This is a genomic window from Burkholderia sp. PU8-34, assembly GCF_053427725.1.
Map to the genome: position 1 here is coordinate 1 of NZ_JBSAXC010000013.1, position 114,103 is coordinate 114,103.

Here is a 114,103-nt window from a genome sequence, read left to right on the forward strand (position 1 = left end):
CCCTCTCCGCCCCGGCGTTGCCGTCAGCGCGAAAGAGGCGTGATTCTAGGCAGCTCCCGCGCCGAGCGCAAGGGGTTTCTCGAAAAAAATTCACGGCCACGCACGCGGCAGCGTGCGGGGCCGTGAATAGAGGCTGCCGAGCCGTCAGGCAGCGCGCACCTGGCGCGAGATGATCTCTATATAGTGATCGAGATCCGGCGTCGGCTTTCCTTCCACCTTCGCGGTATCGTCCCAGCGGCGCAGCCGCAGCGCATCCTCCGCGAACGGGCGCTGCAGGAACGCCGCAGCCTCCTCATCGCTGAAAATCCCGCCCTGCAGCGCCAGGCTGCGCACCGAGTCCGGCGACAGGCTCTCGAAGTACCCGGCGTCCGTGCGGCACAGGCAACGCTTCGCGTCGACGTGCAGGCGGATCGGCTCCAGCACCGCATCGGAGAACAGCGGCCGCAGGAACGGCAGCGCGTAATACTGGTGCAGATCGTCGATGCCGCGTGCGCTCGGCGTCTCGCCCTGGGGATTCAGCAGATGCCCGAGGTCGTGCAGGAACGCCGCCGCGACCAGCGCTTCGCCGGCCCCCGCCTCCTCCGCCAGCAACCCGCTCTGCAGCGCGTGCTCGAGCTGCGTGACGGGCTCGCCGCTGTAGGCCACGTGGCCATGCTCACGATACAGCCCGCGAATCTCTTCCACCGTCAGTGCCATTCCGTCACTCCCATGGCAGCGAGAAGGTCTTCAGGTTCGTGAAGCTCTTCATCGCCTCCTGAACGCCTTCCTTGTAACCGAGCCCCGAATCCTTGATCCCGCCGAACGGCGTCAGCTCGATCCGGTATCCGGGCACTTCCCACACGTTCACGGTGCCGACGTTCAGTTCGTTGACGAACCGCACGACCGCAGCGGTGCTGTCCGTACAGACGCCCGACGACAGCCCGAACGCCGTCCCGTTGCTGATCCGGATCGCATCGTCGATCGTGTCGAATGCGATCACGGGCGATACGGGGCCGAACGTCTCTTCGCGCACGACCGTCATCGACGGATCGACGTTGTCGAGCACGGTCGGCGCATACAGCGCGCCACGCCGCACGTTGCCGGTCAGCAGGCGCGCGCCCTGCGCGACCGCTTCCCCGACCCGCGCCTCGAACAGCCGCGCCGCCGCTTCGTCGATCACCGTGCCCATTTCGTTCGCGGGATCGAACGGGTCGCCGTACTTCCATGCGCGCGTCTTTTCGACGAGCAACTCGGTGAACGCGGGCGCGATCGAGCGCTGGACCAGGATCCGCTTGACGGCCGTGCAGCGCTGCCCCGAGTTCCGGTACGAGCCGAGCGCCGCCAGCGAAGCCGCACGTTCGAGATCGGCATCGTCGAGCACGATCAGCGGATCGTTGCCGCCCAGTTCCAGCACGATGCGCCGGTAGCCGGCTTTCGCGGCAATCGCCTTGCCGATCGCGACGCCGCCCGTAAACGTGATCAGCGACGCATGCGGGTGCGTGACGAGTTCGTCCGCGATCTCGCGCGGATCGCCGGTCAGCACCTGCAGCATCGGCTCCGGCAGCCCGGCTTCGTACAGCAGGTCCGCCAGATAGAACGCGGACAGCGGCACCTTCTCCGACGGCTTCACGATCACGCGGTTGTTGGTCGCGATCGCCGGTGCGACCTTGTGCGCGACCTGGTTCATCGGATGATTGAACGGCGTGATCGCGACGATCACCCCGTCGAGCGGCTGGCGCTGCGAGAACACGCGCCGCGCCTTGCCGTGAGGCGTCAGGTCGCACGAGAAGCTCTGCGCGTCGTCGCGCAACGCCTCGATCGACGCGAACTTCAGCACGTCCGCCACGCGGCCGATCTCGTAGCGCGAATCCTGTTTCGACAGCCCCGACTCGAGCGTGATCAGGTCGGAGGCCTCCTCGGTGCGCTCACGCAGCAGCGCGGCCGCACGTTCGAGGATCTGCGAGCGCTCGTAGCGCGTGAGCGTCGGCCGGTAGGCCATCGCGTAGTCGAACGCGGCGCGCACGTCGTCGACGCTCGCGAGCGGCGCCGTGCCGACGCGCGCGCCCGTATAAGGATCGTCGATGTCGAAGCTGCGCTCGCGCGTCGCGCGGGTACCGCACCAGCGCAGCGCCTCGGCGCGAAACGATGGGTGGTCCAGTCGGGGATGAGCCATCATGTCGCGATCCGGTTCAGCACGAAATCGAAAACGTCGTAGTTGCGCGGGCGACGCGCGGGGTCGGCCGGCTCGATACGACGGTTGAACAGCAGCGGCACTTCCTGCTCCGACACGCCGCCGTGCGAACGCAGCGGCACGGTCAGGCCCGACAGGTCGTGCTCGCGCTCGCGCGTGCCGAGCGTCATGTCGCGGCGGCCGATCACGACGAGATCGCCGATCCGGTCGGCCGGCAGTTCGAAGCGCGCGGCGGCTTCCGCGTTGTCGAGCACGAGTTCGACGCCGTCGAGGCCGCCGATACGCCACATCGCGTCCGTCCGGTCGACACCCGGCGCCAGGTAGACGGTTGCGAACGAGCCGAGCGCTCCGTGGTGCACGACGTACGGATCGGTAATCGGCAGGATCACGCGGGCCGCCTGCGCGCCGAACCAGCCGTCGATCGCATCCTGCAGATAGATGACGTTCGGCCGCCCCGTCGCCGGATCGTGTTTCGCGTTCATCCCGTGATCGGCAGTCAGCCCGATCACCCAGCCGAGCGCATCGAGCTGCGCGAGATAGCGGTCCATCATCGCGTAGAACGCATTCGCGCCGTCGCTGCCGGGCGCGCACTTGTGCTGCACATAGTCGGTCGTCGACAGATACATCAGGTCGACCTGGCGCGTCTGCGCGAGCCGCACGCCCGCCGCGAACACGAATTCCGACAGCGCCGCGCTGTAGACGTCCGGCGACGGCATGCCGACCCAGTCGAGCACGTCGACGATCCCGTTTTCCGCGAGATTCGCCTGCGCGGCCTTCTCCGCCGAGAAGCAGATCCCGCGCATCCGCCAGCCGAGCAGGCGGCGCAGCTTGTCCTTCGCCGTCACGACCGCCACGCGCGCGCCCGCGTCGGACGCCGCCGCGAGCAGCGTGTCGGCGCGCAGGTACGCGGGATCGTTCATCATCACTTCGGCGCCGCGGCCGCCGTTCGCGTCCGGATCCCAGAAGTAGTTGCCGCAGATCCCGTGCACCGACGGCGGTGCACCGCAGACGATCGACAGGTTGTTCGGGTTGGTGAACGTCGGCACGACGCAATCGGCGCGCCACGCGGTGCCTTCGGCAATCATCCGTCCGATGAACGGCGCGACGCCGGCTTCCACGGCCCGTTCGAGATAGTCGTATTCGCAGCCGTCGACGCATACGACGACGGTCGGTTCGGTCGGCAGCCGGTAGCGGCGGCCGTTGACGTCGACGAACTTGCCCGCCAGGTCCGGCGCCGCGCCGGCCGGCGCCGGCTCGCCGGGCGGCCGCATTGCAAACGCGGCGTTCATGGCGTCACCCGCTTGCCGCGCGGCACGCGCGCGGCGATCAGCAGCAGCGCCGCGAGCGACGCGCCGAGCATCAGCAGCGACAGCGCCGACGCCGGCAGGTAATAGCCGCGCTCCACCTGGCCGATCACGACGATCGGCACGGTCGCGAAGCCGGGCGGATACACCGTCAGCGTCGCGCCGAGTTCGCCGAGCGACAGCGCGAAGCCGAGCGCGAGGCTCGCGCGCAGCGCCGGCACGAGCTGCGGCACCAGCACGCGGCGCAGCACCATCGCCGGCGGTGCACCGAGGCTGGCCGCGGCTTCGCGTAGCACCGTCAGTTCCGGGCGCAATGCCGCCGCTGCGCAGCGATAGCAGAACGGCAGGATCAGCGCGAGCTGCACGAGCACGACGATCGCCGCCGAGCTCGACAGATCGACAGGCTTCTGGTGATACGCGATCAGCACCGCAAGCCCGAGCACGACGCTCGGCACGCCATTGGGCACCATCACGAGCGCGTCGACGACCGCGCCGATCCCGCGCCGGTCGCGCCCTTCGAGCGCCAGTGCGAGCCACAGGCCGAGGATCGTGCCGATCACGGCGACGCCGAAGCCGATCTCGAGGCTCGTCACGAGCGCGCCGTATTCCTGCGAACCGAGCTGTCCGAACCAGCGCAGGCTGTAGCCGGCCGGCAGTACGGTGCCCGACCAGCGGGTCGACACACTCGACAGCGCGACGACGACCACCGGCAGCACGAACAGCCAGAAGCATGCGAATGCGGCGAGCGCCAGCGCGACACGCGACGCGTGCTTGAGCAGCGTATCGGTCCAGCCGATCTCATGACGGGGCACCGCGGGCCCGATCCGGTATTCAACGGACATCGTTCGTCCCTCCCATCGCACGCCGGTTCACCCGGCGATAGACCGCATACAGCGCCAGCGACAGCGCGAGCATCGCGACCGCGCCGGCCGATGCGGTCGGCAGGTCGAGATCGACGGTCGCGCTGCTGTAGATCGCGACCGGCAGCGTGACGAGCTTCGCGCTGCCGAGCACCAGCAGGATCCCGAATTCGTTCAGCGTCAGCAGGAAGCACAGCACGGTGCCGGCTGCGATTCCCGGCCACGCGATCGGCAGCACGACGCGCCGCGCGAGCATTCCGCCGGACGCGCCGAGGCTGCGCGCCGCTTCGATCAGCCGCAGGTCGAGCGTCGCGAACGACGCAAGCGTCGGCCGCACGACGAACGGCGTATAGAACACGGTCTGCGCGAGGATCACGCCGCCGAAGCCGAACAGGAAGTCGAGCGGCGGCTGATCGAGATGGAACACCTGCTGCAGCGCGATGCTGACCGAGCCTTGCGAGCCGTACAGGAAGATCAGCGTGAACGCTACCAGAAACGACGGGAACGCGACGTACAGCTCCAGGAAGCGCGTGACGAGCGACGCGCCCGGGAACGGCTTGAAGAACAGCAGCGCCGCCAGCAGCACGCCGAGCACCGATGCGGTGCCGGCGCTCGCGAACAGTACGCCGAGCGTCGTCAGCAGCACGCTGCGCGTGTCGGGGTTGCCGAAGAAGTTCCGGTACGCGGCGAAGCTCAGCCCGTGATCGCCGGTCAGGCTCAGCAGCACGAGCTGCACGAGCGGATAGACGACGAGCGGGCCGAGCACGACGACCGCGAGCAGGATCAGGTGCAAGTCGCCCGCGCGCTTGCGGCGCCGTGCGGCGGCGGCATGCGCGGCGGCCGATGCGAGCGCGCGCGGCGACAGCGCGGCGTCAGGGCTCGATAAGGACGACATCATCTGCCTCGCAATGCAGGGAAACGCGCGCGCCGCGCTCGGGCGCCGTGCCACGGCCGCGTTGCATCGTCACGCGCACCGGCTCGTCGGGCGCCGCGTCGATCACGACCGCGATCGACAGCTCCGCGCCTTGCCATTCGACCGACGAAACCGTGCCGTGCAGCCCGCCCGCGGCGAGCGGCCTGACGGTCAGCTGCTCGGGCCGCACGCACGCGACCTTGTCGCGCACTTCATAGCGCGGATCGCCGAGCGGGAAGATCACGCGCGGCGGCAGCAGGTTCGCCGGGCCCAGGTAGCGCGCGACATAGCCGTTGCTCGGCGTGTCGTAAAGCTGCTGCGGCGTGCCGAGCTGCGCGACGTGGCCGTCGCGCATCAGCAGCGCGCGATCGGACAGCACCAGCGCGTCGTCGCGATCGTGCGTCACGCAGACGACGGTCAGGTTCGGCAGCCGCTCGTGCAGCGCCTTCAGTTCGCTGCGCACCGACGCACGCAGGTTCGCGTCGAGCGCGGACAGCGGCTCGTCGAGCAGCAGCACGTCGGGCTCGATCACGAGCGCGCGCGCGAGCGCGACGCGCTGCTGCATCCCGCCCGACAGTTGTGCCGGCAGGTGGTGGCCGGCGTCGCCGAGCTGGACGAGCTTCAGCGCGTCGGCGACGCGGCGCGTCACCTCGGCCGAGGCCATCCGCCGCGCGCGCAGGCCGAATGCGACGTTCTCGAACACCGACAGGTGCGGGAACAGCGCGTAGTTCTGGAACAGGAGACCGAGATTGCGCTTGTGCGGCGGCGCATAGGTCAGGTCACGCCCGGCAACGGTCAGCGTGCCGGTCAGGCCGTCGGCCTTCACGAACCCGGCGATGAAGCGCAGCAGCGTGGTCTTGCCGCAGCCGCTCTTGCCGAGCACGGTCAAAAATTCGCCGGCGCCGATCGACAGCGTCAGATCGTCCAGCACCGTACGTGCGCCGTAGCGCACGCTCAGGTGCTCGATCTGCACGCCGCCCGGCGCGCCGGACCGCTGCGTCGCATGCGGTCCGGCGGCGCCGAATGCGCCGGGATGGGTCATGGCGGTATCCACCGGTTTCATCCTTTCAATTGCAAGCGGCGTGCGCCGATCACTTCGGCTTGACGACGTCGAGCTGCTTGCCCGAGCTGCCGATCACGTCCTTCTTCCAGCGCTCGATCCACACCGGCTTCTTCGCCATCACCTGGGTCCAGTCGACCGGGATCAGCTTGACACCCGCGATCGCCTTCTTGACCGCTTCGCCGTTCTTGCCCGTCAGCGGCACGTCGGTGCGGCCCGGAATGCCGAACATGTCCGGCACCTTCGACTGCACGTCCGTCGACATCAGGTAGTCGATCAGCTTCTTGCCCACTTCCTGGTTCGGGCCGCTCTTGATCAGGCCGATGCCGTACGGGAGCTGGAACGTCGTCGGCTGGTCGCCGTCCTTCGCCGCGAGGAAGATCGGCTTGACGGACAGCGCGCCGTGTTCGGCGTCGTCGAGATCCATCTGCAGGTCGCCGTTCGCGACGCTGATCTCGTTACGCGACAGCAGCACGTTCAGGTAGCCCGTGCCCTTCGTGTGGAACTTCACGCTCTGCGACAGCTTCGCGAGGTAGTCGAACGCCTTGTCCTCGCCCATCAGCGAGGTCGTCAGGATCAGCACGGCCATCCCGTCGCCGGCCGTGGCCGGGTTCGAGTACGCGACCTTGCCCGCATAGTTCGGCGACAGCAGGTCGGCGAACGTCTTCGGCTGCTGCTTGACGACTTCCGGGTTGATCGCGAACGAGAAATAGTTGTTCACGAACGTCGCCCACGTGCCGTCTTCCGCCTTCGCAATCGCCGGCACGTTCTTGTAGTTGACGCTCTGGTACGGCTGCAGCAGGCCCATCTGGCCGGCTTGCTGGATGAACGGCGGCAGCGTGACGATCACGTCGGCCTTCGGCGAATTCTTCTCGACGTTCGCGCGGTTGACCACTTCGCCGCTGCCCGCCGTGACGATGTTGACCTTGACGCCTTCCTTCTTCTCGAACGCCGGCAGCACGTCGCGGTAGAGGTTCTCGAGACCGTCCGCCGTATACAGCACGACCGCGTTCGCCGCGTGCGCAGGCAGCGCGGCGCCTTGCAGCAGACCGGCGGCACAGGCGGCCAGCGCGAGCTTGCGGAACGCGCCGGCACCGGCGCGCGAGGAATTCTGCAGTGTCATCTCACTTCTCCGTAGACGGAACACCAAACGGCCGGGGCACGCCGGCTCCTGTTATGCGGGCGAACCGCCAGCCGGCCCGCCTCGTTGCCGCCCGACCGATCCGGTTCCGCGCGGCAACCGAAGGATCACAGCGTTCGATGACAACCCCGTGACGAATGCCACAATTTCCACAAAATGACACATTCTGCCAATATCATACACATCAATCCGGAGACGTCGACCTGCGTCCCGCCCTATTCCTGTTGGAGAAAACCCGATGTCCGCCCCCGATCCGATCCTGCTCACCCCCGGCCCGCTGACCACCTCCGCGGCGACTCGCCATGCCATGCAACACGACTGGGGATCGTGGGATGCCGCGTTCAATCGTCTGACCGAAAGCGTCTGCGCCGATCTCGTCGGGATCGCGCGCGGCGGCAATGAATACGTCTGCGTGCCGATGCAGGGTAGCGGCACATTCGCGGTCGAAGCCGCGCTCGGCACGCTGGTGCCGCGCGACGGTGTCGTGCTCGTGCCGGACAACGGCGCATATTGCACGCGCATCCTGAAGATCCTCGGCCGGCTCGGCATTGACGCGGTCGCGCTGCCGTTCGGCGAAGACGCAGCCGTCGATCCCGCCGCGATCGAGGCGGCCTTCGCGCGCGACGCGCGCATCACACACGTCGCGCTCGTGCATCTCGAGACGAGCGCCGGGATCCTGAATCCGCTCGACGAGATCGCCGCACTGTGCAGCCGGCACGGCAAGCGGCTGATCGTCGACGCGATGAGCTCGTTCGGCGCGTTGCCGATCACGCTCGACGGCAGCGGCATCGACGCGCTGATTTCCGCGAGCGGCAAATGCCTCGAAGGCGTGCCGGGAATGGGGTTCGTGATCGCGCGACGCGATGCGCTCGAAGCCAGCGAAGGCCGCTCGCCGTCGCTCGCGCTCGACCTGTACGACCAGTACGCGTACCTGCGCAAGACCGGTCAGTGGCGCTTCACGCCGCCGACGCACGTGGTTGCCGCGCTGCGCGCCGCACTCGACCAGTTCCTCGCCGAAGGCGGCCAGCCCGCGCGCGGCGCGCGATACGTGGCGAACTGCCGGACGCTGATCGACTCGATGCGCGCGCTCGGCTTCGCGCCGTTCCTCGATGAGCGCGTGCAGGCACCCGTGATCGTGACCTTCCACGCGCCGGCCGACCCTGCGTACGATTTCCGGCGCTTCTACGACGCGGTGCGCGACGCCGGCTTCATCCTGTACCCCGGCAAGCTCACGCAGCTCGAGACGTTCCGGGTCGGATGCATCGGCGCAATCGATGCCGACGACGTCCGCCGTGCGGTCACCGCGATCGCGCACGCGGTCGAGTCGCTCGGCATTTCGCTGCGCCGCGCGTAAACGAGAAAAACCCGGCGAAACGGACCGGCGAAAAAAAGCCCGGCGGTTCGATCCGCCGGGCCCAACTCACTGCACCTGCAGGGAATGCGTTACAGCTCGATCCGCTTGATGTCGCCGACGACGAAGATGTAAGACGCCGCGCCGATCAGCGCGATCACGCCGATGAACACCAGCGCGCCGACGAACGAACCTGTCGTCGCGACAATGAAGCCGACGACGAGCGGCGTGATGATCCCGGCAAGGTTTGCCGCGAAGTTGAAGATGCCGCCCGTCACGCCGAGCAGGCCGTCCGGCGCAATGTCCGACACGAGCGTCCAGCCGAGCGCGGCCATCCCCTGCGCGAAGAATGCCACCGACATGATCGCGATCACCGCCTCGTTGCTCTTCACGTAGTTCGCGAGAATGATCGTCGACGCGAGCAGCAGGCCGGCGATGATCGGCAGCTTGCGCGCGAGGTTCGCGGACTTGCCGCGGCGCAGCAGCCAGTCGGAGAAGATCCCGCCGAACATCACGCCGACCGACGCGGCGATGAACGGCATCACCGCGAAGAAGCCGATCTTCAGCCAGCCCATGTGGCGCTCGGTGGCGAGATAGGTCGGGAACCAGGTCAGGAAGAACACGAGCGTCGAGTTGCCGGCGAACTGGCCGAGGCAGATGCCCGCGAGCTGGCGCTTCTTCAGCAGCCGGCCGGCCATGCTCCAGCTGAATTTCGCCTGCTCGGGCCGGTCGTTCTTCTTCGCGCCGTGCGCGAGGCCGCCGCCCGCTTCGATGTACTCGATCTCTTCCTTGTTCGCACCCGGATGATTGTGCGGCTCGTGGTAGAGCTTCCACCAGACGAGACCGAACACGATGCCGACGACGCCGACGACCCAGAACAGCGAACGCCAGCCGAACGCGCCCATCAGCGCGAACAGCACGGGGCTGAAGAACGCGAGGCCGACGTACTCGCCGACCGTGTAGGTGCCGGTCGCCATCGCGCGCTCGTTTTGCGGGAACCACGTCGCGACCACGCGGCTGTTGGTCGGGAAGCACGGCGCTTCCGCGATGCCGAGGCCGAGGCGGCACGCGAGCAGCGATGCGACGCCGGGCACGAAGCCCTGCAGCAGCGTGCACAGCGACCACAGCGTCATCGACCAGTAATAGGTGATCTTGCTGCCGAGGCGGTCGAGGAACAGGCCGCCGGGCACCTGCATCGCGACGTACGTCCACGAGAACGCGGAGAACATGATGCCCATCACCGCCGCGTTGATGCCGAGCTCCTTCGTGAGCTGAGGCGCAGCCACCCCCAGCACCGTGCGGTCGAGATAGTTGATCATCGTGCCGATTGCGAGCAGCGCGAGGATCTTGTAGCGCGCCGACGTGCGCCGGACCGCGCCGGCCGCCTGCGCCGGCCGGGCCGGCACGGTGTTCGTGTGGGTGGTGTGCTGCATGTCGTCTCCTGGTCTCGTCTTTCTCTGACGCTGAATCTGTCGAGGGTCAGCGCGCAACGAGCGATTGAAAGTGGTCGAACATCCGCTCGGCGTCGGGCGTGCGTCCGGTGAAGATCTCGAACGCGTCGACGGCCTGGTAGACAGCCATCCCGCCGCCCGGCAGCGTCGCGCAGCCTGCCGCGCGCGCCGCCCGGATCAGCTCGGTTTCGAGCGGGAAGTACACGATGTCGGCGACCCACATCCCCGGATGCAGCAGCGCCGCCGGCAGCGGCAGGCCCGGGTGCTTGACCATGCCGGTCGGCGTCGCGTGGATCAGGCCCGTCGCCGCACGCACCGTCGCCGCGAGGTCATCGCCCTGCGTGACCTTTGCGGCCGGGAAGCGCTGCTGCAGCTCGTCGGCGAGCGCGCGGGCGCGCGTTGCGTCGACGTCGAAAATCGCCAGTTCAGCCGCACCCATCTGCAGCGCCGCATGCGCGACGGCAGCGCCCGCGCCACCCGCGCCGAGCTGGACGACGCGTTCGAGCGACACGCCCGGCAGCCCGCGCCGGAACGACTTCGCGAACCCCGACCAGTCGGTGTTGTGGCCGATCCGCTTGCCGTCCTTGAACAGCACGGTGTTGACCGCGCCGAGCGCGCGCGCGTCGTCGGACAGCGCGTCGAGGTGCTCGATCACGCGCTGCTTGCACGGATGCGTGATGTTCAGGCCGTTGAAGCCCATCTGCTGGGCGGCTGCGAGCAGCTGCGGCAGCGCGTCGGCGGTCAGGCCCAGCACGTCGAGGTCGATGCGCCGGTACACGTAGCCGAATCCCTGCCGGAATCCCTCTTCTTCATGCATCGCGGGCGACAGCGAACCGCCGATGCCCTGGCCGATCAGACCGATCAGGAAGGTCGGGCGGCTCATCGCTTGGCGCCTTGCGAAAGAATCGTGGCCATGCGCTGCAGCGCGAACACGTAGCCTTCGGTGCCGCATCCGCAGATCACCGCCTCGGCGACCGCCGAAACGTATGAGTGGTGGCGGAACGGCTCGCGGCGATGTACGTTGGAGATATGGACTTCGATCACCGGCTTCGCGATTGCGGACAGCGCGTCGGCCAGCGCGACCGACGTGTGCGTGTACGCGGCCGGGTTGATCACGATGCCGTCCGTATCGTGGCGCGCCGCGTGCAGCCAGTCGATCAGCTCGTGCTCGGCGTTCGACTGGCGAAAGTCGACCTCCAGTCCAAGCCCGTCCGCCGCCACGCGGCAGCGCTCCGCCACGTCGGCGAGCGTCTCCGCACCGTAGATCTGGGGCTCGCGCGTCCCCAGCAGATTCAGGTTCGGGCCGTTCAGTACCAGTACCTTGCGCTTGCTCATGTCAGTTGCTCCGATAACGGGGGCGAATCGCGAGCGAATTCGCCCCTTCACGTCAAGATTCGGCGCTAGTGTGCGCTTGCGCAAACGCAATGTCTTTTCGGGTTTTCGCTAATTTGTACCATCTAGTTAGTTTGTATAATTCGCCACATCAACCTAGTAAACTTGGGGTATGGCGCATTCCCAGGACTCCATGAATGGTTCATTCAGGGTCAAGTCCAGCCGGCGCCGTCCCGCTTCTTGGCAGGATTAGCCCATGCAGCGCTCGATCGCCACCGTGTCCCTGTCCGGCACACTCGCCGAGAAGCTCGCCGCCATCCAGGCCGCGGGCTTCGACGGCGTCGAAATCTTCGAGAACGACCTCGTTTATTTCGACGGGTCGCCCGCCGACGTGCGGAACATGGCCGCCGACCTCGGTCTCGACATCGTGCTGTTCCAGCCGTTTCGCGACTTCGAGGGCGTGAGCCCCGCGCAGCTCGCACGCAACCTCGACCGCATCCGGCGCAAGTTCGACGTGATGCATGCGCTCGGCACCGACCGCATCCTCGTCTGCAGCAACGTGTCGCCCGACACGATTGCGGACGACGCGCTGCTCGTCGACCAGCTCGGCGCGCTCGCCGAGGCGGCGCAGCAGGCGGGTGTCGTCGTCGCGTACGAAGCGCTCGCATGGGGCCGCGTCGTGAAGACGTACGGCCACGCGTGGCGGCTCGTGAATGCGGTGAACAATCCGCACCTCGGGCTCGCGCTCGACAGCTTCCACACGCTGTCGCTCGACGATTCGCCGGATGCGATCGCCGACATCCCTGGCGACCGGATCGCGTTCGTGCAGATCGCCGATGCGCCGAAGCTCGCGATGGACGTCCTCGAATGGAGCCGCCACTACCGCTCGTTCCCCGGCCAGGGCGACTTCGATCTCGCGCGCTTCACCGCACGCGTAATCGAAGCCGGCTATACGGGGCCGCTGTCGCTCGAGATCTTCAACGACGGGTTCCGCGCGGCGCCCACCGCGCTCACCGCCGCCGACGGGCACCGCTCGCTGCTCTATCTGGAAGAGCAGACGCGCGCGCAGCTCGCACGGGAGAACCGCACGCCCGGCGCCGACCAGCCGCTGTTCGCGCCGCCCGCGCCGCCCGCGCACGTCGGCTTCCAGTTCATCGAATTCGCGGTCGACGCGCAGGCGGCAGCCAATGTCGGCGAGTGGCTCGGCAAGATGCGGTTCCGCCTCGCGGGCCGCCATCGGTCGAAGGACGTGACGCTGTTCCAGCACGGCGCCGCGTCGATCGTGCTGAACGCCGAGCGCGACTCGTTCGCGGACGCGTTCTTCCAGCAGCACGGGCTGTCGCTGTGCGCGTCGGCGTTCCGCGTCGACGACGCGAACGTCGCGTTCGAACGCGCGGCGGGCTTCGGCTACGCGCCGTTTTCCGGGCGCGTCGGCCCGAACGAGCGCGTGCTGCCGAGCGTGAAGGCGCCGGACGGCAGCCTCGAATATTTCGTCGACGAGACGCCGAACGCGCCAACGCTGTATGAATCGGACTTCGTGCTGACCGACATCGACGGCCCGAGCGAGATTGGCCCGCTGACCGGCATCGACCACGTGTGCCTCGCGCTGCCGGGCGATGCGCTGGACACGTGGATCCTGTTCTTCAAGACGGCGTTCGGTTTCGAGGCCGAGCGCAGCTGGCTCGTCCCCGATCCGTACGGGCTGATGCGCAGCCGCGCGGTGCGGAGCGTGGACGGCTCGGTGCGGATCGCGCTGAACGCATCGGTCGACCGCCACACCGCGGTGGCCGAATCGCTGGACCGCTACCACGGCACCGGGCTGAACCACGTCGCGTTCCGCACTGACGACATCGTGCAGACCGTCGCCGAATTCGCGGCCGACGGCGTGCCGTTCCTGCGCATCCCGCGCAACTACTACGACGACCTCGCCGCGCGCTATGCGCTGCCGGACGACCTGATCGAGACGCTCAGCGCCCATCACCTGCTGTACGACCGCGACGAGCACGGCGGCGAGTTCCTGCATGCGTATACGGAACTGGTCGACAACCGCTTCTCGCTGGAAATCGTCGAGCGGCGCGGCGGGTATGACGGCTACGGCGCGGCGAACGCGGCGGTGCGGCTCGCCGCGCAGGCGCAGAGAAAGAAATAAGGAAAAACGAGGTGCACGGCGTGCGGCGGCGCGTCGTCAGGCGATACGGCTGCGGCTGCGGCTGCGGCCGCACCGTCATGGTGAATCGGGCGCCCGACACCCGCCCGGCACGGATTCCCGCGATCGGGCCGCGACGGCCTCCGGCATGACGTTACATCCGGTAACCATGAGTTTGTCACGGCAGGATGTCGCTCCGCCCGGTTTTAAGAATCGTTTAAGTCTTCGACGGCACTATCCGCAACCGTACCCGAAGAATCTCTCTAATAGGAGGAATGCGATGAGCGCCGTAGAAGGACCCGCGGGCCGCCCGGCCGCGCCCCCTGCCAAAAAAACGATGCTGCGCCGCCTGCTCAGCCATCACGAAATCGCGACGCTGCTCGTGCTGCTGCACGCGCCGATCAGCGCGAACGCAAAACCCGAACTGCCGGGGCTGCAGGAAGCAGGCCTCGTCGAAATGGTCCGCGCGGACGCGGACACCCCGCCGAGCTTCCGCCTGACCGAAGACGGCACGGCCGTCCTGAAGGGACTCGGCTACCGCTGATCGGGCCGGCTGCCGCCCGCCGGTCGCGCCCGCCACTCGTGCCGCGCTGCATTTGTTGCGGAGCCGCCGACGTGGAAGCGTCTTCGCTCAACGCCGCGCCCGGATCGCCACTTAAATCGCGCCCCAATCAGGCGCCCCCCCGCACCCCGGCACGTAGCGCCCCGATTCGACGAGCGCCCCGAACGTACCGCCCCGAATCGACGCACTCCCCGATCGTACCGCCCCGATTCGACGCGCTGCCCGATCGTGCCGCACCGTTATCGGCAAGCCTTCGCGAGCGAACGATGCCGCGTCGCACCGTATCGCACTAGCCGTCGCGTTTCCGAAACGCAGCCTCTCCCGCATCCGACACTTCGACCCACTTCGGATCGGGCGCGGCGTCGGGGACGTAACTGTCGTGCCAGTTCCACCATTTGTACGGCCGGCTCTGCGGATAGCCCTCCGGCGAATCCTCCCACGCCTCCTGCCGCCCGAGCGCCGTCATGTCGAGGTAGCTCCATGTCGTGCCCATCGCCTCGTCGCCACGGCTGTTGATGAAGTAGGTGCGGAAGATGCGGTCGCCGTCGCGAATGAACGCATTGTGGCCGTGCCACTCGTCCACGCCGAAGTCGGCATCGAAACTGTCGGTGATCGTGTACCAGGGGATCCTCTCCCAGCCCATGCGGGCCTTCAGGCGCGCGATGTCGGCCTGCGGCGCGCGCGACGCGAATACGAGGGTCGTGTCGCGGGCGTTCAGATGCGCGAGATGAGCGACATGGTCGGCCACCATCGAACAGCCGATGCACGCATGCTCCGGCCAGCCGTGCACGCCGGGTTCGAAAAACGCGCGGTAGACGATCAGCTGGCGGCGGCCGACGAACAGGTCGAGCAGGCTTGCCTTGCCGCCAGGCCCGTCGAACAGGTACGCCTTTTCCACGGCAACCCAGGGCATCCGCCGTCGCTCGGCGGCCAATGCGTCACGGGCACGAGTCAGCGCCTTCTCCTTGGCGAGCAGTTGAACGCGCGCCGCCTCCCACTCCTGCGGCGACACGATCGGCGGCGTTTTCATCGCCGGCTGCCCATCCTTCCGTCCGTTGTCCGTTGATGTGTCTGCGGTCATCACAACCTCCGAATCGGAGCGACCTCCCGCGCCTTCGGGCCGGAACGCGATACCGTCTCCTGCCGATCGCTCGGTGTTGGTCGCTCGGTGTTGGTCATGAGACAGTTTTAGTCGCCGGGCATCGAATGGTGGGAGTGACAAATGTGGCGGGATTCATGGTCCGGCCGCCCCCGGTCACGTCGGGGTGGCGCCGAGCGCCCGCACCGGCCTTTCGGCGGGCACGTGCTGCCACGCGTTCTTCGACGATGACCGCTCAACCCGCCCGTTCCTGCAGCATCATCCGGTATTCCGTCGGCGTCACGCCGACCGTCGCCTTGAACTGGCGCGTAAATGCGCTGTGATCGGTGTACCCGCACAGCGCCGCCACGTCGGTCACCTTGTCGTGCGTGACGAGCAGCGCGGTCGCGGCATCCAGCCGCGTCTTCAGCAGCACCTGGCGTGGCGTCAGATGGAACACCTTGTGGAAGTAGCGCTCGAGCTGCGCGACCGACATCCCCGCCATCTGCGCGAGCTGCTTCAGGTTCAGCGGCTGCACGTAATGATCCTGGATGTACTGGACGACGTCAGCGAGCTTGCTGTAGGCCGGATGCGAGCCCTCGTGCGCCTTCAGGTCGCGCGAAATGCCCGCGAGGCCGATCACCTTGCCTGCCGCGTCGCGCAGCGGCTCCTTGCAGGTCAGGCACCAGCCCGGCTGGCGTCCCGGATACAGGTGTAGTTCGAGCTGGTCCATCAGCTGGTGGCCCGCGTTGATGGTCGCCATGTCCTGCTCGAAGTAGCCGCGGCCGAACCGGCGCGGGAACACTTCGTCCGTTGTCTTGCCGAGCAGGTCGCGCTTGTCCTTGTAGCCGCAGCGCATCGCCAGCGTGCGGTTGACGAGCGCATAGCGGCCGTCCGCGTCCTTCACGAAAAACGCGACGTCGGGCAGCGCATCGAGCACGGGCTCGAGCAGGCGAAAGTGCGCGAGCATCGCGCCGAAGTCGGCATTGCCGGCCTGGTAGCGCAACGTATCGGACAGGCTCATCGGCGGTACGGCTACAAATGTCGTCATCCCGGCATCCGCGAAGCGAGTGGCTGATGACGTCGATTATAGGAGCGCACCCCGGCGCGCGTCGGCCGGCATGGGCACGGGAACACGCGGGACTTGCGCAGCATGCGCGCCACCGAAACCTGCCATCGTAAAAATGCCGCCCCGCCGCGTCTTGGCGCCATTACGCACACCGAATGACGATTTCAGCATATATCAGGGTTATCGACGATATGCCGAAATCGTCGCCAGCCACGCTCCGAACGCGCAAGACGCATGCATTTTCGCTATCTAGACTTCACTTCACGGTCACGAGACGACACACGGCGACGCCTGCATGCGACCCGCATCGCATGCCGCAATCGCCGCGTGGCATGCCGATTTTGGCATAACCATGCTGCCGCGGATGCGCGAACCGATGCGCGACGCGCGGCATGACCGTGACGCACGCGGCGACGCCCGCCGGCCTCGCAGCCGACACGTCTCGCACGGCTCTCCGCCGCCGGCCACGGTCCGGCGCGGGCCCAACCACGCCATCAAGGGGAAGTGAAAGTGAAGCTGAAGGTATCGCACGTCGCGCTGGCCGCCGCCTGCGCACTGTCGGGCGCCCACGCCAGCGCCGCCGACGTCGTCAAGATCGGTTTCGCCGCGCCGCTTACCGGCCCGCAATCGAACTACGGCACGGACATGCAGAAAGGCGTGCAACTGGCAATCGCCGATTTCAACGCAACGCATCCGACGATCGGCGGCAAGCCGGTCACGTTCCAGCTCGACTCGCAGGACGACCAGGCCGATCCGCGTACCGGCACGACCGTCGCGCAGCGGCTGATCGACGACAACGTCAGCGGCGTGATCGGCCACTTCAACTCGGGCACCAGCATCCCGGCGTCCGACCTGTACGATCGCGCGGGGCTGCCGCAGATCTCGATGGCGACGTCGCCGCAGTACACCGCGCGCGGCTACAAGACCACCTACCGGCTGCTGACGAGCGACGCACAGGCGGGCCGCATTGTCGGCACGTACGCGGTGAAGAACATGCACTTCAAGCGCATCGCGATCATCGACGACCGCACCGCGTACGGCCAGGGTATCGCCGACGAATTCGCGAAGGCCGTGCAGGCGGCCGGCGGCACGATCATCAAGCGCGATTTCACGAACGACAAGGCGCTCGATTTCTCCGCGATCCTGACCAACCTGAAGGGCATGAATCCCGATGCGATCTTCTACGGCGGCGGCGACGCGCAGTCGTCGCCGATGATCCGCAAGATGCGTCAGCTCGGGATGAAGTCGGCGTTCGTGACGGGCGAGATGTCGCGCTCGCCGACGTTCCTGAAGGTCGGCGGCGACGCGGCCGAAGGTGCGATCGTCTACATGGGCGGGCTGCCGAAGGAAAAGATGCCGGGCTTCGCCGGCTACGCGGCGCGCTACAAGGCGCGCTTCAACGAGGACGTGATTACCTATTCGCCCTACTCGTACGACGGTACGATCGCGCTGCTCACCGCGATGAAGAACGCGAACTCGACCGACCCGAAGGTCTACACGCCGTATCTCGGCAAGGTGACTGTCAAGGGCGTGTCGGCGGACCGCATCGCGTACGACGGGAAGGGCGACCTGAAGGATGCGCCGGTGACGATCTACAAGGTCGAGCACGGCGAGTTCAAGCCGGTCGATACGATCGCCGGCAACTGACGCGGCACTGCCGCCCACGCGGCGCACGGACGGATCGCCCGACGTGCGCCGCGTCGTTCCCGCGGCCCGAAGGTTTCCTCGACGCGCGCTGTCGCTGCGCGGGCCTCGCGCGGACGTTCTCGTGCCACAGTCCTTGCGCCGCAGTTCTCATGCCGACGTTCTCGTGCCACCGTTCTCGTGCCACCGTTCTCGCGCCGCAGTTCTCATGCCGCAGTTCTCATGCCGCCGTTCTCGCGCCACCGTCCTCGCGCCGCCTTCCTCGCGCATTTCGCGCTCCTGTAGAATCCCCCCACCCGCTTTGACGCTTCGTCCCCGCCGCGCCCCATCCCGGTGCGGCGACGCGTGTTCCGTGCTCTATCCGGCGCTCAGCACACCTTCCGACGACGCAGGCTGCGCCGCAGCGCCTGTCCACGCCAATAGCGGGCCCTGGAGACGCAGCATCGACAACAACATTCGAAAACCGATCGTCCTGACCATGCAAGCTTCCGAATTGAGCGGCGTCCCGCGCGCCGCCGAGCGCGCGCTGACGCGCAGCGACTACAAAACCCTCGGCCTCGCCGCACTCGGCGGCGCACTCGAGTTCTACGACTTCATCATCTTCGTGTTCTTCGCGCCCGCGATCGGGCAGCTGTTCTTCCCGCACGACATTCCCGACTGGCTGCGCGTGCTGCAGACCTACGGCATCTTCGCGGCCGGCTACCTCGCGCGTCCGCTCGGCGGCGTGATCATGGCGCACTTCGGCGACCTCGTCGGCCGCAAGCGGATGTTCACGCTGAGCGTGCTGATGATGTCGGTCCCGACGCTGTTGATGGGCCTCCTGCCGACCTATGACTCGGTCGGCATCCTCGCGCCCGTGTTGCTGCTGTTGTTCCGCATCCTGCAGGGCGCGGCCGTCGGCGGCGAGGTGCCCGGCGCGTGGGTGTTCGTGTCCGAGCACGTGCCGTCGCGTCACATCGGCTACGCGTGCGGCACGCTGACCGCGGGCCTCACGGCCGGCATCCTGCTCGGCTCGCTCGTCGCGGCCGCCGTCAACAGCCGCTACTCGGCGGCCGAAGTCATCGCGTTCGGCTGGCGCGTCCCGTTCCTGCTCGGCGGCGTGTTCGGCCTGTTCTCCGTGTACCTGCGCCGCTGGCTGCACGAGACGCCCGTGTTCGCCGAGATGAAGGCGAAGAAGGCGCTGGCTGCCGAGATTCCGCTGAAGGCCGTGCTGCGCGACCACGGCCGCGCGGTGATCGTGTCGATGCTGCTGACGTGGATGCTGTCCGCGGCGATCGTCGTCGTGATCCTGATGACGCCCGCGCTGCTGCAAAAGCAGTTTCACCTGACGCCCGCGACGACGCTGTTCGCGAACAGCATCGCGACGCTGTGCCTGACGGCCGGCTGCATCTGCGCGGGCTCGCTCGCCGGCGCGATCGGCGCGAAGCGCGTGCTCGGCATCGGGGGCCTCGTGCTGGCCGCGTGCTACTACCTGCTGTTCGCGCAGGTCGCGGCCGACGCGTCGACGCTGCCGCTGTACTACGGGATCGCCGGCTTCGCGGTCGGCACGATCGGCGCGGTGCCGTTCGTGATGGTGAAGAGCTTCCCGGCAGTCGTGCGGTTCTCGGGCATCTCGTTCTCGTACAACGTCGCGTATGCGATCTTCGGCGGCCTCACGCCGGTGATCGTATCGCTGATGATGAAATCGAACCCGCTTGCGCCGGTCGTGTATGTCGCGGCGATCTGCGTGCTTGGCGCGATCGCGGTGCAGTTCGCGAAGGACGCGCGCTGAGCGCGACGATGCGTGATCGGTTCGCCGTAGCCGGCAGGCGCGGTGATCACGCGCGTTGCCGGCTCGACGACTGAAAAGTTGAACGCCGGGCGTTGACGCGCCGAACGACAAAGGGCCGAATCCCGCAGTGCGCAGGATTCGGCCCTTTCCGTTGATGCATGCGTCGTTCGGGTTCGCGGATCCGCGCACAGTCCGCACCCTTCGGCGGGTGCGGCGCTGTGCATCGCATTTATTGCAACGCGCTGCAGAACATGCGACCGGATACGTCCCCGGAAATGACAAGGGCGGCTTGCGCCGCCCTGCTTTCAACTCGTGACGCCGGACACCCGGCTGCGCTGCACGAACGCGTTCAGCGCAGCGAGCCGTACGACGAACTCGGCCGGCGCATGCCGTCGATGCTCGCGCCGCCCGCGCCGGTCACGTACAGCAGCAGGAAACCGCCGGCAATCGCGACGTTCTTCCAGAAATGGATCACCATCTCGTGCTGGACGGCGGAACTCGTCGCGTCCCAGAAATTGTGCCCGATCACTGCGGTGGCGAGCGTGTAGAACGCCATCAGCAACGCGAGCGGCTTCACCTTGTAGCCGACGATCAGCAGCAGCGCGCCGAGCCCTTCGATCGCGACGACGGCCGGCGCAACGTATTGCGGGAGCGGCACGTTCAGGCCGCGCAGATAGCCGACGAAATCGCCGTAGCCGAGCAGCTTCATCACGCCGCCCCACAGGAACAGCGCCGCCAGCGCCAGACGCGCAAAAAATATGACGCCGGAATCGACGGGACGCGACATGCCTTTCTCCTCGTTGCAGTTCGGCCGGCCGCGCAGGTCATGCCCGTGCGGCTCGCCGGGCCTGCCCGGCCCGGCAAATGGGTCAGCATAGAGGCTCTTTTCGCCGCGTCCAAGCAAAAGCTTGTAGCAAATCTTTACACAGGGGCCGGTGGCTGCGATTCCGGAGAACGAAGCGAATGCGGGGTCAAAGCGGTCTGCGCACGTACTGAGCACGTACTGAGCACGCGCACTGAGTACGCGTACTCGACGCGTGTGCGACGCGTATGTTTAGTCCGCGTCGCTCAACAGCACGCCTTTCTTGAACAGGAAGCAGCCGTAGCCACGCAGCTCGCCGGTGACGATCACCGCATACGCCCGCTGCGCACGTGCATAGAACGCGAAGCGGTCGACACCCGCGAGCGGCACCGCGCGCCCTTCGGCGCGATCGACCTCGGCCTGCACTTCGTGCTGCACGGGCGGTAGCGCGGCCGGATCGCCGACGACTTCCATCCGCCACGCGGGCGTGTCAACGAACGTGTCGAGCGGCAGCACGGACAGCACCGCGCGCACGACCCGCGCCGAATCGGCGCCGTCGATCCGCAGCGCGCGGCCGACCGCCGTGTGCTGCGCGACGGATTCCGCCGGGAAATTCGCGTCGCAGATCGCCACTTCATCTCCGTGGCCCATCGCGCGCAGCGCATGCAGGATGTCGGCGTTGAGCAGCGGGTCGAGGTTCTTCAGCATGTCGGCAGGCTCCGGGATCGTGAACGAACCGCATACGTTACAGGATCCCGGCGGCCGCTGCGGCCGACCCGCGCGGCTCACGACGCGGCGGCCGGCATCTCGTCGATGAAGCCCGTCACCGACTTCAGGCGGCCCGACGCGTCGACCGTCCCGAAGTCCGAGCCCTTCACGAGCGCCGCGCCGTCCGGCGACACGAGCGTCCACGAAAAGCGCAGATGCGGCCCGAACCCGTCGACGTCCGTGGTCCGGCGAAAGCGATGCGACGGAAAGCGTTCCTGCACCGCGGCAATCATCGTGTCGATGCCCGTAGGGCCGTCGCCGTTCATCAGCGGATCGCGATACGCGGCGTCGCTCGCATACGTCGCGTCGATCAGCGCGCGCCGCCGCGCGGCATCGGGCTCGTTCCACGCGTCGAAGTAGCGGTCGATCAGGTCGGCATGGACGGATTGTGCGGGGTTCATGCGGGGTTCATGCGGGGTTCATGCGGGGTTCATGCGGGGTTCATGCGGGGTTCATGCGGGGTTCATGCGGGGTTCATGCGCGGTTCATGCGCGGTTCATGCGGGTTTCATGCGAGGCTCCTGGTGTGGATGATGGGACGACGGCGCCGCGAACGTGTCGTGTCCGCATGTCTGTATCGTCGCCCGCCTCGCCGCGCCAGTCGATTACGTTCGAGGTAAGGATTTCGGCGGCGCCGCCGCGATTGCGCAGCACATCGCGCGCGCGTCCAGACAAAAACGGGCGCCCCGAAGGCGCCCGCCTGCCGCTCGTCCGAACGCGCGCGTCAGGTCACCGGCGCCGGATTGAACAGCGTCAGCGCGTTCGCGAGCTTCCATTGCTCGGCCCACGTGCGGCGCTTGCCGCTCGCGACGTCGAGCATCAGCCGGAACAGTTCCCAGCCGACGTCCTCGATCGTCGCCGCGCCGGTCGCGATCTGTCCCGCGTCGAGATCCATCAGGTCGTGCCAGCGGCGCGCGAGATCGCTGCGCGTCGCGACCTTGATCACCGGCACCTGCGCGAGGCCGTACGGCGTGCCGCGCCCGGTCGTGAACACGTGCAGGTTCATCCCCGCGGCGAGCTGCAGCGTGCCGCAGATGAAGTCGCTCGCGGGCGTCGCCGCGTACAGCAGCCCCTTCTGCCGCGCGCGCTCGCCCGGCGGCACGACGCCGGCAATCGGCGCGCTGCCCGACTTCACGATCGAGCCCATCGCCTTCTCGACGATGTTCGACAGGCCGCCTTTCTTGTTGCCGGGCGTCGTGTTCGCGCTGCGGTCGACGCGGCCGCGCTGCAGGTAGCGGTCGTACCAGTCCATCTCGCGGATGATCGCGCGCGCGACGTCCTCGTTCGCCGCACGCGACGTGAGCTGCGCGACGCCGTCGCGCACTTCCGTCACCTCGGAGAACATGATCGTCGCGCCCGCGCGCACCAGCAGGTCCGCCGCGAAGCCGACCGCAGGGTTCGCGGTCAGCCCCGAGAACGCGTCGCTGCCGCCGCACTGCACGCCGACCACGAGGTCCGACGCCGGGCAGGTCTCGCGGCGGCGGCGGTTCAGCCGCTCCAGATGCGATTCGGCCATCCGCATGATCGAGTCGATCATCGAGTTGAAGCCGACGTGCGCGGCGTCCTGCAGGCACACGACGCCGCCGTTGTCATCGTTATCGCCGTCATCGCCCGGATCGCCGCCGGCCGCGACCGGAATCGCGCCCGGCGGCAGCAGGCGGTCCGGCTGCAGCTTTTCGCAACCGAGGCTCACCATCATCACCTCGCCGCCGAAGTTCGGGTTCAGGCTGATGTTGCGCAGCGTGCGGATCGGGATGTCGGCGTCCGGCGCGTCGATCGCGACGCCGCAGCCATACGTGTGCTCGAGCCCGACCACGTCGTCGACGTTCGGATAGCGCGGCAGCAGCTCGGCCTTGATGCGCTTCACCGCGTGCTCGACGACGCCCGACACGCACTGCACGGTCGTCGTGATCGCGAGGATGTTGCGCGTGCCGACCGAGCCATCGGGATTGCGGAAGCCCTCGAACGTATAGCCTTCGAGCGGCGGCAGCGGCGGCGCGCTGCGGGTCGCGAGCGGCAGGTCGTCGAGCCTCGGCGGCTCGGGCATGCGCATCGTGCGCTCGTTGACCCAGCTGCCGCGCCGCAGGTCGGTCAGCGCGTAGCCGATCACGACGTTGTAGCGGACGATCGGGTCGCCGGCCGCGAGATCGGCCAGCGCGACCTTGTGGCCCTGCGGCACGCCTTCGCGCAGCGTCAGGCCGTCGGCAAACGTCGCGCCTTCGGGCAGGCCCCCGTCGTTGACGACAATCGCGACGTTGTCGTCCGGATGCACGCGGATGTAAAGAGGGGAAGCAATCATCGGAATTCCTGGAGGCTACCGTCTGAATCGTTAGTCATCATATGACATTGAGCACGACCGGGATATTGTGCGTAAACCCTTATCGGTAAAGACCCTACTCCGGCGATACCGGCAAACAGCTTGCGTCCTACCCGGTCACGTTGTACGATGACATACAACGACATCGCCACTCATGGCACGCATGCCGTTCCCGACGAACCCAGCACTCGCGCTAGACGGACGACCAACCATGACTTCTCCGCAAGAACTCAAACAGATCATTTCCCACGGCCTGCTGTCGTTTCCGCTGACGGACTTCGACGCCGCGGGCAATTTCCGCCCGACCACCTATGCCGAGCGTCTCGAGTGGCTCGCGCCGTACGGCGCGACCGCGCTGTTCGCCGCCGGCGGCACGGGCGAATTCTTCTCGCTCACGCAGCGTGAATATTCGGACGTGATCCGCGTCGCGACCGAGACCTGCAAGGGCAAGGTGCCGATCCTGGCCGGCGCCGGCGGCGCGACGCGCGTCGCGATCGAATATGCGCAGGAAGCCGAGCGCCTCGGCGCGAGCGGCATCCTGCTGATGCCGCACTACCTGACCGAAGCGAGCCAGGAAGGCATCGCCGAGCACGTCGAGCAGGTCTGCCGCGCGCTGAAGATCGGCGTCGTGGTCTACAACCGCGCGAATTCGAAGCTGAACGCGGACATGCTCGAACGCCTCGCCGACCGCTGCCCGAACCTGATCGGCTTCAAGGACGGCGTGGGCGACATCGAGAGCATGGTGACGATCCGCCGCCGCCTCGGCGACCGCTTCTCGTACCTCGGCGGCCTGCCGACCGCCGAAGTCTATGCGGCGGCCTACAAGGCGCTCGGCGTGCCCGTGTATTCGTCGGCGGTATTCAACTTCATCCCGAAGACCGCGATGGCCTTCTACGAAGCGATCGCGAAGGACGACCACGCGACGGTCGGCCGGCTGATCGACGAGTTCTTCCTGCCGTACCTGCAGATCCGCAACCGCCGCGCGGGCTACGCGGTCAGCATCGTCAAGGCGGGCGCGAAGCTCGTCGGCCACGACGCGGGCCCGGTGCGCGCACCGCTCGTCGACCTGAACGACGAGGAAATCGCGCAGCTCGACGTGCTGATCAAGAAGATGGGCCCGCAGTAAGCGGTTCGGATGGTCAAGCGACGAAGCGGCCGTGTGCTGCTTCGTCGCGATGCATGACATGACAGCCCGGCACCCGCCGGGAGAAAAGCCGGCGACGGAACCACCGGCAATGAAGCAAGCAAAAAAGGCAGAAGCGGCCAGTCGACCGCTTCCGCCTGCACGCTCCCGCCGACAGGCCCGGCGCATGTGCCGCCGGGCCGCCCCGCTCACTCCGTGTTGCCGTCCCGCAGCCGCGGAATCCCCAGCGGATTCGATTCCTGCAGCCCTTCCGGCAGCAGATCGTCCGGGAAGTCCTGATAGCACACCGGCCGCAGGAAGCGCTCGATCGCGGTCGCGCCGACCGACGTCACCGCCGGGTTCGACGTCGCCGGGAACGGCCCGCCGTGCACCATCGCGTCGCACACCTCGACGCCGGTCGGGAAACCGTTGACCAGCAGGCGCCCCGCCTTGCGCTCCAGGATCGGCAGCAACCGGCGCGCGAGCGGCTTGTCGGCGGCGTCCATCTGCAGCGTCGCCGTCAACTGGCCTTCGAGCGCACCGAGCACACGCGCCATCTCGTCGAGATCGCGGCAGCGCACGATCAGCGACGACGGACCGAACACTTCATGGCCGAACGCCGGCTCGGCCAGGAACGCCTGCGCGCCGACTTCGAACAGCGCGCCGCTCACGTCGCACGCGCCTTGCGCCGCGCCGCCCGCGCCGATCGGACGCACGCCCGGCAGTTCGGCAAGCTGGCCGCGGCCGTTGCGGTACGCGTCGGCGATGCCGCGCGTCAGCATCACGCCGGCCGGCTTCGCGGCGAGCGCCTGCGCAGCGACGGCTTCGAAGCGATCGAGATCCGCGCCGTCGACCGCAAGCACGAGCCCCGGGTTCGTGCAGAACTGGCCGACGCCTAGCGTCAGCGAATCGACGAAGCCCGTCGCGAGCGACTCGGCGCGCGCGGCGAGCGCGGCCGGGAACAGCAGCACCGGGTTGATGCTGCTCATTTCCGCGTAGACGGGAATCGGCTGCGGACGCGCGTTCGCGAGCTGCGTCAGCGCGACCCCGCCCTGCCGCGAACCGGTGAAGCCGACCGCCTGGATCGCTGGATGGCTGACGAGCGCCGCGCCGACCACGCGGCCCGGCCCGATCAGCAGCGAAAACACGCCGGCCGGCATCGCGCACTTCACAACGGCGGCGCGGATCGCGCGGCCGACCAGCTCGGACGTGCCGAGGTGCGCCTCGTGCGCCTTCACGATCACCGGGCAGCCGGCCGCGAGCGCCGACGCAGTGTCGCCGCCGGCGACCGAGAACGCGAGCGGGAAGTTGCTCGCGCCGAACACGGCCACCGGCCCGAGCGGAATCTTCTGCAGCCGCAGGTCGGCGCGCGGCAGCGGCGTGCGTGCCGGCTGCGCGGGATCGATCGATGCAGCCAGGAAACGGCCGTCGCGCACGACGCGAGCGAACAGACGAAGCTGGCCAACCGTGCGGCCGCGCTCGCCCTGCAGGCGCGCAACCGGCAGGCCCGTCTCGGCGTGCGCGCGCTCGATCAGCGCGTCGCCGAGCGCGACGATCTCGTCGGCGATCGCTTCGAGAAACGCCGCGCGCGCGGCCAGCGGCTGCGCACGGTACGTGTCGAACGCGTCGCGCGCGCGTTCGCAAGCACGCTCGACGTCGGCCAGCTCGCCGACGCCGAACGCCGGCGTATCGATCGGCGCGCCCTGCGCCGGATCGAATGCGCGCAAAGTACCGGCCGAGCCGTAGACCGCATCGGCGCCGATCAGCATCTCACCTGTCAGTTGCATGGGGTGTGCTCCGTGGTTCGGGAATAGGTCGCCCATTGTAGCCCAACAGATACGATGTCTGCCGACTTGATTTTGGCGAGCCGTGTGCGCGCCGCGAACGCCCCATCACCACATAGCCTTATACATAGTGGGATTCGGCGGCATTTTGATCTGCTTCGGCATTGGCGAGAGGGAAAACCCGGGTTACGTCGGCCGGCCTGTCGTCACTAAACTTCACGCGATGTCATATGACGACGTACATTAAAGTGCCTAATCAGACTCCCTCCCGCGATCTCCCGATCGACCTCGCCCGGGTCGCACGCCGCAGCGCCGTGCGCTACTGGATCCTCGCGATGCTGTTCGTCGTCACGACACTCAACTACGCGGACCGCGCGACGCTGTCGATCACCGGCACGCCGATTCGCAAGGCGTTCGGCATCGATCCGGTGACGATGGGCTACATCTTCTCGGCATTCAGCTGGGCGTACGTGCTCGCGCAGCTGCCGAGCGGCTGGCTGCTCGACCGCTTCGGCGCGCGGCGCGTCTATGCGGCCAGCATCTTCCTGTGGTCGGCGTTCACGCTGCTGCAGAGCACGATCGGGCTCGGCGGCAGCGCCGCGTTCGCGGTCGCCGCGCTGTTCGCGATGCGCTTCGCGGTCGGCATCGCCGAAGCGCCCGCGTTCCCGGCGAACGCGAAGGTCGTCGCGAGCTGGTTCCCGACTGCCGAGCGCGGCACCGCATCGGCAATCTTCAACTCCGCGCAGTATTTCGCGGCGGTCGTGTTCTCGCCGCTGATGGCATGGCTCACGCATGCGTACGGCTGGCACCACGTGTACCTGTTGCTCGGCGTCGCGGGCATCGCGCTCGCACTGCTGTGGCTGCGCGTCGTGAAGGATCCGGCCGACCATCCGGCGGTGAACCGCGCGGAACTCGAACACATCGAGCTGGGCGGCGGCCTCGTGCGCACGACGGGCAGGCCGACCTGCACGCGCGGCAAGGACGCGCGGGGTGCGCCGTCCGAGGGCAGCAAGGTCGCGGGCTGGTACTACGTGCGCCAGCTGCTGTCGAACCGGATGCTGATCGGCGTCTACCTCGGCCAGTACTGCGTGAACGTGCTCACGTACTTCTTCCTCACGTGGTTCCCGATCTACCTCGTGCAGGCGCGCGGGATGTCGCTGCTGAAGGCCGGCTTCATGACGTCGCTGCCCGCGATCTGCGGGTTCCTCGGCGGCGTGCTGGGCGGGATGCTGTCGGACGGGCTGATCCGCCGCGGCGTATCGCTGACGCTCGCGCGCAAGATTCCGATCGTCGGCGGGATGCTGCTGTCGATGGCCATCATCGGCTGCAACTACGTCGACAGCGAAGCACCCGTGATTGCGCTGATGGCGCTGTCGTTCTTCGGCAAGGGCATCGGCTCACTCGGCTGGGCGGTCGTCGCGGATACGGCGCCGAAGGAGGCGATCGGGCTGTCGGGCAGCCTGTTCAACATGTTCGGCAACACGGCGGGCATCGTCGCGCCGATCGCGATCGGCTACCTCGTCGGCGCGAGCGGCTCGTTCAACGGCGCGCTCGTGTTCGTCGGGCTCAACGCGCTCGTCACGGTGCTGAGCTACCTCGTGATCGTGAAAGACATCAAGCGGGTCGAGCTGCGGCATCGCGACGCTTGAGGCATCGGCGGGGCCGGAAGGACCGACGGCCGCACGGAGCGACCGCCGCCTGCATCGGCCCGCTGCCGCGCAGCAAGCAGCACGGCAGGCAAGCACCCGCCGCGACCTTGCGCTTACGTATAGAGCGACGCCTGCGGCAACTCGCCCGTCAACGCAAACCGCCCGACATCCCGCAACCGATAATCAAGCGGATCGTGCAGCGTATGCGTGCGCGCATTGCGCCAGAACCGGTCGAGCCCGAGCGACGCGGCCGTCGCCCGCGCGCCGCAGGCATCGAACAGCGCTTCGCCGTTCTCGAGCGCCGCGCGTTGCGCGACGACCTTCGCTTCCGACACGGCCAGCGCGACTTCGGAACGCCCGTCTGCCGTCAGCGCATCGTGCTGCACCCAAGCACGCTGCAACGCGCCGGCCGCACGATCGGCGAGCGCCGCGGCGGCCACCGCCTGCACGCGCATGTCACCGAAGCGCTGCAGCGTGTACGGATCGTCGGTCGCGCGTTCGACACCCGCATGAATCCACGGCCGCCCATGCTGCAGCACATAGCCGCGCGCGGCAGCGAGCGCGCCTTCGGCGAGCCCGACGAACAGGTTCGTCAGCACGAGCTGCGACACGAGCGTGCGCAGTGTCGCGCGCGGCGTCGGCGGCGCTTCCGAGCGATGCAGCACTTCATCGGGCGCCAGCGTCACGCGGTCGAAAGTCACGCTGCCGCTGTCGGTCTGCCGCTGGCCGACCGGATCCCAGTCGTCGTTCACGGTGATGCCCGCGCGGTCGGTCGGCACGACGCCGAACACCGTGCGGCCGATGGCCGGATCGTGCGCGGACACCGTCATCCGCTGCGAGCCGCGCGTGCCCGAGCAGAAGCCCTTCACGCCGTCGAGCCGGTAGCCGCCGTCGGCCGTCGCGGTCGCGACGAGCCGCGTGTCGAGCGGATTGACTGCATTGCCCCACCACCAGCGATGCCCGACCGTGCCGCGCAGATAGCGTTCGCGCTGCGCCGGGTTGCCCCACACGTCGACGCTCACGACCTGCAGGCACTGAAACCCGACGAGATGCGCGAGCGCGCTGTCGACGCGCGCGATCTGCCGGATCGCGTCGTAGATCGCGGGCCACGCGGCTTCCTGGCCTCCGAACGCGCGCGGCACCGCAAGCGTCAGCAGCCCCGCGTCGGCAAGCCACTGCTTTTCCTGCGCTGCATGGCCGCCCGCGCGATCGCGCGCGGCGGCGGTTTCGCGCAGCGCGTCGATCACGCGCGCAAGTGCGTCCGGATCGATTGCTGACACATCCGTTGCCGCGGCGAGGGTCGCCGGGCCGCGTGGATCATTCATGCGAGGGCTTCCTGTTCCTGTGCCGGGACGGCTCCCGACAACGGCACAAGTTTCCCGAGTTCGCGCCTGCCGGTCAACTGCGCGAGGATCTCGCGCCGCCAGTCGTCATAGATCGCGCGATAGTCCGCGATGTCCGCGCCGAACACGTGCGCGGTGTGCGCGTATTCGTCGTGCAGGTAGGCGTCGAGCCGCACCTGCATTTCGTCGTCGGCCGCGATCACGCGATCGATCAGCGCTTCGCGCTCCGCGGCCGGCAGTGCCGCGAGCGTGTCGAACCACCATTGCACGATCTGCACGCGATGCCATTCCTCGTCGGGACGGATGCGGTTCTCGCCGTGCTCGCGCATCGCGCCGTCGGCGACGCGGCCGGTCTTGCGCTGGATCCACAGCTTCGCGAGGATGTGCAGCTCGTAATGCCATTCGAACGCGAGAAAGCCCGCGATGTCGCGCACGGCCAGATCGCCGATGCGCGCCCAGTGCGCGGCGACGAGCCGGCCGACCTCCGGCAGCGGATCCTGCCCGGTCAGCTCGGTCACGCGTTCGCGGCCGATCACCGCGTGCGCGCCGTCGTCGCCGAGCTGGCGCGACAGGATCAGCTGGAAATGCGGATCGTCGCGGAACAGCGTGTCGATCGCCTTCGCGACAACCTGCACGATGAACAGGTCGTGCGATGCCATCTTCGTGTAGTAGTCCGCGACCGCGGCGAACTCGTCCGCGGTGCGCGGCTCGCGCGGCGGCGTCGCGAGCTTCGCGCGGAAATCGGGACGATGGCGTCGCGCTATATCGAGAAACAGCGCTTCCTCGAATTGTCCGTTCCACTCGCGCGGCGTGCCGATGGGCAGTGTCATGATGTTTCGGTCTCTCAGGATCATTGGTTGGGAAAGCGGGCGCTCGTGGCGCCCGCTCATGCACGCCGGGTCAGTTGTCGGACCAGGCGATCGCCCGTGACTTGCACGGCCGAGACGAGCGCGATCAGGATCACGATCACGGTCGCCATCACAGTGGTATCGAAGCGCTGGTAGCCGTAGCGGATCGCGAGATCGCCGAGCCCGCCCGCGCCGACCGCGCCCGCCATCGCGGTCGAGCCGATCAGCGCGACCACGGTGATCGTGAAGCCGCCGACCATGCCGGGCAGCGCCTCCGGCAGCAGCACGTGCCAGACGATGTGGCGGCGTTTCGCGCCCATCGCGAGCGCGGCTTCGATCAGCCCGCGATCCACTTCGCGCAGGCTCACCTCGGCGACACGCGCGAAGAACGGGATCGCCGCGATCGACAGCGGCACGACGGCTGCCCAGATGCCGATCGTCGTGCCGATCAGCAGGCGCGTGAACGGCAGCAGCGCGACGAGCAGGATGATGAACGGCGTCGAGCGGAACACATTGACGATCGCGCCGAGCGCAGCGTTCAGCGCGCGCCGCTCGTAGATGCCGCCGGGCGCGGTCGTCACGAGGATCACCGCAAGCGGGATGCCGACGAGCGCCGCAACGGCCGCCGATGCCGCGACCATCGACAGCGTGTCGCGAATCGCGTCGAGCAGTTCGGGCCACCAGAGCTCAAACATAGCCGAGCACCTCCGCGTGGTTCGCGTGGCGGCGCCCGCGTTCGAGCAGCGCGGCGGCCACATCGGCAGCATCGGCCACATCAACCGCAACGACCGCATCGGCCACGCGCGCATCGGTTGCGCCGGGCGCCGCCGCGATCACGAGGCGGCCGTGCGCGCGCCCCTGGATGCGCTCGATGCCGCCGTGCAGGAACCGCACCGATCCGCCGAGTGCCGCCGCGAGCGCGCCGACGTCCGGCTCGCCGCCGCTCTCGCCCGTATAGCGGACGTCGAGCACGACCTGCGCGCCGTCCGGCAGTGCCGCGCGGTGCGGCAGCGGCTGCACGCGCGCGGCAAGTTCGGCCGGCAGGTCGTGCACGAGCGTGCTGAGCAGCGCGCGCGTCGCGCCATGTTGCGGATTGCCGAACACGCGCCACACCGGCCCCGTCTCGACGAGTTCACCCTGTTCGATCACCGCGACCGTGTCGCATACCGCGCGGATCACGTCCATCTCGTGCGTGATCAGCACGATCGTCAGGCCGAGCCGGCGGTTGATGTCGGCGAGCAGCGCGAGGATCGACTGCGACGTCAGCGGATCGAGCGCCGACGTCGCCTCGTCGCACAGCAGCACTTCCGGATCGTGCACGAGCGCGCGTGCGATGCCGACGCGCTGCTTCTGTCCGCCGGACAGGCTCGCCGGATACGCATCGCGCTTCGCGGTCAGGCCGACGAGTTCGAGCAGCGCGGCGACCTTGCGCGCACGCTCGGCCTTCGGCACGCCGGCGATCTTCAGCGGCAGCGCGACGTTCTCGGCAACCGTCTTCGCGGACAGCAGGTTGAAATGCTGGAACACCATGCCGGTGCGGCGGCGCAGCGCGACGAGCCCGTTCTCGTCGAGCGCGCCGACATCGACGCCCTGCACGCGCACGCGGCCCGACGTCGGCCGTTCGAGCCCGTTGACGAGACGCAGCAGCGTCGACTTGCCCGCGCCGCTGCGGCCGATGATCCCGAACACCTCGCCGCGCCGCACGTTCAGCGTCACGTCGCGCAGCGCGGCGGCCTGCCCGCGTGGCGAGGCGAACACCTTGCCGACGTGTTCGAGCGCGACGGCGATGCCGTCCGTAGCGACATCGTCGGCCGCGCGCGTGTGCGCGTCAGGCTCCGCGCGTGCCGCCGAAGCCTCGATGAAACCCAGCCTGTCGAAAAATTGCGTCATCGCGTGGCTCCTTCAGGCCGAAACGTGCGCCGGCTCGCGTGCGGCGGCCGGCCGGTGCTGCGCGCCCGCATGCCACGCGGGCAGGCGCGCGCCCGCGCCGAACAGCTTCTCGCGCAGCGTCGGCGCGGGATCGTAGTCTTCCTTGTACAGCCCGCGGTTCTGCAGTTCCGGCACGACCCAGTCGACGAAATCCTCGAACGATTCGGGCATCACCGTGCGCGTCAGGTTGAAGCCGTCGATGCCGGTTTCGTCGATCCACGACTTCAGTTCGTCCGCGACCTGCGACGGCGAGCCGACGATCGGGTGATAGCGGCCGCCGAGCGACATCTGGTCGAGCATCCGGCGCACGGTCCACGTGCCGCTCGTGCTCTTCTTCGAGATCGCGTCGACCGCCGACTGGATCGAATCGGTCTTCACGTACGAGATCGGCTCGTCGAGCCCGTACTTTGCGAAGTCGATGCCGGTCGAGCTCGCGAAGTGCGCGAGGCCGGCCTCGGCGCTCGCGTAGCGCCGGTATTCGTCGAACTTCTCGCGTGCCAGCCGCTCGTTCTCGGCGGTGACGACGGTCACGCCCGCGAAGATCTTGATCGACGCCGGATCGCGCCCTTGCCGCGCCGCCGCCGCGCGGATGTCGAGCGCCGCCGCGCGCGCGGCCGCCTTGCTCTGGCCGTTCACGAACACGCATTCCGCGTGCCGGCCCGCGAACTCGGCGCCGCGCGCCGACGAGCCGGCCTGGTACAGCACCGGCGTGCGCTGCAGCGACGGCTCGCTCAGGTGGATCGCGTCGATCGAATAGAACGGCCCGTCGTGCTTCACGCGCCGCACCTTGCCCGGCTGCGCGAACACGCGCGCATGCGTGTCGCGGATCACGGCATCGTCGTCCCAGCTCTGTTCCCACAGCTTGTAGACGACGTCCATGTAGTCGTCCGCGCGTTCGTAGCGGTCGTCGTGGCCGATCTGCTGCGCGAGGCCCATGCCGCGCGCGGCGCTGTCGAGATAGCCGGTGACGATGTTCCAGCCGACGCGGCCCTTCGTCAGGTGATCGAGCGTCGACATGCGCCGCGCGAACAGGTACGGCGGCTCGTAGGTCAGGTTCGCGGTCACGCCGAAGCCGAGATGCTTCGTCACCTGCGCCATCGCGGGCACGATCAGCAGCGGATCGTTGACGGGCACCTGCACCGACTCGCGCAGCGCGGCGTCCGGGCTGCCGCCGAACACGTCGTACACGCCCACGATGTCCGCGAGGAAGATGCCGTCGAACTTGCCGCGCTCGAGCGTCTTCGCGAGATCGGCCCAGTAGTCGAGATCCGTGTAGTGCGCGGAGCGGTCGCGCGGGTGCGTCCACAGGCCGTGGTTGATGTGCCCGACGCAGTTCATGTTGAACGCGTTGAGCAGGATTTTCTTGTTCGCCATCTGCGCCTCCGTCACCACGCGATCGCGTACAGCGAGCCGAACGCTTCGTCGAGCGCCTTGCGCACCGCCGGCGAATGCTGGTAGATCGCGATGAACTTGCGGATGCGCGGATCGTTCGCGCTCTCCGGCCGCACGACCCACTGCAGCGCGTAGTTCCTGTTCTCGGTGCCGTCGAACAGCAGCGCGCTGTTCGGATCGGTCGTGCCGGCGAGCTTGATGAAGCTCGGGTAGCCCTGTGCGAGATCGACGTCGTCGAGCGCGCGCGCGAGCTGCGATGCTTCGAGCGCAATGATCTTCAGGTGCTTCGGATTGGACACGATGTCGTGCGTCGTCGCGCGGTAGTCGACGCCCGGCTTCAGCGTGATGAGCCCCGCCCGCTGCAGCAGCAGCAGGCCGCGGCCGCCGTTGACGGGATCGTTCGCGATCGCGACCTTCGCGCCGTCCTTCAATTCGCCGAAGCTTTTCACCTTCTTCGAATACAGGCCGATCTTCATGATCGTGCCCGGCGCGATCGACACGAAGTCGTAGCCGCGCTGCTTCTTCGCGTTCTCGAGGAACGGGATGTGCTGGAAGTAGTTGACGTCGATGTCCTTGTTCGCGAGCGCCGCGTTCGGCGTATTCCAGTCGGTGAACTCGATGATCTTCACGTCGAGCCCCTGCGCCTTCGCCTCGTTCGCGGCGATCTTCAGCGCGCCGATCTGCGGGGTGGTCGACACGCCGACCTTCAGCGGCGCGGGTTCGGCCTGCGCGCCGGCCACGAGCGCCATGCCGAGCAGGGTGGCCGCCAGCAGCCGCACGAAACGGCGCTGATGGCTTGCGAAAAAAACGGGATGCAGCATGGAAACCACTCTCCAGACCAGGGACGGAATCAACGCATGAGCGACGCCGCGGCGAACGCGGGGGCGTTCTCCGGACCGGTCGTCATGCCAACGGAAATGTCAGACGATGATAGAGAGCGGCCGTAGGGTGGTCTACGAAGCGATTCTGCGAAGAAAATCGCCGCCAGCGATATGCGCGCGCCAGCGCCGGCGGCAGCCCGGATGGCTGAAATCTCGGCCTGCCCACGGCGGGAATTCCGAAGTCTCGGAACGCCGTTGCCCAACCGCTTTCCCCAGACAACAAAAACACCATAAAAATCAACAGGTTGAAAAATCTCCGACGACAACGACGCTGGCACGGACGTTGCGTATTACCCGGCATGCGATGCCGCGACGCGGCGCCTGCATTCCAAATTCAAGGAGACACGTCTTGCAGACCTCGACCCCTACCCCTATTCACGCGGAGCCGATTGCCGAGGCCCGCACTGCCACCGGCACGTCCACCCGCACCCGCTTCTGGCCGGAAGGCTGGTGGAAGCTGATGGAAATCCGCATCGGCATCATCCCGCTGCCGGTCTATTTCATCCTGCTCGCGCTGATCGTCGGCTTCTCGGTCACCGGCAAGGTGCCCGGCGAGATCTCGATGGCGATCGCCGTGCTCGCGTTCTTCGGCTTCACGTGCGCGGAACTCGGCAAGCGCCTGCCGCTGTTGCGCAACATCGGCGCCGCGGCGATCTTCGCGACCTTCGTGCCGTCCGCGCTGACCTACTATCACGTGCTGCCGAAGCCCGTGCTGAACCTGACGGTCGAGTTCACGAAGTCGACGAACTTCCTGTACCTGTTCATCGCGTCGATCATCGTCGGCAGCATCCTGAGCATGGACCGGCGCGTGCTGATCCAGGGCTTCGTGAAGATCTTCATCCCGCTCGCGGCCGGCTCGGTCGCCGCCGCGATCGTCGGCACCGCGGTCGGCACCCTGCTCGGGCTCGGCGCGCGGCACACGCTGCTGTACATCGTCGTGCCGATCATGGCGGGCGGCGTCGGCGAAGGCGCGATCCCGCTGTCGATCGGCTATTCGGAAATCCTGCACCTGCCGCAAGGCGAGATGTTCGCGATGGTGCTGCCGCCGGTGATGCTCGGCAGCCTGACCGCGATCATCCTGTCCGGCGCGCTCGACATGCTCGGCAAGCGCCTGCCGCACCTGACCGGCAACGGCCGCCTGCAAGTGGGCGAAAGCGGCGACATGACGCCGGAGAACGAAGAGATCCGCGGCCACGTCGACGTCACGCACATCGCGGGCGCCGGCATCACCGCAATCACGCTGTACCTCGTCGGCCTGATGGCGCACAAGCTGTTCGGCCTGCCTGCGCCGGTCGCGATGCTGTTCCTTGCGGTGCTCGTGAAGCTCGCGCGAGCGGTGTCGCCGCCGCTGCAGGAAGGCGCGTTCGTCGTCTACAAGTTCTTCTCGACCGCCGTCACCTATCCGCTGCTGTTCGCGATCGGTGTCGCGATGACGCCGTGGGACAAGCTGACCGCCGCGTTCACGCTCGTCAACGTGATCACGATCGTCTCGACCGTCGCGACGCTGATGGGCACGGGCTTCGTGGTCGGCCGCCTGCTGAAGATGTACCCTATCGACACGGCCATCGTGAACGCCTGCCACAGCGGGCAAGGCGGCACCGGCGACGTCGCGATCCTGACCGCCGCGAACCGGATGCAGCTGATGCCGTTCGCGCAAATCGCAACGCGCATCGGCGGCGCGATCGTCGTCACGGTCACGCTGATCCTGCTGGCCCATCTCGGATGACGGGCCGCCGCGCGGCCGCTCGCGATGGCCGTGCAATGCGCCGCGCCGCCGGTTCGTCCGGCGCGCGGCGCGCGCATTCGGTGGGCGGGCGGCAGGCCGGCGACGGGCATCGATGAGGGAGAACGTGGGCAAGCGTTTCAAGGGAATTGCGTGGTGGGCCTGGGCAGGCGCGGCCGCGCTGTATGTCGGCGTGACCGCCGCCGCGGTCGAGTTCGCGTGGGACCGCGCGATCGACGGGCTCGAGGAAGTCGGCGCACACCGGCTCGACCTGTACGCGGCGAGCCTGAAGAGCGAACTCGGGCGCTACGAAACGATGCCCGCGCTGATCGCGCGCCAGGACAGCGTGCGCGCGCTGCTGAAAACCGTGCCCCACGCGGCGCCCGGCCTGCTGCAGACGGTCAACACCTACCTCGAAGCCGTGAACCGCGATGCCGGCAGCGGCGCGGCCGACGTGATCGACCTGCAGGGCTCGGTGATTGCCGCGAGCAACTGGAACGAGCCGGTCAGCTTCGTCGGCACCAATGTGTCGTACCGACCTTACTTCAAGGACGCGCTCGCGCGCGGCAGCGGGCGCTTTTTCGGGATCGGCACCAACACGGGCATTCCCGGGCTGTATTTCGCGAGCGCGGTCCGCGACGACGGCGTGACGCTCGGCGCGGCGGCCGTCAAGGTCAGCGTCGACGCGCTGGAATCGGCGTGGCGCGCGCCCGGCATCGCCGCGATGGTCGTCGACGGCAACGGCGTGATCGTGATCTCGACCGAACCCGAATGGAAGTTCACCGCGCTGCGGCCGATCACCGCGCAACAGCAGCAAGAGATCCAGGCCTCGCGGCAATACGCGGGACGCACGGTCGAGGTGCTGCCCCATCGCCGCGCCGGCGACTGGACTGCCGCCGCATGGCTCGGCACCTTCCCCGACCTGCGTCACGCGGGACGCACCGCGCGCTATCTCGTGATGTCGCGGCCCGCGCCGCAGGCCGGCGATTCGCTGATGGTGCTGCTCGACACCGCCGGCGCGCGGCGCCAGCAGCAGATGGCGTTCGCGTTCGTGACGGCCGCGTTCCTGATCGCCGCGCTTTATGCCGCGTACGCGATCCAGCGCCGCCGCACGATCGCCGCGCGGCTGAACGCACAGGACGCGCTGCGCCGCGCGAACGACCAGCTCGAACTCACCGTCGCGCAGCGCACGGCCGCGCTGACGGCCGCGAACGAACGAATGCAGCAGGAGATCGTCGAGCGCGAGCGCACCGAGCAACGGCTGCGCGATTCGCAGCAGGAAGTCGTGCATGCGGGCAAGCTCGCGGTGCTCGGGCAGATGGCCGCGGGCCTCACGCACGAGCTGAACCAGCCGCTCGTCGCGATCCGCACGCTGTGCGACAACGCGCGCACGTTCTTCGAACGCAACCAGCCCGCGCAGGCGATCGCGAACCTCGAACGCATCGGGCGGCTCGTCGACAGCATGGCCGTGCTGACGGGCGAGCTGAAGACGTTCGCGCGCAAGCCGGACATCGAGCGCGTCGCGGTGTCGCTCGCCGAGGCGGTCGCGCATGCGCGGCTCATCTACGAAGCGCGGATCCGCGACGAAGGCGTGCGGCTCGACGTGCGGATTCCGGCCGGTGCGGCCGTGTACGCGGAATCGAGCCAGCTGCAGCAGGTGATCGTGAACCTGCTCGGCAATGCGCTCGACGCAGTGCGCGACGCCGCCACACGCGTGATCGTCATCGAAGCGGGCGAGCCCGATCCGCATGGCCGCGTGCGGTTCACGATCGCCGACAGCGGCGCCGGCATTGCACCAGACGTGCTCGCGCACCTGTTCGAGCCGTTCGTCACGACCAAGCCGCGCGGGCAAGGCCTCGGGCTCGGCCTCGCGATCACGTCCCGCATCGTCGAAGGGTTCGGCGCGAAGATCACCGCCGCAAACCGCCACGACGGTGACGTCGGAGGCGCGCAGTTCAGTATCGATTTCGCAGCGGCCACGCTGCAAAGGACAGAGCATGGAAGATGAGATTCGGGTGCTGGTCGTCGAGGACGATGAAAACGTCCGGATCGGCGTCGAGCAGGCCGTCGCGCTCGCCGGGTTTCCGGTGAGCGCGTACGCATCGGCGGCCGACGCGCTCGCGAACGTCGCGCCCGGCGCCCCGATCGTGATCGTGTCCGACGTGCGGATGCCGGGCATCGACGGGCTGCAGCTGCTCGAGCGCGTAATGGCCGTCGACTCGCAGATCCCGGTCGTGCTGATCAGCGGCCACGCCGACATCTCGACGGCCGTCGGCGCGATGCAGGTCGGCGCGTACGACTTCATCGAGAAGCCGTTCTCGTCCGACGTGATCGCCGGCCGTGTCGCGCGCGCGGTCGAGAAGCGCCGCCTGACGCTCGAGGTGCAGGGCCTGCGCGCGGCGCTCAACAACTGGCAGGGCATCGAGGCGCTCGTGCTCGGCAAGTCGCCCGCGATGGCCGACGTCCGCAAGAAGATCCTGCGGCTCGCCGACACGTCGGTGTCGGTGCTGATCACCGGCGAGACCGGCACCGGCAAGGAACTGATCGCGCGCAGCCTGCACGACTTCGGCGGACGGCGCGACGCACATTTCGTCGCGCTGAACTGCGGCGGGCTGCCGGAACAGGTGTTCGAAAGCGAACTGTTCGGCCACGAGGCCGGCGCGTTCACGGGCGCGATCAAGAAGCGTATCGGCAAGATCGAGTGGGCACACGGCGGCACGCTGTTCCTCGACGAGATCGAGACGATGCCGATCCCGCTGCAGATCAAGATGCTGCGCGTGCTGCAGGAGCGCGTGATCGAACGGCTCGGCGCGAACGAGCTGATTCCGGTCGATTGCCGCGTGATCGCCGCGTCGAAGGGCGACCTCGCCGAACTCGCGGCCGACGGCCGTTTCCGTGCGGACTTGCTGTACCGGCTGAACGTCGCGCAGATCGAGCTGCCGCCGCTGCGCGAGCGGCGCGAAGACGTGCCGCTCCTGTTCGAGCACTTCGTGCTCGCGGCCGCGCGCCGCTTCGGGCAGCCGGCACCCGTCGTGTCCGCTGCGCAGGTGTCCGAACTGATGACGCACCAGTGGCCCGGCAACGTGCGCGAACTGCAGAACGTCGCCGATCGCTTCGTGCTCGGGCTGACCGGCGACAGCCTGCTGTCGGCCGGCGGCGCGCCGGCTGCGGGCGGCACGCTCGCGGAACAGCTCGCATACTTCGAGCGCACGCTGATCGAGGACATGCTGCGCCGGCACAACGGCAACGTCGCGGACGCAAGCGTCGAACTCGGGATGCCGAAGAAGACGCTGTATCACAAGCTGCGCAACCTGCGGATACCCGCACGCGGCGACGGCGCGGCCGACGGGACCGAGCCTTGATCACACCCACGGGCGGCGCACGGCCGCGTCGCGGCAGGCGCGCGGCGCGTACGGCGGCGCAGTGCACGCACCCGCCATGCGCGTGCCCGTCGTGCGGCCGAACCACCACTGCCGCCGCACGCACCCAACATCGACATCGAACACGGCACGCCGCTCTGGCGCGGCCGCGGATGGAACGCCAACGAGGATCGTACAGGGATGGATCGCATTAACATGACCGATGAAGGCCGGATCGACGGCTTCCTGATCCGGGGCGTCACGCACGCGCGCAAGACGTTTCGGCCGAGCGACTGGCCCGAACGGCTCGCGGGCGTCATCACGCTGTTCGTCGGCGAGAAGCGGCCGAATTACCCGAGCGCGCTGACGCGGCTCGCGGCGCCGGTCGTCGACGACGGCGCCAAGTGCCTGCTCGTGTCGCACGAATTGCAGGCCGTGTGCCCCGATGCATTCGAATTCGCGATGCAGTTCGCGCGCGACAACGACTTGCCGGTCGACGTGCGCTCGGCGCCCGTCATCGCGGCCCGCTGACGGCGGGCCCGCCTCCTCGCTTCCGACGACGTCTGCCGCTTCTCTGCCTCCGCGCCTCGGACGACGACTGCCGCTTCTACGCGTCCCAGCCCTCGGCGACATCTGCCGCTTCTGCGCCTCCGCGCCTCGGCGACGTCTGTCGCTTCTACGCCTCCGCGCCTCGGACGACGGCTGCCGCTTCTACGCCTCTCTGCCTCGGCGACGTCTGCCGCTTCTACGCCGCGCCGCTCCGGCGACGTCTGCCGCTTCTCCGCAGCGCCGCGCCAGGCTCGCACGCCCGCCGCATGCAGCCGCTCGCCCCTCTGCAAACATCAGACGAATAACATGCCGCGCCAAAGGCCCTTGCACCGACCTGGGTTTGCGGCGCTGGTATCAGAAAAATTGAACGATGCGATGAGAATTATGCGTTTTTCTTACGTGCCGCCGTCGGGCATAGTTGCGACGTGATGACGCACCTGTGAGTTTTTTCAGTCATGAACATGCGAATCGAGCCTTCGGTGCTCGCGAACCCCGACCTGCAATTTGCGACGCTGTCGTCAGGCATCAGCCTGCCTTACGTCGAGAAGGGCACGGGCGCGCCGATGGTGTTCGTTCATGGATCGCTCTGCGATTACCGCTATTGGGACGCGCAGCTTGCGTCGCTGTCCGCGCACTACCGCTGCATCGCGCCGAGTCTCAGCCACTACTGGCCGGCCGTCGAAGCGGGCATCCAGGACGAGTTCGGCTGGCAGACGCACGTCGACGAACTCGCCGAATTCATCGACGCGCTCGACCTCGGCCCAGTGCACCTCGTCGGCCATTCGCGCGGCGGCAGTGTCGCATTCAACGTCGCGCGCAGCCGTCCTGATCTCGTCGCGACGCTGACGCTCGCCGATCCGGGCGGCCCGCTGCAGCGCGAAGGCGTGCGTGAGGAAGCGAAGCTGCCGCCGGCTGCGCTCGCGCTGCGCGCGAAGGCCGTGAACCTCGTCGAAAACGGCGATGTCGATGCGGGGCTCGAGATGTTCGTCGATTCCGTCAGTATCCCCGGCGCATGGAAGAAGAGCACGACGCGCTTCCGCACGATGGCGATCGACAACGCGAGCACGCTGCCGAAGCAGCTGCGCGATCCGCTGCCCGCGTATTCGCGCGACACGGCCGCGCAGATCCGCTGCCGCACGCTGCTGATCGACGGCCAGCGCAGCCCGAAGATGTTCCGCAACAACGTCGAGACGCTCGCGCAGTGGATCGGCAACGCGCAACGCGAGACCGTCGCGGGTGCGTCGCACGGGATGAACACCGCCAACCCCGGTGCGTTCAACCGTTACGTCCACGAGTTCATCGCGAAGTAATCGCGATCGGGCGGCACGTCACACACGCGTGCCGAGCACTCCCTCCGCGAGCCCCCTCAACTCCCCGAGGACGGCGCGCACGTATGCGATCTGGTCGATCGCCCAGCGTTCTTCGCCATCCATCATCTGTTCGACCGTGAAGCCGGCAGGCAGCGGCGTATCGCTCATCGCGCGATAAGGAATGAACGGATCGGGTTCTTCGTCGCGCATCCGGAACGCCGGCGCGGGGTAATGGTTTTCCTGTTCGAGGATGAACGCGATCACCTGCGGTGCATCCTCCCCCAGCATCAGCAACTCGAACAGCATGCGCGCGCCGGGCAGTTCGTCGTCGGCGCTGCCCTGCAGCACGCCGTAATGCCCGAATCCGCACGCTTCCGGCACGATGCGCACGCCTTTCATGTGGACCTGGCGAATGTGCGGCGCCAGGTTCCGCAATGCGTGCAGCGGTTGCTCGCATGCGTTGATCATGTTGCCGAAGTCGAACAGCGCATTGATGCGGGGATGGCCGACGCGACCCAACAGCGCGGCGATTTCGGCACTCTTGAGTTCTTCGTGCTGTTCGAAGTCGACGTGCAGGTCGAAGCGCTCGGCCAGTTGCGCGACGTAGCGCAGATCCGCGTCGATTTGCTCCATGACCGCAGACAGCCGGCCCTCGTAGCGCGAATAGACGCGGAGATTGTGCACGCCCATCACCCGGGCGATGCGTGCCGCGTCGTCCACGTCGGCACGCGCGGTGCTGCTCAGTTCGAGATGGAGTGCAAGCCCCAGCGTTTGCGCGCGCTCGGCGACCGCGCGCAACCCGTCGTCGGACATTCGCGCGAGACTGTTCGCTTCGCCGTCGAGCAGATGAATGCACATGCCGTCCAATTCGTGACGCCACGCGAAATCGAGCAGATCGATCGGCCGATAGCGGCCGTGCGTCAGGTTGGTCAATAGCGGATACGCGTGGCCGAACAGCCGCACGTTGTCGAGCCGCTCCAGCAACTTCGCGGCGAGCGGCCGCGTGAGCGTGGGCACCGGCCAGTACGACGGATCAATCACGTTGTGGTTCAACAGCGCGTCGAACCGGTCCTGAAGGGGTTGCAGCGATGACATGCTCGTTTTCTCGATGAAGGGACATCAACGACGGACCGCGCAACGGACGGCAGATACACGGGCCGGCGGATCGTGCCGGCGTTCAGGCGGTGTCCTCGCCGCCCCACGGCTGGTCGGCCTGACTGTCGACCGAAATGCACACAGCGTCGTGGCGCCAGTATTCGTGGTCGCAGTCGACCAGCGTGCCGTGCTGATCGAAATTGACCCTCGTGATCATCAGGATCGGGCTGCCGGGCGTGACGTTCAACTGCTGAGCGACGTCACCGCGCGCGGCCGACGGATAGATCTCGAATCGCGAGCGGGAAAAGTGCAGGTCGTAGAACTGTTCATAGGTCTGCGTCAGCGATTTCGACAAGTCGTGCTCGAGGATGCCGGGGAAGCGCTCCGGCTTGAGGAAATGCTCGACGTACGACACCGCGCGGCGGTCCAGATAGCGCAGGCGACGGATCTGGTATAGGCGGGTGAGTGGCGCGAGCGCCATTTCCTTGCACAGCAGCGCGTTCGCGACGACTTGCCCGGTACCGACGACCTTCGTCTCCACCTGACGCTTCTGCAGCGTGACCATGCGCTGAAAGTAGGTGCGGTAGAGCGGGTTGTAGTTCAGCCGCGGATAGGCGACGAACCAGCCGCGCCGTTCCTCCCGGTAGATCAGGCCTTCGGCCTCGAGCGCCAGCAGCGCGTCCTTGAGCGTAATGCGGGTCGTGTCGAACAGCTCGCACAGCTCACGTTCGGACGGCAGCTTCGTGCCGGGGGCGAGCAGGCCGCTGTCGATCTGGCCGGTAAGCGCCTGCCGGATCTGCATGATCTGGGTTGGAGGGCGATCGTTCATGCTGTGACTAGTCCAGTGTTGCTATTTTTCGGATGCCGCCTTTTTGCCAAAGCTTGATGACGGCCGTATGACAACGGAATAATCAACGATGCAGCGCATATGCGACTGAAGCTCGTGCCAATTTTTCGGATTCCGAGCCAATCGCAAGCGCGAAGACGCAAAACTGACATATTCGGCATCTAACATTCGCGCTGTTTTTTGACTAGTCCAGAGGACGACCACCATGCGCACCCTGATTGCCGGTTGCATCGCCGGCGCCCTGAGCCTGACCATCACCACCGCGTTCGCGCAAAACATCGACGGCCTGATCGGTGCTGCGAAGAAAGAGGGCGCAGTCAACAGCCTCGGCATGCCGGCCGACTGGGCCAACTGGCAGGACACGTGGGCCCAGCTTTCGCAGAAATACGGCCTGAAGCACCAGGACACCGACCTGAGCTCCGCCGAGGAGATCGCCAAGTTCGACGCCGAGAAGACCAACGCGAGCGGCGACATCGGCGACGTCGGCTATACGTTCGCGCCGATCGCGGTGCAAAAGGGCGTAACCCAGCCGTACAAGCCGACCACCTGGGACCGGATCCCCGCATGGGCGAAGGACAAGGACGGCCAATGGGCAGTGTCGTACACCGGCACGATCGCGTTCATCGTCAACAACAAGCTGGTGAAGAATCCGCCGAAGACGTGGGCCGACCTGCTGAAGGGCAAATACAAGGTCGCGCTCGGCGACGTCGGCACGTCGGCGCGCGCGAGCAGCGCGGTACTGGCCGCGGCCTACGCGCTCGGCGGCAACGAGAAAAACCTGAAGCCGGCGCTCGACCTGTTCGCTCAGCTCGCGAAGCAGGGCCGCCTGACGCTGAACGACCCGAACATCGCGAATCTGGAAAAAGGCGAGGTCGAGGTCGGCATCCAGTGGGATTTCAATGCGCTCGCGTATCGCGACAAGATCGACGCGTCGCGCTTCGACGTGCTGATCCCGCAGGACGGTTCGCTGACCTACGGCTACTCGACGATCATCAACAAGTACGCGAAGCACCCGAGCGCGGCGATGCTCGCGCGTGAATACATCCTGAGCGACGCCGGCCAGGTCAACCTGGCGCGCGGCTACGCGCGTCCGATCCGCACCGACGTGAAGATTCCGCAGGACGTCGCCGCGAAACTGCTGCCGGCGTCGCAGTACCGCGTCGCGAAGCCGATCGGCGACTTCGCCGCGTGGGAAGCCACGCAGAAGCAACTGCCGCGCGCATGGCAGGAGCAGGTGATCGTCAACATGCAGTGAGGCTGCGTCGCGCAACCCGGGCCGCAGCGCTTGCGCGACGGTCCGGCGCGCAAGCAGCCCGTGCCCGCACGGGCTGCCGCAAGCCTCGCGGAGCTCCAATCCGATGAAACTCTCCGTCTCCCCACCGCTGCCGCGGGCCGCGTGCATCGTGCCCGCCCGCGGCCGCCGCCTGCATCACTGGCGCTCGGCGCTGCTGCTCGTACCGATGCTTGCGCTGCTGACGCTGTTCTGCCTCGCGCCGATGGGCTGGGTGCTCGCGCACAGCGTCGCGGGCGAGCACAGCCTGTCGCTCGACAACTTCCGGATAATCGCCGGCTCGCCGTTCTATCGTCAGGCGTTCGGCAACAGCCTGAGCATCTCGCTCTACTCGAGCGTGCTGGCGCTGCTGATCACCCTGCCGGGCGCGGTCTCGCTGCGTCGCGCAGGCGGCCGCTTCCGGAACGCCGTGATCGCGCTCACCAACATGACCGGCAATCTGTCCGGCGTGCCGCTCGCATTCGCGTTCGTCATCCTGATCGGCACCAACGGCACGCTCACGCTGCTGCTGCGCGAATGGGGCTGGCTGCAGGACTTCCGTCTGTATTCGCGCGACGGGTTGATCCTGCTGTACACGTACTTCCAGTTGCCGCTCGGCCTGCTGCTGCTCTATCCGGCGCTCGACGCGCTCGACGACCACTGGCAGGAAGCGGCGGCGCTGCTCGGCGCGGGCCATTGGGCTTATTGGCGGCATGTCGCGCTGCCGGTGCTCGCGCCGGCACTGCTCGGCACGTTCATCCTGCTGCTCGCGAACGCGATGGGCGCCTATGCGACCGCTTTCGCGCTGACGTCGGGCAACTTCAATCTGGTGACCGTGCGGATTGCGAGTCTCGTATCCGGCAACATCGACCTGCAGCCGGACCTGGCCGCCGCGCTGTCGGTGATGCTCGTCGGACTCCTCGCGCTCGTCGCCGCCGTCAACCAGTGGCTGCTGAAGAGGAGCTACCATGCGCGCTGACCGTTTCCATCGCGTCGTCATCGGGCTGCTGAGCGCGCTGCTCGTCGCCCCCGTCGTCGCAACGCTGCTCTACTCGCTGTCGCGGCGCTGGGAAGCGACGATCCTGCCCGAGGGGCTGACGTTCGACTGGTATGCGCGGCTCTGGCACGACACGCGCTTCATCGCCGCGTTCGGTCATTCGCTGCTGCTGTGCGTCGGCACGCTGCTGCTCGCGACGCTCGTGATCGTGCCGGCCGCGTTCGTCGTCTGCTACCGCTTTCCGCGGCTCGATCGCTGGATGAACGTGCTGATCCTGATCCCGTTCTCGATGCCGCCGGTGGTCGCGTCCGTCGGATTGCTGCAGCTGTTCGCCGATGGTCCGCTGCCGCTCGTCGGCACGCCGTGGATCCTGGTCGGCAGCTATTTCACGATCGCCTTGCCGTTTGTCTATCGCGCGCTGGCCGACAGCCTGCGCGCGATAGACGTGACGAGCCTGATGGACGCCGCCTATCTGCTGGGCGCCGATACGCCGCAGGCTTTCATTCGCGTGATCCTGCCGAACCTGCGCAAGGGCCTGATGGCGTCGCTGTTTCTGTCGTTCTCGCTGCTGCTCGGCGAATTCGTGTTCGCCAACATGCTCGCCGGCGCGCGCTACGAGACGCTGCAGGTCTATCTGTACAGCATCAACGCCGGCAGCGGCCACCTGACCAGCGCGCTCGTGATGAGCTACTTCCTGTCTACTCTCGTGCTGACCTGGTTCGCGACCCGGCTCGGCCGCTCAAGCAAATAAAGAGGCTGCATCATGTCTCATGTGGAAATCGACGGTCTGACCAAGCGCTACGGCGCGACGACCATCTTCGACGACATCCGGCTCGTCCTCCGGCACGGCGAGTTCGTCACGCTGCTCGGTCCGAGCGGCTGCGGCAAGTCGACGCTGCTGCGCTGTCTCGCGGGCCTGACCGGCGTCGACGGCGGATGCATTCGCGTCGACGGCCAGGACATCACGACACTCGCGCCACAGCGGCGCGGCATCGGCATGGTGTTCCAGAACTATGCGCTGTTCCCGAACCTGACCGTCGCGGGCAACATCGCGTTCGGCCTCAAGATGCAGAAGCGCACGGCCGGCGACATCGCGCGGCGCGTGGCCGACGTGATTCGTCTCGTCGAGCTGAACGGCATGGAGGCGCGCTATCCGCATGCACTGTCCGGCGGACAGCGCCAGCGCGTCGCGCTCGCACGCGCACTGGTCGTGGAGCCGCGCATCCTGCTGCTCGACGAACCGCTGTCGGCGCTCGACGCGCGCATTCGCCGCAGCCTGCGCGAGCAGATCCGCGACATCCAGCAACGTCTCGGCCTGACTACCGTGTTCGTCACGCACGACCAGGAGGAAGCGCTCACGCTGTCGGACCGGATCTGCGTGATGAATCGCGGACGGATCGTGCAGGAAGGCGCCGCGGAGACCATCTATACGGCGCCGGCCAGCGAGTTCGTCGCACGCTTCATCGGGAGCTACAACCTGCTGTCGCCGGCCGAAGCGGATCGGCTGCTCGGGATCGTGCTGACCGGACATCTGGCGATTCGCCCCGAATCGATCGAGCTGTGCGAGCCGGGCGCACGCCATCACGCGCACCCGGACGCGCCGGTGCCGGCCGTCATTCGCGGCCGCCAGCTGCTCGGCAATATCGTCCGCTACGAAGTCGACGCCGACGGCGTGAGCCTGCGCGTTGACCACCTGAACCGCGGCCCCGGCGAATTGTTGTCGACGGGCAGCGCGATCGGGGTATCGATCGATCGCCGTCAGATGCGGGAGGTGCACTGAATGGCGCTCGCGATCTTCGACATGGACGACACGCTGATCGACGGCGACAGTTCGAACCTGTGGCTGCGATTCCAGGTCGAGCACGGTCTCGCGCCGGCCGACATGCTGCCGCACGAGGCGGCATTGCTGCGCGACTACCATGCGGGCACGCTCGCGATGGAAGACTACATGGACTACACGCTCGCGCCGTTGCAGGGTCTTGCGTGCGACGAGGTCGGCGCATGGATCGACCGCTTCATCGAAGCGGTGATCGTGCCGCGCGTGTTCCCCGAAGCCTGGCGCCAGCTTGCGCTGCATCGCGCGCGCGGCGACCGCGTGCTCGTCATTTCGGCGTCGGGCGAGCATCTGGTCGGACCGATCGCGCGGCGGCTCGGTGTCGCGGACGTGATCGCGATCCGGCTGGAAACGACCGACGGCGTGTACAGCGGCCGGACATGCGGCGTGCTCAGCTATCGCGAAGGCAAGGTCACGCGGCTGCGCGAGTGGCTTGCGCAGCACGGCGAGTCGCTCGAGGGCAGCTACGGCTATAGCGATTCGCTGAACGACATGCCGCTGCTGCAGTCGGTACGGCATCCGCATGTCGTGAATCCGAACGACACGCTGCACAAGGAAGCGATCAGCAGACAATGGGTCCAGCTTGACTGGCGACGTGTACTGACTGAATCCTGAGTCTGGATGATTCAATAGTTGCGCGCGAACATCGCCGAGCGGCCGGTCGCGCCAACTTGTGGAAGACTCGTGGAACCGACCGTTAGTTGCAACATCGACGCAACGCACCATGAAAAAGCCCCGGCCACGCAGCCCTTCGCCGCGTGCCGGGGTTCGATTCAGCGACGGCGATGGCGGCATCGTGCCGCATCGCCCGCCTGACACACTCAACGCGCGGCGACATCCTCCTTGCCGCGTGCCGCTTCGCCGACCGCTGCCGGGGCCTCGCCCCACCCGCCGCCGAGCGCACGGATAAGGTTGACGGTCGACACCGCCTGCGTACCCGTCAGCGCATTCGCCTGCAGCTGCGACACGAGCACCGAACGCTCGCTGTCGATCACGTCGAGATAGCTGACCTCGCCTTCCTGGTACTGCGTGCGCGACAGCTTCGCCGCGCGGCGCGACGCGTTGACGGCCGCGTCCTGCGCGTGGATCTGGTCGTCGAGCAGACGCAGGTCCGCAAGATTGTCCTCGACCTCGCGGAACGCGACGAGCACCTGCTGCCGGTAGTTCGCAACCTGCTCGTCATACTGCGCGCGCGCCTGCTGCACGCCCGCCGCGCGCCGGCCGCCGTCGAAGATCGGCAGCGTCAGCGCGGTGCCCGCGAACGGCCCGAGCAGGAACGTACGGCTCGACCACATGAACAGGCTGCCGAGCGTCGACGCCTCGTAGCCGAACGCACCGGTGATGTCGAGCTTCGGGAAGTACGCGGATTTCGCGAGGCCGACCCGCGCGTTCGCCGCCGCCATCGCCCGCTCGGCCGCCGACACGTCGGGCCGCCGTTCGAGCAGCGCGGACGGCAGGCCCGCCGGAATCTTCACGCCGACCGGCACGATCGGCGTCTCCTTGAACGTGAAATCCGCGGGCGCCTTGCCGAGCAGGATCGCGAGCGCATGCTCGGACGCCGCGCGGCGACGTGCGACGCCGACCGCATCGGCCTGCGCGGTCGCCAGTTCGTTCTTCGCGCGCGACACGTCGAGTTCGCTGATGTCGCCTTCGTTGAAGCGGCGCTGCACGAGGGTCAGCGCTTCCTGGCGCAGATCGACCGTGCGGCGATACAGGTCCTGATCGGAATCGAGCTGGCGCAGTTCGAAGTAGTTCTGCGCGACGTCCGCCTGCAGCGCGAGCTGCACCGAACGGAACAGCGCCTGGCTCTGCGCCTCGTCCGCGCGCGACGCTTCGACGTTGCGGCCGACGCGGCCGAACAGGTCGGCCTCATACGACACCGTGCTCTGCGCGCGCCACAGCGTCGCGGTCGTCGGCCCCGTGCCCTGCGGCTGGAACTGCGATGCCGACGACAGCCCCTCGCGCGTCGGCCCGAAGCCGACGCCGACCTGCGGGAACCACTGCGAGCGCGCGGCGCGCGTCGCCGCGCGCGCTTCCTCGACGCGCGCCGCCGCGGCCTTCAGGTTCTGGTTTGCAGCCAGCGCCTGCTCTTCGAGCGCGTCGAGCGTCGGATCGCCGAACACCTTCCACCATTCGCCGCGAAGCGCGGCATCCGACGGCTCGGCCGTCTTCCACGTGCCGGCCTGCTCGCCCGGCGCGAGCGCGGGCGCTTCCTTGAACGCGGCGGGCGTCTCGACGTCCGGCCGCTTGTAGTCGGGCCCGACCGCGCACGCGGCGAGCAGCGACACGAGCAATCCGCTCGCCGCCGCGAGCTTCGCGATGCGCATCAGGCCGTTGTTGTTTCGAATGTTGTCCATGTTGTTGTCCTCAAGCATCCGGAGCCGGCACGCCCGAAGCCGGCGCGCCCGGAGCCGGCAGCCCATAGCCGGCCGAATCCTTGCCGGCGACGTGAATCTTGCCGCCCGCGAGCGTGCGCAGCACGACGTAGAACACCGGCGTCAGCATCAGCCCGAACAGCGTCACGCCGAGCATCCCGAAGAACACCGCGACACCCATCGCATGCCGCATCTCCGAACCCGCGCCGGTCGACGTGACGAGCGGCACGACGCCCATGATGAACGCGATCGACGTCATCAGGATCGGGCGCAGCCGCAGCCGGCTCGCCTCGATCGCGGCCTCGAGCGGCGTCCTGCCGTCATGCTCCAGTTCGCGCGCGAACTCGACGATCAGGATCGCGTTCTTCGCCGACAACCCGACCAGCACCATCAGGCCGATCTGCGTGAAGATGTTGTTGTCGCCTTGCGTCAGCCACACCCCCGTCAACGCCGACAGAATGCTCATCGGCACGATCAGGATCACCGCGAGCGGCAGCGTCAGGCTCTCGTACAGCGCGGCGAGCACGAGGAACACGAGCAGCACGCTGATCGGAAACACGTAGATTGCCGCGTTGCCCGCGAGGATCTGCTGGTACGTGAGGTCGGTCCACTCGAACCGCACGCCGCGCGGCAGCGTCTCGTGCGCGATCCGCTCGATCGCCGCCTGCGCCTGTCCCGACGAGAAGCCGGGCGCCGGGCCGCCGTTGATGTCGGCCGCCGTGTAGCCGTTGTAGCGCACCACCATCTCGGGGCCGAATGTCGGCGTCACGGTGACGAGCGACGACAGCGGCACCATTTCGCCCGCCGCGTTGCGCGTCTTCAGCTGCAGGATGTCGTCCGCGCGCTGGCGGAACGGCGCGTCCGCCTGCACGCGCACCTGGTACACGCGGCCGAAGCGGTTGAAGTCGTTCACGTACAGCGAGCCGAGGTACACCTGCATCGTGTTGAACACGTCGGTGACCGACACCCCGAGCTGCTTCGCCTTCACGCGGTCGAGATCGACGTTGAGCTGCGGCACGTTGATCTGGTAGCTCGTGAACAGCGGGCCGAGTTCCGGCGCCTGCTGCGCGCGCTTGATGAAGTCGTTGGTCGCGTCCGCAAGCCGCGCGTAGCCGACCGCGCCGCGATCCTCGATCTGCATCTTGAAGCCGCCGAGCGTGCCGAGGCCAAGCACCGGCGGCGGCGGGAACACCGCGACGAACGAGTCCTTGATGGCCCCGTACTGCTGGTTCAGCGCACCCGCGATCGCGCCGGCCGACAGCGCCTTGCCGTGCCGTTCCGAGAACGGCTTGAGCGTGACGAACACGATGCCCGCGCTCGAGCTGTTCGTGAAGCCGTTCACCGACAGCCCCGGGAACGCCACCGCGCTCTCGACGCCCGGCTGCTTCAGCGCGATCGAACCCATGTCGCGGATCACCTTCTCGGTGCGGTCGAGCGACGCGCCGTTCGGCAGCTGCGCGAACGCGATCAGGTATTCCTTGTCCTGCGCGGGCACGAAGCCGCCCGGCACGGCCTTCGACACCAGCACGGTCGCGCCCACCAGCACGAGGTAGACGCCGAGCATCAGCGTCTTGCGCGACAGCACGCCGCGCACGCCGCGCCCGTAGTTCTCCGCGCCGCGATGGAACACCTTGTTGAAGGCCCGGAAGAAGCCGCCGAGCACGCGATTCATCACGCGCGTGAGCCAGTCTTCCTTGTCGCCGTGGCCCTTCAGCAGGATCGCGGACAGCGCCGGCGACAGCGTCAGCGAGTTGAACGCGGAGATCACCGTCGAGATCGCGATCGTCATCGCGAACTGCTTGTAGAACTGGCCCGTCAGGCCCGACATGAACGCGAGCGGCACGAACACGGCGACGAGCGTCAGCGCGATCGCGATGATCGGCCCGCTCACTTCCTGCATCGCCTTGTAGGTCGCCTGCCGCGCGGTCATCCCGCTCTCGATGTTGCGCTCGACGTTCTCGACGACGACGATGGCATCGTCGACGACGATCCCGATCGCGAGCACCATCCCGAACAATGACAACGCGTTGATCGAATACCCGAAGCCGAGCAGCAGCGAGAACGTGCCGACGATCGACACCGGCACCGCGATCAGCGGAATGATCGACGCGCGCCACGTCTGCAGGAACACGATCACGACGATCACGACGAGCGCGATCGCTTCGAGCAGCGTGTGCACGACCGCCTTGATCGACGAACGCACGAACTGCGTCGGGTCGTACACGATCTTGTAGTCGACGCCGGCCGGCATGTCCTGCTTCAGCTCGGCCATCGTCTTGCGGACTTCATCCGAGATCTGCAGCGAGTTCGCGCCCGGCGACTGGTTGATCGCCATCGCGACGGCCGGCTTGTTGTCGAGCAGCGAACGCAGCCCGTATTCCGATGCGTCGAGCTCGATCCGCGCGATGTCGCGCAGGTGCGTGACGCCGCCGTCCGGCGTCGTCTTCACGACGATGTCGCCGAACTCGTCCTCCGTCTGCAGACGGCCGCGCGCGTTCACCGACAGCTGCAGCGGCGTGCCGGGCAGCGTCGGCGACGCGCCGATCACGCCGGCCGCGACCTGCACGTTCTGCTCGCGGATCGCCTGCACGACGTCCTCGGCCGACAGCCCGCGCTGCGCGACCTTCTGCGGATCGAGCCACACGCGCATCGCGTAGTCGCCCGAACCCCACAGCTGCACCTGGCCGACGCCCTGGATCCGCGACAGGCGATCCTTCACGTTGATCAGCGCGTAGTTGCGCAGGTACGTCATGTCGTAGCGGTTGTCCGGCGAGATCAGGTGCACGACCATCGTCAGCGTCGGCGAGCTCTTCACCGTCGTGATGCCGAGCCGCTGCACGTCTTCCGGCAGGCGCGGCAGCGCCTGGTTCACGCGGTTCTGCACGAGCTGCGTGGCCTTGTCCGGATCGGTGCCGAGCTTGAACGTGACGGTAATCGTCATGTTGCCGTCGCTGTTCGCCTGCGACTGCATGTACAGCATGTCCTCGACGCCGTTGATCTGCTCTTCGAGCGGCGATGCGACCGTCTCGGCGATCACCTTCGGGTTCGCGCCCGGATACTGCGCCTTGACGATCACCGACGGCGGCACGACTTCCGGATACTCCGAAATCGGCAGCAGGAACATCGCGATCACCCCGCCGAGCAGGATGATGACCGATAGCACTCCTGCGAAGATCGGCCGGTCGATAAAGAATTTGGATATGTTCATGGATGGCTCTGTCTGGTTGAGCGCGAATGCGTAGCGGACGCGCCGCTTACGAATCCGCCTTCGCCGGCGCAGCGGGCTTCGCGTTTTCCGCAAGCGGCGCCGACGGCGCATCGCCGCCCGTCATCGGCACCATGTGCGGCTTCACCTGTTCGCCCGGCCGCACGCGCTGCGTGCCGTTCACGACCACGCGATCGCCGGCAGACAGGCCGCTGACGATCACGCGCTGGTTGCCGTGCTGCATCCCCTGCTGCACTTCGCGATACGACACGCGGCCCTGCTGGTCGACGACGAACACGAACTTCTTTTCCTGGTCGGTGTTGATCGCCGCGTCGTCGACGAGCAGCGCCGGGTGCGGCGCGCTGCCACCGACCTTCACGCGCGCGTACAGGCCCGGCACGAGCGAACCGTCGGCGTTGTCGAAGCGCGCGCGCACGCGGATCGTGCCGGACGACGTGTCGAGCCGGTTGTCGACCGAGTCGATCGTGCCGCTGCGCGAATAGCCGGTTTCGTTCGCAAGGCCGAGCTCGACCGGCACCTTGCGGCCGTCACGCGCACCGCTGATGTATTGCAGGTAGGTCTGCTCGTCCGCGTCGAACGACGCGTAGATCGGCGATACCGACACGAGCGTCGTCAGCGGCGCGGCCGATGCGCCGGCCGACACGACGTTGCCGACCGTGATCTCTGCGCGCGACACGCGGCCCGACACGGGCGCGACGATTCGCGTATAGCCGAGGTTGATGCGCGCGGTCTCGAGCGCCGCTTCGGCGGCTTTCAGGTTCGCGGTCGCCTCGCGCGCGCCGTTCTGCTTCTCGTCGTAATCGCGCTTTGCGATCGCGTTGTCGCCGATCAGCCGCTGCGCGCGCTGCCAGTCGCTCTGCGCGTAGCCGTTGCGCGCCTGCGCGGCCGCGAGCTGCGCGGCCGCGCGATCGACTTCGGCCTGGTACGGGCGCGGGTCGATCACGAACAGCACGTCGTCTTTCTTCACGAGCGCGCCGTCCTTGAAGTTGACCGACACGATCGTGCCGGACACCTGCGGGCGCACGTCGACCTTCTCGACCGCTTCGAGGCGGCCCGAATAGGCCTGCCAATCGGTCACGGTCTGCGGCACGACGGTCGCGACGTCGACTTCGGGCAGCGGCGCGGTTTGCTTCTCCGGCGCGCTGGCGTTGACGCGGATCGCGCCGAACGTGCCCAGGCCGACGACGGCGAGCGTCGCGATCGCGGCGACCGCGATCCGGGAACGTGGGGTGCGTAGGATAGCCATAAAGATCTCCGGTGAGCGTGGATTGGATTGGTTATTCAGTTCAATGCGCGGTTCGATTCGCGCTTCAGTTGGGCTGGCGCGCCTGGAAGCGGCACTGGAAGAAACGCACGGCCTCGTCGAAGGCCGCCTCGTGCGTCGCGAGCGCGGCGTGCGTGACGTCCGGATAGCGGATCACCTGCGTGAGCACGCCGGACGAGATCAGGCAGCTCGCATACTTCTCCGCCTCGACGTGCAGCACGTCGTTCTGCGCGGTGACGATCAGCGTCGGCGGCAGGCCTGCGAGGCGCACCGATTCGAGCGGTGCCGCATACGGGTGCATGCGGTGCGACGCCTGCGGCAGGTACGCGCGGTAGCACGCCGCGCATTCCCGCGCGGTAATGTCTGACGACAGGCGCTCCGCATCGCCGATGCGCGTCATGCTCGGATCGAGCATCGGACCGAACAGCGCCTGCGCGACGATCGGCACGTCGCCGCGGTCGCGTGCGATGAAGGCAAGACAGTTCGCGAGCTGCCCGCCCGAGTCGTGGCCCGCGACGCCGATCTTCTTCGGGTTGCCGCCGAACGCGCGCGCGCGTGTCGCGGCCCACACCGCCGCGCGGTACGCGTCCTCCGGCGCAGCCGGAAACGGATGGGCCGGCGCGAGCGAATAATCGACGGAAACTACGAGGGCTGGTAAGCGTTCTGCTAAAAAGCGCGCGGCAAAATCGGCATCGTCGAGCGTGCCGCGCACGAAACCCCCGCCGTGGAAATAAAGCACTACTGGCAACCCGGTCTTGTCCGCGCGGCGATAGAGCCGCAACGCGATGTCCTGCGCATAGCCGGGGATTTCGACCTCGGCGACCGTCAGAGCCGCGCCGCTATTGGCTTCGGCCGGCAGCGCGGCTTTCAGGAATTTGCTGAATTCAGAAGCGTCCATGACGATGCAGCATCCATTTCGAGATGGAACGAATTCTGGGTCCGGCAGACATCCGGATAAATGCCTATAATCCGGCAACACAATTCAACGACCCCGAACAATCAGAGGCTGCGGCGCTTACAAGGCGACGCGGCCTCTTTGTTCCGTCTGTCCAAATAAGTGCGGAGGTTGTGATGGACCGGCTTCAGGCCATGCAGGTGTTTACTCGCGTCGTCGACACGAACAGCTTCACCAAGGCAGCAGAAACGCTCGCCCTGCCGCGCGCATCCGTCACGACGATCATCCAGAATCTCGAAGCATTCCTCGGCGTGCGGCTGATGCACCGGACCACCCGCCGCCTGTCGCTGACGCCCGACGGCGCCGCGTACTACGAACGATGCGTGCGGATCCTCGCGGACGTCGAGGAAACCGAGGCGAGCTTCCAGAACAACAACCGCAAGCCGCACGGAAAGTTGCGTATCGACATGCCGGGCTCGATCGGACGGCAGCTCGTGATCCCTGCGCTGTGCGAATTCCGTTCGCGCTATCCGGACATCGACCTGCAGCTCGGCCTGTCGGACCGGCCGGTCGATCTGCTGCAGGAAGGCGTCGACTGCGTGATCCGCGTCGGCGCGCTGCAGGACTCGTCGCTCGTCGCACGCCGCATCGGCCTGTTCGAAGGCGTGTCGGTCGCATCGCCCGCGTATCTCGAGAAGTACGGCGAGCCGCAGTCGATCGAGGACCTGAGCCAGCACAAGGCCGTCAACTACTTCTCGAGCCGCACGGGCCGCACGATCGAGTGGTCGTTCCTGATCGACGGCAAGGAAGTCGAGGTCAAGATGGACAGCGTCGTGTCGGTGAACGACGCGGACGCATACGTGACCTGCGGGCTCGAGGGCTTCGGGTTGATCCAGCCGCCGCTGTTCATGGTGCTGCCGCATCTGCGCGAGGGCCGGCTCAAGGAAGTCTTGCCCGGCTACAAGCCGCTGCCGATGCCGATCTCGGTCGTCTATCCGCACAGCCGCCATCTGTCGCCGAAGGTGCGCGTGTTCGTCGACTGGATCGCCGAAGTGTTCGACCGCTGCCCGTTGTTGAGCGGCAAGGGCAGCCTCGACGCGACGTGCACCAAGCGCACGTTCGAGGAAGCGGAGCGCGCACCGGCGCTCGACACGCCGGTCGTCAACGAATGGGTTGCATGATCTTCTGAACAAAGATGCGCCGGCTACGCAGCCGGCGCGTTGACTGTGCACCGCATCGAACGCACGCGTTCCGTCACCCGATCTTCTCCGATCTTCCGGAATTCACACGACACCTTTCCAGCCGCCGACATAATCTCGCGCGTGCAGGTATCGCATGCGCCGGAACACAGCATCGTCAATCGCGCGCGAGCCGCGTCGCACAAGGGTTCCTGCGGGGTTGCCGCGCATTCGTGCGATAACCCTGCCGGCAATACGGATCTCGATTGTTCCTCTCAGGCAACAATTCAATTCGCCGCAATGCCATTTATCGCCGTGACGCCGGCTCATAGAGTAGATCCTGTCGCGCAGCAGCATGCGCACCGAATCGACAGGAGTTCCATCATGAAACGCAGCGGTCTGCTTTCCGCCCTCGCCCTCGCACTCGTCGTGTCCGCGCCGGCTTTCGCCGACACCGACACGGGCCATGCAGGCGATTACGGCAACACGTCCTGGTACACGCAGAACAACGGCCCCCGTACCCGCGCCGAAGTGCGCGCGGAACTCGAACAGGCGCAACGCGACGGCACCGTCGCCTACATCCGCAAGGCCACGTCGTACGCGCAAGGGCTCGACCTCGTGCCGCGCCCGTATCGTCCGACGCCGGAAGGCAACCAGCTCGCGGGCGCGGGCCGGTAAACGTACAACGCCGCGCGTCGGGTCGCCCCGTGCGCGGCGTCGTGAATCCCGTCAGTCAATCAGTTGCAGGAGTTGCGCATCATGAACGATCAACTGCCATCGCCGCTCGACCATTGGAACAGCGATACACCGGTGTGGACGCCTTACCGTCCGTCCCGTCAATCGCACTGATGCACCGTCACCGGCGCGGCACCCCGCCGCGCCATTCGCCCCAGTGCGTGACGATGTCCTGCAAGAGCGGATTGCCCGCACGGTACAGGTTCTCGGTCGCCGGGGCGAAGCCGCCCTGGTCCGCGTAGTTCAGCAGGTTGTCGGCGCTCGTCTGGCCTTGATACGGCCGGTCGAAGTCGGAGCCCGTACGCAGCACCGCGACGCGCGACAGGTCGACCCGTTTCACGCTCGCCGCACGCTTGAGCGCTTCGAACGTCGCGTTGTCCTCCTGCGCGGTCATGCAATAGGCGCCCTTGCCGTCCGTCAGGATCTTCGTCCACTGCCGTGCGCGCTCGCCTAGCAGCGTGCCCGAGAACCACGTATTGCCCGACGACGTGTCGCAGCGGATCACCGACGGCGGCTGGTTCGCGGGCGCGTAATTGAATTTCGCGCGTGCGGCCTGCGCCTGCGTGCTGTCGGCGAGCGTGACGTTGCGCGACAGCGCGTACGCCGCATCGGCGAGCTGCGGGTTGAGCTGGAACACTTCGGTGCGATAGTCGAGCGGCGGCTTGTCCGTCGGGCTCTTCGTGTTGATGCCGAGATAGCCCGTATTCCATCCGGCGGGAATCTCGCGCGCATCGAGCTCCCATTGCAGGCCGAAATCGACGAGATAGTTCGCCCATGCGGCGGAACCCACGGTCCCTTGCGCGGGGTCGACGCCCGCGATGCCGGAGATCAGGAAGTACGTGTTGCGCAGATCGAAGCGTGGCGAGAACGTCAGCGCCATGATCGACGCCGCGGCATTCGCATAGCCCATGCCGGTCGTGATCACGCACACGTCCTGCTTGTTGCAGTGGACCGCGGGGTAGTCGGGCGACAGGCCCGGCACCGACACGTCGCGCCACGGGCCGAGACGGTCGAGCCAGGCCTGGCCTTCCGGCCCGAACATCGTGACGATCATGACCTTGACCGGGCGGCCCTGTGCACCGGTGTCGGCGAACGCATTGCTGTCGTTGTCCTGCGCGATCGACGGTGCGGTCGCGCAGGCCGCGAGCGAGAATGCGGCGGCGGAAAGAATGGAGCGAGTCAGCATCGGCGTTCCTTGTTTAGGTGATGTTGAAGTGAGAACGACTCTCGGAGACTGCGCGGGGAGTATAAATCGGCCAATGCGTGACAAGAAATTCGAATCGCGGTCGATACAGCGATCCGGTTCAGGATGACGAAGATGCGCACGGCGGCATTCCAGGCATGTAGCCGCAGACGCATCAATCTCAGGATTACTATCGAATTGACCGAAGCGCACGTCACGCACGGCATCCTGCGCGGCAGACATGCGCTTTCGCACCAGCGGATTTGCAGATTCGTCGCGGTACGCCCGCGACGCGACAGCCTGCAACCTACAGCTGCGCGAGCCCCGCGACGCCGTACCCGAGCACGACGAGCGCCGCGACGACATGGCTCGCGGCGAGCAGCGCGGGCGACTTGACGATGCGGCCGATCACGCTGCCGCCGAATGCGAACACGAGCTGGCCCGTGAGGCTGCCGGCGAACACGCACGCGGCGCCGAGCAGCCAGTGGCGATGCCCGGCCGCGGCAGCGGTCGCGTAGCCGTAGAACAGCAGGATCGTGAGCGGATTCGCGAGCGTGACGAAGAACATCGACGTAAAGGGGCGGCTGCCGGGCGGCGGCGCGTCGCCGTCGAGCGTGCGGCGGCGGTCGCGCAGCGCCTGCCACATCATTCGCGCGCCCATCGCGAGCAGCACGAGCGCGCCGACGAGGCGGAACAGCGACAGGTGCGACGCGAGCGTGCTTGCGAGCATCGCGCCGATCGTGAACGCGACGACCGCGTAGCAGCCGTCGGCCGTCGCAACGCCGACCGCCGCGCGCACGCCGCTCGCCGTGCCCGCACGCATGCCGTAGTTTGCGATCATCAGCGCAACAGGCCCGACCGACAGCGCGATCATCAGCCCGAACAGGAAATCGTTCATCGGGAATCGACGTTCAACGTTGAAAACGTCGATTCTAGTGATCGCCACGCGCGCGGCAAACCTGTCAAATTACGTCGACGCGGGCCGGCCCGTCCGTCATCTCGCCGATCACCGCCGCGCGGTCGAAACCGTCCGCGCGGAAGCACGCAAGCACGTCGTCGACCGTATCGGGTGCACAGGCGACGAGCAGGCCGCCGGACGTCTGCGGGTCGGTCAGCAGCGCCTGCGCGACCGGCGGCAGCGCGTCGCCGAGCCGCACGTCCGCGCCGTAGGCCACCCAGTTGCGCCCCGACGCGCCCGTGAACACGCCGGCCGCCGCCAGCGCCTCGACGCCCGCGAGCCACGGCAGCGCCGCATAGTTCACGCGCGCGGTGAGCCCCGCGCCGCGCGCGAGTTCCAGCGTATGGCCGAGCAGGCCGAAACCCGTCACGTCGGTCAGCGCGTGCACGCCCGGCAGCGCGGCGAGCTCGGTACCCGGCCGGTTCAGCTTGGTCGTCGTCGCGATCATCTGCGCGTAGCCGGCGTCGTCGAGCTGGTTCTTCTTCAGCGCTGCGGACAGCACGCCGACACCGAGCGGCTTGCCGAGCACGAGCACGTCGCCCGCGCGCGCCGCCGCGTTGCGCTTCACGCGCGACGGATGCACGACGCCGATCGCGGCGAGCCCGTAGATCGGCTCGACCGAGTCGATCGAATGGCCGCCCGCGACCGGAATCCCGGCTTCCGCGCACACGGATTCGCCGCCGCGCAGCACCGCCGCGATCGTCTCGTGCGGCAGCACGTTGATCGGCATGCCGACCAGCGCGAGGGCGAGGAGCGGCTTGCCGCCCATCGCGTACACGTCGGACAGCGCGTTGGTCGCCGCGATCCGGCCGAAGTCGAACGGATCGTCGACGATCGGCATGAAGAAATCGGTGGTCGCGACGATCGCCTGTTCGTCGTTCAGGCGGTAGACCGCGGCATCGTCGGACGTCTCGGTGCCGACGAGCAGGTCTGGAAACAGTGCGGGCGGCGTCGCGCGCTTCAGCAGCTCGGACAATACGCCCGGCGCGATCTTGCAGCCGCAGCCGCCTCCGTGCGACAGGCTCGTCAGGCGCGGAACGGCGGGCGGGTTCTGGGTGGCTTCGTTCATCGTCGGCATCCGGTAAATAACAACATTCCATTATCGGCAATTTCGCGTCCGGGTGCCGGCCGCCCACATAATGACGGCGCCGCCTCGTCCCTCCACCCGTCGACCGTCTTCCATGGATCACCTGTTCATCGGCCTCGTGCTGCGCTCGGCGACGAGCGGGAATTCTCTCCACGGTGAGGAGAGAATTCCTGCCGCCTGTCATGCAGTCATGACGCCTGCGCGCCCGAACGCCCGCTCGTCGATCGCTTCCGAGAGCGTCGCGAAGGCCGGCGCGATCTCGTTCTCCGGCACGCACGCATAGCCGAGCAGCAGACCCGCCGCGGCGCGCGACCGGTCCGCGTAATACCCGGACAGCGGCCGCACGACGATGTTGCGCTCCAGCGCGGCCTGCGCGACCGCGCGGTCGTCGACGCCGTCGGGCAGCCGCGTCACGAGGTGCAGCCCCGCATCGCTGCCGGCCGCCTGCAGCGTGTCGCCGTAGCGGCGCGCGACCGCGTCGAGCAGCATTTCGCGGCGCTGCCCGTACAGCGTGCGCATCTTGCGGATGTGCGACACGAAGTGCCCTTCCGCGATGAATTCCGCGAGCACCGCCTGCTGCAGCAATTGCCCTTCGCGATACAGCTCGGCGCTCGCCGTCGCGAAACTCTCCGCGAGCGGCTCGGGCGCGACCAGGTAGCCGACCCGCAGCCCCGGGAACAGCGTCTTGCCGAAGCTGCCGACGTAGATCACCTGCCCGGCCGTGTCGAGCCCCTGCAGCGACGCGAGCGGCCGGCTGCCGTAGCGGAATTCGCTGTCGTAGTCGTCCTCGATGATCCAGCAGCGATGCTGTCGCGCGTATTCGAGCAGCATCCGCCGCCGCGCGAGGCTCATCACCATGCCGAGCGGGTACTGGTGCGACGGCGTGACGAGCATCAGCTTCGGCGGCGCGGCGAGATCGTCGGCCGACGGCGCGATCCCTTCGTCGTCGACCGGAATCGGCCGCGTCGTCAGCCCCGACACGTTCAGCACGCTGCGCACGCCCCAGTAGCACGGATCCTCGGTCCAGATCGCGTCGCCGGGATCGGTCAGCAGGCGCACCGCGAGGTCGATCGACTGATGAATGCCGGTCGTGATGACGATCTGCTCCGGCGTGCAGCGCACCGAGCGCGACGTGCGCAGGTAGTCGGCGAGCGCCTCGCGCAACAGCGCGAGCCCGCCGCCCGGCGCATAGGTCAGCAGATCGGGGCGCAATCGCCGCCAGTATTTGTTGTGCAGCCGCGTCCACACCCGCGCTGGAAATCGGGACACATCGGGCACGCCCGGCATGAACGCGCCGCCCTGGCGCTTCGACACGCCCGCGCCCTCGACGAGCCGCGCGCCGCGCGCGGACAGCGGCCGCGCGGCCGTCGGCAGCGTGGCGGCCGGGCTCGCGTGGTCCGGCGGCACGCCGACGATTTCGTCCGGCGCGCTGTCGGCGACGAACGTGCCGCGCCCGGTCGCCGAACTCACATAGCCCTCGAGCGCGAGCTGCTCGTACACCTGGGTGACGGTGTTTCGGGCGATCCCGAGCTCGATCGCGAGCAGCCGCGACGACGGCACCCGCGTGCCGGCCGGCAATTCCCGCGACAGGATCGCCTGCTGCAGCAGCCGGTGCAGTTGCCGGTAGATCGGTTGTCCGCCGCCGCGCACGAGACGCTGTGCCAGCCAGTCCGACAACACGCTTGCCCGCATGATTGGCTCCTATCTAATTATTGAAATGGCTCTGAAGTTCAGAGCCAAATGTGATTATAGTCGCCTCCATGGGCTGCCGGAGCGCGCCCAAATCTTCCCACCGGATACGAAACATCAAGGAGATGACCGTGAAGAATGCCGACCTGCTGGCCCGCAAGAACGCCGCCACCCCGCGCGGCGTTGGCGTGATGTGCGAATTCTATGCAGCCCGCGCCGAGAACGCGGAGCTGTGGGATGTCGAAGGCCGCCGCTTCATCGATTTCGCCGCCGGCATCGCGGTGCTGAACACGGGCCACCGCCATCCGAAGATCGTCAAGGCGATTGCCGAGCAGCTGAACAGCTTCACGCACACCGCTTACCAGATCGTCCCGTACGCGTCGTACGTCGAACTGGCTGAAAAGATCAACGCGCGCGCGCCGGGCGACTTCCCGAAGAAGACCGCGTTCTTCACGACCGGCGCCGAAGCCGTCGAAAACGCGATCAAGATCGCGCGCGCCGCGACCGGCCGTCCGGGCGTCATCGCGTTCTCGGGCGGCTTTCACGGCCGCACGATGATGGGCATGGCGCTGACCGGCAAGGTCGCCCCGTACAAGCTGAACTTCGGCCCGTTCCCGGGCGACGTGTTCCACGCTCCGTACCCGAACGCGCTGCACGGCGTGACGACCGCCGACTCGATCAAGGCGATCGAGATGCTGTTCAAGGCCGACATCGATCCGAAGCGCGTCGCCGCGATCATCTTCGAACCGGTCCAGGGCGAAGGCGGCTTCAACCCCGCGCCGGCCGAGTTCGTGCGCGCGCTGCGCAAGATCTGTAACGAGCACGGCATCCTGCTGATCGCCGACGAAGTCCAGACGGGCTTCGCGCGTACCGGCAAGCTGTTCGCGATGCAGCACTACGACGTGCTGGCCGACCTGATCACGATGGCGAAGAGCCTCGCAGGCGGCATGCCGCTGTCGGGCGTCGTCGGCCGTGCAGAGGTGATGGACGCGGCCGCCCCCGGCGGCCTCGGCGGCACGTACGCGGGCAACCCGCTGGCCGTCGCGTCGGCGCACGCGGTGCTCGAGATCATCGACGAAGAAAAGCTGTGCGAGCGCGCGACGCAGCTCGGCGACGTGCTGAAGGCAAAGCTGAATGCGCTGCAGGCCGACGTGCCGCAGATCGCCGACGTGCGCGGCCCGGGCGCGATGATCGCGGTCGAGTTCATGAAGCCGGGCACGGGCGAGCCGGATACCGACTTCACGAAGCGCGTGCAGGCGCGTGCGCTCGAGCGCGGCCTGCTGCTGCTCGTGTGCGGCGTGTACTCGAACGTCGTGCGCTTCCTGTTCCCGCTGACGATCACGCAAGCCGTGTTCGACGAAGCGCTCGTCATCCTCGAAGAAGTGTTGAAGGAAACGGTCGGCGTGCCGGCCTGAGGTCCCGCCCACTGATCGCGCCGCCGCCGTCCCACCGGGCCGCGGCGGCCTTCGTATCTGCACAACAGGCACCATCATGAGCACTGTTCAAGAAACCCTGGCACTGAAAGACCCGTCGCTGTTCCGCCAGCAGGCGTACGTCAACGGCGAATGGCAAGGCGCGGCGAACGGCGAGACGTTCGAAGTCCGCAACCCGGCGACGGGCGGCCTGCTCGGCACCGTGCCGGCGATGGGCACGGCCGAGACGCGTCACGCGATCGACGCCGCGAACGCCGCGTGGCCGGCGTGGCGCAAGAAGACCGCGAAGGAACGCGCGGCGATCCTGCGCAAGTGGCACGACCTGATGATGGAAAACGCCGACGACCTGGCGCTGATCCTGACGACCGAGCAGGGCAAGTCGCTGGCCGAGGCGAAGGGCGAGATCGGCTACGCGGCGTCGTTCTTCGAGTGGTTCGCGGAAGAAGGCAAGCGCGTGTACGGCGACACGATCCCGACCCCGGCGAGCGACAAGCGCATCGTCGTGACGAAGGAAGCGATCGGCGTGTGCGCGGCGATCACGCCGTGGAACTTCCCGGCGGCGATGATCACCCGCAAGGTCGGCCCCGCGCTCGCGGCAGGCTGCCCGATCGTCGTGAAGCCGGCCGAGGCGACGCCGTTCTCCGCGCTCGCGATGGCCGTGCTGGCCGAGCGCGCGGGCGTGCCGGCCGGCGTGTTCAGCGTCGTCACGGGCGACCCGAAGGCGATCGGCGGCGAGCTGACGTCGAACCCGATCGTGCGCAAGCTGTCGTTCACGGGCTCGACGCCGGTCGGCCGCCTGCTGATGGCGCAATGCGCGGCGACGGTCAAGAAGGTGTCGCTGGAACTCGGCGGCAACGCGCCGTTCATCGTGTTCGACGATGCCGACCTCGATGCGGCCGTGCAGGGCGCGATCGCGTCGAAATACCGCAACAGCGGCCAGACCTGCGTGTGCACGAACCGCTTCTACGTGCATGAAGCCGTGTACGACCAATTCGCGGCAAAGCTCGCGGCGGCAGTCGGCCAGCTGAAGGTCGGTCGCGGCACCGAGCCGGGCGTCACGCAAGGCCCGCTGATCAACGAAGCGGCCGTGCTGAAGGTCGAGGCGCACATCGAGGACGCGCTCGCGAAGGGCGCGACCGTCGTGACGGGCGGCAAGCGCCACGCGCTCGGCCACGGCTTCTTCGAGCCGACCGTGCTGACGGGCGTCACGCCGGCGATGAAGGTCGCGAAGGAAGAGACGTTCGGGCCGCTCGCGCCGCTGTTCAAGTTCGACAGCGACGACGAAGTGATCCGCCTCGCGAACGACACCGAGTTCGGTCTTGCGGCGTATTTCTACAGCCGCGACATCGGCCGCGTGTGGAAGGTCGCCGAAGCGCTCGAATACGGGATGGTCGGCGTGAACACGGGCCTGATCTCGAACGAAGTCGCGCCGTTCGGCGGCGTCAAGCAGTCGGGCCTCGGCCGCGAAGGCTCGCACTACGGCATCGACGACTACGTCGTGATCAAGTATCTCTGCCTCGCCGTCTGACGGTTCAGGGCCTGTGCACCACGCGCAGGCCCTGGCCGCCCGGCCGGAACCGGGCGGCTCGACGCGGGCCGGCGCCCCTCTCCGCCGTGCCCGCGTCATCTCCCCTCCCGCCACGTTCAGCGGAACACGTTCACCGCATCCACCAAGCGCGTCGCCTGCTGCTTCAGGCTCTCCGACGCCGCCGCGCTCTGCTCGACCAGCGCCGCGTTCTGCTGCGTGATGTTGTCGAGGTGCACGACGGCCTGATCCACCTGCGACACGCCCGTGCTCTGCTCGGCCGTCGACGAACTGATCTCCGCGATCAGGTCCGACACGCGCTTCACCTGCGTGACGATGTCCTCCATCGTCTTGCCCGCCTCGTCCACGCGCCGCGAGCCCGACTCGACCCGCTCGACGCTCGCGCCGATCAGCGTCTTGATCTCCTTCGCCGCGTTCGCGCTGCGCTGGGCCAGCGCCCGCACCTCGCCGGCGACTACCGCGAACCCGCGCCCCTGCTCGCCCGCGCGCGCCGCCTCGACCGCCGCATTCAGCGCAAGGATGTTCGTCTGGAACGCGATGCCGTCGATCACCCCGATGATGTCGGCAATCTTGCGCGAACTCTCGGTGATGTCGCTCATCGTCGTCACGACCTCCGACACGGCCTGCCCGCCTCGTTCGGCCGCGTCGCTCGCGGAAACCGCGAGCCGGTTCGCCTGCAGCGCGGTTTCCGCGTTGCTGTCGACGGTCGCCGTCATCTCGGCCATCGACGCCGCCGTCTCCTGCACGCTCGACGCGGCCTGTTCGGTGCGCGAACTCAGATCGTTGTTGCCCTGCGCAATCTCGTTGCTCGCGCGCTGCACGTTGTGCACCTGCTCGCTGACATCGTCGACGAGCCAGCGGAACATCAGCCCGAGCTGGTTGATCGTGCGCAGCGTCATGCCGATCTCGTCGACACGGTTCATCCGCACGCCGCGCCGGCTCTCGCCGGTCGCGACGTTCAGCGCCTGGTCGTGCAGCCGCTTCAGCGGACGCACGATCTGCGCATCGAGCCACAGGCCGGCGGCGGCGGCCACGCCGACCGTCGCGGCCGCGAAGGCCGCGAGGCCGCCGCCGTTCAGGCCGCACGCCCAGCCCGCACCGATCGCGGCCGGCGCCAGCACGAACAGCGCCGAATGAACCCGCGCGCGCACCGACATCGTCTGCGGCAACGACGCGATCCGCATCGCCCCCGTGCGGACGACCAGCCCCTTGTGGAACCGGCGCTGGCCGGCCTTGCCGTCGCGAAACGCGCGATACAGCGCATCGGCGGCCGCGATTTCGTCGCGCGGCGCCTTCGTGCGCACCGACAGGTAGCCCTGCGGCTCGCCGTTGCGCACCACGGGCATCGCGTTCGCCCGCACCCAGTAGTGGTCGCCGTTCTTCCGGCGGTTCTTCACGAGCGCCGTCCATGGTTCGCCGCGCCGGAGCGTCGCCCACATGTCCGCAAATGCCTCGCGCGGCATGTCCGGATGACGCACGACGTTGTGCGGCTGGCCGACGAGTTCCTCGCTCGAGAAACCGCTGACGTGCGCGAACGTCGTGTTCGCATACGTGATGATGCTGTCGGCATCGGTGGTCGACATCAGCGTGAAGTCGTCGGGAAAGTCGAATTCTTGTTGTGTAACGGGCTGGTTGTTGCGCATGCAGGGCTCCGAAAGGCGGACCAGTCGTCCGCGCGCGGCAAAGTCACGCTCAGTAGCCGAAAAACGGTTTATCGCTTGACGACGGTCCTCATCTTTTCTGTCGGCAATTCGATGAAAAACCTTACCGTTGCGGCGCATGAAATATCCCTTTCTTCCATTGCCCTGATCTCGATCAAGCAATGCGGGGATAATCGCTGTGCGCGCTTTCGCCGAACTCACGGATGCGTTATGCGATGCGGCAAGCGGGCGCGACGCGCAAGGCCGCGCAGCCGGCCCGAGATGGTCGACTGCATCGCGCGCGGGCCGGAGCCCCTCTCCGCCGTGCCCGCGTCATCTCCCGTCCCCGCGTTCAGCGGAACACGTTCACCGCATCCACCAAGCGCGTCGCCTGCTGCTTCAGGCTCTCCGACGCCGCCGTGCTCTGCTCGACGAGCGCCGCGTTCTGCTGCGTGATGGTGTCGAGATGCACGACGGCCTGGTCCACTTGCGCGACACCCGTGCTCTGCTCGGCCGTCGACGAACTGATCTCCGCGATCAGGTCCGACACGCGCTTCACCTGCGTGACGATGTCCTCCATCGTCTTGCCCGCCTCGTCCACGCGCCGCGCGCCCGACTCGACCCGCTCGACGCTCGCGCCGATCAGCGTCTTGATCTCCTTCGCCGCGTTCGCGCTGCGCTGGGCCAGCGCCCGCACCTCCCCGGCGACCACCGCAAAGCCGCGCCCCTGGTCGCCTGCCCGCGCCGCCTCGACCGCCGCATTCAGCGCGAGGATGTTGGTCTGGAACGCGATGCCGTCGATCACGCCGATGATGTCGGCAATCTTGCGCGAACTCTCGGTAATATCGCTCATCGTCGTCACGACCTCCGACACGGCCTGCCCGCCTCGCTCGGCCGCGTCGCTCGCGGAAACCGACAGCTGATTCGCCTGCTGCGCCGTCTCGGCATTGCTCGACACGGTCGCCGTCATCTGCGCCATCGACGCTGCCGTCTGCTGCACGCTCGTCGCGGCCTGCTCGGTGCGCGAACTCAGGTCGTTGTTGCCCTGCGCAATCTCGTTGCTCGCGCGCTGCACGTTGTGCACCTGCTCGCTGACATCGTCGACGAGCCAGCGGAACATCAGCCCGAGCTGGTTGATCGTGCGCAACGTCATGCCGATCTCGTCGACGCGATTCATCCGCACGCCGCTGCGGCTCTCGCCCGTCGCGACGCGCAGCGCCTGATCGCGCAACTGCCTGAGCGGCCGCGCGATCTGCGCATCGAGCCACGCGCCCGCCGCGACGGACGCGCCTGCCGTGACCGCGGCGAACACCGCCAGGCTGCTGCCGGCGAGGCCGCACGCCCAGCCCGCACCGACAATGGCCGGGGCGAGCACCGCCAGCGACGAATAGAGCCGCGCGCGCACCGACATCGTCTGGAACAGCGACGCGACGCTCGCCATGCCGGTGCGGACGATCAGTCCCTTGTGAAACCGGCGCCGGCCGGCCTTGCCCTCGCGGAAGTCGCGATACAGCGCATCGGCGGCCGCGATCTCGTCCCGCGTCGCCTTCGTGCGCACCGACATGTAGCCCTTCGGCTGACCGCCGCGCATCACCGGCACCGCGTTCGCGCGCACCCAGTAGTGATCGCCGTTCTTGCGGCGGTTCTTCACGAGCGCCGTCCACGGCTCGCCGCCCTTCAGCGTCGCCCACATGTCGGCGAACGCCTCCTTCGGCATGTCGGGATGGCGCACGACGTTATGCGGCTGCCCTTTGATTTCCTCTGGGGAAAACCCGCTGACCTGGATGAATGCCGCGTTCGCGTAAGTGATGTAGCTGTCCGCGTCGGTGGTCGACATCAGCGTTGCGTCATCGGGAAAATCGAATTCGCGTTGGGTGACGGGCTGGTTGTTGCGCATGGCGTAGGGGCTCCGATAGGCGGATCTTGCGCCCGCTTCAGGATTGACGGCTTTCGATCAATGGTCTCCGCGCTTTCACAACCATCGATCCGACCCTTACGATTTCGGCAATTTCGCGGGAAACATTACGGTTCTAAGGGAAAAACATGCGATTTCTTTGCAACTTCTGATTTCCATCAAACAGATCATTTATGGATGAATGGCGCGACTCGAGCGGAAAGCTTGCTGTAATATTTCCCGCTTTATCGCGGTTCCGAACGATGGAGAACGAAATTGCAGAACGCGCCACAGCCGCGGACGCATACGAAGCCGAAGATCCTGGTCAGCATGTGCCTGCTCGGCCACCCGGTCCGTTACAACGGCTCGGCGAAGACCGCTGCGCATCAGGCGCTCGAGCAATGGCAGCGCGACGGGCGTCTCGTGCCCATCTGCCCCGAACTGGCGGGTGGATTCGGCGTTCCCCGCCCTCCCGCCGAAATCGCGGATGGAGAGTCGGGGCAGCGGGTTCTGTCGCGCGTCGCTCGGGTCGTCGACGTAGTGGGAACGGACGTAACGGAAATGTTCATTGCCGGCGCGGAGGCCGCGCTGACATTGGCGCTCGCGCATGGCTGCCGTTTCGCGGTCCTGGCTGACGGGAGCCCGTCGTGCGGCAGCGGCTTTATCTACGACGGAAGTTTCGCGAATCGGCGCCATGCGGGCGCCGGCGTCACGACGGCCTTGCTGCGACAGCATGGCATCGAGGTGTTCGCGGACACGGAGATCGACGCGCTTGGCGCGCGCCTCGCGCAAATAGCCTGAGCGGACTCAACGCGTGTCCGGCTCGTGGCGCTCGTGCGGCGGTGTCATCCGATCGGACGGCACATGCTGGCGCCTGCCGGCGACGGCTTCACCTGTCGCCGCACGGCGATACAAACAAGAACGGTGAAGCGGCCCGGCTCCGGCTGCTTCACCGCATCACGTCAGGTCAGACGCGCTCGATTGCGATCGCGATGCCCTGGCCAACGCCGATGCACATCGTGCACAGCGCGAACCGGCCGTTCGTGCGATGAAGCTGATACATCGCGGTCGTCACGAGACGCGCGCCGGAAGCGCCGAGCGGATGGCCGAGCGCAATCGCGCCGCCGTTCGGGTTCACGCGGGGATCGTCGTCGGCGACGCCCAGCATGCGCAGCACCGCAAGACCCTGCGACGCGAACGCCTCGTTCAGCTCGATCACGTCGAACTGGTCGATCGTCATCCCGAGGCGCGCCAGCAGCTTCTGCGTGGCCGGCGCGGGGCCGATGCCCATCACGCGCGGCGCGACGCCCGCCGTCGCGATGCCGAGCACGCGCGCGCGCGGCGTCAGGCCGAAACGCTTTGCGCTTTCCTCGTTCGCGAGCAGCAGCGCGGCCGCGCCGTCGTTGACGCCCGACGCATTGCCGGCCGTCACCGTGCCGTCCGGGCGCACGACGCCTTTCAGCTTCGCGAGCGCTTCGAGCGACGTCTCGCGCGGATGCTCGTCACGCGACACGACGAGCGGATCGCCCTTCTTCTGCGGAATCGTCACCGCGACGATTTCCTCGGCGAGCGTGCCGTCCTGCTGCGCGCGCGCGGCCTTCTGCTGGCTGCGCAGCGCGAACAGGTCCTGGTCGGCGCGGCTGATGTTGTAGTCGGTCGCGACGTTCTCGCCCGTTTCCGGCATCGAATCGACGCCATGCAGTTGTTTCATCAGCGGATTGATGAAGCGCCAGCCGATCGTCGTGTCGAAGATGTCGGCCTGCCGCGCGAACGCGCTGGCCGACTTGCCCATCACGAACGGTGCGCGCGTCATGCTCTCGACGCCGCCCGCGATCATCAGCGCGGCCTCGCCGGACTTGATCGCACGCGCGGCCGAACCGACCGCGTCCATCCCGGAGCCGCACAGGCGGTTGATCGTCGAGCCCGGCACGACCTGCGGCAGGCCCGCGAGCAGCAGCGACATGCGTGCGACGTTGCGGTTGTCCTCGCCGGCCTGGTTCGCGCAGCCGTAGATCACGTCGTCGACCGCGGACCAGTCGACATCGCGGTTGCGCTCGACGAGCGCCTTGAGCGGCACCGCGCCCAGATCGTCGGCGCGCACGCCGGACAGCGCGCCGCCGTAACGCCCGATCGGCGTGCGGATCGCGTCACACAGAAATGCTTCGGTCATCAATGTCTCCTGTCGAACGGAGTGGGCGCTCGAGCGCTTACTCCGGCCCCATGCTTCGCGGTCGAACAGGGTGAGCGCTTTGGCGCCTACGCTGGTCACATGCAAAGCTGGGTCATGGAACGGGCGCCCCCCATTGCATTGGTCGCCGGGATGCGCTTAAATGTTCTATATACGAACATACGATCGTGTATCGAACGTTCAGGGCATCATAGGGAGTGCAGGGACGACCTGTCAAGCGGCGGCGGCCGCCGCGCGGTTGGCGTGTCTGGCCCCATGCGCTATCTTCTCGGCTGCACGAAATTCCGACAGGTCATGACTACCGACGACATCCAGGCCAAACCCGGCGATTCCTACGTCCAGTCGTTCGCGCGCGGGCTCGCGGTGATCCGCGCGTTCGACGCGAACCGTCCCGAGCAGACGCTCACCGAAGTCGCGTCGGCGACGGGCCTGACGCGCGCGGGCGCGCGCCGGATCCTGCTCACGCTGCAGACGCTCGGCTATGTCGAGGCGGACGGCCGGCTGTTCCGGCTCACGCCGAAGATCCTCGAACTCGGCTTCGCGTACCTGACATCGATGCCGTTCTGGAACCTTGCCGAACCGGTGATGGAGCAGTTGTCCGCGCAGATTCACGAGAGCTGCTCGGCGGCCGTGCTCGACCGGACGGAGATCGTCTACGTGCTGCGCGTGCCGACGCACAAGATCATGACGATCAACCTGTCGATCGGCAGCCGGCTGCCCGCGTACTGCACGTCGATGGGGCGCGTGCTGCTGTCCGCGCTCGACGACGCGGCGCTCGACGAAACGCTCGCGCAGAGCAACATCCGCGCGCACACGGCACGCACGATCACGGATCCCGGCGAACTGAAGGCGGCGATCGCGCAGGCGCGCCAGCAAGGCTGGGCGATCGTCGACCAGGAACTGGAAGTGGGCCTGCTGTCGATCTCGGCGCCGATCCGCAACCGGCGCGGGCAGATCATCGCGGCGATGAATGTCAGCGGCAATGCGCAGCGGCATACCGCGAAGCAGATGGTGAAGGAGTTCCTCGAGCCGTTGCAGCAGGCCGCGCAGACGGTGTCGGAGCTGGTCGCGCGGCGGGGGTGAGCGAGCGGCGCGCAAGCCGCGCAGACGGTGTCGAAGCTGGTTGCGCGGCGGGGGAAGCGAGCGGCGCGCGAAGCGTGCCGGTCCGATGGGTCCCGTTGACGCGGGTCTTGCAGCGGAACCCGGGCGACGAAATGGGGCCGGCTCAAGCGTTCGGTTCAAGCGTTCGGCTCAATTGACGCATCAGTGACGCGACAATTCGCTCATAAAAAGACGGGCGGCACTAGCCGCCCGCTCAAACCTCTGACTCTGCTGCAACACTCTCACGGAACGCGGAGCAGGACTCCGCGCTATCCAATGTAGGGTCGTGGCGAACCCCGGTCAATTTGACGAGAACGAAAATGCGCGCCGCATATCGGACGCGTTCGCGATCCGCGCCGCCCGTGCACCGATCACGCGCCCAGCAGCATCCCGCTGCGCGCCGGCACCGTGCCCGTCACGCGGCCAAGCGGCGCGCCGGCCGTCACGAAGCGGATCGCCCGCCGCATGTAGAACACGCCGTCGGTCTGGCTCCGGACCGTCGTGATCGCATCGGTCAGCGGATCCACGATGTCGAACAGCGGATCGCCCGCTCGGATCGTCGCGCCGACTTCCGCCCGATGCACGAGGATGCCGCTCGCGGGCGCGTAGAACTGCTCGCTGCCGGCGAGCGGCGTCGCGGGCGTCGCGAGCGGCGGCAGCAGCGCGGGCTCGCCGCGAATCGCATCGCACCAGATGAGGTAATCAACGAGCGCATCCGCATCGCGCTCGGCGAGCGCGTACGTGACGTCGCGCTGGCCGCGGCATTCGACCGTCACGGCCACGGTGCCGGCCGCAAGCGGCGTACCTTTCGGCAACTGTTCGCGCAATTGCGACCACAGCAGATGATGCGCGTCGTCGAACGCATGTCCGCCCGAATCCTCGGCGAGCAGCGACACCTGCGCGCCGAGATAGCGCGCAAGCGGTTCGACCTGCGGCCACGCGGTGTCGCTCGTGTACACGTGCATCACGGCTTCGAGCGAGCAATGCAGGTCGATCACGACGTCGGCATCGTGCGACAGCCTCAGCAGCGCAAGCTGCAGTGCGTCGAATTCGGTGCGCGGCGCGATGCCGCCGAGCGCCGCGCCGACACATTCGCGCACGATCGCGCGATTGCGTACCGGGTCCGCGCCGAGCCGCTCGCGCGCGCTCTCAGCAATCGTCGCGAGCGGCAGGAAGCCGCGATTGAAATTGCGGCCGCTCGCCAGGTCGAAGCGGCCGATGAAATGGCCGAGCACATGATGATTGAGCCCGACCGGATTCGCGACCGGCACGAGCACGATCTCCGCGGCGAGCCGCCCGTCCGCGTCGAGTTGCGCGAGCCGCTGCTTCAGCATGAACGCGGTCAGCATCGCGGGCGTCTCGTCCGCATGCAGCGCCGCCTGCAGATAGAACTTGCGGCCGCTGCCGGCCGGCCCGAAATGAAAGCTCGTCAGCGCGCGTTGCGTGCCGATCGACGGCGACAGGAGCGGGGTGGTGCGAATCTGCATCGGCAATTCCGGTGAGGTCGGTTCATGCGGAGAAGCGGTGGACAGGCGGCGCGAGCCGGACTGCAGACGATCGTAGTGCACGTGCCGCCGCTCGGGAATCTGCGCCTGCCTTATCACGATCAGTCTTCCCGATCACCGGCCCCATCCATGGCGCTCACGCTGTCGCAGCTCCGCATCTTCCGGGCCGTCGTCGAACACGGCAGCCTGCGCGCGGCGGCGCAGGCCGTCTGCCTGCTGCAGCGCGCAGCCGTGCCGCTGACGCCGGCCGCGCAGGAGCTCGCGTCGATGCTCGCGTCCTATCTGCGGATGGTGCGCGGCCGGTAAGCGATCGCCATGCAACCGGCAAGCGGCGGCCTGTGTCAATGCCGTCGGCGCAGCGCGCCCTTTGCGCCCTTTGCGCCCTTTGCGCCCTTTGCGCCTTTACAGCCGCGGCGCCGCGGCTGCGGCTTCAGTCGGCTTCCTTCACTCGCCCGCGTCCCCTGCCGTCTCGCGCAGCATCGACACCGCCGCGAGCGACACCAGCACGCACACCGCGACATACCCGGCCGGCGCGAGCTTGCTGCCGGTCGTCTGGACGAGCCATGTCGCGACGAGCTGCGACGTGCCGCCGAAGATCGTCACCGCGAGCGCATACGCGATCGAGATGCCTGTTGCGCGCACGTGGCGCGGGAACGACTCGCACATCAGCGCGAATTCCGACGCGGAGCCCATCGAATAGAACACCAGCATCAGCGCGGTCGCCGGCATCATCACCGACAGCGTCGGATGATGGTTCATCAGCCAGAACGCCGGGAACAGCAGCACGACGAGCACCCCGCGGCCAACGAAAATCGGCAGGCGGCGGCTGCCGATCCGGTCCGACAGCCAGCCGAACAGCGGACACATCAGCAGCGTCACGCATCCCGACGCGACACCGACGAACATCGACAGCCTCATCGGCAACCCGAGCGTGTGGATCGCATAGGTCGGCATGTAGAAGGTCAGGATGTAGGTCGACACCGTGCCGCCCATCACCGTGAGCGTGAGCAGCAGCACCGTGCGCCCGTGCTGCGCAAACAGCTCGCGCAGCACGCCGCCGTCGACGCCGTGGTGGCGGTCGCCCGGCGCATCGTCGGCGAGCCGCCGACGCAAGTACATGCCGACCGGCGCGATCATCACGCCCGCGAAGAACGGCAGCCGCCAGCCCCAGCTTTCGAGCGCGTCCTTCGCGAGCGTGTTCGACAGCAGTGCCGCGAACCCCGAGCCCATCAGCGCCGCGCCGCCCTGCGTCGCGAGCTGCCAGCTCGCGCGAAAGCCGCGCCGCGACACGCCACCCTGTTCGAGTAGCGTCGACGTGGCCGCGCCGAACTCGCCGCCCTGCGAGAAGCCCTGCAGCAGCCGTGCGAACACGACGATCAGCGGCGCGGCCACCCCGATCTGCGCGTACGTCGGCGCGATCGCGATCAGGCCCGTGCCGAGCGCCATCAGCATGATCGTCAGGTTCAGCGCGGCCTTGCGGCCCTTGCGGTCCGCATAGACGCCGAGCACGATGCTGCCGAGCGGCCGCGTGAAGAAGCCCGCGGCGAACGTCGCCACCGACAGCAACAGCGACGTCGTCGGGTCGCTCGACGGGAAGAACAGCTTGCCGATCAGCACCGCGAAGAACCCGTACACGGTGAAATCGAAGAACTCCAGCCAGTTCCCGATCACCGCCGCCGCGATCGCGCCGCGCCGGGGGATGACCGGCGCGTCCGGCCAGGCAGTCGTCGTTGCGGTCGTTGCGGCCGCCGGCGGCGCGGCCGGCGCAGTCGCATGCAGCGCGAGATTGTCTTTCTGCATCGTCAGGTCTCCCCTTTAAGCGGCCGGAGGCGCCGGCCGTGTCCCGCCCGCCGCCGTCACCGGCCCAGATAGCGCTCCACGAGGCGCGTCCAGAACGCCGCGCCGATCGGCAGGTTGCGATCGTTGAAGTCGTATTTCGGGTTGTGGACCATGCAGCCGTCCTCGCCTTCGCCGTTGCCGAGCCGCACGAACGAGCCCGGGCGCTGCTGCAGCATGAACGCGAAATCCTCGCTGCCCATCAGCAGGTCGGTCTGCTCGACGACGTTCGCGTCGCCCACCAGCTCGCGCGCAACCTGCGCGGCGAAATCGGTTTCCGCATCCGAGTTGACGACGACCGGATAGCCTTCGATGTACTCGACATGCGCGGTCGCGCCGTAGCTCGCGGCCTGGGATTCGGCGAGTTCGACGATGCGGCGCTTCAGCAGCGCGCGCACGTCGGGGCTGAACGAGCGCACGCTCAGTTCGAGGCGCGCGCCGTGCGGGATCACGTTGTTCGCGGTGCCCGCGTGCATCGAGCCGACCGTGACGACGGCAGGCTGTGCCGGATCGACGTTGCGCGCGACGATCGTCTGCAGCGCCATCACGATGCTCGCGGCGACGACGACCGGATCGACGCTCAGGTGCGGCCGCGCCGCATGGCCGCCGACGCCTTCGATCGAGATGATCGCCTTGTCGCCCGCCGACATGAACGGGCCGCGCCGCGTCAGGAACACGCCGGGCGCGGCGCCCGGATGGTTGTGCATGCCGAACACCGCGTCGCACGGGAAGCGCTCGAACAGCCCGTCGTCGATCATTTTCTTCGCGCCGCTGTCGACGCCGTGTTCTTCGGCCGGCTGGAAATACAGGTGCACGGTGCCCGAGAATTGGCGCGTCTTCGCGAGCTGCTGCGCCGCGCCGAGCAGCATCGTCGTGTGGCCGTCGTGCCCGCACGCGTGCATCTTGCCGTGCGTCGCGCTCGCGTACGGCAAGCCGGTCGCCTCGTGGATCGGCAGCGCGTCCATGTCCGCGCGGATGCCGATGCTGCGCGTGCCGTCGCCCACCCGCAGCGTGCCGACCACGCCCGTCTTGCCGACGCCGCGCGTGACCTGCCAGCCCCATTGCTCGAGCCGGTCGGCGACGAGCGCGGCCGTCTCGACTTCCTCGTACGCGAGTTCCGGATGGCGGTGGATGTGATGGCGGATCTCGCGCAGCCCGGTGGCGGCAGGTTGCAGGTCTTCAATTTCGGTGAATCGGGTGTCGGTCATGGAGTGGCTCCGGCTTCTTGTCCTGTCTGGCATCCCGGCGCACATGCGTGCAACGGGACGAAAGCGAGCCACTATATCGAGCCGATTTCAATTCAATAAGATGTGAAATTTTTCACCCCGATAAGATTTCTTGATCAGGGTTATCCCGGCCCCGCCATCATTCGTGTCACTTTCGACTGGATGCTGATATGACTTTCGGTTCGATTTGGATATGAACTGGAGACGACCTGCTTTCGTGGACACGTTCTGTCCTGTCAAGGCGGTGGTACGGATCATGTCCAGATACCGAGCTTCCCGTGCACCGGAATTTCAGCAACAGATCGTGGACCTGGTACACGCCGGGCGTCGCCCAGAGGAACTGGCCAACGAGTTCGGTCCGAGCACACCGCCCCTCGATGGCTGGGTTGCCCAGCCCGATCGTGACGCCGGCACACGACACGACAGATTGACCTCGGCCGAACACGAAGAGCTATCACGCCTGCGCCACGAGTCCAACCGCAGCCGCGCTGCCGCCTCACCCTGCCTGCGGCATTTCGTCCATGAAGAGGCCGAACAGCGTAGCCTGCGACGAAATATCGAGCTTTCGGTACAGATTGCTGCGGTGAACCTTCGCCGTCGCGGGCGAGATGCCGAGTAACCGTGCGATGTTCTTGCTCGAATGTCCCGCCAGAATCTTCAGCGCGACCTCGATCTCCCGAGCTGTCAGGGGTGTGCTCGCGCGCTCGCGCAGCGCCTGCTCGAAGTGCGCGCGCCGCTCGCTTTCGGCGGTCGCGCGATCGATCCTCGGCAGCTCGCCGGCCGGCGCCGGCACGGCGCGCCGCATCAGCGGCAGGATCCACGTGCCGTACAGGCACAGCATGCCGACGTCCGCAGCACTAAAGCGCTGCCGGCTACCGAGCGACAGCGAAACACAGTCCCCGCCCGGTAGCGGCACGAGAAACTGTATCTCGTCCTCGAGCACATTCACCGAGAAATAGCGCCGAAAGTACTCTGTCTCGCGAAACTGATCGGGCGCGACCTCGTCGATCCGGTACACGCCGGGACTGATCTTCCCAAGGCTGAACTGATAGAAAGGATCGAGCAGATACACGCTGTTCAGGTAGCCCTCGAACAGCGTGTCGGGTTTCGTGCCGTGCGCGCTCTCCGCGATCAGGCAGGGCTTGTGCGTCGGGCTGAAGACCATCGCCACCCAGTTGTCGACCTGCACCGCGCCGCGCAGCAGGTCGATCAGCGCGTTCCAGAACTGTCGGTCATCGATGCGTTCGATCAGGCGTCCGAGCCGCTGATGGAACGCCAGGTCAGCAATGTCGAGCCTCATGCCATCTAATCCCAAAGGTGTAGTTCCGCGCCCGCACGCCTAGCCCGCCGGACCGATGTTCGCACTGCGCAGCGCCGCCTACCATCACCGTACCTCGACGTTCAAGCGTCGCACACAACGACAGGGCCCCCTCACGGCGCCCAGGAGGACAGGTATGCGCATTAGAGACATCGGCGTCCGGATCGGGCGCGGCACCCCCGGTCGGCTAAACAGCATCACCGACGTGGACGGCGTTCGCGTAGGCCATCGTACCGTGGTCGAAAAAAATGGAACAGTATCGATCCAGACCGGCGTGACAGTTATCGAGCCGCGTGTGGGCATGGCACGGCTCGATCCCTGCTACGCCGGCTACCACGTACTCAATGGCAACGGCGATGCGACCGGACTTGAATGGATCCGCGAATCCGGTCTCCTGACCACGCCGATTGCGTTCACGAATACGCACAGCGTCGGCGTGGTGCGCGACGCGCTTGTGCAGGCCGAGCGCGCGTCGGCGGGCTCGCAACAGTACTGGTGCATGCCGGTTGTACTCGAGACGTTCGACGGCGTGCTCAACGACATTTGGGGCCAGCATGTGACTGCCGCGCACGTTCATGATGCGCTGGCCTCGGCGCGCGGCGGCCCGGTCGCCGAAGGGTGCGTCGGCGGCGGCACCGGCATGATCTGCCATGAATTCAAAGGCGGCATTGGCACAGCGTCGCGGCGGCTGGCCAGCGACGACGGCGGCTGGACGGTCGGTGCGCTCGTGCAGGCAAACTACGGCGTCCGCGCGGAACTTCGCGTCGGCGGCTATCCGGTCGGCGAAGTACTGCACGACGTACCGTCGCCGTTCCGCAATCGCGAAGCCGGCGTGCCCGGCATGGGCTCGATCGTCGTTGCGCTCGCAACCGACGCACCGCTGCTGCCACACCAGTGCACGCAGATTGCGCATCGTGCGGGGGTCGGTCTCGCGCGCGTCGGCGGCGGCACCGAATACGCGAGCGGCGACATCTTCGTCGCGTTCTCGACCGGCAACCGCGGGTTGCCCGTCGCCGACTACAGCCGCATGAGCGCACCATTGTCGACCGTGCAGAGCGTCAATCCGGATTACATGACACCGCTGTTCGTCGCCGCTGCCGAAGCTGTCGAGGAAGCGATCCTCAACGCGCTCCTCGCCGCGACCGACGCCGACGGCCAGGGCGCGCACGTGAGCGCGCTCGGCGCCGAACGGCTACTTCACGCGCTCGAGCGCGTGGGTTGGCGCCACGACGCGCGTCGCGCGTAGCACGTAGCGCATCTGATCGACTTACGACTGCCCGAAACCCGACATCATCAAACAAGATCCCATGACCGCCCGCCACATCACCACGCCGTTAGCGGCCACTGTCGCCGCCGCGCTCATCGCTTTCGCCACGGCCGCCCCGCATGCCCACGCCGACGAGTTGAACGTCTACAACTGGTCGGACAACATCGCCGACGACACCGTATCCGGCTTCCAGAAGCAGACCGGCATCCATACGCGCTACGACGTGTACGACGGCGACGAAACACTGCAGGCGAAGCTGCTCGCCGGCTCGTCCGGCTACGACATCGTTGTTCCGTCGTCGGGCTACGCGGGCAAGCAAATCCAGGCAGGCGTGTATCAAAAGCTAGACAAGAGCAAGATACCGAACCTCGCGAATCTCGACCCGGTGCTGATGAAGCTGATGGCGACCATCGACCCGGGCAACCAGTATGCCGTGCCCTGGTCGTGGGGAACCGACGGCCTCGGCTACAACGCGACGAAGGTCCAGGAAGTCCTCGGCAAGGACGCGCCGCTCGACAGTTGGGATTTGCTGTTCAATCCGCAGTACGTGTCGAAGCTCAAGCATTGCGGCGTATCGGTGCTCGATTCGCCCGAAGATGCGTTCGCCGTTGGGCTTGTCTATTTGCACAAGAATCAGAACAGCACGAATCCCGCCGACTATCAGGCCGTCTACCAGCTCTATCGAAGCATTCGCCCCTACATCACGCAGTTCAATTCGTCGGGGTACATCAACGACCTCGCGAACAATGACATTTGCCTCGCTCTCGCGTGGTCGGGCGATGTCGCGATCGCAAAGGCGCGCGCCGCTGAAGCGCATCGCGCTTACGAGATCAGCTATGTCATTCCACCGGGCGACGGCGTGCTCTGGTTCGATCTGATGGCCGTGCCGAAGGACGCGCCGCACTCCGGTGCCGCGATGCAGTGGATCAACTATATCCTGCAACCGAAAATGAGCGCCGCGATCACGAATCAGGTGTTCTATCCGAACGCAAACGCGGCCGCGCGACCGCTGATCAAAGCCGAGATTCTGAAAAACCCGGCGATCTATCCGGGCCCCGAGCGTCTGAAAACGCTCACCCTGGCGACGCCGTTGCCAGCAGACATTACGCGGCTCGAAAGCCGGTTGTGGGCGCAACTGAAGAGCGGGCGCTAATCCAGGTTCCTGCGCGGCCCGGCCGATGGCCGGGCGCACCGCGAACCGGTTGCGCCTCGCTCGACGAGTGTCCTGCCGTTCCCGGTCTCACGCTCTGTGTATAAGCCGATTGGGCTGGTAAGAAAGCGCCTTGGTCGTAGTCTTGATCGGGAAGCAGATGCCGATTCGATGGCTAAATGCGAGACGAACCACGGCGCAATGGAGGGCGCCCGTGATGGTGGTGCGGCTCCGCTAGTTGTAGAACGACGCGTCCGAAATGCCGTGAATCCGGCACACTCCCGCCACCGTCACCCCGACCTCGACTCCGTTCAATACCCCGACAATTTGCGCTTCACTGAACCGCGACGAACTTTTCGCCGCCGCAACTGGCAGCAATACCGCCGCGCCGCCGCGTATGCGCGCGGATGCATTCGGCCAGAGACCGCAGGGCCGTTCCAGCGCGTCATCCGGAAAATCGAGACGGATTGGCCCGCTCTACAACCTGAAGGCAGGTTCTCTGTCATCGCGGCAACCGCCGGCAAAGGGTCGAGATACACTTGTCCTCAAGTGGCCTTACCGAAAGAAACGACGCCACTTTTGAGGGAAATGAGAGTCGGTTCGGCCGACGTTGAGCGCCGGCTTCGCCTGGTTTTATGAGAGCGTTACGAGCAGCCGGGGAGGCCGACCAATCGCGTTCTCCAAACCGAACTCCCTATGCGAGGTGCATCATGCTGATCATCAACGGCCAGCCGTTTACGGACGGCCAGGTGCTTCATGTGCGCGATGTGGCGCTCTCTGCGACGGACGATCTTCGGACCCAGCGAGATAAGCTCGCCCGTATCATGCTGGACGAGATGTATCAGTTCGTGGGCCTGCTTGATGTAGACGGCATGATGCTGGAAATCAACCGGGCAGCGCTTGAGGCGGTTGGAATCCAGATGGACGATGTTCGGGGAAAGCCGTTCTGGGAGGCCCGCTGGTGGGTGATCGGACAGCACACCCAAGCATTGTTGCGGGAGCTGATCCGACGGGCTGGTCAGGGTGAGTTCATCCGCTGCGACTTCGAAGTTTACGGCCAGGCAGCAGGCGAGCAGACGATTACCGTCGATTTCTCGCTTCTACCCATCCGGGATCAGAACGGCAGGATAGTGTTTCTGCTTCCGGAAGGCCGCAATATCACCGAGAAAAAGCGCGCTGAAGCCGAGATCGCAAAGAAGAACGAGGAATTGCAGGCGAGCCGGGAGCTGATTCGTCGCCAGCGCGACGAACTCCAGAGCCTCTACGACAAGATCGTCGCCGAACAGAAAGTGTCGGAGCGGTTACTGCTCAATTTGCTGCCCTATCCGATCGCCGAACGCCTGAAGGCACGTCCCGCGTTGATCGCCGACAGCATCCCGGAAGTCATCGCCGACAGTTTTCCAGAGGTGACGGTGTTATTCGCGGACATCGTGGCATTCACACGGTTTTCAGCAGGCTTGAGCCCTGAGCAACTGGTGGGCGTGCTCAATGAAATCTTCACTGAATTCGACACCATCGCTGACCGGCGTGGACTCGAGAAGATCAAGACCATTGGCGATGCTTACATGGCGGCAGCGGGGCTGCCGGAGCCAGCAGCAGATCATGCCGCGCGTACGGCGCACATGGCGCTGGACATGATCGACGCGTTGGAGCGCTTCAATCAACGCCGCGGCTACAACCTGCAGATGCGCATCGGCATCAACAGCGGCGCGGTGGTGGCCGGCGTGATCGGCAAGCACAAGTTCATCTACGATTTATGGGGCGACGCGGTCAACACCGCTAGTCGGATGGAATCCCACGGCGTGGCGGGACGCGTGCAGGTAACGGATGCCACCCGGCGCAGGCTTGGCGCGCCATTCCGATTTGAAGAGCGCGGTACCATCGAGGCGAAGGGAATCGGACAGTTGCATACCTGGTTCCTGTCTGGCCAGGATGGTGCGTCACCTGGGTGACGGCAGTGACAGTGGGGATGGGGTAGCGCGTGGGCCAAAGGCGGCCATGCGGCAGCGCGCGCCACCGCATGGCCGAGGCCCCTCGGCCGGCAATCAGCCGATCAGCGATCAGCGGCCGCCCGGCAGCGCGATGTCGACCAGCACCGGATCGTGATCCGACGAGCGGTACGCATCGGGCGCGTAGTACGTCCGTTGCTGCTCGGCAGTCTTGTACGCGAGCGTGTACTGCAGCGCGACCGGCTCGTCCGCATTGATGTGCCATTCGTGCACGGCCTTCACGTGCGCCGCGAGCGGCAGCGACGCGAGCGCGTGATCGAGATAGCCCGCTTCGCCGTTGTACACGTAGCTGTATGCATCGGCGCCGACCCAGCGCGACACGAGGTTCCGGTAGCCGCGCGACTCGAGCAGGCGGATCGGATCTTCATGCGTGTAGCTGTTGAAATCGCCGATCAGCAGCACGCCCTGGCCCGGTACGCCGGTCGGCGTGCCGGCGAGCCAGTCGGCGAGTTTCGCGGCCGCGCGCGTGCGCGTCGCGTTCCAGCAACCCTGGCCGTCGCCCTGGTCGAGATCGTCGCTCGCCGCGTCCGGGCAATTCTTCGATTTCAGATGGTTGACCGCGACCGTCAGCGCCTGGTTTCCGCCCACGCGCCGGAACGATTGAGCAAGCGGCTGACGGTTCTTGTCGTCGATCGCGAGCGTCGCCACGCGGCCGACCGGTTCGACCTTGCGGCTGTCGTAGATCAGCGCGACCGCGATCGCATCGCCGCCGAGCCGCGACGTGCCCGGATCGACGACGCGCCAGCTGTCGCCGAGCTTCGCCGCAAGCTGACGCACCGCGCTCAGCTCGCCGTAGCCGTTGTTCTGGATTTCCATCAGGCCGATCACGTCGGCGTCGAGCGCCTTCAGCGCGCTGACGATCTTCGCGTCCTGACGAACGAATTCCTGATAGTTCTTCGCGCCACGGTTGTTCGGATCGTCGAAGCCGCCGCCGAGGCCGTTGCCGTTGAAGTAATTGAGGACGTTGAACGACGCCACCCGCAGGTTCGACTTCGGATCGCGCGCCGGCGCCGCGGTGCGCGGATTCGCGCGCGTATTGAACGCCGGCGCGGCCGCGCCGGGCACCGGCTGCAGGCGCCACGTGCCGTAGCGCATCTCGAGCACGCCTTCGACGTTGCTCACCGAGTAGCCCGCACGCAGCGTGTTCGCTGCGGAGAGCGCCGGCGCCGGATACGGCACGCTCGCCGGGTTCTGCTTGTTCGAGCCGTCGTCGAGGATCAGCCGGTTGCGCGCGTTCGCGTCGATCTGCGTCTGCGCTTGTGCGGGCGGCACGACGCTCGTCGGCGTGCGCAGGCGCCCGTTGCTGAGCATCACGCTGCCGTAGCGGCCGAGTTCGTAGATGTCGGTGACGGTCAGCGTCTGCGGCAGACGCACGAGCATGCCCTCGTATGCGGCGAAGTCCGACGCCGATGCGACCGGCAGCGTGAGCGTCGCGGGCGTGACTGTCTGGCCGTTCGCGCACACCGCGATCGCGCCCGACAGCGTGAGCTGCGTCTGGCCGTATTTCTCCTCGACCTTGCCCGTCACGTGGACGAGATCGCCCGCCTTCGCGCGCGCTTTCGGCGCATAGACGAACAGCCCCTCGGAGACGCCCGGCTGGTTGCGGCGCTGCGGATCGGCCTGCTGGACGAAGAAGCCGCCGAAGCCGTCGGTGCCGCCGAAATCGGCGGTGACGACGGCTTCGATCGACACGTTCTGGCCGGCGAGCGGCGACGGCGCGCCCGGGCCTTGAATCTCGGCGATCGGCGTCGTGCTGCCGCCGCAGGACGCGCTGACGGGCGCGCCGGTCGCCGCGAACACCGGCGTGGCGAGGGCGGGCAGGAGCAACAGGGTGGTGAACAACGGGGGCGGAGTGCGCATGGCGAGATCCGGGTTGTGAGGGTGCCGAAAGCTTAGCGGCGCACGATGACAGTTTTTGGTAAATAAAAGACAGGAATGTGTAATGAATCGATGGCCCGGGCGGGTCATGCCGGAACATCGGCGGACGTCCGTTGCAGACACTCGCCAATCTGCAACCCGGTTCGAAACCGGGTTAGTCTGGAACCCTTTCAACCCTCCGCAGCCCTTCCCGAACGAACTCGACGATGAGCAAATCGTTACCCTTGAGCGCGCTGCACACTTTCATCGAAGTCGGCCGATGCGGCAGCATGAAGCGAGCAGCCGAAGTGCTTTGCGTTTCCCCGGGCGCGGTCAGCCAGAAGATTGCGAAACTCGAGGATCGGCTGATGGTCCGCCTCTTCACGCGAACGAGCCGTGAAGTCGAGCTGACTGCGTCCGGGCGCGCGTTGTTCGAGCAATTGCTGCCGAAGTTCGACGAGATCGAGGCAATCTGGTCGAATGGAATGGCCACGGATCGGCGCGTGGTTCGATTGACGATCAGCACGACCGCATCGTTTGCCGAGGCGTGGCTGGTGCCGAGACTCGGCCATTTCAATGCGCTCTATCCGGACATCGAGATTGCGATCGACAGCAGCCCGCGGCTGCTCGACCTGCGTCGCGACTATGTGGATATTGCGATTCGCCACGGATTGGGAACCTACCCGGGGCACGCGGTCTTCAAGATATGGACACCCGAGCTGGTGCCGGTCTGCAGTCCGCGCCTGTTGAATCCGGACCGGCCGATTGCCAGCCCGCAGGACTGCCTGGGCTATCCGTTGTTGCAGGACGCCGACCGGGCCGACTGGATGCTGTGGCTCAAGGCATTCGGCATCGAAGACAGGCGCGCGCAGCGCGGCACGAGCTTCAACGATGATTCGTTGCTCGTGAAGGCGGCGATCTCCGGACAAGGCATCGCGCTCGTGCGGGATGTCTATGTCCACGACGAGATCGCAGTGGGACACCTGGTCCGGGCACTGGATTTGCCGTGGCCTACGCAGTTCGCTTACTACGTGGTCTGTAGCGACCAGCGAGCGGACGAATGGAAAATCGACGCGTTCCGGACCTGGATCCAGCGCGAAATCCTGCAGGACACGGTTGTTTCCGGGACCGGAGCGTCACGCGTATGAACAGTGCTTGCGTGCGTGGATCCCGGAGTTCGAGCGACGCACGCCACACCTGAACGCAAGCGCATGAGTCACGACTGCCGCTTCATCCTCAACGCACCCGGCAGGCCGGTGATCTTGCCGGCAGCAAGCGCGGTGCCGAGCAGGATCACGATGCAGCCCAGCGACGCCTGCACCGTAATGCGTTCGTGCAGAAAAATCGCCCCCCAGACCACGCCGAAGATCGGGATCAGAAACGTCACCGATGCGGCGTACTGGGCGCCGGCATTGCGAATCAGCCCGAAGTAGAGGATGTAGGCAACTGCCGTGCAGAGCCCGCCCAGCAGCGCGACCGCCAGCCAGTCGATCGCATGGATCGGCGTGCCCGGCCAATACACGGCGGCTGCGGGCGCCAGCACGAGCGCGGCGAACAGCTGGCTGCCGAATGCGGAAACGAAGGGCCGCACGCCGGCGAGCTTGCGTTTCGAGTAGTTGGCGGCAAAACCGTACGACAGCGTCGCGAGAACCGCCGCCGCGACCGCGCCAAGCGCCCCGTTGCTCCCTGCGCCGATCGCATCCCACGCGAGCAAGACCACGCCGGCGAACCCGACCAGCAATCCCGCGACCTGAGCACGCTTGAGCGGGCTGCCCAGCCACAGAAAGGCAACGATTGCCGTCCACATCGGCGTCGTCGCGTTCAGGATCGAGTCCACGCCGGCCGATACATAGAGCGCCGCATAGGTCAGCAGACAGAACGGCAATGCCGAGTTCATGATGCCGACGACGAAGAGCGGCCCGACGTGTGTGCGGAACTCCGTGCGCGCGGCGGCGTTTCGCAATACCGGCAACAACAGCACGGTCGCGATCCCGACCCGCAGCGCGATCAGTGGAATCACCCCGAACGCGGGCGCCCCCATCCGCATGAACAGAAAGGACGCCCCCCAGATTGCAGCGAGTGAAATCAGTTGAATCGCGTTCATGGAAAAGTCTCTTGCGGAGTTCAGGGTCCGGCCTGGCGGCCGGAAACGATGACGGTTGCTGCTCGAGACAATGTGAAGGCACGGGTCCGCACGGACAAGCGAGCTTTTCGTGCAGTGACTTTAGATTTTCTGCATTGACGTGCCGGCGCCGTGCGTGCGGTGCGATTGGATGACGCGACGTCGCAGACGCAGCGTCGCGCCGACGTCCGTCGCGCTCAAGCCGCCTTGCGCGTCTCCGCGATTCGCTGCGGCGCCTTGGGCCGCGCATACAGCCGTTCGAGATACGCCTGCAGTTGCGGAAATGCGTCGATCAGATGGAATTCATTGGCCCAATCGATCAGATAGACCGTCACGCAATCGGCCACCGTCAGCGTGTCGCCGACGATGAACTGGCGCCCTTCGAGATGCCTGTCGAGGATCGCGGCCATCGCGGCGAACTCCTCCCGCGCCAGCTCGATATCGGCCGGGCTGCGCTTCTCCGGCGGATAGAGCATCGAATGCCGGGTAATTCTCCACAGCGGCTGTTCGAGTTCCGTTACCGCGAACATCACCCAGCGATACACGTGCGCCCGCTCGGCGAGCGCGTCCGGCAGCAAACCTTTCTCCGGGTATTTGTTCGCGAGATACAGCACGATCGCCGCCGATTCGGGAATCACGAGGTCGCCGTCCACCAGCACGGGAACCTTGCCTGCGGGATTGATGCGCAGGAATTCAGGCCGCTTGTGCTCGCCTTCGAGCAGGTTGACCGGGATGAATTCGAAGTCCGCGTCGAGTTCCTTGAGCCCCCAAAGCGCACGCTGCGTCCGGGTGCCGGCGAATCCGTAAAGCTTCATGACGAATCTCCAAAGTGTCTGGCAGGCTGCTGAATAGCGCCCCGGTCGTCAAAAACGACGCGCTTTTCAACAGCCTGCCAGGAAATGTCCGGCGGGCGGGCGACGGTCGCCTCGGCGTCATGACGCCCGCGGCCCGGTACGACTCAGGCGCCGGGAATCGGCAGGACCGGCATCACGTCGATCGACTCGCCCGGGAAGATCGTGAAATGCGGGTGGCTTTCGAACATCCTGGCCGCCTCTTCGTGCGACGCGGCACGCACGACCGTAAAGGCGGTCAGCGCATTCGCCGTATCGGCGATGCCGCGTTCGTCGATGGTCTTGGTCTTGCCGAGCGGCCCGCCGATCTCGACGACTGCTTCCCGATGCCGGTCGACCCACGCCTTCCATGCCGCAATGCCTTCCTTTTCCCTCGCCTGCCGATCCTGCTCCGAAAGCGACATCCACGCCTTCATGCGCGGGCTGTCCTTGCTGCCGAGAAATACGGCCAGAAACAACTGCTGTGCGCTCATGCTTCCTCCGTCTGTTGATGGGCGCGACGGGACATCCCCCCATCGCCCTTGACAAGATAGGTTGATATCAACACAATTGCAACATGTCACGTTCAGAAAAGCTCCCGTTCGAAGCGACGCTGATGGTGCGCGATTGCTGCCTGTGCCTGCACATGCAGCGGGCGGCGCGCAACCTTGCGCGGATATTCGACGACGTCCTGCGTCCGCTTGATCTCACCAACGGGCAGTTTTCGCTATTGATGTCGCTGAACCGGCCCCACCCGCCTGCGATGAAAGCGGTGTCGTCGCTGCTGGCGATGGATCGCACCACGCTGACGGCCGCGCTCAAGCCGCTCGAGCGGCGCAATCTGGTTGCGATCGAGCAGGATCCGGACGACAAGCGCAGCCGCCTGCTCAGCCTGACGCCCGCTGGTCAACGCCTGCTGGCCAAGGCGTTTCCGCTGTGGCAGCAGGCGCACGCCGAAATCGAGAAGCCGTTTTCGCCGGGCGAGGTCGATCAACTGCGTCGCCAGTTGGCCGCGCTTTCCTGATGCTTGCTACGCGGATCGATCGTATTGCATCGTTTGCGATCCGAAATAATCAACCGAAATGTCGGGAGTCCGACGCAATCCGCGAAGGGCACCCGATTCCGTGATTCAGCTTCCGGCCTTGCCTTTTGTTTTGGCTTTGGACCGGTTCAGCGTCACCGCTGCGCGAACGAGCGTCTTCAACGCATCCTCGTCGATCGCCTCGCCCTCGCGGATATCGATCGCACGCCGCGTATTTCCTTCGAGGCTCGAGTTGAAGAGGCCCGCCGGATCCGCGAGCGCCGCGCCTTTGGCGAACGTCATCTTCACGACGCTCTTGTAGGTCTCGCCGGTGCAGATGATGCCGCCGTCGGACCACACCGGAACGCCTCGCCACTTCCACTCCTCGACGACGTCGGGATCGGCTTCCCGGATCAGCGCGCGCAGCCGGCCGAGCGTCTCGCCGCGCCAGTCCCCGAGTTCCTCGATTCTCCCGTCGATCAGCTGGGACGGCGACTTTTCATCCTGCGGCCCGCCATTCTTCATGTCCTTGTCTCCTGGAAGGAAGTCAACGCGAAGCCTGCGACGCGATGCCGGCGTCAAACGATGCCGGCCGGCTTCAGTCGATCCGCGCGAGCACCTGCTCGAGCGACGCGAGGAACTTCTGCCAGCCGTACTGCGCACCGTGGTACGCCTGCTGCTGATCGTGCCGGAAGCCCGCCTGCTCCATCCGCAGCAGCGTGCCCGTCTGCGTCGGGGTGAGCGTCCACGTAACGACGCTGTCGAGGCCGTAAGCCGCCCACGTGTACGCGAGCGTCCGGTTCGGCTCGACGGTCAGCACCTGGCAGTCGACCGCGCCCCAGTCCGCGCGAAGATTGAAACGGTGCGCGACGACAGGCACGAAATCGTTCTGCATCAGCCATTCGGCGATCAGGTGCGGCTGCGTCAGCGCGCGCCAGATCTTTTCCGGCGGGAACGGCATCTCCCGTTCAACGACGACGGCGCGCGTTTCGGTCGAGATATTGCTCATTGGTCCATCCTCTTCAGCAGATCCTCGAGTTGGTCGAACCGGCTTTCCCAGAAGCCGGTCATCTGGCTTGCCCAATCGATCAGCGGCGCGAGCGCACCGAGCTGCGCGCTGTAATGCGTCTGCCGGCCCTCGTGGCGGTCGTGCACGAGCCCGGCCTGCTTCAGCACACCGAGATGCTTCGACACGGCCGGCTGCGAGACCCCGGCTTCGGCCGTCAGCGTGCCGACCGTCTGCTCGCCTTCACGGCACAAGCGCTCGAAGATCGCCCGCCGGGTCGGATCGGCCAGCGTTCTGAAAAGGACGTCGTAAGCGTTCTGCATGTTGCAATTCATAACCAGCGAGTTATGGATCACTATAGTCGAGCCGACGGACGAGTCAAGCGCGAATGCGATCCGACCGGAACAGGCACGCGTCGCGGCCGGTCACCGCCGCGCCCTCTGGCGCGCCGCGCCTATACCTGCGCGCCGATGGCCTCGCGCCCTCGATGCTACGATCGCGCTTTAAGCCAAGGAACATCCTTGACGTCCTTATATGAACACCTCCCCGTTGGCAAGCGTCGAGGCGCGCGTGCGCCGGGCGGGCGGGAGGGCGGCGCCAAGCCTGTGTGGCGTGGGAAGTCTAGGCCGCTGCGCGTTCGATCGCGTCGAGCGTGCGGCGCCTGATCCATCCGCTCGCCAGACGGATCGCGAGCCAGTAAGGCGTGAACAGGATGCGCGTTCGCGCGGTCGGGCAGTGCACGAAGGTTGCGGTGCGCAGCACGCGCGTGCCGGCTCGCTGCTCGATTACCTCGAACCTTCCGGACCCGATCGATGACCCGCATCCGCAACCACCTGAACATCGCGCAGCTCCAGGCGTTCGTCTCCGCCGCGCACCACAAGAGCCTGCGCGCCGCCGCGCGCGAACTCGGCGTCACGCAGCCCGCGATCACGCATACGATCCGCGAGCTCGAGACGGCGCTGAACGCGGAGTTGCTGGTCCGCAGCGTCCGCGGCGTCGAGCTGACTGCGTGCGGGCACGCGCTGCTGCCGCGCGCCGAGCAGCTGCTCGGCGACATGCGCCGCACCGTCGAGGCGGTCGAACAGGTGAAAGGGGAGATGTCGGGCCGCGTCGCGGTCGGCACGATGCCGTCGATCGCGCTGACCGCGTTGCCGTACGCGGTGACGGCGTTCCGCCGGTCGATGCCGCGCGTGAACCTGCACCTCGAGGAAGTGACGGTGCCGGACGCACTCGCGCAATTGCGCAACGGCACGCTCGACATCGCTGCGATGCACCATGTCCCTGCGCTCGACCGCGATTTCACGCAATGGCCGCTGTTCTCGACCGAATTCGCGGTGGTGATGCGCGAAGGCCACCCGCTCGCGCATGCGCGCCGGCTGGAGGAATTGCTCGAGGCCGAATGGATCGTCACCGTGGGCGCCGACGAGTTCCCGCACAGCGTGGTGCTGACGATGTTCGACGCGCGCGGCCTGCCGCGGCCGACGCGCCTGCTGCGTTCGCCGATGTCGTTCGCGGTGACGCTCGGGCTCGTCGCGCGCTCGGACGTGATCGCCTGCTTCACGCGCCCGCTGGCCGCGATGGTCGCGCCGCTCGGCATCCGCACGGCCGACCTCGACGAAAACATGCCGCGCTTCGACCTGTCGATCATCGCGCGCCGCGACCTGCTGCCGACGCCGGCCGTCACGCAATTCGTCACATGCCTGCGGCAGGCGGTCAACGAAACGCTCGGTTGAATCGTTCCTGTGGCAGAAACGGTTGCGCCCCGACGGTGGCGCCGCCGTCGGGCCCGGCTGGCGGCTATCGGGGCATCTCCTAGGCGCCCTGCCGGTATTTTGTCTTGATAATCTCCGCACGTCGCGTGCCCCTATCGGGCGAGCGAATTGAACAGTCCGGGACAGTCCGGCGCGAAGACGCGCCGGGCCGAAGGCTTACGGCGCGGCACAACCGCGCATCCATCGAACAAAACGAGGAGTCACCGAGTGAAAAAAGTTCTTGCGGCAGTGACGGTTGCCCTGCTCGCCGTATCGGCCGGCAGCGCATACGCGAAAGACTGGTCGACCGTGCGTTTCGGCGTCGACGCAAGCTACCCGCCTTTCGAATCGAAAGGCCCGGACGGCAAGGTCATGGGCTTCGACGTCGATCTCGGCAACGAGATCTGCACACGCCTGAAGGCGAAGTGCGTATGGATCGAGAATGACTTCGACGGGATGATCCCGGCGCTGAAGGCCCGCAAGTTCGACGGCGTGCTGTCGTCGATGTCGATGACCCCGGCGCGCGAGGAACAGATCGCGTTCTCGACGAAGCTGTTCAACACGCCCACGCGCCTCGTCGCGAAGAAGGGCTCGGGCCTGATGCCGACTGACGCGGGCGTGAAGGGCAAGCGCATCGGCGTCGAGCAGGGCACGATCCAGGAAACCTACGCGAAGGCTCACTGGGCACCGGCCGGCGCGACCGTCGTGCCGTACCAGAACCAGGACCAGGTCTACGCCGACCTGATCGCGGGCCGCCTCGACGGCGCGCTGCAGGACGCGGTGCAGGCCGACATCGGCTTCCTGAAGACGCCGCGCGGCGCGGGCTTCCAGTTCGTCGGCGGCGACATCGACGATCCGAAGACGCTCGGCAACGGCGCCGGCATCGGCCTGCGCAAGGAAGACACCGACCTGAAGGCGAAGATCGACAAGGCGATCGGCGACATGCGCAAGGACGGCACGTACGACAAGATCGCGAAGAAGTACTTCGATTTCGACGTCTACGGCAAGTAAGCGCGCGGTCTGCGCGCATGCAGACGGGCTCCGCGAGGAGCCCGTTTTTTTATGCGCGCGCGCAACGAAATGCGCGGCACGCATCGGCGCACGCCGGTTCCCCGTATCGGCACACGCTGATTTTTTTCGCGTTAACCGAATGATTTCCAACGGAAAAACCCGTGTTCCGGAACCGGTTTGATGGGTTCGCGAAAGGCAACGTACAATCAATCTTCCACGCACACCGGATCATTCGCGGCTGCGCCGCACTCTTCTCATCATGCAAACGCAGACCCATCCGCTGATTTCCCCCGCCGTCGGCACCGAGCGCCAGATCACGAGCTTCCACTACGGCCCGCGCGGCGGCAAGAAGGTCTACATCCAGTCGTCGCTGCACGCCGACGAGCTGCCCGGCATGCTGGTCGCCGCGCTGCTGCGCCGCAAGATCGCTGCGCTCGAGGCCGCCGGCAAGCTGCGCGGCGAGGTCATCATCGTGCCCGTGCCGAACCCGATCGGGCTGTCGCAGCACGTGTTCGGCGATCACCTCGGCCGCTTCGAGCTCGGCTCGATGCAGAACTTCAACCGCAATTTCTACGATCTCGCAGCGCTCGTGCTGCCGCGCATCGAAGCGCGCCTGACGCACGACGCCGAGCGCAACGTCGCGATCGTGCGCGCGGCGATGCGCGAAGCGCTCGACGAGCAGAAGCCGCGCACCGAACTCGAATCGCAGCGCCTCGCGCTGCAGAAGCTGTCGTTCGACGCCGACATCGTGCTCGACCTGCATTGCGACAACGACGCGGTGATGCACCTGTACACGAACCCAGACCTGTGGGACGACGTCGAACCGCTCGCGCGCTACCTCGATTCGCAGGCGTCGCTGCTCGCGCTGAACTCGGTCGGCAATCCGTTCGACGAGATCCACAGCTTCTGCTGGTCGGATCTGCGCGATCGCTTCGGCGACCGCTTCCCGATTCCGAACGGCGCGATCTCGGTCACGGTCGAGCTGCGCAGCGAGCGCGACGTGTCGTACGAGTTCGCGGAAAAGGATTCGCAGGCAATCGTCGAATACCTGACCGAACGCGGCGTGATCGACGGCACGCCTGCGCCGCTGCCGGCGCTCGCGTATCCGGCGACGCCGCTCGCGGGCACCGATCCGCTCGTCACGCCGGTGTCGGGCGTGATCGTGTTCCGCACGGCGGTCGGCGCGTGGATCGAGGCCGGCCAGGAGGTGGTCGACATCGTCGATCCGCTGACCGATCGCGTCGTCACGCTGAAGAGCAGCGTGGCCGGCGTGCTGTACGCGCGGCAGGTCGTGCGCTTCGCGACGGCCGGCATGGAAGTCGCGCGCATCGCCGGCGCGACGCCGTTCCGTACCGGGTCGCTGCTGACGGCCTGAGCGGCCGGGCAATCTTTGCCTGGCGGGCCGGCTTGACCGCTTGACCGCTTCTCTCGGGGCGGCCAGCTCGCCAAAACGACATCGCCCGCTTGCGCGGGCGATGTCGTTTTTCACGCTCCGACCTGGCCGGGCATGCGCTGCACGCCGGCCCGGCCAGTTTGCATTCAGAAGGCCGGCACGATCGCGCCGCCGAACTTCGCGTTGATGAACTGGCGCACATCGTCCGACTCGTAGGCCGCGACGAGCTTCTTCACCCACGGCTTGTCCCGGTCCTGCGCGCGCACCGCGATCAGGTTCGCGTACGGGCCTTTCAGGTCCTCGATCGCGATCGCATCCTTCACCGGCGTGAGCCCCGCCTTCACCGCATAGTCGGTGTTGATCGACGCGGCGTCGACATCGGGCAGCGCGCGCGGCAGTTGCGCGGCATCCAGCTCGACGAGCTTGATCTTCTTCGGGTTCTCGGCCACGTCGAGCGGCGTCGCGTTCACGCCGTTCGTGCCGACGCCCGGCTTCAATTTGATCACGCCGTATTTCTGCAGCAGCAGCAGCGCGCGGTTGCCGTTCGACGGGTCGTTCTGGATGCCGACCTTCGCGCCGGCCGGCAGATCCTTCAGCGACTTGAACTTCTTCGAATAGAAGCCCATCGGCGACGTGTAGGTCAGGCCGACGTTGACGATCCGGTAGCCGCGCTGCTTGATCTGGCTGTCGAGGAACGGCTGATGCTGGAAGCCGTTCGCGTCGAGATCGCCCGCGTCCAGCGCGGCGTTCGGCTGCACGTAGTCGTTGAATTCGATGACCTTGACCGCGAGGCCGCCGCGCGCGGCCACCTTCGTCACCTCGGACCAGATCTGCGCGTCCGGGCCGCTCATCGTGCCGACCTTCACGGTCTGCGGGGTCTGCGATTGTGCGTGCGCGCCGGGCGCCGCGAACGTCAGGGCCGCGCCAAGCGCAGCAAAGCCAGTCAACCAGATCGAGCGTCGCATGGGGTGTCCTCTGTCCCGTGTCGTTGTGAGAGCGCGCATCGTCGCATGGGGCCGGACCGGCACCAACCAAGCGAATGTCATGTGCATATTCCCGAGCCGGATCAAACGACAGCCGAAATCGGTATAACCGCGGCGAGTGCAACCGGGCATCATTTGGTGTCGCATCGACGCCACACTTCATCTACATTACAACAGCTGTCATATTCATTACGTGACGCGCCGATAAAGTTGCCGCCGGTCCACAAGAGCGCCGCCAGAGCGCCGGAACCGCAACTGGACATGCCATTTACTCGCTCGGAGAATCGTTTGAACAAGAAACTGTTGACCGCCGCCATCCTCGCAGCAACGGCCAGCGCGGCACATGCACAAAGCAGCGTCACGCTGTACGGCATCATCGACGCCGGTATCAGCTACGTGAACCACAGCAAGACCGCCAACGGCGGCAGCGGCAAGCTGTTCAAGTACGACGACGGCGTTGCCCAGGGCAGCCGTTGGGGCCTGCGCGGCACCGAAGACCTCGGTGGCGGCCTGAAGGCGATCTTCGTGCTCGAAAACGGCTTCAACAGCGGCAACGGCACGCTCGGCCAGGGCGGCGCGATGTTCGGCCGCCAGGCATACGTCGGCCTGAGCACCGCCCAGTACGGCACGGTCACGTTCGGCCGCCAGTACTCGTTCTCGACCGACATCCTCGGCTCGAACTACTCGACGGGCGGCAACACGGTCGCGGGTAACTACGCGTACCACGTGAACGACATCGACCAGCTCACGTCGAGCCGCATCAACAACGCGGTGAAGTTCCAGAGCGCGAACTACTCGGGCTTCACGTTCGGCGCGTTGTACGGCTTCTCGAACTCGACGGACTTCGCAGGCGCAGCGGGCTCGGGCGCCACGAACACCGGCGGTTCGTCGCGTGCATACAGCTTCGGCCTGAACTACGCGAACGGCCCGTTCTCGCTGGGCGCCGCGTACACGGACATCCGCTTCCCGAGCCAGTCGACGCCGGCATTCTCGACGTCGATCGCGAACATCAGCACGGGCAACGTCCGCGACCTGCGCACGTATGGCGTCGGCGGCCGCTACATCTGGGGCCCGGCAACGGCATGGCTGCTGTGGACGCGCACGCAATTCTCGACGGTCTCGGGCGCAAACGGCACGTTCTACAACGCGTATGAAGCCGGCCTGAAGTACGCGCTCACGCCGGCACTGTCGGCTGCAGCGGGCTACACGTACACGAACGCGACGCAAACCGGCGGCTCGGCTCACTGGAACCAGGGCAACCTCGCGCTCGACTACGCGCTCAGCAAGCGTACGGACGTGTATGGCCTCGTCATCTACCAGAAGGCGTCGGGCAACAACGTGCAAGCGCAGATCGGCTCGAGCACGAGCTACTTCAGCACGTCGGGCAACGGTTCGTCGAACCAGATCGCCGCTCGCGTCGGTATCCGTCACAAGTTCTAAAGCGTTCGCTTAACTCGCGGATCACCACGGCAACAGCGCCCCGCTTCCATGCGGGGCGCTTTTTTATGCACTTTTAAGTTTCGCTTAATTCTGGGCTGAGAGGATGCACTCACCCCCCCTGTTGGCCGCCTGAGCATCGGCGGCTTTTTTTTTGAGAGCGGTGGCGCAGCCGCCGTTCAACCCAAGGACAGGATCGGAAGCCATGATGATCGAAGATAGCGTATTCAGCCGTCTGCACACGATTCTGACGCGCCAGCATTCGTTGCCCGTACAGAGCTGCCGCGTGTCAGTCGAGATGCAGCGCCCGTGGGGGCGCCCGTACCGGCTCGTCGAGTGGACGATGCATCTCGACGCGCCCGCGCGGCGCCAGGTCGTGCCGGCCGACGCGACCGACGAGGAAATCGCCGAAGTCGTCGCGTCGCACGTGCCGGGACGCCTGTACGGCGACGGCCGGCTGCAGTTCTGACACTCCGCCATTTCGCGGCCCGTCCGGCCCGCACCGCCCGCGTGCGGCACTCGGTCTCGTTTGACGCGCCAACGAAGTCTGTTACGCTGCGCGTTTTCGTCCATGCAACACACGATGGAAAACGCTTTCAACGAACGAGGCGTGACAGTCACGCGCAACGGCCTGTCGGCCGCCGGCCAGGTCTTTGCACTCCGTGACATTCGCCGCGTCGACGTCGTCACGATCCGGAAAAACAAGCTCGTCCCGTCGCTGATCTCGTTGATCGGTGCCGTCGCGGCCGCCGCGGGCGGCGTGGCCGGCTCGAGCGCCGGCCTCGTCGTCGGCGTGATGCTGGTGGTGGTCGGCTATCTCGCGTGGGTGACGCAGGACGTCACGTACCGGCTCATCGTCGAGATGCCCGACGGCAAGCGCGAAGCGCTGTCGAGCATCGACGCGGAATTCGTCGAGCGGGTCGCGCAGGTCGTGCGCGACGCGCAGGCAGGCGCCGCGGCCGCCTGACGTTTCCGTTTCAATTCCCTATTCCTGTTGTTCTGCTGCACCCTGTGCGGGCCACGAGTCGCCCGCCAGGTGCTTGCGTTCGTGCAAGCGCGGGCTTCTGCGCTTCTGCGGTTTCCCGCTGCGTCACATCGTCAGCGATCCCGACATTCATGCGGCAACCGCCTAGTATGGAAAGATCGGCGCCCGCCGCCGCATCGACCGAGGAGGTCGGCATGAACGTCCAATCGCTGTCCGGCATGCTCCGCGCGCAGGAATTGCTGCTCGTCTCGATGATCCGCGCGCTTCCCCCCGACGCACGCCGCGCGCTCGGCGAAATCTACGCGGAGCAGATCGCATTCGCGGAAGACGCCAGTGTCGAAGTCCGCGGCGAACGCGACATGCACGAAGCGTTCATCGCGCACGCGCGCAACCTGCTGATCCGTCTCGAATCACTGTCGTAATGCGGCACGCGCGGGCGCCGCAAGCAGTTCGTCCCTCCTGACGCGCGCGGTCATCGCCCCCTCGCCCGCACACGCCTGTTGTCGAACTTGTATCGCGAATACTTCTCATTTACACTTCGGCAACGTGTCATATTCCTTTCAACCAGCCGTTCGCCGCCCACCGCGTGCGGATGCGCCAGCCAGGTGAACGCGTCACCCAGCCAGCCTTCGGGCTCGTTTCATCACTGGGAGACCACCTGTGCATTGCTTTTCGCTGGCGCGGCGGCCGATGTGCGCCGCGCTGTTCGGCGCCTTCGGCGTCACTGCCACCCCGGCCTTTGCCGATTCGCCGACGCAACACGCGGCCACTTTGGCAGCCACTTCGCCCGCCGTCATCATCGCTGCGTCGACGCGTGGCAACGCCGCGCTGCTCGATCCCGTCACCGTCACGGCCACCCGTACCGAGACGGCGGCGAGCCGCACGGCCGCGTCCGTCTCCGTGATCACCGACGAGGATCTCGAGGAACAGCAGGCGGCGAACATCAAGGACGCGCTGCGCTACGAGCCGGGCGTCACGGTGCGCCGCACTGCGTACCGGCCCGGCACCGCCGCGCTCGGCGGCGGCCGCGACGGCGATTCGAGCATCAACATCCGCGGCCTCGAAGGCAACCGCGTGCTGCTGATGGAAGACGGCATCCGGCTGCCGAACGCGTTCTCGTTCGGGCCGCTCGAGGCCGGCCGCGGCGATTACGCAGACCTCGACACGCTGAAGCGCATCGAGATCCTGCGCGGCCCGGCATCGGCGCTCTACGGCAGCGACGGCCTCACCGGCGCGGTGAACTTCATCACGAAAGATCCGCGGGACCTGCTGTCGATCTACCGCAAGCCCTACTACTTCTCGTTCCGGCCGAGCTACGACTCCGCCGACCGCAGCGTCGGCGCGACGGTGTCGGCCGCGGGCGGCAACGATCGCGTGCAGGGGATGATCATCGCTGACGGCCGCCGCGGCCACGAGGTCGATACGCGCGGCAGCAACAACACGGCGAGCACGCTGCGCACGACGTCGAATCCGCAGGACGTCTATTCCGAATCGCTGCTCGGCAAGCTCGTGCTGACGCCCACCCTGCGCGACACGATCAAGTTCACTGCCGAAACGGTGCAGCGGCGCGTCGGCACGGACGTGCTGTCCGCGATCAATCCGCCGGCCACGCTCGGCCTCACGACCAGCGACCGGCTCGAACGCAACCGCTTCAGCGTCGACTATGACTTCCGCGACGACACGTTCCGCTGGTTCCAGAACGCGCACGCGCAGTTCTACTATCAGGATGCGAAGCAGGACCAGTACGCGTTCGAGACGCGCGGCACGCAGCGTTCGCGCTCGCGCGACAACCAGTACAAGGAACGCACGTTCGGCGGGGCGGCCTTCGCCGAAAGCGGCTTCTCGACGGGCCCGTTCGCGCACAAGCTGCTGGTCGGCGTCGATGGCAGCCTGTCGCGCGTGACGAACCTGCGCGACGGCACCGTGCCGGGCGTCGGCGAATCGTTCCCGAACAAGGCGTTCCCGGACACCGACTACACGCTGTTCGGCGCGTTCGTGCAGGACCAGATCGGCTACGGCCGCCTGCTCGTCACGCCGGGCCTGCGCTTCGACACGTACCGGCTGAGCCCGACCGAAAACGATCCGCTGTTCACCGGCAAGGCCGTGTCGACGAACGCGAACGAACTGTCGCCGCGCGTCGCCATGCTCTACGAGGTAACGCCCGCGCTGATTCCGTACGTGCAGTACGCGCACGGGTTCCGTTCGCCGACGCCCGACCAGGTGAACAGCAGCTTCGCGAATCCGGTGTACGGCTATACGTCGATCGGCAATCCCGACCTGAAGCCCGAGACGAGCGACACGTTCGAAGCGGGCCTGCGCGGCAAGGCCGGCACGGGCTACGGCGTCGTGCGCTACAGCGCCGCCGCGTTCACGGGTCGCTACCGCAACTTCATCGCGCGCACGACGATCGCCGGCAGCGGCCGGCCGGCCGACCCGTTCGTGTTCCAGTACGTGAACTTCGCCCACGCGCGCATTCACGGCGTCGAAGGCCGCGCGGAATGGATCATGCCGAACGGCATCACGCTGAAGACGGCGATGGCGTTCACGAAGGGCTCGACGCAGGACAACGGCGCGGCCAGCCAGCCGCTCGACACGGTCAATCCGTTCTCGGCCGTGTTCGGTGTTCGCTACGAACCGAGCGAACGCTGGTTCGTGCAGACCGACCTGCTGTTCCAGGCCGTGAAGCACGACAAGGACATCGCCGCGGGCGCGTGCTCGGAGAAGAAAAAACCGTGCTTCGCACCGCCGTCGTCGTTCGTCGTCGACGTGCGCGGCGGCTACCGCTTCAACAAGCACGTGAGCGCAACGATCGGCGTCCGCAACCTGTTCGATCGCAAGTACTGGAACTGGTCGGACGTGCGCGGGATCACGTCCGATTCGCAAGTGCTCGACGCGTACACCGCGCCTGGCCGCACTGTCGCCGTCAGCATGAAGGTGGATTTCTGATGCGTGCTGCCCGCGTTCCCAACCCATCCATCACATCAAGGAGTCCGACATGATGCAATCCGCTCTTCCCGGCCAGCCGGCCACGCCGCTTCGCTCGGCCGCCGCGCTGCGCGACGCGTTCGTCAAGCTGAAGGCCGAGCGCCAGCTCCGCAACCGCGATGCCGCGCAGGCGCTCGGCGTCAGCGAAGGCGAAGCGCTCGCGGCGTTCATCGGCGAGCACGTCGTCCGGCTCGACGCGCGCTTCCCGGCGATGTTCGAGGAAATGCCGCGGCTCGGCCGCGTGATGGCGCTCACGCGCAACGAAGCGGCCGTCCACGAGAAGGACGGCAAGTATGCGCAGATGAGCCACGACGGCCCGGTCGGCCTCGCGCTCGGCGACATCGACCTGCGCATCTTCTACCGCCACTGGGCGTCCGCGTTCGCGGTTCGCGACGAGACCGCGCACGGCATGCTGAAGAGCCTGCAGTTCTTCGACGCGCATGGCGATGCGATCCACAAGGTCTATCTGCGCGCGCACAGCGATCACGCGGCGTTCGACACATTCGTCGGCCGCTGGCGCACGCCGTCGCAGGAACCCGGGCTCGCGGTCACGCCGAGCGCATCGAAAGCACCCGAGCGCGCCGACACCGACATCGACATCGCCGGCTTCCATGCGGCGTGGGACGCGATGACGGACACGCACCAGTTCTTCGGGATCACGCAACGTTTCGGCGTGAGCCGGATGCAGGCGCTGCGGCTTGCCGAGCCGCGCTACGCGTATCCGGCCGATACACGCGCGCTGCGGCACGTGCTCGAACAGGCGGCACGCAGCGCGCAGCCGATCATGGTGTTCGTCGGCAACGCGGGGATGATCCAGATCCATACGGGGCCGGTCGTGAACGTGCGCGACGTCGGTGCGTGGATCAACGTGCTCGATCCCGGCTTCAACCTGCACGTGCGCGAAGACATGATCGCCGCCGCGTGGGTCGTGAAGAAGCCGACGAGCGACGGCATCGTCACATCGCTCGAACTGTTCGACCGGCACGGCGAGCATGTCGCACTGCTGTTCGGCGAACGCAAGCCCGGCCAGCCCGAGCGCGACGACTGGCGCGCGCTGGTGGCCGGCCTGCCGCCGGCGGCGCGCGGAGACGCACGGTGAGCGGCGGGCCGTTCAGCCGGCAGCGCCGCGTCTGGCTCGCGAGCGCGGCGGCGGGCGCGCTCGCAGGCACGCTGCCGGGCCGCTCGCGCGCGCAGACGCCTGCGAAGCGCGTCGTCGTGATCGGCGGCGCGCTCGCGGAAACCGCATACGCGCTCGGCGGCGCCGACACGCGCGGCTTTCAGCTCGTCGGGGCCGATACGACCTGCACGTATCCGGACGCTGCGCGCCACCTGCCCAAGGTCGGCTATCAGCGCGCATTGTCGGCCGAGGGCCTGCTGTCGCTGCGCCCGGACCTCGTGCTTGCATCGGCCGAGGCCGGACCGCCCGCCGTGCTCGCGCAGGTGAAGCGCGCCGGCGTCACGGTGACGACGTTCGGCGAACGCCACGACGTCGACTCCGTGCGCGCGAAGATCGCGGGCGTCGCGCAGGCGCTCGACGTGCGCGTCGCCGGCACCGCGCTGCTGCAGCGCTTCGACCGCGAATGGCAGGCCGCGCGCGACACGGTCGCCGCTCGACCGCCCGGCGGCGCACGGGCGCCGCGCGTACTGTTCGTGCTCAATCACACCGGCAACCAGGCGCTCGCGGCCGGCCAGCGCACCGCCGCCGACGCAATGATCCGCTACGCCGGCGCGCGCAACGCGATGCAGGGCTTCGATCACTACAAGCCGCTGACGACCGAGGCGCTCGCCGCGGCCGCGCCCGACGTCGTGCTGATTTCCGACGAAGGGCTCGCGGCGGTCGGCGGACGCGCGGCGCTGCTGGCCGCGCCTGGCTTCGCCGCGACGCCGGCAGGCCGCGCGCGGCGCGTCGTGTCGCTCGACGCGCTGCTGCTGCTCGGCTTCGGCCCGCGCCTGCCGCTCGCCGTCACGTCGCTGTACGAGCGCCTGTCGGCAGGCGTCGCCTGATACGGGATCGCGCCGATGTCCGTTCATGCCTCCTCCTTCTCCGCCGGACCACGCACGATATCGCGCGGCGCTGCCCGCCTGGGCGCGTCGCGCCGGTTCGCGCCGCTCGCGCTGGCCGTGCTCGCCGCCATGGTCGTCACGGCGGCCATTGCCTCGCTGTGCGTTGGCGCGTATCGCATTTCGCCCGCCGAACTCTGGGCCGCGCTGACCGGCGACACCGCCGCGCAGCAGGCGCGCGCGGTCCTGTTCGAGATCCGCGCGCCGCGCGTCGCGCTTGCGCTGCTGGTCGGCGGCGGATTCGGCGCGGCCGGCGCCGCAATGCAGGCGCTGTTCCGCAATCCGCTCGCGGATCCGGGGCTCGTCGGCGTATCGAGCGGCGCGGCGCTCGGCGCGACGACGATGATCGTGCTCGGCCCCGTGCTGTTCGCCGCACAGGCCGGCGCGTTGCCCGTCGCCGCGCTGCCGGTCGCCGCATTCTCGGGCGCGCTCGCGGTCGCCGCGCTCGTCTATCGCCTTGCCGCGTCACGTGGCCGGCTCGCGCTGCCGCTGCTGCTGCTCGCGGGGATCGCGATCAACGCGCTCGTCGGCGCGGCGATCGGCCTGCTCACGTTCGTCGCGGACGACGCGCAGCTGCGCTCGCTGACGTTCTGGAGCCTCGGCAGCCTCGGGGGCGCGCAGTGGCCGGCGCTCGCGGCGGTCACGCCATGCGTCGCGATCGGCTGCGCGCTGCTTGCGCGCGAACGCGACGCGCTGAATGCGCTGCAGCTCGGCGAAACCGAGGCGCTGCACCTCGGCGTGCCCGTGCCGCGCCTGAAGCGCCGCGTGCTCGTCGCGGTTGCGCTTGCCGTCGGCGCGCTCGTGTCGTGCGCCGGCGTCATCGGCTTCATCGGCCTCGTCGCGCCGCACTGCGTCCGCCTCGCATGCGGCCCCGACCAGCGGATCGTGCTGCCCGGCGCCGCGTTGCTCGGCGCGCTGCTGACGCTGGCCGCCGATCTCGCGGCGCGCACCGTCGCCGCGCCGGCGGAGCTTCCGCTCGGCGTGCTGACCGCGCTGCTCGGCGCACCGTTCTTTCTCGCGCTGCTGTGGAAAAACCGCAGTGCGCTCGGCGGATGAGCGAGCCGGACGTCATTGCACAAGCACGGCCCACCGATCCGCCCCACCCTGCCGGAGATTGCCTTGTCATCACTCGCATCGACGATCAACGACGCATTGCCAGGCGCGGCGTAACGCCCGCGCCACTTCCCGCGCCAGCCACTCCTTCACGACCATGCTGATCGCCCACCAGCTCGAAGTCGCGCGCCGTCGCGCCGTCATCCTTCGCGACCTGTCGCTGTCGATCGAACCCGGCCGCGTCACCGCGCTGCTCGGCCGCAACGGCGCGGGCAAGAGCACGCTGCTGAAGACCTTCGCCGGCGAGCTGACTGGCGGCGGAGCGCCGAACGGCGTGCGCGTCTCCGGGCGCATCACGCTGAACGGCGAGCCGCTCGCGCGCATCGACGCAGCACGGCTTGCGTGCCTGCGCGCCGTGCTGCCGCAGGCCGCACAGCCGGCGTTTCCGTTCAGCGTCGACGAGATCGTGCTGCTCGGCCGCTATCCGCATGCGCGCCGCAGCGGCGCAGCGTCGCACCGGGATCGCGACATCGCATGGCGCGCGCTCGAACGCGCGGACGCGCACATGCTGGTTGGCCGCGACGTCACGACGCTGTCGGGCGGCGAATTCGCGCGCGTCCAGTTCGCGCGCGCGCTGGCGCAGCTGTGGCCCGACGATGGCCATGACGCGGCACGGCCCCGCTACCTGCTGCTCGACGAACCGACCGCCGCGCTCGATCTCGCGCACCAGCACCGGCTGCTCGACACCGTGCGCACCGTCGCGCACGAATGGGGGCTCGGCGTGCTCGCGATCGTTCATGACCCGAACCTCGCCGCGCGACATGCGGACCGCATCGCGATGCTGGCCGACGGCACGATCGTCGCGCACGGCCCGCCGCGCGACGTGATGACGCCCGCGCATATCGCGCGCTGCTATGGATTTGCGGTCAGGATGGTCGAGACCGGCGACGGGTCGCCGCCGGTGATGGTGCCTGCATGAGGGCCTGTTCACGCCTGCAACAGGCTGCGTCACCCCTCAATGCTCGACGTCAGCCACACCAAACGTCCGCATCTTCCAGCCAAGCCGCACCGCAAGCATCCGCATCGTGAAGCCGGCCACGAGCGCAACCACCGTCGCGACGCCGGCATCGACACCCAGGTGCTGCATGCCGACATAGAGCGTGCCCGTGAAGAACGCGACGCTCGCATACAGTTCCTCGCGCAGGATCAGCGGCATTTCGTTGCACAACAGGTCGCGCAGCATCCCGCCGCACACGCCGGTGATCGCGCCGGCGAGCACGACGATGATCGGTGCGTTGCCCGTCTTCGCGCCGATGTCGCAGCCGATGATCGTGAACGCCGCGAGGCCGACCGCGTCGACGGTGACGAACAGCGTCTTCATTCGCGCAAGACGGCGCGCGACGCCCGATGCGCACGTCGCCGCGGCAAGCGTAATCACGAGATACTCGGGATGCGCGATCCAGCCGAGCGGATAGTGGCCGAGCAGCACGTCGCGCACGGTGCCGCCGCCGAGCGCCGTCACCGCGCCGACGAGCGCGAGCCCGAAGCGGTCCATTCCACGCCGCATTCCCATCAGCGCCCCCGACATCGCTTCCGCGACGATCGCAATCAGATAAAGCGTATGCATGTCGCGTCGCCTCAGTCGTCGGTGCGGAACAGGTCGAGCACGCGCGTGCCGGCCGCGGGCGGCGCTTCGAACAGCACGCCGCCATGCCGCTGCTTCACCGACGCGATCAGGCGCGGCTCGAGCCGCATCCCGGCGTTCGCGAATACCGCATACGCGCTCGCCAGCTCGAGCGGCGTCACCGCGCCCGACCCGAGCGCAAGCGGCAGCGACGCGGGATTGCGCCGCGCATCGAAACCGAAGCGCATCGCATGCTGCTGCACGTACTGCGGATCGGCAGCCTGCATCAGGCTGACCGCAACGAGATTCTTCGAGCGCACGAGCGCGCGCCGCACCGGGATGAAGCCTTCGTAGTGGTTGCCGAAATTGCGCGGTCGCCACGGCTGCGCGCCGGTTTCCGCGCGGGTCAGCGTGCGCTGCGTGTCGTCGACGAGCACGCCCGGGAAGTAGCCCTTCTCCAGCGCGGCCGAATAGACGAACGGCTTGAAGCTCGAACCCGGCTGGCGGTACGCCTGCAGCGCATGATCGAACACGTTGCGGCTGAAATTCGCGCCGCCGACGAGCGCGAGCATGTCGCCGCTCGCCGCCGGGCGATAGACGGCCAGATGTTCGACGGACGGCAACTGCGTCCAGATCCTGTGGATCGTCCACGCGCCGATGCCGGCGCACGCGACCATCAGCCCGAGCAGCACGCCCGCGAGCATGCGCCAGATGCGGCGGCGCGACGGTGCGGAGTCCGGCGGTGCGGAGTCCGGCGGCGGGGAAGTGGAGGTGTCGGTCATGTCGGATCCCTTGTTCGATGCGGCGACGGCATGGCGCAAGCAGTCGCCATCCATCGCGAAAGGCGCGCATTGTCGAAGGGATACCGCGAATCCGGAACATTCTTTAGCCAATGTTGGGCTGGCCAAATTTTATTTAGGAAAGGATTGCGTGCCGATCACATAAGTCGGCGACGCTGCGCTGCTGCTCTTGCACGACTCCGATGCGACCGGATGGCGCGCATGGTTCGATACACTGGACATCCCGCTCAAGCCACGCGCCCAGGATCGCCGTTTCGAGGACTACACGCTCGTACTCGCAGCAGCCGAGGCAGGACTCGGCGTGGCGCTGGCGCGCACGCCGCTCGCCGACGCGTATCTGAAGCGCAGCGGCCTCGTTCGCGTGAGCCGCCACGAGGTCGCCTCTCCGCTCAGGTATTACCTCGTGCACGCCAAGGGCGAGAGCCGGCAGGAAGTGCTGGCGCTGATCGAGCGGATGCAGAAGGCGCTGGTGACGCTGCCGCCCGCGTAGGCGGGACAACAACGGCCGGGCTCGAACATCATCCGTCTCGCAGATCCGCCGCCTCGCACCGACTCATCCTGACGATCTGTCCTGTGTTCCCCGGCATTCCGCGACGATCCAGACAAAAAGCCCGCCGGCTTGCACCGGCGGGCCTGTCCTGCGGACACGCAATACGCGCTGTTTAGCGCGGCGCGTTCAGCGTCAGGTTCATGTGACGGTTCACGTCTTTGTACAGCAGGTAGCGGAAGCGGCCGGGGCCGCCCGAGTAGCACGCCTGCGGGCAGAACGCGCGCAGCCACATGAAGTCGCCCGCTTCGACCTCGACCCAGTCCTGGTTCAGGCGATACACGGCCTTGCCCTCGAGCACGTACAGACCATGCTCCATCACGTGCGTTTCGGCGAACGGAATCACGCCGCCCGGCTCGAACGTGACGATGTTCACGTGCATGTCGTGACGCATGTCGCTCATGTCGACGAAGCGCGTCGTTACCCAGGCGCCGTTGGTGCCCGGCATCGGGATCGGCTCGACGTCCTGCTCGTTGGTCACGAACGCTTCCGGCAGCGGGATGCCGTCGACGGCCTGGTAGCGCTTGCGGATCCAGTGGAAGCGCGCGGCGGCGTCGCTGACGTTGTGCAGCGTCCAGTTCGCGCCCGGCGGAATGAACGCGTAGCCGCCCGGCTTCAGCACGTGCTTCGAACCCTGCAACGTCAGTTCGGCCTCGCCTTCGACGACGAACAGCACCGCTTCGGCTTCCTTGTCCTGCTCCGGCTTGTCGCTGCCGCCGCCCGGGTTCACTTCGACGATGTACTGCGAGAAGGTTTCGGCGAAACCCGACAGCGGGCGTGCGATCACCCACAGGCGCGTGTTGGTCCAGAACGGCAGCCAGCTCGTGACGATGTCGCGCATCACGCCCTTCGGAATGACCGCGTACGCCTCGGTGAACATCGCGCGATCGGTCAGCAGATCGGTCTGCGGCGGGTGGCCGCCATGCGGCGCGTAATACGTTGTCTTAGACATAATCATCCAGGCAATGGGTTGGTCCGGTTCCGGTGCACACGATGTCCGGGGCGCACGCGTGGGGCACGCATGCGGCGGCGGAACGCCGGTGCCGGGAACACTTGGAAGCGGATCGGCTTCCGGTCGGTCGGCCAGGTTTCGCGACGGGCCCACCCGGTTCGGCGGGTGGTCGCGGCTACGCTCAGCGGCCCGCTCGATCACGTCGCTACGCAACGGCATCGGGCGGTATGGCGCGGCGGGCACGGTCTGATTCCGTACGCGAGCAGCGTTGACGATATCGGAGTCGGTCGCGATTCACCAATTAAATGTTGCGATGGATTGCATTCGCTTTTGCACTACCTTGGCGGCGCGTGAGGGTGTGCGAAAGCTTGAACGCGTGATTACGCTTGAATGCGTGAACGCTTGAATGCTTGAATGCGCGAATGCGCGAATGCGCGAATGCGCGAATGCGCGAATCAGGATGCCGCACGCATCGCGACTGCGACGGCGGGATCAGGACACACGCACATGGCGTGCGGATCGGGAAACGATCGGGATAGCTGGCGAAGCGTGGAAAATGACGAGGCCCGGAATCGCAAGCGGTCGTGCCGCCTGGCCGGGCCATTCGGTTGCGTGGCCGCTTCACGCGATCCGGTGCGCGGGTTGTTGCGCACCGCTCGCGTCAGCGTGCCACGCGGGGACGATCAGTCCCAGTCGCGGTGATGATGATGCTTGCGATGACGATAGCCGTGACCGTCACCGTCGCCGCCGTACGAGTTGCGCGACAGGTTGCCGCCGAGCGCCGCGCCTGCGCCGCCGCCGACTGCTGCGCCGAGCAGGCCGCCCGAGCGGCCGCCCATCGCGTTGCCCGCTGCGGTGCCGGCACCGCCGCCGAGCGCGCCGCCGATGATCGCGCCCGTGCGCTCGTGACGGTTCGCCGTCACCGCGCCGCCTGCGCCACCGCCGATCGCGCCGCCGATCACCGAGCCGGTGCGACCGCCGACCGCGCCGCCGACTGCCGCGCCGGCGACCCCGCCGAGCGCGCCACCAAGCGCGTTGTTCAAATCGTTAGCTGCTGCCGGCAGCGCAGTCGCGCCAGCAAGAGCGGCGACGACGAGGGTGGGGGCGATCTTCTTCCACATGCCCGTTTCTTCCTTGTTCGCAATCTGTTGATCGAGGGTTCGCTCTGGTATGACGATTCGTGCTGACCGGCCCGTGAGAAGCACTGTATCGGGTGCCGGACGAAATCATTTCAATGAGCTTGCGGCGAAGAATAGCATCGGTCCCTGGCGCTTGCCCCGAACATTCTGGTAACAAGTTGTGTGCCGATCGGAAAGGCTTACCGCATGTATCGTGCCCGGTCTGGAAACCCGCGCCGGCACGGGTTTCCGCGTGCATCGGCGCAAGTTCGGACCCTGTTAAATGTCCGCTTCGCGGCGTTGTGCGAATGCAACCGGCGCGCGTGATACACACGCCGGCACGCAGGCGCGACGTCATGCGACGGCATGCGTTATCACATGCGTCGCTGTACCGGTTCGCAAAGGGTCAGTAGATGCCGGGAATCAGCCGCCACGTCCGCGCGAAATACGCGTCGTATTCGGCGCCGAAATGCGCGCGCAGCAGCGCCTCCTCGGAACGGATGCGCGCGACGAGCGGCACGAGCGTCACCACGACCAGCAGCACGCCGACGCCGGAGCGGAACGCGAGCGCCCAGCCGAGCGCATTGACGAGCAGGCCGAGATAGCTCGGGTTGCGGATGGTCCGATAGATGCCGTCCGTCACCAGCGTATGGCCGGGCTGGATCGCGACGAGCCCGCTGAAGCGGCGGCCCAGCACGAACACGGGCCACATGCGCAATGCACCGCCGGCGCAGTACAACCCGACGCCGGCCCAGCGCACCGTGTCGCCGTCGAACGTCCAGAAATCGAGCCGGTCGGTGTACGCAGGCAGGAACGCGGATGCAAAGCCGATCGCTGCAAACACCGCGAGCACCCAGCGGTTGTCGCGCGCCTCGCGTTCACCGGTGCTCAGGTTGCCGGGGCTGAACAGCGCGACGACCACCATCACGAGCGTGACGATCGCGATGACGGTCAGTGACGGATGGGAAAAGTACGCGGCGAACCCGCCGATGCCGACGATCGAGAGCCACAGGTAGACAAGCGTGGTGACGATCGACAGGATCGCGACCTTCGGTGATTGCGTCATGGCTGCCTCGCTTGAGCGCACGCTTTCCGCAGAAGTATAGGACGCGAAGCCTATGACATTGCGCGGCGCACGGCCGAGGAGAGGGGCAGGAAAAGGAGCCCGGCAGACCGGTGTGTGGTATGCGGCGTCAGGTGTGCGGTGTGCGGTGTGCGGTGTGCGGTGTGCGGCGTGCGGCGTGCGGCGTGCGGCGTGCGGCGTGCGGCGTGCGGCGTGCGGCGTGCGGCGTGCGGCGTGCGGCGTCAGCGAGCGTAGCCGGTGAGGTGAAACGTGTTGGGCCCGGCGTTGCGAGGCGCGCAAGCGCGCCACGCAACGCGCGATGCGCGAGCCGACGGCGTCGTCCGCTACCGCTTGTCACGCGGCATCGTGTCCCCGGCGGGCAACGAGCATCGCGTCAGCGAACGTGGAACACCCCGCCGATACCGATGCTGACTGGCGGCGCGTAGTAGGCCGGTGCATAGCCGTAATAGGCCGGCGCCGGCGCATAGCCGTAAGGCGGTGCGACGACGCAGCCGCACAGGCCGCTGATCAGGGCGAGCGTAACGAGAAGTCTGGACATGGGCTGGTTCCCGGCGCGAAAGACGCATGACACTTTGCGAAAGCCGCCTCGCCGTGACGCGAGGCGCACCCGATACGAAAGGGTCAGTCCGCCCTCCATATCACTCGATGAATCGATGCACCGAGTGTAGCGGCCGGCTCCCCTCGCCGAGTTTCGCGGGGCGTTACACCTGTTACCTGTTGTGACCGCTGAAACAATGCATCCGGCCAGCCGGGGCCAGCCCGGCGCGCCGCCGCGTGCATGCCGGGCGGCATCGCGTGGCGCGCCGTTCGCCCGCCGTTACACGAACTGTTCGCGGATGCGCTTCGCGATCGATTCGAGAGTTGCCGCATCGGCGATGTCGCGTGCGTGCATCCGCAACGCAACATCCTCCCAGCGCGGGATCACGTGGAAGTGCACGTGCGCGACCGTCTGGCCGGCCGCGCGGCCGTTGAACTGTCCGATGAACATGCCGTCCGGATTCAGCGCGCCGCGCACCGCCGCCGCAATGCGCTGCGTCATCCGGATGCACGACGCGGCGGATTCGGCGGACAGGTCGAAGATTTCCGCCGCGGCTTCCTTCGGGATCACGAGCACGTGCCCGTCCGCCTGCGGCATCAGGTCCATGATCGCGAGCGTGGTTTCATCCTCCGCGACCTTGACGCACGGCAGCTCGCCGCGAAGGATTTTTGCGAACGGGTTGTTGTTGTCGTAGGACATGGCAATTTCCGGATAACGATGGCTGGGAGAGTCGGTCGATTCCGGACGATTATCAGCCGATGGCGACCGGGATTTCAACCTGTCAGGCGGCATGGCCATCTTCGCAAACAATCGATGTCGGTTCGCATGCAATGCACGAAAACAGATGGAATAACCGCGTGCTGCAAACCGTTTACTCCGAGCGTCGGTTCACGCCGGAACGCCGCGAACCGGCGTCGGACGCCCATCGTCTGCGCTAGCCGGCAGCCGGGGCGATTTCTTATGGCCGTCAGAAGGAGTTGAACAATGAACCCACTTCCCTCCCGAGCTTCGCCCGACCCACCCGCTGCCAGCTTGCCGGCCTTCGCGCGCACCTCGCGCGCGATAGCGCGCACGCTACGTCGCGCGGCTTGCGGCGCCGGGCTGGTCGCGCTGTCGTCGACCGCCGCATGGGCAGGCGGCGAAACGATTCTGCCGCCGTCGGCCGTGATCTCGACGACCATCCCCACAAACGGCGACGTGAATCCGTACGGGATCGCGTTCGTGCCGCAGGGCGTGCCGGCATGGAGCACGCTGAAGCCGGGCGACGTCATCGTGTCGAACTTCAACAACAGTTCGAACGTGCAAGGCACCGGCACGACGATCGTGAAACTGACGCCCGGCAGCAGCCAGGCGACGACGTTCTTCCAGGGCAGCAACCTCGGCCTCACGACCGCGCTCACGGTGCTGCGCAACGGCTTCGTGCTGGTCGGCAACGTGCCGACGACGACAACCGGCGGGATCACCAACATCGGACAAGGCTCGCTGCTCGTCATCAATCCGCAGGGCACGCACGCCCAGCCACTGGTCGACCCCAGACTGCTGAACGGGCCGTGGGACATGACCGTCATCGATCGCGGCCAGCGCGTGACCGCGTTCGTGTCGAACGTCCTGGGCGGCAACGTCTCGCGGATCGACCTGATGTTCGACAGCAGCGGCGTCGCGACGATGCTGTCGAGTTCGACCGTCATTGCGGCGGGCTATAAGACAGGTCGCGATCCGAGTGCGCTCGTCCTGGGTCCGACGGGGCTCGCCTACGACCCGACCATCGACGTCCTGTATGTCGCATCCACAGCCGACAACGCAGTGTTCGCGATCCAGCATGCCGCGTCGACGAGCAGCAATCCCGGCGTCGGCCGGATGATCTACTTCGACAACATGCACCTGCATGGCCCGCTCGCGCTGGCGCTCGCGCCGAACGGCCATCTCGTGACCGCCAACGGGGACGCGGTCAATGCCGATCCGAATCAGCCAAGCGAAATCGTCGAGTTCACGGCGCAAGGCCGCTTCATCGCGCAGATGCAGGTCGATATCGTGGGGGGCGCGGCCTTCGGTCTCGCATTCGGACTCAGCAGCAGCAACCAGCCGCAGTTCGCAGCCGTCAACGACAACACGAACACCGCAACCGTCTGGACGCTACGTCTGGACAACAACGGCAACACCCGATAACGCGGTGAACGGGCGGGCCGCGCACGCCGCGTTGCGCCGGCGGTCCGCCCGAACGCAGGCAATGCGCATGCCGACGACATAGCCGACCGAGGCTGACACCGTTCGCCGCCGCGCGCATCGCCTGGCCGGCTTGCGGCAGCACCTGCCGCGAGCCGGCGTTTTTTCGTTGTGCCTGCCGGGACGATCTTTCATCCGTCCGGACGTCACCGGTCGCGACTGAGCATCCATCGTCACACGCGACGACCGCGATGCGCGCCGCGATCGAGCATGCGAGCCACCGCGCATCGCATACCGCCCTGCGCGCGTTGCGAAGCCGTGCCGCCCGTGCGTGGCCGCCGACAAACACGCCATCGCCACACTGTCCCGCGCCATTGACACACGCGATTCGCACACGCCGGGCAGCATGAACCCGGCGCGACGCCGCGCGGTGCCCCGCACGCGCCCGCGATTGCCACCGCTCGCCCGGACCTGCGACACTGCCGGTTCGTGGCCCGCCCGCAGACAACCGAGGACGCTCCCGCATGACGATCCCCTACAGGAAGCTGATGCTGCGCGGCGCCGCGCTCGTGCTGGCCGCCGGCGTCGGCTATGCCGGCTACACGCTGTCCCGCCTCGCGCCGATCGCGACCGGCTATGCGGCGAAGGCGCTGTGCTCGGGCGTGTTCGTGTCCGGCCGCCCGGCGTCTTCGGTGATCGACGTGGACATCATGGCGGGCGTCCACCCGCTGCTCAAGCTCGTGCATCCGTCGGTCGATGCTGAGCACCATCGCGCACGCGCGACCTTCGTTTGGTTCGCCGAACGCGAAGCCGAATTCCGGCCGGGGCTCGGCTGCACGCTCGCGCTCGGGCCATCGGCGAGCGCGCTGCCGGCTGCCGGCGTAACGGCGTCCGATCCGCCGTCGGCGCCCATGGCACCGGCCGTGCCGCCCGCCGGCGTGGACGCCCGCAAGCTGCAGGCCGCGATCGACAGTGCGTTCGGCGAGCCCGATCCGGCGCGGCCGCGCCGCACGCGCGCGGTCGTCGTGCTGTATCGCGGGCAACTGATCGCCGAGCGCTATGCGCCCGGCTTTTCCGCGGACATGCCGCTGCCCGGCTGGTCGATGACCAAGACCGTGACCGCCGCGCTGATCGGCATGCTCGTTGCGCAGCACAAGCTCGCGCCGGACGCGTCGGCACTGCTGCCCGAATGGCGCGGCAGCGGCGATCCGCGCGCGCGGATCACGCTCGACGAACTGCTGCGCATGACGAGCGGCCTGCGGTTCAACGAGGATTACGACGACCCGCTGTCCGACGTCGCGGTGATGCTGTTCACGCAGCCCGACACGGCCCGGTTCGCGTCGGCCAAGCGGCTCGCCGTGGCGCCGGGCACGCGCTGGCATTACTCGAGCGGCACGAGCGCGATTCTCGCGCGCGTGATGCGCGAGGCCATGGGCGGCACCGAAGCCGACTACTTGGCGTTCCCCCACCGCGCGTTGTTCGTGCCGCTCGGGATGCGTCACAGCGTGTTCGAGCCCGATCCGGCCGGCACGCTGGAAAGCGCGTCGTTCATGTACGCGAGCGCGCACGACTGGGCGCGGTTCGGGCAATTCCTGCTGCTGGACGGCGTGTGGGACGGCAAGCGCCTGCTGCCCGAAGGCTGGGTGCGCTACATGGCGCGCGCGACGCCGCAGGCGCCGCGCCGGGATTTTGGCGCGCATCTGTGGGTGAAGGTGCCGGAGCCGTTCAACGACAGCGGTCCGCACGCGCCGGCGCTGCCGGCCGACGCGTTCCATGCGGTCGGGCACGAAGGGCAGTTCGTCAGCGTGGTGCCGAGCCGGCAGCTCGTGGTCGTGCGGCTCGGGCTGTCGCGGCCAGAGTCGGCATGGAATCACGAAGCATTCCTCGCGCGCGTGCTCGATGCGATGCCGGCGGCGCCCGGCGCGTGACGGCGGGCCTGCTCGCGGCGCCGCCGCGGGGTTCCGGCGTCGGCGCGCGTCGACAGCGCGCGCGGCCGGCAACGAGGCCGCGGCGCACCGCGCGTTTCACACCGCGCATCAGGGGTTCGCGCTGCCGCAGTAGGTTTTGAAGCCGTCGCGCGTCGCGAGACGCTCGACATAGCGCGTGAGCGCCGGAAAATCCGGATGCTCGAACGGCGTGCCGAACCAGCGGTTCACCGACAGGCCGATCGGAATGTCGGCGAGCGTGAAATGGTCGCCGGCCACGAACGCGCCGGTCGCGTCGAGCTGCGCGTTCAGCACGCGCATGTGCTTCGTCCAGTTCGCGATCGATTGCGCGATTGCGGCGGGGTCCTGGTGATCGGGCGACTTCCTGACGAGGCCGAGAAACGCCGACGCCCACGCACGGTTCAGGTCCGATCCCTGCCAGTCGATCCATTGATCGATCCGCGCGCGGGCCTGCGGCTCGGC

Annotated in this window: 100 protein-coding genes and 4 pseudogenes (1 of these 104 cut by a window edge); 45 read left to right on the forward strand and 59 right to left on the reverse strand. The window is 67.2% G+C overall.

Annotated features, from left to right (window positions below; genetic code table 11):
• Positions 1–144: 144 nt before the first annotated feature.
• From ACV22Z_RS25805 to phnS, 7 genes are read right to left on the reverse strand one after another with little or no spacing between them, the layout of a single operon-like run.
• A complete protein-coding gene (locus tag ACV22Z_RS25805; protein ID WP_448079108.1) occupies positions 145–696 on the reverse strand; it encodes a phosphonate degradation HD-domain oxygenase in 552 nt (183 codons plus the stop codon).
• Positions 697–700: 4 nt separating this feature from the next.
• Positions 701–2,155 (reverse strand): phosphonoacetaldehyde dehydrogenase, encoded by a 1,455-nt coding sequence (phnY, locus tag ACV22Z_RS25810; RefSeq protein ID WP_448079109.1) that lies wholly within the window; start codon positions 2,153–2,155, stop codon positions 701–703.
• Positions 2,152–3,459: a phosphonoacetate hydrolase gene (phnA, locus tag ACV22Z_RS25815; protein WP_448079110.1), complete on the reverse strand. Its 1,308-nt coding sequence runs from the start codon at positions 3,457–3,459 to the stop codon at positions 2,152–2,154. The genes phnY and phnA overlap by 4 nt, the downstream gene beginning before the upstream one ends.
• Positions 3,456–4,316 (reverse strand): 2-aminoethylphosphonate ABC transport system, membrane component PhnV, encoded by an 861-nt coding sequence (gene phnV / locus ACV22Z_RS25820; protein ID WP_448079111.1) that lies wholly within the window; start codon positions 4,314–4,316, stop codon positions 3,456–3,458. The genes phnA and phnV overlap by 4 nt, the downstream gene beginning before the upstream one ends.
• Positions 4,306–5,229 carry a 2-aminoethylphosphonate ABC transporter permease subunit gene (locus tag ACV22Z_RS25825; RefSeq protein ID WP_448079263.1) on the reverse strand — a complete coding sequence of 308 codons (924 nt, stop codon included), beginning with the start codon at positions 5,227–5,229 and terminating at the stop codon, positions 4,306–4,308. The genes phnV and ACV22Z_RS25825 overlap by 11 nt, the downstream gene beginning before the upstream one ends.
• Positions 5,207–6,310, reverse strand: coding sequence for a 2-aminoethylphosphonate ABC transport system ATP-binding subunit PhnT (phnT, locus tag ACV22Z_RS25830; RefSeq protein WP_448079112.1), 1,104 nt, complete (start codon positions 6,308–6,310; stop codon positions 5,207–5,209). The genes ACV22Z_RS25825 and phnT overlap by 23 nt, the downstream gene beginning before the upstream one ends.
• Before the next feature lie 28 nt (positions 6,311–6,338).
• Entirely contained in the window at positions 6,339–7,430 is a 1,092-nt protein-coding gene (gene phnS, locus ACV22Z_RS25835) for a 2-aminoethylphosphonate ABC transporter substrate-binding protein (protein WP_448079113.1), read from the reverse strand.
• 256 nt (positions 7,431–7,686) lie between these two features.
• Between phnS and ACV22Z_RS25840 the strand changes: the two genes are divergently transcribed.
• Positions 7,687–8,802, forward strand: coding sequence for a 2-aminoethylphosphonate--pyruvate transaminase (locus ACV22Z_RS25840; RefSeq protein ID WP_448079114.1), 1,116 nt, complete (start codon positions 7,687–7,689; stop codon positions 8,800–8,802).
• Between the two features lie 89 nt (positions 8,803–8,891).
• Here ACV22Z_RS25840 and ACV22Z_RS25845 read toward each other — a convergent pair whose 3' ends face one another.
• Genes ACV22Z_RS25845 through aroQ form a run of 3 tightly spaced genes read right to left on the reverse strand, consistent with a single transcriptional unit; the run spans position 8,892 to position 11,585 of the window.
• Positions 8,892–10,232, reverse strand: a complete 1,341-nt coding sequence (locus tag ACV22Z_RS25845) for an MFS transporter (RefSeq protein ID WP_448079115.1) — start codon at positions 10,230–10,232, stop codon at positions 8,892–8,894.
• Positions 10,233–10,278: 46 nt separating this feature from the next.
• The gene (locus ACV22Z_RS25850) at positions 10,279–11,133 is read right to left on the reverse strand and encodes a shikimate dehydrogenase (RefSeq protein WP_448079116.1); all 855 of its coding nucleotides are present in this window, start codon (positions 11,131–11,133) and stop codon (positions 10,279–10,281) included.
• Entirely contained in the window at positions 11,130–11,585 is a 456-nt protein-coding gene (gene aroQ, locus ACV22Z_RS25855; RefSeq protein ID WP_448079117.1) for a type II 3-dehydroquinate dehydratase, read from the reverse strand. The genes ACV22Z_RS25850 and aroQ overlap by 4 nt, the downstream gene beginning before the upstream one ends.
• 253 nt (positions 11,586–11,838) lie before the next feature.
• Between aroQ and ACV22Z_RS25860 the strand changes: the two genes are divergently transcribed.
• Both ACV22Z_RS25860 and ACV22Z_RS25865 read left to right on the forward strand, forming a co-directional pair.
• On the forward strand, positions 11,839–13,731 hold the full coding sequence (locus tag ACV22Z_RS25860) for a bifunctional sugar phosphate isomerase/epimerase/4-hydroxyphenylpyruvate dioxygenase family protein (RefSeq protein ID WP_448079118.1): 1,893 nt from the start codon (positions 11,839–11,841) through the stop codon (positions 13,729–13,731).
• A 277-nt stretch (positions 13,732–14,008) separates the two neighbouring features.
• On the forward strand, positions 14,009–14,272 hold the full coding sequence (locus ACV22Z_RS25865; RefSeq protein WP_448079119.1) for a hypothetical protein: 264 nt from the start codon (positions 14,009–14,011) through the stop codon (positions 14,270–14,272).
• A gap of 307 nt (positions 14,273–14,579) precedes the next feature.
• Here the strand turns inward: ACV22Z_RS25865 and ACV22Z_RS25870 are convergent, their stop codons facing one another.
• Together ACV22Z_RS25870 and ACV22Z_RS25875 are read right to left on the reverse strand one after the other, a co-directional pair.
• Positions 14,580–15,320 (reverse strand): DUF899 domain-containing protein, encoded by a 741-nt coding sequence (locus ACV22Z_RS25870; RefSeq protein WP_448079120.1) that lies wholly within the window; start codon positions 15,318–15,320, stop codon positions 14,580–14,582.
• Positions 15,321–15,624: 304 nt separating this feature from the next.
• Positions 15,625–16,419 (reverse strand): helix-turn-helix domain-containing protein, encoded by a 795-nt coding sequence (locus tag ACV22Z_RS25875; protein WP_448079121.1) that lies wholly within the window; start codon positions 16,417–16,419, stop codon positions 15,625–15,627.
• Positions 16,420–16,947: 528 nt separating this feature from the next.
• Here ACV22Z_RS25875 and ACV22Z_RS25880 point away from each other — a divergent pair.
• Together ACV22Z_RS25880 and ACV22Z_RS25885 are read left to right on the forward strand one after the other, a co-directional pair.
• Positions 16,948–18,084, forward strand: coding sequence for a branched-chain amino acid ABC transporter substrate-binding protein (locus tag ACV22Z_RS25880; RefSeq protein ID WP_448079122.1), 1,137 nt, complete (start codon positions 16,948–16,950; stop codon positions 18,082–18,084).
• A 475-nt stretch (positions 18,085–18,559) separates the two neighbouring features.
• Positions 18,560–19,852, forward strand: a complete 1,293-nt coding sequence (locus ACV22Z_RS25885) for an MFS transporter (RefSeq protein ID WP_448079123.1) — start codon at positions 18,560–18,562, stop codon at positions 19,850–19,852.
• Positions 19,853–20,201: 349 nt separating this feature from the next.
• Here the strand turns inward: ACV22Z_RS25885 and ACV22Z_RS25890 are convergent, their stop codons facing one another.
• The 4 genes from ACV22Z_RS25890 to garD all read right to left on the reverse strand — a co-directional run bounded on the left by ACV22Z_RS25890 (position 20,202) and on the right by garD (position 23,720).
• Positions 20,202–20,639, reverse strand: coding sequence for a DoxX family protein (locus ACV22Z_RS25890; RefSeq protein WP_448079124.1), 438 nt, complete (start codon positions 20,637–20,639; stop codon positions 20,202–20,204).
• Between the two features lie 267 nt (positions 20,640–20,906).
• Entirely contained in the window at positions 20,907–21,362 is a 456-nt protein-coding gene (locus ACV22Z_RS25895; protein WP_448079125.1) for an RbsD/FucU family protein, read from the reverse strand.
• 77 nt (positions 21,363–21,439) lie between these two features.
• Positions 21,440–21,823, reverse strand: coding sequence for a nuclear transport factor 2 family protein (locus tag ACV22Z_RS25900; protein ID WP_448079126.1), 384 nt, complete (start codon positions 21,821–21,823; stop codon positions 21,440–21,442).
• A gap of 322 nt (positions 21,824–22,145) precedes the next feature.
• Positions 22,146–23,720, reverse strand: coding sequence for a galactarate dehydratase (gene garD / locus ACV22Z_RS25905; protein ID WP_448079127.1), 1,575 nt, complete (start codon positions 23,718–23,720; stop codon positions 22,146–22,148).
• A gap of 229 nt (positions 23,721–23,949) precedes the next feature.
• Between garD and kdgD the strand changes: the two genes are divergently transcribed.
• Positions 23,950–24,864 carry a 5-dehydro-4-deoxyglucarate dehydratase gene (gene kdgD / locus ACV22Z_RS25910; RefSeq protein WP_448079128.1) on the forward strand — a complete coding sequence of 305 codons (915 nt, stop codon included), beginning with the start codon at positions 23,950–23,952 and terminating at the stop codon, positions 24,862–24,864.
• A 206-nt stretch (positions 24,865–25,070) separates the two neighbouring features.
• Here the strand turns inward: kdgD and ACV22Z_RS25915 are convergent, their stop codons facing one another.
• Positions 25,071–26,648 carry an aldehyde dehydrogenase (NADP(+)) gene (locus ACV22Z_RS25915; RefSeq protein ID WP_448079129.1) on the reverse strand — a complete coding sequence of 526 codons (1,578 nt, stop codon included), beginning with the start codon at positions 26,646–26,648 and terminating at the stop codon, positions 25,071–25,073.
• Between the two features lie 245 nt (positions 26,649–26,893).
• On the opposite strand from ACV22Z_RS25915, the gene ACV22Z_RS25920 reads away from it, so the two are divergent.
• Positions 26,894–28,294 carry an MFS transporter gene (locus tag ACV22Z_RS25920; protein ID WP_448079130.1) on the forward strand — a complete coding sequence of 467 codons (1,401 nt, stop codon included), beginning with the start codon at positions 26,894–26,896 and terminating at the stop codon, positions 28,292–28,294.
• Between the two features lie 113 nt (positions 28,295–28,407).
• Here ACV22Z_RS25920 and ACV22Z_RS25925 read toward each other — a convergent pair whose 3' ends face one another.
• Genes ACV22Z_RS25925 through ACV22Z_RS25950 form a run of 6 tightly spaced genes read right to left on the reverse strand, consistent with a single transcriptional unit; the run spans position 28,408 to position 34,627 of the window.
• On the reverse strand, positions 28,408–29,619 hold the full coding sequence (locus tag ACV22Z_RS25925; protein WP_448079131.1) for an acyl-CoA dehydrogenase family protein: 1,212 nt from the start codon (positions 29,617–29,619) through the stop codon (positions 28,408–28,410).
• Complete coding sequence (locus tag ACV22Z_RS25930; RefSeq protein WP_448079132.1) at positions 29,616–30,467, reverse strand: hypothetical protein; 852 nt, start codon at positions 30,465–30,467, stop codon at positions 29,616–29,618. The genes ACV22Z_RS25925 and ACV22Z_RS25930 overlap by 4 nt, the downstream gene beginning before the upstream one ends.
• Before the next feature lie 56 nt (positions 30,468–30,523).
• Complete coding sequence (locus ACV22Z_RS25935) at positions 30,524–31,180, reverse strand: methionine ABC transporter permease (protein WP_448079133.1); 657 nt, start codon at positions 31,178–31,180, stop codon at positions 30,524–30,526.
• On the reverse strand, positions 31,173–32,375 hold the full coding sequence (locus ACV22Z_RS25940) for a methionine ABC transporter ATP-binding protein (RefSeq protein ID WP_448079134.1): 1,203 nt from the start codon (positions 32,373–32,375) through the stop codon (positions 31,173–31,175). Before ACV22Z_RS25940 ends, ACV22Z_RS25935 begins: the two co-directional genes overlap by 8 nt.
• Before the next feature lie 12 nt (positions 32,376–32,387).
• Complete coding sequence (locus ACV22Z_RS25945; RefSeq protein ID WP_448079135.1) at positions 32,388–33,788, reverse strand: LLM class flavin-dependent oxidoreductase; 1,401 nt, start codon at positions 33,786–33,788, stop codon at positions 32,388–32,390.
• Between the two features lie 11 nt (positions 33,789–33,799).
• Positions 33,800–34,627, reverse strand: coding sequence for a MetQ/NlpA family ABC transporter substrate-binding protein (locus ACV22Z_RS25950; RefSeq protein ID WP_448079136.1), 828 nt, complete (start codon positions 34,625–34,627; stop codon positions 33,800–33,802).
• Positions 34,628–35,036: 409 nt separating this feature from the next.
• On the opposite strand from ACV22Z_RS25950, the gene ACV22Z_RS25955 reads away from it, so the two are divergent.
• The 5 genes from ACV22Z_RS25955 (at position 35,037) to ACV22Z_RS25975 (ending at position 41,628) form a co-directional block, all read left to right on the forward strand.
• Positions 35,037–36,413 (forward strand): 2-hydroxycarboxylate transporter family protein, encoded by a 1,377-nt coding sequence (locus ACV22Z_RS25955; RefSeq protein ID WP_448079137.1) that lies wholly within the window; start codon positions 35,037–35,039, stop codon positions 36,411–36,413.
• 112 nt (positions 36,414–36,525) lie between these two features.
• Positions 36,526–38,418 (forward strand): sensor histidine kinase, encoded by a 1,893-nt coding sequence (locus ACV22Z_RS25960; protein ID WP_448079138.1) that lies wholly within the window; start codon positions 36,526–36,528, stop codon positions 38,416–38,418.
• Entirely contained in the window at positions 38,408–39,772 is a 1,365-nt protein-coding gene (locus ACV22Z_RS25965) for a sigma-54-dependent transcriptional regulator (RefSeq protein ID WP_448079139.1), read from the forward strand. Before ACV22Z_RS25960 ends, ACV22Z_RS25965 begins: the two co-directional genes overlap by 11 nt.
• Before the next feature lie 198 nt (positions 39,773–39,970).
• Complete coding sequence (locus ACV22Z_RS25970) at positions 39,971–40,300, forward strand: DUF3579 domain-containing protein (protein WP_448079140.1); 330 nt, start codon at positions 39,971–39,973, stop codon at positions 40,298–40,300.
• A gap of 473 nt (positions 40,301–40,773) precedes the next feature.
• On the forward strand, positions 40,774–41,628 hold the full coding sequence (locus tag ACV22Z_RS25975) for an alpha/beta fold hydrolase (RefSeq protein ID WP_448079141.1): 855 nt from the start codon (positions 40,774–40,776) through the stop codon (positions 41,626–41,628).
• Positions 41,629–41,646: 18 nt separating this feature from the next.
• Here the strand turns inward: ACV22Z_RS25975 and ACV22Z_RS25980 are convergent, their stop codons facing one another.
• Together ACV22Z_RS25980 and ACV22Z_RS25985 are read right to left on the reverse strand one after the other, a co-directional pair.
• On the reverse strand, positions 41,647–42,723 hold the full coding sequence (locus ACV22Z_RS25980) for a sugar phosphate isomerase/epimerase family protein (RefSeq protein WP_448079142.1): 1,077 nt from the start codon (positions 42,721–42,723) through the stop codon (positions 41,647–41,649).
• 82 nt (positions 42,724–42,805) lie between these two features.
• A complete protein-coding gene (locus tag ACV22Z_RS25985; RefSeq protein WP_448079143.1) occupies positions 42,806–43,552 on the reverse strand; it encodes a UTRA domain-containing protein in 747 nt (248 codons plus the stop codon).
• Between the two features lie 223 nt (positions 43,553–43,775).
• On the opposite strand from ACV22Z_RS25985, the gene ACV22Z_RS25990 reads away from it, so the two are divergent.
• The 5 genes from ACV22Z_RS25990 (at position 43,776) to ACV22Z_RS26010 (ending at position 48,286) form a co-directional block, all read left to right on the forward strand.
• Positions 43,776–44,825 carry an ABC transporter substrate-binding protein gene (locus tag ACV22Z_RS25990; protein ID WP_448079144.1) on the forward strand — a complete coding sequence of 350 codons (1,050 nt, stop codon included), beginning with the start codon at positions 43,776–43,778 and terminating at the stop codon, positions 44,823–44,825.
• A 103-nt stretch (positions 44,826–44,928) separates the two neighbouring features.
• Positions 44,929–45,819, forward strand: a complete 891-nt coding sequence (locus ACV22Z_RS25995; protein ID WP_448079145.1) for an ABC transporter permease — start codon at positions 44,929–44,931, stop codon at positions 45,817–45,819.
• A complete protein-coding gene (locus ACV22Z_RS26000; RefSeq protein ID WP_448079146.1) occupies positions 45,809–46,588 on the forward strand; it encodes an ABC transporter permease in 780 nt (259 codons plus the stop codon). The genes ACV22Z_RS25995 and ACV22Z_RS26000 overlap by 11 nt, the downstream gene beginning before the upstream one ends.
• Positions 46,589–46,600: 12 nt before the next feature.
• Positions 46,601–47,617: an ABC transporter ATP-binding protein gene (locus tag ACV22Z_RS26005; protein WP_448079147.1), complete on the forward strand. Its 1,017-nt coding sequence runs from the start codon at positions 46,601–46,603 to the stop codon at positions 47,615–47,617.
• On the forward strand, positions 47,618–48,286 hold the full coding sequence (locus ACV22Z_RS26010; RefSeq protein ID WP_448079148.1) for an HAD family hydrolase: 669 nt from the start codon (positions 47,618–47,620) through the stop codon (positions 48,284–48,286). It begins immediately after the preceding gene.
• Positions 48,287–48,492: 206 nt separating this feature from the next.
• Here the strand turns inward: ACV22Z_RS26010 and ACV22Z_RS26015 are convergent, their stop codons facing one another.
• The 4 genes from ACV22Z_RS26015 to ACV22Z_RS26030 form a co-directional block, all read right to left on the reverse strand.
• Complete coding sequence (locus tag ACV22Z_RS26015) at positions 48,493–50,028, reverse strand: efflux transporter outer membrane subunit (RefSeq protein ID WP_448079149.1); 1,536 nt, start codon at positions 50,026–50,028, stop codon at positions 48,493–48,495.
• 10 nt (positions 50,029–50,038) lie between these two features.
• Positions 50,039–53,254, reverse strand: a complete 3,216-nt coding sequence (gene ceoB, locus ACV22Z_RS26020) for a multidrug efflux RND transporter permease subunit CeoB (RefSeq protein WP_448079150.1) — start codon at positions 53,252–53,254, stop codon at positions 50,039–50,041.
• 46 nt (positions 53,255–53,300) lie between these two features.
• Entirely contained in the window at positions 53,301–54,518 is a 1,218-nt protein-coding gene (locus tag ACV22Z_RS26025; RefSeq protein ID WP_448079151.1) for an efflux RND transporter periplasmic adaptor subunit, read from the reverse strand.
• Between the two features lie 64 nt (positions 54,519–54,582).
• On the reverse strand, positions 54,583–55,434 hold the full coding sequence (locus ACV22Z_RS26030) for an alpha/beta hydrolase (RefSeq protein ID WP_448079152.1): 852 nt from the start codon (positions 55,432–55,434) through the stop codon (positions 54,583–54,585).
• Positions 55,435–55,607: 173 nt separating this feature from the next.
• Here ACV22Z_RS26030 and ceoR point away from each other — a divergent pair, with 173 nt between their 5' ends.
• On the forward strand, positions 55,608–56,612 hold the full coding sequence (gene ceoR / locus ACV22Z_RS26035; protein ID WP_448079153.1) for a putative multidrug efflux transcriptional regulator CeoR: 1,005 nt from the start codon (positions 55,608–55,610) through the stop codon (positions 56,610–56,612).
• A gap of 102 nt (positions 56,613–56,714) precedes the next feature.
• Here ceoR and ACV22Z_RS26040 read toward each other — a convergent pair whose 3' ends face one another.
• Complete coding sequence (locus ACV22Z_RS26040) at positions 56,715–56,966, reverse strand: hypothetical protein (RefSeq protein ID WP_448079154.1); 252 nt, start codon at positions 56,964–56,966, stop codon at positions 56,715–56,717.
• 27 nt (positions 56,967–56,993) lie between these two features.
• Between ACV22Z_RS26040 and ACV22Z_RS26045 the strand changes: the two genes are divergently transcribed.
• Positions 56,994–57,287 (forward strand): DUF4148 domain-containing protein, encoded by a 294-nt coding sequence (locus tag ACV22Z_RS26045; protein WP_448079155.1) that lies wholly within the window; start codon positions 56,994–56,996, stop codon positions 57,285–57,287.
• Positions 57,288–57,465: 178 nt separating this feature from the next.
• Here ACV22Z_RS26045 and ACV22Z_RS26050 read toward each other — a convergent pair whose 3' ends face one another.
• The 4 genes from ACV22Z_RS26050 to pdxR all read right to left on the reverse strand — a co-directional run bounded on the left by ACV22Z_RS26050 (position 57,466) and on the right by pdxR (position 62,264).
• Complete coding sequence (locus ACV22Z_RS26050; RefSeq protein ID WP_448079156.1) at positions 57,466–58,530, reverse strand: purine-nucleoside phosphorylase; 1,065 nt, start codon at positions 58,528–58,530, stop codon at positions 57,466–57,468.
• 304 nt (positions 58,531–58,834) lie between these two features.
• Positions 58,835–59,425 carry a LysE family translocator gene (locus tag ACV22Z_RS26055; protein WP_448079157.1) on the reverse strand — a complete coding sequence of 197 codons (591 nt, stop codon included), beginning with the start codon at positions 59,423–59,425 and terminating at the stop codon, positions 58,835–58,837.
• A 64-nt stretch (positions 59,426–59,489) separates the two neighbouring features.
• Positions 59,490–60,554, reverse strand: coding sequence for a selenide, water dikinase SelD (selD, locus tag ACV22Z_RS26060; RefSeq protein WP_448079158.1), 1,065 nt, complete (start codon positions 60,552–60,554; stop codon positions 59,490–59,492).
• 198 nt (positions 60,555–60,752) lie between these two features.
• Complete coding sequence (gene pdxR, locus ACV22Z_RS26065) at positions 60,753–62,264, reverse strand: MocR-like pyridoxine biosynthesis transcription factor PdxR (RefSeq protein ID WP_448079159.1); 1,512 nt, start codon at positions 62,262–62,264, stop codon at positions 60,753–60,755.
• A 122-nt stretch (positions 62,265–62,386) separates the two neighbouring features.
• Here pdxR and ACV22Z_RS26070 point away from each other — a divergent pair, with 122 nt between their 5' ends.
• Positions 62,387–63,676, forward strand: coding sequence for a 4-aminobutyrate--2-oxoglutarate transaminase (locus ACV22Z_RS26070; protein ID WP_448079160.1), 1,290 nt, complete (start codon positions 62,387–62,389; stop codon positions 63,674–63,676).
• A gap of 76 nt (positions 63,677–63,752) precedes the next feature.
• Positions 63,753–65,222 (forward strand): NADP-dependent succinate-semialdehyde dehydrogenase, encoded by a 1,470-nt coding sequence (gabD, locus tag ACV22Z_RS26075; protein WP_448079161.1) that lies wholly within the window; start codon positions 63,753–63,755, stop codon positions 65,220–65,222.
• 116 nt (positions 65,223–65,338) lie between these two features.
• On the opposite strand, the gene ACV22Z_RS26080 is transcribed toward gabD, so the two are convergent.
• Together ACV22Z_RS26080 and ACV22Z_RS26085 are read right to left on the reverse strand one after the other, a co-directional pair.
• On the reverse strand, positions 65,339–66,883 hold the full coding sequence (locus ACV22Z_RS26080) for a methyl-accepting chemotaxis protein (RefSeq protein ID WP_448079162.1): 1,545 nt from the start codon (positions 66,881–66,883) through the stop codon (positions 65,339–65,341).
• A 349-nt stretch (positions 66,884–67,232) separates the two neighbouring features.
• Positions 67,233–68,777 (reverse strand): methyl-accepting chemotaxis protein, encoded by a 1,545-nt coding sequence (locus ACV22Z_RS26085; RefSeq protein ID WP_448079163.1) that lies wholly within the window; start codon positions 68,775–68,777, stop codon positions 67,233–67,235.
• A 327-nt stretch (positions 68,778–69,104) separates the two neighbouring features.
• Between ACV22Z_RS26085 and ACV22Z_RS26090 the strand changes: the two genes are divergently transcribed.
• A complete protein-coding gene (locus ACV22Z_RS26090; protein WP_448079264.1) occupies positions 69,105–69,575 on the forward strand; it encodes a DUF523 domain-containing protein in 471 nt (156 codons plus the stop codon).
• Positions 69,576–69,741: 166 nt separating this feature from the next.
• On the opposite strand, the gene pcaF is transcribed toward ACV22Z_RS26090, so the two are convergent.
• Positions 69,742–70,944, reverse strand: coding sequence for a 3-oxoadipyl-CoA thiolase (pcaF, locus tag ACV22Z_RS26095; protein ID WP_448079164.1), 1,203 nt, complete (start codon positions 70,942–70,944; stop codon positions 69,742–69,744).
• A gap of 312 nt (positions 70,945–71,256) precedes the next feature.
• Between pcaF and ACV22Z_RS26100 the strand changes: the two genes are divergently transcribed.
• The gene (locus ACV22Z_RS26100; protein ID WP_448079165.1) at positions 71,257–72,045 is read left to right on the forward strand and encodes an IclR family transcriptional regulator; all 789 of its coding nucleotides are present in this window, start codon (positions 71,257–71,259) and stop codon (positions 72,043–72,045) included.
• 389 nt (positions 72,046–72,434) lie between these two features.
• Here the strand turns inward: ACV22Z_RS26100 and ACV22Z_RS26105 are convergent, their stop codons facing one another.
• Positions 72,435–73,550, reverse strand: coding sequence for a succinylglutamate desuccinylase/aspartoacylase family protein (locus ACV22Z_RS26105; RefSeq protein ID WP_448079166.1), 1,116 nt, complete (start codon positions 73,548–73,550; stop codon positions 72,435–72,437).
• Positions 73,551–73,757: 207 nt separating this feature from the next.
• On the opposite strand from ACV22Z_RS26105, the pseudogene ACV22Z_RS26110 reads away from it, so the two are divergent.
• Positions 73,758–73,874: pseudogene (locus ACV22Z_RS26110) on the forward strand (LysR family transcriptional regulator); the annotation flags it as partial.
• A 138-nt stretch (positions 73,875–74,012) separates the two neighbouring features.
• On the opposite strand, the gene ACV22Z_RS26115 reads toward ACV22Z_RS26110, so the two are convergent.
• From ACV22Z_RS26115 to ACV22Z_RS26125, 3 genes are all read right to left on the reverse strand, one after another.
• Positions 74,013–75,368, reverse strand: a complete 1,356-nt coding sequence (locus ACV22Z_RS26115; RefSeq protein WP_448079167.1) for an MFS transporter — start codon at positions 75,366–75,368, stop codon at positions 74,013–74,015.
• Between the two features lie 56 nt (positions 75,369–75,424).
• The gene (locus ACV22Z_RS26120) at positions 75,425–76,612 is read right to left on the reverse strand and encodes a M20 aminoacylase family protein (RefSeq protein WP_448079168.1); all 1,188 of its coding nucleotides are present in this window, start codon (positions 76,610–76,612) and stop codon (positions 75,425–75,427) included.
• A gap of 514 nt (positions 76,613–77,126) precedes the next feature.
• Complete coding sequence (locus tag ACV22Z_RS26125) at positions 77,127–77,930, reverse strand: LuxR C-terminal-related transcriptional regulator (RefSeq protein WP_448079169.1); 804 nt, start codon at positions 77,928–77,930, stop codon at positions 77,127–77,129.
• Between the two features lie 154 nt (positions 77,931–78,084).
• Here ACV22Z_RS26125 and ACV22Z_RS26130 point away from each other — a divergent pair, with 154 nt between their 5' ends.
• On the forward strand, positions 78,085–79,194 hold the full coding sequence (locus ACV22Z_RS26130; RefSeq protein WP_448079265.1) for a DmpA family aminopeptidase: 1,110 nt from the start codon (positions 78,085–78,087) through the stop codon (positions 79,192–79,194).
• A gap of 61 nt (positions 79,195–79,255) precedes the next feature.
• Positions 79,256–80,368 (forward strand): polyamine ABC transporter substrate-binding protein, encoded by a 1,113-nt coding sequence (locus ACV22Z_RS26135; RefSeq protein WP_448079170.1) that lies wholly within the window; start codon positions 79,256–79,258, stop codon positions 80,366–80,368.
• A 237-nt stretch (positions 80,369–80,605) separates the two neighbouring features.
• Here the strand turns inward: ACV22Z_RS26135 and ACV22Z_RS26140 are convergent.
• Positions 80,606–80,740 (reverse strand): annotated as a pseudogene (locus ACV22Z_RS26140) (transposase); the annotation flags it as partial.
• 335 nt (positions 80,741–81,075) lie between these two features.
• Here ACV22Z_RS26140 and ACV22Z_RS26145 point away from each other — a divergent pair.
• Positions 81,076–82,317, forward strand: coding sequence for an adenylate/guanylate cyclase domain-containing protein (locus ACV22Z_RS26145; RefSeq protein WP_448079171.1), 1,242 nt, complete (start codon positions 81,076–81,078; stop codon positions 82,315–82,317).
• 108 nt (positions 82,318–82,425) lie between these two features.
• On the opposite strand, the gene ACV22Z_RS26150 is transcribed toward ACV22Z_RS26145, so the two are convergent.
• Positions 82,426–84,234, reverse strand: coding sequence for an ExeM/NucH family extracellular endonuclease (locus ACV22Z_RS26150; protein ID WP_448079172.1), 1,809 nt, complete (start codon positions 84,232–84,234; stop codon positions 82,426–82,428).
• Between the two features lie 224 nt (positions 84,235–84,458).
• On the opposite strand from ACV22Z_RS26150, the gene ACV22Z_RS26155 reads away from it, so the two are divergent.
• The gene (locus ACV22Z_RS26155) at positions 84,459–85,379 is read left to right on the forward strand and encodes a LysR substrate-binding domain-containing protein (protein ID WP_448079173.1); all 921 of its coding nucleotides are present in this window, start codon (positions 84,459–84,461) and stop codon (positions 85,377–85,379) included.
• 68 nt (positions 85,380–85,447) lie between these two features.
• Here ACV22Z_RS26155 and ACV22Z_RS26160 read toward each other — a convergent pair whose 3' ends face one another.
• The 3 genes from ACV22Z_RS26160 to ACV22Z_RS26170 all read right to left on the reverse strand — a co-directional run bounded on the left by ACV22Z_RS26160 (position 85,448) and on the right by ACV22Z_RS26170 (position 87,677).
• Positions 85,448–86,335 (reverse strand): DMT family transporter, encoded by an 888-nt coding sequence (locus ACV22Z_RS26160; RefSeq protein WP_448079174.1) that lies wholly within the window; start codon positions 86,333–86,335, stop codon positions 85,448–85,450.
• A gap of 215 nt (positions 86,336–86,550) precedes the next feature.
• On the reverse strand, positions 86,551–87,168 hold the full coding sequence (locus tag ACV22Z_RS26165; protein ID WP_448079175.1) for a glutathione S-transferase family protein: 618 nt from the start codon (positions 87,166–87,168) through the stop codon (positions 86,551–86,553).
• A 143-nt stretch (positions 87,169–87,311) separates the two neighbouring features.
• Complete coding sequence (locus ACV22Z_RS26170) at positions 87,312–87,677, reverse strand: hypothetical protein (protein WP_448079176.1); 366 nt, start codon at positions 87,675–87,677, stop codon at positions 87,312–87,314.
• Positions 87,678–87,760: 83 nt separating this feature from the next.
• Here ACV22Z_RS26170 and ACV22Z_RS26175 point away from each other — a divergent pair, with 83 nt between their 5' ends.
• A complete protein-coding gene (locus ACV22Z_RS26175) occupies positions 87,761–88,207 on the forward strand; it encodes a MarR family winged helix-turn-helix transcriptional regulator (protein WP_448079177.1) in 447 nt (148 codons plus the stop codon).
• Positions 88,208–88,312: 105 nt separating this feature from the next.
• Here the strand turns inward: ACV22Z_RS26175 and ACV22Z_RS26180 are convergent, their stop codons facing one another.
• The 4 genes from ACV22Z_RS26180 to ACV22Z_RS26195 form a co-directional block, all read right to left on the reverse strand.
• Positions 88,313–88,729: a DUF1801 domain-containing protein gene (locus tag ACV22Z_RS26180; RefSeq protein WP_448079178.1), complete on the reverse strand. Its 417-nt coding sequence runs from the start codon at positions 88,727–88,729 to the stop codon at positions 88,313–88,315.
• A 73-nt stretch (positions 88,730–88,802) separates the two neighbouring features.
• A complete protein-coding gene (locus tag ACV22Z_RS26185) occupies positions 88,803–89,213 on the reverse strand; it encodes an SRPBCC family protein (protein WP_448079179.1) in 411 nt (136 codons plus the stop codon).
• Positions 89,210–89,533, reverse strand: coding sequence for an ArsR/SmtB family transcription factor (locus ACV22Z_RS26190; RefSeq protein WP_448079180.1), 324 nt, complete (start codon positions 89,531–89,533; stop codon positions 89,210–89,212). The genes ACV22Z_RS26185 and ACV22Z_RS26190 overlap by 4 nt, the downstream gene beginning before the upstream one ends.
• Positions 89,534–89,831: 298 nt before the next feature.
• The gene (locus tag ACV22Z_RS26195; RefSeq protein WP_448079181.1) at positions 89,832–89,972 is read right to left on the reverse strand and encodes a hypothetical protein; all 141 of its coding nucleotides are present in this window, start codon (positions 89,970–89,972) and stop codon (positions 89,832–89,834) included.
• 50 nt (positions 89,973–90,022) lie between these two features.
• On the opposite strand from ACV22Z_RS26195, the gene ACV22Z_RS26200 reads away from it, so the two are divergent.
• The 3 genes from ACV22Z_RS26200 to ACV22Z_RS26210 all read left to right on the forward strand — a co-directional run bounded on the left by ACV22Z_RS26200 (position 90,023) and on the right by ACV22Z_RS26210 (position 93,347).
• Entirely contained in the window at positions 90,023–90,943 is a 921-nt protein-coding gene (locus ACV22Z_RS26200) for a LysR substrate-binding domain-containing protein (RefSeq protein ID WP_448079182.1), read from the forward strand.
• 246 nt (positions 90,944–91,189) lie between these two features.
• Positions 91,190–91,972: an ABC transporter substrate-binding protein gene (locus ACV22Z_RS26205; RefSeq protein ID WP_448079183.1), complete on the forward strand. Its 783-nt coding sequence runs from the start codon at positions 91,190–91,192 to the stop codon at positions 91,970–91,972.
• 259 nt (positions 91,973–92,231) lie between these two features.
• Positions 92,232–93,347, forward strand: a complete 1,116-nt coding sequence (locus ACV22Z_RS26210) for a succinylglutamate desuccinylase/aspartoacylase family protein (protein ID WP_448079184.1) — start codon at positions 92,232–92,234, stop codon at positions 93,345–93,347.
• A gap of 164 nt (positions 93,348–93,511) precedes the next feature.
• Here ACV22Z_RS26210 and ACV22Z_RS26215 read toward each other — a convergent pair whose 3' ends face one another.
• On the reverse strand, positions 93,512–94,330 hold the full coding sequence (locus tag ACV22Z_RS26215) for a MetQ/NlpA family ABC transporter substrate-binding protein (protein WP_448079185.1): 819 nt from the start codon (positions 94,328–94,330) through the stop codon (positions 93,512–93,514).
• A gap of 306 nt (positions 94,331–94,636) precedes the next feature.
• On the opposite strand from ACV22Z_RS26215, the gene ACV22Z_RS26220 reads away from it, so the two are divergent.
• The 9 genes from ACV22Z_RS26220 to ACV22Z_RS26260 all read left to right on the forward strand — a co-directional run bounded on the left by ACV22Z_RS26220 (position 94,637) and on the right by ACV22Z_RS26260 (position 103,848).
• A complete protein-coding gene (locus tag ACV22Z_RS26220) occupies positions 94,637–95,788 on the forward strand; it encodes a porin (protein ID WP_448079186.1) in 1,152 nt (383 codons plus the stop codon).
• 205 nt (positions 95,789–95,993) lie between these two features.
• Positions 95,994–96,254 carry a DUF2866 domain-containing protein gene (locus tag ACV22Z_RS26225; RefSeq protein ID WP_448079266.1) on the forward strand — a complete coding sequence of 87 codons (261 nt, stop codon included), beginning with the start codon at positions 95,994–95,996 and terminating at the stop codon, positions 96,252–96,254.
• A gap of 114 nt (positions 96,255–96,368) precedes the next feature.
• Entirely contained in the window at positions 96,369–96,752 is a 384-nt protein-coding gene (locus ACV22Z_RS26230) for a DUF6232 family protein (protein ID WP_448079187.1), read from the forward strand.
• 212 nt (positions 96,753–96,964) lie between these two features.
• A complete protein-coding gene (locus ACV22Z_RS26235; protein WP_448079188.1) occupies positions 96,965–97,192 on the forward strand; it encodes a hypothetical protein in 228 nt (75 codons plus the stop codon).
• Between the two features lie 238 nt (positions 97,193–97,430).
• Complete coding sequence (locus ACV22Z_RS26240; protein ID WP_448079189.1) at positions 97,431–99,716, forward strand: TonB-dependent hemoglobin/transferrin/lactoferrin family receptor; 2,286 nt, start codon at positions 97,431–97,433, stop codon at positions 99,714–99,716.
• Between the two features lie 49 nt (positions 99,717–99,765).
• A complete protein-coding gene (locus ACV22Z_RS26245) occupies positions 99,766–100,854 on the forward strand; it encodes a hemin-degrading factor (protein WP_448079190.1) in 1,089 nt (362 codons plus the stop codon).
• A complete protein-coding gene (locus ACV22Z_RS26250) occupies positions 100,851–101,759 on the forward strand; it encodes a heme/hemin ABC transporter substrate-binding protein (RefSeq protein WP_448079191.1) in 909 nt (302 codons plus the stop codon). Before ACV22Z_RS26245 ends, ACV22Z_RS26250 begins: the two co-directional genes overlap by 4 nt.
• Before the next feature lie 15 nt (positions 101,760–101,774).
• Positions 101,775–102,872 carry a FecCD family ABC transporter permease gene (locus ACV22Z_RS26255; protein WP_448079192.1) on the forward strand — a complete coding sequence of 366 codons (1,098 nt, stop codon included), beginning with the start codon at positions 101,775–101,777 and terminating at the stop codon, positions 102,870–102,872.
• A gap of 154 nt (positions 102,873–103,026) precedes the next feature.
• Positions 103,027–103,848: a heme ABC transporter ATP-binding protein gene (locus ACV22Z_RS26260; protein ID WP_448079193.1), complete on the forward strand. Its 822-nt coding sequence runs from the start codon at positions 103,027–103,029 to the stop codon at positions 103,846–103,848.
• Between the two features lie 36 nt (positions 103,849–103,884).
• Here ACV22Z_RS26260 and ACV22Z_RS26265 read toward each other — a convergent pair whose 3' ends face one another.
• Both ACV22Z_RS26265 and ACV22Z_RS26270 read right to left on the reverse strand, forming a co-directional pair.
• Complete coding sequence (locus tag ACV22Z_RS26265) at positions 103,885–104,496, reverse strand: trimeric intracellular cation channel family protein (protein ID WP_448079194.1); 612 nt, start codon at positions 104,494–104,496, stop codon at positions 103,885–103,887.
• A gap of 35 nt (positions 104,497–104,531) precedes the next feature.
• Positions 104,532–105,086: pseudogene (locus ACV22Z_RS26270) on the reverse strand (penicillin-binding transpeptidase domain-containing protein); the annotation flags it as partial.
• 187 nt (positions 105,087–105,273) lie between these two features.
• Here ACV22Z_RS26270 and ACV22Z_RS26275 point away from each other — a divergent pair.
• Positions 105,274–105,438 carry a hypothetical protein gene (locus tag ACV22Z_RS26275; RefSeq protein ID WP_448079195.1) on the forward strand — a complete coding sequence of 55 codons (165 nt, stop codon included), beginning with the start codon at positions 105,274–105,276 and terminating at the stop codon, positions 105,436–105,438.
• 3 nt (positions 105,439–105,441) lie between these two features.
• Positions 105,442–105,783, forward strand: a pseudogene (locus ACV22Z_RS26280) (LysR substrate-binding domain-containing protein); the annotation flags it as partial.
• A 172-nt stretch (positions 105,784–105,955) separates the two neighbouring features.
• Here ACV22Z_RS26280 and ACV22Z_RS26285 read toward each other — a convergent pair.
• From ACV22Z_RS26285 to ACV22Z_RS26305, 5 genes are all read right to left on the reverse strand, one after another.
• Complete coding sequence (locus tag ACV22Z_RS26285) at positions 105,956–106,792, reverse strand: bifunctional allantoicase/(S)-ureidoglycine aminohydrolase (protein WP_448079196.1); 837 nt, start codon at positions 106,790–106,792, stop codon at positions 105,956–105,958.
• Positions 106,793–107,475: 683 nt separating this feature from the next.
• Positions 107,476–107,913: a hypothetical protein gene (locus ACV22Z_RS26290; protein ID WP_448079197.1), complete on the reverse strand. Its 438-nt coding sequence runs from the start codon at positions 107,911–107,913 to the stop codon at positions 107,476–107,478.
• A 403-nt stretch (positions 107,914–108,316) separates the two neighbouring features.
• Positions 108,317–108,976 (reverse strand): methyltransferase family protein, encoded by a 660-nt coding sequence (locus ACV22Z_RS26295; protein ID WP_448079198.1) that lies wholly within the window; start codon positions 108,974–108,976, stop codon positions 108,317–108,319.
• 391 nt (positions 108,977–109,367) lie between these two features.
• Positions 109,368–109,532 (reverse strand): hypothetical protein, encoded by a 165-nt coding sequence (locus ACV22Z_RS26300; RefSeq protein ID WP_185732302.1) that lies wholly within the window; start codon positions 109,530–109,532, stop codon positions 109,368–109,370.
• Between the two features lie 279 nt (positions 109,533–109,811).
• Complete coding sequence (locus ACV22Z_RS26305; RefSeq protein ID WP_448079199.1) at positions 109,812–110,231, reverse strand: HIT family protein; 420 nt, start codon at positions 110,229–110,231, stop codon at positions 109,812–109,814.
• Positions 110,232–110,516: 285 nt separating this feature from the next.
• Between ACV22Z_RS26305 and ACV22Z_RS26310 the strand changes: the two genes are divergently transcribed.
• Entirely contained in the window at positions 110,517–111,698 is a 1,182-nt protein-coding gene (locus ACV22Z_RS26310) for a hypothetical protein (protein WP_448079200.1), read from the forward strand.
• Between the two features lie 521 nt (positions 111,699–112,219).
• Positions 112,220–113,623, forward strand: coding sequence for a serine hydrolase domain-containing protein (locus ACV22Z_RS26315; protein WP_448079201.1), 1,404 nt, complete (start codon positions 112,220–112,222; stop codon positions 113,621–113,623).
• Between the two features lie 108 nt (positions 113,624–113,731).
• Here ACV22Z_RS26315 and ACV22Z_RS26320 read toward each other — a convergent pair whose 3' ends face one another.
• Positions 113,732–114,103: the 3' portion of a glutathione S-transferase family protein gene (locus tag ACV22Z_RS26320; protein ID WP_448079202.1), read on the reverse strand. It continues 252 nt past the right edge of the window; only the last 372 of its 624 coding nucleotides appear in the window; the start codon falls outside the window, past its right edge; its stop codon occupies positions 113,732–113,734.

Coding starts and splice junctions, on each gene's coding strand:
- pcaF (WP_448079164.1), bottom strand. CDS start 70,944: ATGACCGAAGCATTTCTGTGTGACGCGATCCGCACGCCGATCGGGCGT.
- ACV22Z_RS26245 (WP_448079190.1), top strand. CDS start 99,766: ATGATGCAATCCGCTCTTCCCGGCCAGCCGGCCACGCCGCTTCGCTCG.
- ACV22Z_RS26000 (WP_448079146.1), top strand. CDS start 45,809: ATGCGCGCTGACCGTTTCCATCGCGTCGTCATCGGGCTGCTGAGCGCG.
- ACV22Z_RS25975 (WP_448079141.1), top strand. CDS start 40,774: ATGAACATGCGAATCGAGCCTTCGGTGCTCGCGAACCCCGACCTGCAA.
- ACV22Z_RS26080 (WP_448079162.1), bottom strand. CDS start 66,883: ATGCGCAACAACCAGCCCGTTACACAACAAGAATTCGACTTTCCCGAC.
- ACV22Z_RS26255 (WP_448079192.1), top strand. CDS start 101,775: ATGTCCGTTCATGCCTCCTCCTTCTCCGCCGGACCACGCACGATATCG.
- ACV22Z_RS26115 (WP_448079167.1), bottom strand. CDS start 75,368: ATGCAGAAAGACAATCTCGCGCTGCATGCGACTGCGCCGGCCGCGCCG.
- ACV22Z_RS25840 (WP_448079114.1), top strand. CDS start 7,687: ATGTCCGCCCCCGATCCGATCCTGCTCACCCCCGGCCCGCTGACCACC.
- ACV22Z_RS26165 (WP_448079175.1), bottom strand. CDS start 87,168: ATGAAGCTTTACGGATTCGCCGGCACCCGGACGCAGCGTGCGCTTTGG.
- ACV22Z_RS25900 (WP_448079126.1), bottom strand. CDS start 21,823: ATGAACCCCGCACAATCCGTCCATGCCGACCTGATCGACCGCTACTTC.
- ACV22Z_RS25945 (WP_448079135.1), bottom strand. CDS start 33,788: ATGGCGAACAAGAAAATCCTGCTCAACGCGTTCAACATGAACTGCGTC.
- ceoB (WP_448079150.1), bottom strand. CDS start 53,254: ATGAACATATCCAAATTCTTTATCGACCGGCCGATCTTCGCAGGAGTG.
- ACV22Z_RS26070 (WP_448079160.1), top strand. CDS start 62,387: ATGACCGTGAAGAATGCCGACCTGCTGGCCCGCAAGAACGCCGCCACC.
- ACV22Z_RS25885 (WP_448079123.1), top strand. CDS start 18,560: ATGCAAGCTTCCGAATTGAGCGGCGTCCCGCGCGCCGCCGAGCGCGCG.
- ACV22Z_RS25865 (WP_448079119.1), top strand. CDS start 14,009: ATGAGCGCCGTAGAAGGACCCGCGGGCCGCCCGGCCGCGCCCCCTGCC.
- ACV22Z_RS26030 (WP_448079152.1), bottom strand. CDS start 55,434: ATGGACGCTTCTGAATTCAGCAAATTCCTGAAAGCCGCGCTGCCGGCC.
- kdgD (WP_448079128.1), top strand. CDS start 23,950: ATGACTTCTCCGCAAGAACTCAAACAGATCATTTCCCACGGCCTGCTG.
- ACV22Z_RS25950 (WP_448079136.1), bottom strand. CDS start 34,627: ATGCTGCATCCCGTTTTTTTCGCAAGCCATCAGCGCCGTTTCGTGCGG.
- ACV22Z_RS26210 (WP_448079184.1), top strand. CDS start 92,232: ATGCAAACGCAGACCCATCCGCTGATTTCCCCCGCCGTCGGCACCGAG.
- ACV22Z_RS26310 (WP_448079200.1), top strand. CDS start 110,517: ATGAACCCACTTCCCTCCCGAGCTTCGCCCGACCCACCCGCTGCCAGC.
- ACV22Z_RS26215 (WP_448079185.1), bottom strand. CDS start 94,330: ATGCGACGCTCGATCTGGTTGACTGGCTTTGCTGCGCTTGGCGCGGCC.
- ACV22Z_RS25960 (WP_448079138.1), top strand. CDS start 36,526: ATGAGGGAGAACGTGGGCAAGCGTTTCAAGGGAATTGCGTGGTGGGCC.
- aroQ (WP_448079117.1), bottom strand. CDS start 11,585: ATGAGCAAGCGCAAGGTACTGGTACTGAACGGCCCGAACCTGAATCTG.
- ACV22Z_RS26160 (WP_448079174.1), bottom strand. CDS start 86,335: ATGAACGCGATTCAACTGATTTCACTCGCTGCAATCTGGGGGGCGTCC.
- ACV22Z_RS26150 (WP_448079172.1), bottom strand. CDS start 84,234: ATGCGCACTCCGCCCCCGTTGTTCACCACCCTGTTGCTCCTGCCCGCC.
- ACV22Z_RS25995 (WP_448079145.1), top strand. CDS start 44,929: ATGAAACTCTCCGTCTCCCCACCGCTGCCGCGGGCCGCGTGCATCGTG.
- ACV22Z_RS25845 (WP_448079115.1), bottom strand. CDS start 10,232: ATGCAGCACACCACCCACACGAACACCGTGCCGGCCCGGCCGGCGCAG.
- ACV22Z_RS26295 (WP_448079198.1), bottom strand. CDS start 108,976: ATGACGCAATCACCGAAGGTCGCGATCCTGTCGATCGTCACCACGCTT.
- ACV22Z_RS25860 (WP_448079118.1), top strand. CDS start 11,839: ATGCAGCGCTCGATCGCCACCGTGTCCCTGTCCGGCACACTCGCCGAG.
- ACV22Z_RS25935 (WP_448079133.1), bottom strand. CDS start 31,180: ATGTTTGAGCTCTGGTGGCCCGAACTGCTCGACGCGATTCGCGACACG.
- ACV22Z_RS26125 (WP_448079169.1), bottom strand. CDS start 77,930: ATGAGGCTCGACATTGCTGACCTGGCGTTCCATCAGCGGCTCGGACGC.
- ACV22Z_RS26050 (WP_448079156.1), bottom strand. CDS start 58,530: ATGCTGACTCGCTCCATTCTTTCCGCCGCCGCATTCTCGCTCGCGGCC.
- ACV22Z_RS26265 (WP_448079194.1), bottom strand. CDS start 104,496: ATGCATACGCTTTATCTGATTGCGATCGTCGCGGAAGCGATGTCGGGG.
- ACV22Z_RS26235 (WP_448079188.1), top strand. CDS start 96,965: ATGAACGTCCAATCGCTGTCCGGCATGCTCCGCGCGCAGGAATTGCTG.
- ACV22Z_RS26315 (WP_448079201.1), top strand. CDS start 112,220: ATGACGATCCCCTACAGGAAGCTGATGCTGCGCGGCGCCGCGCTCGTG.
- ACV22Z_RS25925 (WP_448079131.1), bottom strand. CDS start 29,619: ATGAATGATCCACGCGGCCCGGCGACCCTCGCCGCGGCAACGGATGTG.
- ACV22Z_RS25895 (WP_448079125.1), bottom strand. CDS start 21,362: ATGCTGAAGAACCTCGACCCGCTGCTCAACGCCGACATCCTGCATGCG.
- ACV22Z_RS25870 (WP_448079120.1), bottom strand. CDS start 15,320: ATGAAAACGCCGCCGATCGTGTCGCCGCAGGAGTGGGAGGCGGCGCGC.
- ACV22Z_RS25890 (WP_448079124.1), bottom strand. CDS start 20,639: ATGTCGCGTCCCGTCGATTCCGGCGTCATATTTTTTGCGCGTCTGGCG.
- phnV (WP_448079111.1), bottom strand. CDS start 4,316: ATGTCCGTTGAATACCGGATCGGGCCCGCGGTGCCCCGTCATGAGATC.
- ACV22Z_RS25825 (WP_448079263.1), bottom strand. CDS start 5,229: ATGTCGTCCTTATCGAGCCCTGACGCCGCGCTGTCGCCGCGCGCGCTC.
- ACV22Z_RS25875 (WP_448079121.1), bottom strand. CDS start 16,419: ATGACGACATTTGTAGCCGTACCGCCGATGAGCCTGTCCGATACGTTG.
- pdxR (WP_448079159.1), bottom strand. CDS start 62,264: ATGCGGGCAAGCGTGTTGTCGGACTGGCTGGCACAGCGTCTCGTGCGC.
- phnY (WP_448079109.1), bottom strand. CDS start 2,155: ATGATGGCTCATCCCCGACTGGACCACCCATCGTTTCGCGCCGAGGCG.
- ACV22Z_RS25970 (WP_448079140.1), top strand. CDS start 39,971: ATGGATCGCATTAACATGACCGATGAAGGCCGGATCGACGGCTTCCTG.
- phnA (WP_448079110.1), bottom strand. CDS start 3,459: ATGAACGCCGCGTTTGCAATGCGGCCGCCCGGCGAGCCGGCGCCGGCC.
- phnT (WP_448079112.1), bottom strand. CDS start 6,310: ATGAAACCGGTGGATACCGCCATGACCCATCCCGGCGCATTCGGCGCC.
- ACV22Z_RS26040 (WP_448079154.1), bottom strand. CDS start 56,966: ATGCTGCTGCGCGACAGGATCTACTCTATGAGCCGGCGTCACGGCGAT.
- ACV22Z_RS26120 (WP_448079168.1), bottom strand. CDS start 76,612: ATGACCGACACCCGATTCACCGAAATTGAAGACCTGCAACCTGCCGCC.
- ACV22Z_RS26260 (WP_448079193.1), top strand. CDS start 103,027: ATGCTGATCGCCCACCAGCTCGAAGTCGCGCGCCGTCGCGCCGTCATC.
- ACV22Z_RS26300 (WP_185732302.1), bottom strand. CDS start 109,532: ATGTCCAGACTTCTCGTTACGCTCGCCCTGATCAGCGGCCTGTGCGGC.
- ACV22Z_RS26100 (WP_448079165.1), top strand. CDS start 71,257: ATGACTACCGACGACATCCAGGCCAAACCCGGCGATTCCTACGTCCAG.
- ACV22Z_RS26290 (WP_448079197.1), bottom strand. CDS start 107,913: ATGTGGAAGAAGATCGCCCCCACCCTCGTCGTCGCCGCTCTTGCTGGC.
- ACV22Z_RS26175 (WP_448079177.1), top strand. CDS start 87,761: ATGTCACGTTCAGAAAAGCTCCCGTTCGAAGCGACGCTGATGGTGCGC.
- ACV22Z_RS26090 (WP_448079264.1), top strand. CDS start 69,105: ATGTGCCTGCTCGGCCACCCGGTCCGTTACAACGGCTCGGCGAAGACC.
- ACV22Z_RS25930 (WP_448079132.1), bottom strand. CDS start 30,467: ATGACACTGCCCATCGGCACGCCGCGCGAGTGGAACGGACAATTCGAG.
- ACV22Z_RS25915 (WP_448079129.1), bottom strand. CDS start 26,648: ATGCAACTGACAGGTGAGATGCTGATCGGCGCCGATGCGGTCTACGGC.
- ACV22Z_RS26085 (WP_448079163.1), bottom strand. CDS start 68,777: ATGCGCAACAACCAGCCCGTCACCCAACGCGAATTCGATTTTCCCGAT.
- ACV22Z_RS26230 (WP_448079187.1), top strand. CDS start 96,369: ATGGAAAACGCTTTCAACGAACGAGGCGTGACAGTCACGCGCAACGGC.
- ceoR (WP_448079153.1), top strand. CDS start 55,608: ATGGACCGGCTTCAGGCCATGCAGGTGTTTACTCGCGTCGTCGACACG.
- gabD (WP_448079161.1), top strand. CDS start 63,753: ATGAGCACTGTTCAAGAAACCCTGGCACTGAAAGACCCGTCGCTGTTC.
- ACV22Z_RS25985 (WP_448079143.1), bottom strand. CDS start 43,552: ATGAACGATCGCCCTCCAACCCAGATCATGCAGATCCGGCAGGCGCTT.
- ACV22Z_RS26145 (WP_448079171.1), top strand. CDS start 81,076: ATGCTGATCATCAACGGCCAGCCGTTTACGGACGGCCAGGTGCTTCAT.
- ACV22Z_RS26010 (WP_448079148.1), top strand. CDS start 47,618: ATGGCGCTCGCGATCTTCGACATGGACGACACGCTGATCGACGGCGAC.
- ACV22Z_RS26015 (WP_448079149.1), bottom strand. CDS start 50,028: ATGGACAACATTCGAAACAACAACGGCCTGATGCGCATCGCGAAGCTC.
- ACV22Z_RS26155 (WP_448079173.1), top strand. CDS start 84,459: ATGAGCAAATCGTTACCCTTGAGCGCGCTGCACACTTTCATCGAAGTC.
- ACV22Z_RS26130 (WP_448079265.1), top strand. CDS start 78,085: ATGCGCATTAGAGACATCGGCGTCCGGATCGGGCGCGGCACCCCCGGT.
- ACV22Z_RS26185 (WP_448079179.1), bottom strand. CDS start 89,213: ATGAGCAATATCTCGACCGAAACGCGCGCCGTCGTCGTTGAACGGGAG.
- ACV22Z_RS25805 (WP_448079108.1), bottom strand. CDS start 696: ATGGCACTGACGGTGGAAGAGATTCGCGGGCTGTATCGTGAGCATGGC.
- ACV22Z_RS25940 (WP_448079134.1), bottom strand. CDS start 32,375: ATGACGCAATTTTTCGACAGGCTGGGTTTCATCGAGGCTTCGGCGGCA.
- ACV22Z_RS26055 (WP_448079157.1), bottom strand. CDS start 59,425: ATGAACGATTTCCTGTTCGGGCTGATGATCGCGCTGTCGGTCGGGCCT.
- ACV22Z_RS26305 (WP_448079199.1), bottom strand. CDS start 110,231: ATGTCCTACGACAACAACAACCCGTTCGCAAAAATCCTTCGCGGCGAG.
- ACV22Z_RS26135 (WP_448079170.1), top strand. CDS start 79,256: ATGACCGCCCGCCACATCACCACGCCGTTAGCGGCCACTGTCGCCGCC.
- phnS (WP_448079113.1), bottom strand. CDS start 7,430: ATGACACTGCAGAATTCCTCGCGCGCCGGTGCCGGCGCGTTCCGCAAG.
- ACV22Z_RS25965 (WP_448079139.1), top strand. CDS start 38,408: ATGGAAGATGAGATTCGGGTGCTGGTCGTCGAGGACGATGAAAACGTC.
- ACV22Z_RS25980 (WP_448079142.1), bottom strand. CDS start 42,723: ATGTCATCGCTGCAACCCCTTCAGGACCGGTTCGACGCGCTGTTGAAC.
- ACV22Z_RS26005 (WP_448079147.1), top strand. CDS start 46,601: ATGTCTCATGTGGAAATCGACGGTCTGACCAAGCGCTACGGCGCGACG.
- ACV22Z_RS26045 (WP_448079155.1), top strand. CDS start 56,994: ATGAAACGCAGCGGTCTGCTTTCCGCCCTCGCCCTCGCACTCGTCGTG.
- selD (WP_448079158.1), bottom strand. CDS start 60,554: ATGAACGAAGCCACCCAGAACCCGCCCGCCGTTCCGCGCCTGACGAGC.
- ACV22Z_RS26105 (WP_448079166.1), bottom strand. CDS start 73,550: ATGCAGATTCGCACCACCCCGCTCCTGTCGCCGTCGATCGGCACGCAA.
- ACV22Z_RS26225 (WP_448079266.1), top strand. CDS start 95,994: ATGATCGAAGATAGCGTATTCAGCCGTCTGCACACGATTCTGACGCGC.
- ACV22Z_RS26025 (WP_448079151.1), bottom strand. CDS start 54,518: ATGGCTATCCTACGCACCCCACGTTCCCGGATCGCGGTCGCCGCGATC.
- garD (WP_448079127.1), bottom strand. CDS start 23,720: ATGATTGCTTCCCCTCTTTACATCCGCGTGCATCCGGACGACAACGTC.
- ACV22Z_RS26190 (WP_448079180.1), bottom strand. CDS start 89,533: ATGCAGAACGCTTACGACGTCCTTTTCAGAACGCTGGCCGATCCGACC.
- ACV22Z_RS26200 (WP_448079182.1), top strand. CDS start 90,023: ATGACCCGCATCCGCAACCACCTGAACATCGCGCAGCTCCAGGCGTTC.
- ACV22Z_RS25990 (WP_448079144.1), top strand. CDS start 43,776: ATGCGCACCCTGATTGCCGGTTGCATCGCCGGCGCCCTGAGCCTGACC.
- ACV22Z_RS26285 (WP_448079196.1), bottom strand. CDS start 106,792: ATGTCTAAGACAACGTATTACGCGCCGCATGGCGGCCACCCGCCGCAG.
- ACV22Z_RS25850 (WP_448079116.1), bottom strand. CDS start 11,133: ATGAGCCGCCCGACCTTCCTGATCGGTCTGATCGGCCAGGGCATCGGC.
- ACV22Z_RS26275 (WP_448079195.1), top strand. CDS start 105,274: ATGTCGGATCCCTTGTTCGATGCGGCGACGGCATGGCGCAAGCAGTCG.
- ACV22Z_RS26170 (WP_448079176.1), bottom strand. CDS start 87,677: ATGAGCGCACAGCAGTTGTTTCTGGCCGTATTTCTCGGCAGCAAGGAC.
- ACV22Z_RS26180 (WP_448079178.1), bottom strand. CDS start 88,729: ATGAAGAATGGCGGGCCGCAGGATGAAAAGTCGCCGTCCCAGCTGATC.